The organism is Massilia sp. Mn16-1_5 (genome assembly GCF_004798585.1).
GTDB lineage: Bacteria > Pseudomonadota > Gammaproteobacteria > Burkholderiales > Burkholderiaceae_D > Telluria.
The window spans coordinates 1-111,614 of sequence record NZ_PPXQ01000018.1; the positions used below are offsets into that span (position 1 = coordinate 1).

At 64.9% G+C, this 111,614-nt stretch carries 100 protein-coding genes, 1 tRNA gene, 1 pseudogene and 1 riboswitch (1 of these 103 running past the window's edge); of the genes and pseudogenes, 38 read left to right on the plus strand and 64 right to left on the minus strand.

Features of this window, described 5'->3' with window-relative positions; translation table 11 throughout:
* Nucleotides 1–542 precede the first annotated feature (542 nt).
* The 5 genes from C2862_RS19830 to C2862_RS19850 all read right to left on the minus strand — a co-directional run bounded on the left by C2862_RS19830 (nucleotide 543) and on the right by C2862_RS19850 (nucleotide 5,649).
* The gene (locus tag C2862_RS19830; RefSeq protein WP_136221872.1) at nucleotides 543–803 is read right to left on the minus strand and encodes a hypothetical protein; all 261 of its coding nucleotides are present in this window, start codon (nucleotides 801–803) and stop codon (nucleotides 543–545) included.
* Between the two features lie 106 nt (nucleotides 804–909).
* Nucleotides 910–1,179, minus strand: coding sequence for a hypothetical protein (locus C2862_RS19835; RefSeq protein ID WP_136221873.1), 270 nt, complete (start codon nucleotides 1,177–1,179; stop codon nucleotides 910–912).
* Between the two features lie 746 nt (nucleotides 1,180–1,925).
* Nucleotides 1,926–3,590, minus strand: coding sequence for a DNA repair protein RecN (recN, locus tag C2862_RS19840; RefSeq protein ID WP_136221874.1), 1,665 nt, complete (start codon nucleotides 3,588–3,590; stop codon nucleotides 1,926–1,928).
* Nucleotides 3,591–3,624: 34 nt separating this feature from the next.
* Nucleotides 3,625–4,527, minus strand: coding sequence for an NAD kinase (locus C2862_RS19845; RefSeq protein ID WP_136221875.1), 903 nt, complete (start codon nucleotides 4,525–4,527; stop codon nucleotides 3,625–3,627).
* Nucleotides 4,528–4,656: 129 nt separating this feature from the next.
* Nucleotides 4,657–5,649 carry a DUF3667 domain-containing protein gene (locus C2862_RS19850; protein ID WP_136221876.1) on the minus strand — a complete coding sequence of 331 codons (993 nt, stop codon included), beginning with the start codon at nucleotides 5,647–5,649 and terminating at the stop codon, nucleotides 4,657–4,659.
* A 129-nt stretch (nucleotides 5,650–5,778) separates the two neighbouring features.
* On the opposite strand from C2862_RS19850, the gene C2862_RS19855 reads away from it, so the two are divergent.
* The 6 genes and pseudogenes from C2862_RS19855 (at nucleotide 5,779) to C2862_RS26020 (ending at nucleotide 9,604) form a co-directional block, all read left to right on the plus strand.
* Nucleotides 5,779–6,105: a hypothetical protein gene (locus C2862_RS19855; protein ID WP_136221877.1), complete on the plus strand. Its 327-nt coding sequence runs from the start codon at nucleotides 5,779–5,781 to the stop codon at nucleotides 6,103–6,105.
* On the plus strand, nucleotides 6,102–6,533 hold the full coding sequence (locus C2862_RS19860) for an OsmC family protein (protein WP_136221878.1): 432 nt from the start codon (nucleotides 6,102–6,104) through the stop codon (nucleotides 6,531–6,533). The genes C2862_RS19855 and C2862_RS19860 overlap by 4 nt, the downstream gene beginning before the upstream one ends.
* 161 nt (nucleotides 6,534–6,694) lie before the next feature.
* A complete protein-coding gene (gene gloA / locus C2862_RS19865; RefSeq protein ID WP_136221879.1) occupies nucleotides 6,695–7,108 on the plus strand; it encodes a lactoylglutathione lyase in 414 nt (137 codons plus the stop codon).
* Between the two features lie 65 nt (nucleotides 7,109–7,173).
* Nucleotides 7,174–7,324: riboswitch (FMN riboswitch) on the plus strand.
* 109 nt (nucleotides 7,325–7,433) lie between these two features.
* A complete protein-coding gene (gene ribB / locus C2862_RS19870; RefSeq protein ID WP_136221880.1) occupies nucleotides 7,434–8,078 on the plus strand; it encodes a 3,4-dihydroxy-2-butanone-4-phosphate synthase in 645 nt (214 codons plus the stop codon).
* A gap of 179 nt (nucleotides 8,079–8,257) precedes the next feature.
* A pseudogene (locus tag C2862_RS26015) lies at nucleotides 8,258–8,935 on the plus strand (hypothetical protein); the annotation flags it as partial.
* 348 nt (nucleotides 8,936–9,283) lie between these two features.
* Nucleotides 9,284–9,604 (plus strand): hypothetical protein, encoded by a 321-nt coding sequence (locus tag C2862_RS26020; RefSeq protein ID WP_373888269.1) that lies wholly within the window; start codon nucleotides 9,284–9,286, stop codon nucleotides 9,602–9,604.
* An 83-nt stretch (nucleotides 9,605–9,687) separates the two neighbouring features.
* On the opposite strand, the gene C2862_RS19880 is transcribed toward C2862_RS26020, so the two are convergent.
* From C2862_RS19880 to C2862_RS19900, 5 genes are all read right to left on the minus strand, one after another.
* Nucleotides 9,688–11,019, minus strand: a complete 1,332-nt coding sequence (locus C2862_RS19880; RefSeq protein ID WP_136221882.1) for a TolC family outer membrane protein — start codon at nucleotides 11,017–11,019, stop codon at nucleotides 9,688–9,690.
* Between the two features lie 39 nt (nucleotides 11,020–11,058).
* Nucleotides 11,059–11,382 carry a rhodanese-like domain-containing protein gene (locus tag C2862_RS19885; protein WP_136221883.1) on the minus strand — a complete coding sequence of 108 codons (324 nt, stop codon included), beginning with the start codon at nucleotides 11,380–11,382 and terminating at the stop codon, nucleotides 11,059–11,061.
* Nucleotides 11,383–11,392: 10 nt separating this feature from the next.
* Nucleotides 11,393–12,046, minus strand: coding sequence for a protein-L-isoaspartate O-methyltransferase (locus C2862_RS19890; protein ID WP_136221884.1), 654 nt, complete (start codon nucleotides 12,044–12,046; stop codon nucleotides 11,393–11,395).
* 275 nt (nucleotides 12,047–12,321) lie between these two features.
* Nucleotides 12,322–12,972 carry a TetR/AcrR family transcriptional regulator gene (locus C2862_RS19895; RefSeq protein ID WP_136221885.1) on the minus strand — a complete coding sequence of 217 codons (651 nt, stop codon included), beginning with the start codon at nucleotides 12,970–12,972 and terminating at the stop codon, nucleotides 12,322–12,324.
* 93 nt (nucleotides 12,973–13,065) lie between these two features.
* Nucleotides 13,066–13,959 (minus strand): SDR family oxidoreductase, encoded by an 894-nt coding sequence (locus C2862_RS19900; protein WP_136221886.1) that lies wholly within the window; start codon nucleotides 13,957–13,959, stop codon nucleotides 13,066–13,068.
* Between the two features lie 137 nt (nucleotides 13,960–14,096).
* Between C2862_RS19900 and C2862_RS19905 the strand changes: the two genes are divergently transcribed.
* On the plus strand, nucleotides 14,097–14,354 hold the full coding sequence (locus tag C2862_RS19905; protein WP_136221887.1) for a YkgJ family cysteine cluster protein: 258 nt from the start codon (nucleotides 14,097–14,099) through the stop codon (nucleotides 14,352–14,354).
* Here C2862_RS19905 and C2862_RS19910 read toward each other — a convergent pair whose 3' ends face one another.
* On the minus strand, nucleotides 14,355–14,561 hold the full coding sequence (locus tag C2862_RS19910) for a hypothetical protein (RefSeq protein WP_136221888.1): 207 nt from the start codon (nucleotides 14,559–14,561) through the stop codon (nucleotides 14,355–14,357).
* Nucleotides 14,562–14,622: 61 nt separating this feature from the next.
* Nucleotides 14,623–15,042, minus strand: coding sequence for a hypothetical protein (locus C2862_RS19915; protein WP_136221889.1), 420 nt, complete (start codon nucleotides 15,040–15,042; stop codon nucleotides 14,623–14,625).
* A gap of 246 nt (nucleotides 15,043–15,288) precedes the next feature.
* Here C2862_RS19915 and C2862_RS19920 point away from each other — a divergent pair, with 246 nt between their 5' ends.
* From C2862_RS19920 to C2862_RS19930, 3 genes are read left to right on the plus strand one after another with little or no spacing between them, the layout of a single operon-like run.
* Nucleotides 15,289–16,140 (plus strand): undecaprenyl-diphosphate phosphatase, encoded by an 852-nt coding sequence (locus C2862_RS19920; RefSeq protein ID WP_136221890.1) that lies wholly within the window; start codon nucleotides 15,289–15,291, stop codon nucleotides 16,138–16,140.
* Nucleotides 16,141–16,156: 16 nt separating this feature from the next.
* Complete coding sequence (gene recQ / locus C2862_RS19925; protein WP_136221891.1) at nucleotides 16,157–18,004, plus strand: DNA helicase RecQ; 1,848 nt, start codon at nucleotides 16,157–16,159, stop codon at nucleotides 18,002–18,004.
* Nucleotides 18,005–18,035: 31 nt separating this feature from the next.
* On the plus strand, nucleotides 18,036–19,313 hold the full coding sequence (locus C2862_RS19930; RefSeq protein ID WP_136221892.1) for a sugar MFS transporter: 1,278 nt from the start codon (nucleotides 18,036–18,038) through the stop codon (nucleotides 19,311–19,313).
* Nucleotides 19,314–19,361: 48 nt separating this feature from the next.
* Here the strand turns inward: C2862_RS19930 and trmB are convergent, their stop codons facing one another.
* On the minus strand, nucleotides 19,362–20,042 hold the full coding sequence (gene trmB, locus C2862_RS19935; protein ID WP_136221893.1) for a tRNA (guanosine(46)-N7)-methyltransferase TrmB: 681 nt from the start codon (nucleotides 20,040–20,042) through the stop codon (nucleotides 19,362–19,364).
* A gap of 178 nt (nucleotides 20,043–20,220) precedes the next feature.
* Between trmB and C2862_RS19940 the strand changes: the two genes are divergently transcribed.
* On the plus strand, nucleotides 20,221–21,339 hold the full coding sequence (locus tag C2862_RS19940; protein WP_136221894.1) for a succinylglutamate desuccinylase/aspartoacylase family protein: 1,119 nt from the start codon (nucleotides 20,221–20,223) through the stop codon (nucleotides 21,337–21,339).
* Nucleotides 21,340–21,342: 3 nt separating this feature from the next.
* Here the strand turns inward: C2862_RS19940 and C2862_RS19945 are convergent, their stop codons facing one another.
* The 3 genes from C2862_RS19945 to C2862_RS19955 all read right to left on the minus strand — a co-directional run bounded on the left by C2862_RS19945 (nucleotide 21,343) and on the right by C2862_RS19955 (nucleotide 23,253).
* The gene (locus tag C2862_RS19945) at nucleotides 21,343–22,011 is read right to left on the minus strand and encodes a DUF6064 family protein (RefSeq protein WP_136221895.1); all 669 of its coding nucleotides are present in this window, start codon (nucleotides 22,009–22,011) and stop codon (nucleotides 21,343–21,345) included.
* Nucleotides 22,008–22,934, minus strand: a complete 927-nt coding sequence (locus C2862_RS19950) for an aldo/keto reductase (protein ID WP_210736083.1) — start codon at nucleotides 22,932–22,934, stop codon at nucleotides 22,008–22,010. The genes C2862_RS19945 and C2862_RS19950 overlap by 4 nt, the downstream gene beginning before the upstream one ends.
* A 79-nt stretch (nucleotides 22,935–23,013) precedes the next feature.
* A complete protein-coding gene (locus tag C2862_RS19955; RefSeq protein WP_136221896.1) occupies nucleotides 23,014–23,253 on the minus strand; it encodes a holin in 240 nt (79 codons plus the stop codon).
* A gap of 129 nt (nucleotides 23,254–23,382) precedes the next feature.
* Between C2862_RS19955 and C2862_RS19960 the strand changes: the two genes are divergently transcribed.
* Together C2862_RS19960 and C2862_RS19965 are read left to right on the plus strand one after the other, a co-directional pair.
* A complete protein-coding gene (locus C2862_RS19960; protein WP_168710117.1) occupies nucleotides 23,383–24,090 on the plus strand; it encodes a LexA family transcriptional regulator in 708 nt (235 codons plus the stop codon).
* A complete protein-coding gene (locus C2862_RS19965) occupies nucleotides 24,090–24,380 on the plus strand; it encodes a hypothetical protein (protein ID WP_136221898.1) in 291 nt (96 codons plus the stop codon). The genes C2862_RS19960 and C2862_RS19965 overlap by 1 nt, the downstream gene beginning before the upstream one ends.
* Before the next feature lie 25 nt (nucleotides 24,381–24,405).
* On the opposite strand, the gene C2862_RS19970 is transcribed toward C2862_RS19965, so the two are convergent.
* The 3 genes from C2862_RS19970 to C2862_RS19980 all read right to left on the minus strand — a co-directional run bounded on the left by C2862_RS19970 (nucleotide 24,406) and on the right by C2862_RS19980 (nucleotide 26,031).
* Nucleotides 24,406–24,479, minus strand: a tRNA-Gly gene (locus C2862_RS19970).
* A 79-nt stretch (nucleotides 24,480–24,558) separates the two neighbouring features.
* Nucleotides 24,559–25,593 (minus strand): TraB/GumN family protein, encoded by a 1,035-nt coding sequence (locus C2862_RS19975; protein ID WP_136221899.1) that lies wholly within the window; start codon nucleotides 25,591–25,593, stop codon nucleotides 24,559–24,561.
* A 99-nt stretch (nucleotides 25,594–25,692) separates the two neighbouring features.
* Nucleotides 25,693–26,031, minus strand: coding sequence for a helix-turn-helix domain-containing protein (locus C2862_RS19980; protein ID WP_136221900.1), 339 nt, complete (start codon nucleotides 26,029–26,031; stop codon nucleotides 25,693–25,695).
* Nucleotides 26,032–26,093: 62 nt separating this feature from the next.
* On the opposite strand from C2862_RS19980, the gene C2862_RS19985 reads away from it, so the two are divergent.
* From C2862_RS19985 to C2862_RS19995, 3 genes are all read left to right on the plus strand, one after another.
* A complete protein-coding gene (locus C2862_RS19985) occupies nucleotides 26,094–26,456 on the plus strand; it encodes a VOC family protein (protein ID WP_136221901.1) in 363 nt (120 codons plus the stop codon).
* A 177-nt stretch (nucleotides 26,457–26,633) separates the two neighbouring features.
* Nucleotides 26,634–27,176: an LPP20 family lipoprotein gene (locus C2862_RS19990; protein ID WP_136221902.1), complete on the plus strand. Its 543-nt coding sequence runs from the start codon at nucleotides 26,634–26,636 to the stop codon at nucleotides 27,174–27,176.
* On the plus strand, nucleotides 27,166–28,350 hold the full coding sequence (locus C2862_RS19995) for a flagellar assembly protein T N-terminal domain-containing protein (RefSeq protein ID WP_168710118.1): 1,185 nt from the start codon (nucleotides 27,166–27,168) through the stop codon (nucleotides 28,348–28,350). Before C2862_RS19990 ends, C2862_RS19995 begins: the two co-directional genes overlap by 11 nt.
* 88 nt (nucleotides 28,351–28,438) lie before the next feature.
* Here the strand turns inward: C2862_RS19995 and C2862_RS20000 are convergent, their stop codons facing one another.
* From C2862_RS20000 to C2862_RS20080, 17 genes are all read right to left on the minus strand, one after another.
* Complete coding sequence (locus C2862_RS20000; protein ID WP_136221904.1) at nucleotides 28,439–29,944, minus strand: UdgX family uracil-DNA binding protein; 1,506 nt, start codon at nucleotides 29,942–29,944, stop codon at nucleotides 28,439–28,441.
* The gene (locus tag C2862_RS20005) at nucleotides 29,941–31,173 is read right to left on the minus strand and encodes a putative DNA modification/repair radical SAM protein (RefSeq protein ID WP_136221905.1); all 1,233 of its coding nucleotides are present in this window, start codon (nucleotides 31,171–31,173) and stop codon (nucleotides 29,941–29,943) included. Before C2862_RS20005 ends, C2862_RS20000 begins: the two co-directional genes overlap by 4 nt.
* Nucleotides 31,174–31,393: 220 nt before the next feature.
* Complete coding sequence (locus C2862_RS20010) at nucleotides 31,394–32,956, minus strand: tetratricopeptide repeat protein (protein WP_136221906.1); 1,563 nt, start codon at nucleotides 32,954–32,956, stop codon at nucleotides 31,394–31,396.
* Nucleotides 32,957–32,965: 9 nt separating this feature from the next.
* Nucleotides 32,966–35,215: a bifunctional diguanylate cyclase/phosphodiesterase gene (locus C2862_RS20015; RefSeq protein WP_136221907.1), complete on the minus strand. Its 2,250-nt coding sequence runs from the start codon at nucleotides 35,213–35,215 to the stop codon at nucleotides 32,966–32,968.
* A gap of 4 nt (nucleotides 35,216–35,219) precedes the next feature.
* Nucleotides 35,220–37,373, minus strand: coding sequence for an HDOD domain-containing protein (locus C2862_RS20020; RefSeq protein WP_136221908.1), 2,154 nt, complete (start codon nucleotides 37,371–37,373; stop codon nucleotides 35,220–35,222).
* Nucleotides 37,374–37,663: 290 nt separating this feature from the next.
* Nucleotides 37,664–38,950: a multidrug effflux MFS transporter gene (locus C2862_RS20025; RefSeq protein WP_136221909.1), complete on the minus strand. Its 1,287-nt coding sequence runs from the start codon at nucleotides 38,948–38,950 to the stop codon at nucleotides 37,664–37,666.
* A 2-nt stretch (nucleotides 38,951–38,952) separates the two neighbouring features.
* Nucleotides 38,953–40,158, minus strand: coding sequence for a class I SAM-dependent RNA methyltransferase (locus C2862_RS20030; protein ID WP_373888268.1), 1,206 nt, complete (start codon nucleotides 40,156–40,158; stop codon nucleotides 38,953–38,955).
* A gap of 242 nt (nucleotides 40,159–40,400) precedes the next feature.
* Complete coding sequence (locus C2862_RS20035) at nucleotides 40,401–40,814, minus strand: CopD family protein (protein ID WP_136221910.1); 414 nt, start codon at nucleotides 40,812–40,814, stop codon at nucleotides 40,401–40,403.
* A gap of 15 nt (nucleotides 40,815–40,829) precedes the next feature.
* Nucleotides 40,830–42,095 (minus strand): glutamate-5-semialdehyde dehydrogenase, encoded by a 1,266-nt coding sequence (locus C2862_RS20040; protein WP_136221911.1) that lies wholly within the window; start codon nucleotides 42,093–42,095, stop codon nucleotides 40,830–40,832.
* Nucleotides 42,096–42,228: 133 nt separating this feature from the next.
* Nucleotides 42,229–43,242, minus strand: a complete 1,014-nt coding sequence (gene holA, locus C2862_RS20045) for a DNA polymerase III subunit delta (RefSeq protein WP_136221912.1) — start codon at nucleotides 43,240–43,242, stop codon at nucleotides 42,229–42,231.
* Nucleotides 43,243–43,249: 7 nt separating this feature from the next.
* Nucleotides 43,250–43,765: an LPS assembly lipoprotein LptE gene (gene lptE, locus C2862_RS20050; RefSeq protein WP_136221913.1), complete on the minus strand. Its 516-nt coding sequence runs from the start codon at nucleotides 43,763–43,765 to the stop codon at nucleotides 43,250–43,252.
* A 3-nt stretch (nucleotides 43,766–43,768) separates the two neighbouring features.
* Nucleotides 43,769–46,414, minus strand: a complete 2,646-nt coding sequence (gene leuS, locus C2862_RS20055) for a leucine--tRNA ligase (protein ID WP_136221915.1) — start codon at nucleotides 46,412–46,414, stop codon at nucleotides 43,769–43,771.
* Between the two features lie 108 nt (nucleotides 46,415–46,522).
* Nucleotides 46,523–47,167, minus strand: coding sequence for a transglycosylase domain-containing protein (locus tag C2862_RS20060; RefSeq protein WP_168710119.1), 645 nt, complete (start codon nucleotides 47,165–47,167; stop codon nucleotides 46,523–46,525).
* Nucleotides 47,168–47,205: 38 nt separating this feature from the next.
* On the minus strand, nucleotides 47,206–47,823 hold the full coding sequence (locus C2862_RS20065) for a YdcF family protein (protein ID WP_229467522.1): 618 nt from the start codon (nucleotides 47,821–47,823) through the stop codon (nucleotides 47,206–47,208).
* 18 nt (nucleotides 47,824–47,841) lie between these two features.
* Nucleotides 47,842–48,168, minus strand: coding sequence for a barstar family protein (locus tag C2862_RS20070; RefSeq protein WP_136221919.1), 327 nt, complete (start codon nucleotides 48,166–48,168; stop codon nucleotides 47,842–47,844).
* A gap of 4 nt (nucleotides 48,169–48,172) precedes the next feature.
* Nucleotides 48,173–48,994, minus strand: a complete 822-nt coding sequence (gene dapB, locus C2862_RS20075; protein WP_136221921.1) for a 4-hydroxy-tetrahydrodipicolinate reductase — start codon at nucleotides 48,992–48,994, stop codon at nucleotides 48,173–48,175.
* Nucleotides 48,995–49,001: 7 nt separating this feature from the next.
* Nucleotides 49,002–49,637 (minus strand): outer membrane protein assembly factor BamE, encoded by a 636-nt coding sequence (locus tag C2862_RS20080; protein WP_136221923.1) that lies wholly within the window; start codon nucleotides 49,635–49,637, stop codon nucleotides 49,002–49,004.
* Between the two features lie 78 nt (nucleotides 49,638–49,715).
* Here C2862_RS20080 and fur point away from each other — a divergent pair, with 78 nt between their 5' ends.
* Nucleotides 49,716–50,150: a ferric iron uptake transcriptional regulator gene (gene fur, locus C2862_RS20085; protein ID WP_136221925.1), complete on the plus strand. Its 435-nt coding sequence runs from the start codon at nucleotides 49,716–49,718 to the stop codon at nucleotides 50,148–50,150.
* A gap of 77 nt (nucleotides 50,151–50,227) precedes the next feature.
* Here the strand turns inward: fur and hrcA are convergent, their stop codons facing one another.
* A complete protein-coding gene (hrcA, locus tag C2862_RS20090; protein ID WP_136221927.1) occupies nucleotides 50,228–51,259 on the minus strand; it encodes a heat-inducible transcriptional repressor HrcA in 1,032 nt (343 codons plus the stop codon).
* Nucleotides 51,260–51,333: 74 nt separating this feature from the next.
* Nucleotides 51,334–52,050, minus strand: a complete 717-nt coding sequence (locus tag C2862_RS20095) for an HAD family hydrolase (protein WP_136221929.1) — start codon at nucleotides 52,048–52,050, stop codon at nucleotides 51,334–51,336.
* A 217-nt stretch (nucleotides 52,051–52,267) separates the two neighbouring features.
* On the opposite strand from C2862_RS20095, the gene C2862_RS20100 reads away from it, so the two are divergent.
* Nucleotides 52,268–52,843 carry a hypothetical protein gene (locus tag C2862_RS20100; protein WP_136221931.1) on the plus strand — a complete coding sequence of 192 codons (576 nt, stop codon included), beginning with the start codon at nucleotides 52,268–52,270 and terminating at the stop codon, nucleotides 52,841–52,843.
* A gap of 20 nt (nucleotides 52,844–52,863) precedes the next feature.
* Nucleotides 52,864–53,499, plus strand: a complete 636-nt coding sequence (locus tag C2862_RS20105) for a hypothetical protein (RefSeq protein WP_136221934.1) — start codon at nucleotides 52,864–52,866, stop codon at nucleotides 53,497–53,499.
* A 178-nt stretch (nucleotides 53,500–53,677) separates the two neighbouring features.
* Here C2862_RS20105 and C2862_RS20110 read toward each other — a convergent pair whose 3' ends face one another.
* The 5 genes from C2862_RS20110 to C2862_RS20130 all read right to left on the minus strand — a co-directional run bounded on the left by C2862_RS20110 (nucleotide 53,678) and on the right by C2862_RS20130 (nucleotide 59,581).
* On the minus strand, nucleotides 53,678–53,869 hold the full coding sequence (locus tag C2862_RS20110) for a hypothetical protein (protein WP_136221935.1): 192 nt from the start codon (nucleotides 53,867–53,869) through the stop codon (nucleotides 53,678–53,680).
* Nucleotides 53,870–54,057: 188 nt separating this feature from the next.
* Entirely contained in the window at nucleotides 54,058–54,834 is a 777-nt protein-coding gene (rsmA, locus tag C2862_RS20115) for a 16S rRNA (adenine(1518)-N(6)/adenine(1519)-N(6))-dimethyltransferase RsmA (protein ID WP_136221937.1), read from the minus strand.
* Nucleotides 54,835–55,896, minus strand: a complete 1,062-nt coding sequence (gene pdxA / locus C2862_RS20120) for a 4-hydroxythreonine-4-phosphate dehydrogenase PdxA (protein ID WP_136221939.1) — start codon at nucleotides 55,894–55,896, stop codon at nucleotides 54,835–54,837.
* A gap of 5 nt (nucleotides 55,897–55,901) precedes the next feature.
* The gene (locus C2862_RS20125; protein ID WP_136221941.1) at nucleotides 55,902–57,290 is read right to left on the minus strand and encodes a peptidylprolyl isomerase; all 1,389 of its coding nucleotides are present in this window, start codon (nucleotides 57,288–57,290) and stop codon (nucleotides 55,902–55,904) included.
* Nucleotides 57,291–57,346: 56 nt separating this feature from the next.
* On the minus strand, nucleotides 57,347–59,581 hold the full coding sequence (locus C2862_RS20130) for an LPS-assembly protein LptD (RefSeq protein WP_136221943.1): 2,235 nt from the start codon (nucleotides 59,579–59,581) through the stop codon (nucleotides 57,347–57,349).
* Between the two features lie 95 nt (nucleotides 59,582–59,676).
* On the opposite strand from C2862_RS20130, the gene C2862_RS20135 reads away from it, so the two are divergent.
* The 4 genes from C2862_RS20135 to C2862_RS20150 are packed head-to-tail and all read left to right on the plus strand — an operon-like array spanning nucleotide 59,677 to nucleotide 63,975.
* Entirely contained in the window at nucleotides 59,677–60,735 is a 1,059-nt protein-coding gene (locus C2862_RS20135) for an aminoglycoside phosphotransferase family protein (RefSeq protein WP_136221945.1), read from the plus strand.
* Between the two features lie 20 nt (nucleotides 60,736–60,755).
* On the plus strand, nucleotides 60,756–61,475 hold the full coding sequence (murU, locus tag C2862_RS20140) for an N-acetylmuramate alpha-1-phosphate uridylyltransferase MurU (RefSeq protein ID WP_136221947.1): 720 nt from the start codon (nucleotides 60,756–60,758) through the stop codon (nucleotides 61,473–61,475).
* Nucleotides 61,472–62,803 carry an aminopeptidase P N-terminal domain-containing protein gene (locus C2862_RS20145; protein WP_136221949.1) on the plus strand — a complete coding sequence of 444 codons (1,332 nt, stop codon included), beginning with the start codon at nucleotides 61,472–61,474 and terminating at the stop codon, nucleotides 62,801–62,803. The genes murU and C2862_RS20145 overlap by 4 nt, the downstream gene beginning before the upstream one ends.
* Nucleotides 62,803–63,975 (plus strand): FAD-dependent monooxygenase, encoded by a 1,173-nt coding sequence (locus tag C2862_RS20150; protein WP_136221951.1) that lies wholly within the window; start codon nucleotides 62,803–62,805, stop codon nucleotides 63,973–63,975. The genes C2862_RS20145 and C2862_RS20150 overlap by 1 nt, the downstream gene beginning before the upstream one ends.
* 26 nt (nucleotides 63,976–64,001) lie before the next feature.
* Here C2862_RS20150 and C2862_RS20155 read toward each other — a convergent pair whose 3' ends face one another.
* The 3 genes from C2862_RS20155 to C2862_RS20165 are packed head-to-tail and all read right to left on the minus strand — an operon-like array spanning nucleotide 64,002 to nucleotide 66,950.
* Nucleotides 64,002–65,477, minus strand: a complete 1,476-nt coding sequence (locus C2862_RS20155; protein WP_136221952.1) for an NAD(P)(+) transhydrogenase (Re/Si-specific) subunit beta — start codon at nucleotides 65,475–65,477, stop codon at nucleotides 64,002–64,004.
* Nucleotides 65,474–65,815, minus strand: a complete 342-nt coding sequence (locus C2862_RS20160) for an NAD(P) transhydrogenase subunit alpha (RefSeq protein WP_136221954.1) — start codon at nucleotides 65,813–65,815, stop codon at nucleotides 65,474–65,476. The genes C2862_RS20155 and C2862_RS20160 overlap by 4 nt, the downstream gene beginning before the upstream one ends.
* 22 nt (nucleotides 65,816–65,837) lie before the next feature.
* Nucleotides 65,838–66,950: a Re/Si-specific NAD(P)(+) transhydrogenase subunit alpha gene (locus tag C2862_RS20165; protein WP_136221956.1), complete on the minus strand. Its 1,113-nt coding sequence runs from the start codon at nucleotides 66,948–66,950 to the stop codon at nucleotides 65,838–65,840.
* A gap of 248 nt (nucleotides 66,951–67,198) precedes the next feature.
* On the opposite strand from C2862_RS20165, the gene C2862_RS20170 reads away from it, so the two are divergent.
* The 3 genes from C2862_RS20170 (at nucleotide 67,199) to C2862_RS20180 (ending at nucleotide 70,677) form a co-directional block, all read left to right on the plus strand.
* Nucleotides 67,199–67,696, plus strand: coding sequence for an NUDIX hydrolase (locus C2862_RS20170; protein WP_136221958.1), 498 nt, complete (start codon nucleotides 67,199–67,201; stop codon nucleotides 67,694–67,696).
* Between the two features lies 1 nt (nucleotide 67,697).
* Nucleotides 67,698–68,810 (plus strand): tRNA 2-thiouridine(34) synthase MnmA, encoded by a 1,113-nt coding sequence (mnmA, locus tag C2862_RS20175; protein WP_136221960.1) that lies wholly within the window; start codon nucleotides 67,698–67,700, stop codon nucleotides 68,808–68,810.
* A gap of 199 nt (nucleotides 68,811–69,009) precedes the next feature.
* Nucleotides 69,010–70,677, plus strand: a complete 1,668-nt coding sequence (locus tag C2862_RS20180; RefSeq protein ID WP_136221962.1) for a methyl-accepting chemotaxis protein — start codon at nucleotides 69,010–69,012, stop codon at nucleotides 70,675–70,677.
* A gap of 21 nt (nucleotides 70,678–70,698) precedes the next feature.
* On the opposite strand, the gene C2862_RS20185 is transcribed toward C2862_RS20180, so the two are convergent.
* Nucleotides 70,699–72,504, minus strand: coding sequence for a bifunctional diguanylate cyclase/phosphodiesterase (locus C2862_RS20185; RefSeq protein WP_136221964.1), 1,806 nt, complete (start codon nucleotides 72,502–72,504; stop codon nucleotides 70,699–70,701).
* 233 nt (nucleotides 72,505–72,737) lie between these two features.
* On the opposite strand from C2862_RS20185, the gene C2862_RS20190 reads away from it, so the two are divergent.
* Complete coding sequence (locus C2862_RS20190) at nucleotides 72,738–73,463, plus strand: GAF domain-containing protein (RefSeq protein ID WP_229467523.1); 726 nt, start codon at nucleotides 72,738–72,740, stop codon at nucleotides 73,461–73,463.
* On the opposite strand, the gene C2862_RS20195 is transcribed toward C2862_RS20190, so the two are convergent.
* From C2862_RS20195 to C2862_RS20205, 3 genes are read right to left on the minus strand one after another with little or no spacing between them, the layout of a single operon-like run.
* The gene (locus tag C2862_RS20195) at nucleotides 73,450–73,851 is read right to left on the minus strand and encodes an ANTAR domain-containing response regulator (protein ID WP_136221966.1); all 402 of its coding nucleotides are present in this window, start codon (nucleotides 73,849–73,851) and stop codon (nucleotides 73,450–73,452) included. The two genes, C2862_RS20190 and C2862_RS20195, sit on opposite strands and share 14 nt — an antisense overlap.
* Nucleotides 73,852–73,860: 9 nt before the next feature.
* The gene (locus C2862_RS20200) at nucleotides 73,861–74,637 is read right to left on the minus strand and encodes a 5'-3' exonuclease H3TH domain-containing protein (protein ID WP_136221968.1); all 777 of its coding nucleotides are present in this window, start codon (nucleotides 74,635–74,637) and stop codon (nucleotides 73,861–73,863) included.
* 6 nt (nucleotides 74,638–74,643) lie between these two features.
* On the minus strand, nucleotides 74,644–75,315 hold the full coding sequence (locus C2862_RS20205; protein WP_136221970.1) for a glutathione S-transferase family protein: 672 nt from the start codon (nucleotides 75,313–75,315) through the stop codon (nucleotides 74,644–74,646).
* 176 nt (nucleotides 75,316–75,491) lie between these two features.
* Between C2862_RS20205 and C2862_RS25985 the strand changes: the two genes are divergently transcribed.
* On the plus strand, nucleotides 75,492–77,069 hold the full coding sequence (locus C2862_RS25985; RefSeq protein WP_168710120.1) for a methyl-accepting chemotaxis protein: 1,578 nt from the start codon (nucleotides 75,492–75,494) through the stop codon (nucleotides 77,067–77,069).
* A 48-nt stretch (nucleotides 77,070–77,117) separates the two neighbouring features.
* Nucleotides 77,118–77,924, plus strand: a complete 807-nt coding sequence (locus C2862_RS20215; RefSeq protein WP_136221972.1) for a DUF72 domain-containing protein — start codon at nucleotides 77,118–77,120, stop codon at nucleotides 77,922–77,924.
* 47 nt (nucleotides 77,925–77,971) lie between these two features.
* Here C2862_RS20215 and C2862_RS20220 read toward each other — a convergent pair whose 3' ends face one another.
* The 4 genes from C2862_RS20220 to C2862_RS20235 all read right to left on the minus strand — a co-directional run bounded on the left by C2862_RS20220 (nucleotide 77,972) and on the right by C2862_RS20235 (nucleotide 81,039).
* The gene (locus C2862_RS20220) at nucleotides 77,972–78,511 is read right to left on the minus strand and encodes a transposase (protein WP_136221974.1); all 540 of its coding nucleotides are present in this window, start codon (nucleotides 78,509–78,511) and stop codon (nucleotides 77,972–77,974) included.
* Between the two features lie 127 nt (nucleotides 78,512–78,638).
* Nucleotides 78,639–78,899 carry a DUF6587 family protein gene (locus tag C2862_RS20225; protein WP_136221976.1) on the minus strand — a complete coding sequence of 87 codons (261 nt, stop codon included), beginning with the start codon at nucleotides 78,897–78,899 and terminating at the stop codon, nucleotides 78,639–78,641.
* Nucleotide 78,900: 1 nt separating this feature from the next.
* Nucleotides 78,901–80,778 (minus strand): ferrous iron transporter B, encoded by a 1,878-nt coding sequence (locus tag C2862_RS20230; protein WP_136221978.1) that lies wholly within the window; start codon nucleotides 80,776–80,778, stop codon nucleotides 78,901–78,903.
* A gap of 3 nt (nucleotides 80,779–80,781) precedes the next feature.
* A complete protein-coding gene (locus C2862_RS20235) occupies nucleotides 80,782–81,039 on the minus strand; it encodes a FeoA family protein (RefSeq protein ID WP_136221979.1) in 258 nt (85 codons plus the stop codon).
* A gap of 212 nt (nucleotides 81,040–81,251) precedes the next feature.
* Here C2862_RS20235 and C2862_RS20240 point away from each other — a divergent pair, with 212 nt between their 5' ends.
* Together C2862_RS20240 and bfr are read left to right on the plus strand one after the other, a co-directional pair.
* Nucleotides 81,252–81,464: a bacterioferritin-associated ferredoxin gene (locus C2862_RS20240; RefSeq protein WP_056342863.1), complete on the plus strand. Its 213-nt coding sequence runs from the start codon at nucleotides 81,252–81,254 to the stop codon at nucleotides 81,462–81,464.
* Between the two features lie 94 nt (nucleotides 81,465–81,558).
* Nucleotides 81,559–82,029, plus strand: coding sequence for a bacterioferritin (bfr, locus tag C2862_RS20245; RefSeq protein ID WP_136221981.1), 471 nt, complete (start codon nucleotides 81,559–81,561; stop codon nucleotides 82,027–82,029).
* A 20-nt stretch (nucleotides 82,030–82,049) separates the two neighbouring features.
* Here bfr and C2862_RS20250 read toward each other — a convergent pair whose 3' ends face one another.
* From C2862_RS20250 to C2862_RS20265, 4 genes are all read right to left on the minus strand, one after another.
* A complete protein-coding gene (locus C2862_RS20250; RefSeq protein WP_168710121.1) occupies nucleotides 82,050–83,708 on the minus strand; it encodes a CehA/McbA family metallohydrolase in 1,659 nt (552 codons plus the stop codon).
* A gap of 106 nt (nucleotides 83,709–83,814) precedes the next feature.
* A complete protein-coding gene (locus tag C2862_RS20255) occupies nucleotides 83,815–84,672 on the minus strand; it encodes an outer envelope protein (protein ID WP_136221983.1) in 858 nt (285 codons plus the stop codon).
* Complete coding sequence (locus C2862_RS20260; protein WP_229467524.1) at nucleotides 84,669–93,290, minus strand: GH36-type glycosyl hydrolase domain-containing protein; 8,622 nt, start codon at nucleotides 93,288–93,290, stop codon at nucleotides 84,669–84,671. Before C2862_RS20260 ends, C2862_RS20255 begins: the two co-directional genes overlap by 4 nt.
* A 130-nt stretch (nucleotides 93,291–93,420) precedes the next feature.
* Nucleotides 93,421–94,989 (minus strand): aminotransferase class V-fold PLP-dependent enzyme, encoded by a 1,569-nt coding sequence (locus C2862_RS20265; RefSeq protein WP_136221985.1) that lies wholly within the window; start codon nucleotides 94,987–94,989, stop codon nucleotides 93,421–93,423.
* A gap of 151 nt (nucleotides 94,990–95,140) precedes the next feature.
* Here C2862_RS20265 and C2862_RS20270 point away from each other — a divergent pair, with 151 nt between their 5' ends.
* The 4 genes from C2862_RS20270 (at nucleotide 95,141) to C2862_RS20285 (ending at nucleotide 99,809) form a co-directional block, all read left to right on the plus strand.
* A complete protein-coding gene (locus C2862_RS20270) occupies nucleotides 95,141–95,626 on the plus strand; it encodes an Lrp/AsnC family transcriptional regulator (RefSeq protein ID WP_136221987.1) in 486 nt (161 codons plus the stop codon).
* Nucleotides 95,627–95,687: 61 nt separating this feature from the next.
* The gene (locus C2862_RS20275) at nucleotides 95,688–96,821 is read left to right on the plus strand and encodes a branched-chain amino acid ABC transporter substrate-binding protein (RefSeq protein WP_136221989.1); all 1,134 of its coding nucleotides are present in this window, start codon (nucleotides 95,688–95,690) and stop codon (nucleotides 96,819–96,821) included.
* 12 nt (nucleotides 96,822–96,833) lie between these two features.
* Complete coding sequence (locus tag C2862_RS20280; RefSeq protein WP_136221991.1) at nucleotides 96,834–98,642, plus strand: DUF885 family protein; 1,809 nt, start codon at nucleotides 96,834–96,836, stop codon at nucleotides 98,640–98,642.
* A 48-nt stretch (nucleotides 98,643–98,690) separates the two neighbouring features.
* Complete coding sequence (locus C2862_RS20285; RefSeq protein WP_136221993.1) at nucleotides 98,691–99,809, plus strand: topoisomerase II; 1,119 nt, start codon at nucleotides 98,691–98,693, stop codon at nucleotides 99,807–99,809.
* A gap of 73 nt (nucleotides 99,810–99,882) precedes the next feature.
* Here C2862_RS20285 and C2862_RS20290 read toward each other — a convergent pair whose 3' ends face one another.
* The 6 genes from C2862_RS20290 to C2862_RS20315 all read right to left on the minus strand — a co-directional run bounded on the left by C2862_RS20290 (nucleotide 99,883) and on the right by C2862_RS20315 (nucleotide 107,257).
* Complete coding sequence (locus C2862_RS20290; RefSeq protein WP_136221995.1) at nucleotides 99,883–100,671, minus strand: prohibitin family protein; 789 nt, start codon at nucleotides 100,669–100,671, stop codon at nucleotides 99,883–99,885.
* Between the two features lie 165 nt (nucleotides 100,672–100,836).
* On the minus strand, nucleotides 100,837–102,513 hold the full coding sequence (locus tag C2862_RS20295; protein ID WP_136221997.1) for a PQQ-dependent sugar dehydrogenase: 1,677 nt from the start codon (nucleotides 102,511–102,513) through the stop codon (nucleotides 100,837–100,839).
* Between the two features lie 9 nt (nucleotides 102,514–102,522).
* Nucleotides 102,523–104,211: a M14 family zinc carboxypeptidase gene (locus C2862_RS20300; protein WP_136221999.1), complete on the minus strand. Its 1,689-nt coding sequence runs from the start codon at nucleotides 104,209–104,211 to the stop codon at nucleotides 102,523–102,525.
* A 32-nt stretch (nucleotides 104,212–104,243) separates the two neighbouring features.
* A complete protein-coding gene (locus C2862_RS20305) occupies nucleotides 104,244–105,740 on the minus strand; it encodes an ATP-binding protein (protein ID WP_136222000.1) in 1,497 nt (498 codons plus the stop codon).
* Nucleotides 105,737–106,606, minus strand: coding sequence for a hypothetical protein (locus tag C2862_RS20310; RefSeq protein ID WP_210736085.1), 870 nt, complete (start codon nucleotides 106,604–106,606; stop codon nucleotides 105,737–105,739). Before C2862_RS20310 ends, C2862_RS20305 begins: the two co-directional genes overlap by 4 nt.
* Nucleotides 106,607–106,609: 3 nt before the next feature.
* The gene (locus tag C2862_RS20315; RefSeq protein ID WP_229467525.1) at nucleotides 106,610–107,257 is read right to left on the minus strand and encodes a response regulator transcription factor; all 648 of its coding nucleotides are present in this window, start codon (nucleotides 107,255–107,257) and stop codon (nucleotides 106,610–106,612) included.
* 265 nt (nucleotides 107,258–107,522) lie between these two features.
* Between C2862_RS20315 and C2862_RS20320 the strand changes: the two genes are divergently transcribed.
* From C2862_RS20320 to C2862_RS20330, 3 genes are all read left to right on the plus strand, one after another.
* Entirely contained in the window at nucleotides 107,523–108,188 is a 666-nt protein-coding gene (locus C2862_RS20320) for an energy transducer TonB (protein WP_136222004.1), read from the plus strand.
* A gap of 108 nt (nucleotides 108,189–108,296) precedes the next feature.
* Complete coding sequence (locus C2862_RS20325) at nucleotides 108,297–110,597, plus strand: M28 family peptidase (RefSeq protein WP_168710122.1); 2,301 nt, start codon at nucleotides 108,297–108,299, stop codon at nucleotides 110,595–110,597.
* A gap of 67 nt (nucleotides 110,598–110,664) precedes the next feature.
* Nucleotides 110,665–111,614, plus strand: partial view of a M28 family peptidase gene (locus C2862_RS20330; protein WP_136222008.1) — the 5' portion only. The gene runs 679 nt beyond the window's last position; the window shows 950 of its 1,629 coding nt (coding positions 1–950); the start codon lies at nucleotides 110,665–110,667; the stop codon falls past the right edge of the window.

A 111,614-nucleotide genomic window follows, 5' to 3' on the forward strand; every position in this document is an offset into this window, starting at 1 on the left:
GCTTGCGCCGCCAGACCGTCTTTTCTGAACGATCTACGCCGTGCAGCTGAAAGACATTCTTTGCCAAGTCGACCCCAACGCGGATAATCTTCATGACGGACTCCTTCTTCCTAAACCGGTAGTGTGGGAACTCCAGTTTGGCACTTGCGTGCCCTCAGGGGGAGGAGGAGTCCATCCCATTGCTTCGGGTCGTTTGCGGTCGGTGGTCATTGATCTGTAGAGTCAAGTGCTTACGCACGGGTAGCGGGATCGTTCTACACCCTCGAAAGGTGAGAGTTTTTGTGAGTGCTCCAGGAAAAGATTGGGCAGAACAGCGTGGGTTTAGCAGTTTTCCGCATATGATGCGGGACTTCCGCAGCAAAAACAGACACCATTTCCCACTTTGGACAAAGTAATGGCCGTGGGAATGCCTGGATTCTTCACACGCTCACAAAAGTTCTCACCTTTCGGTTGTCGATCGCATCAGGAACGGCTGGCTAGGCACGCGTGGGATGGTACACCGTCACAGCCAACGGCAGCCCACGACCCAGAGCAGACCTTCATCACGATAGGTCAGCTAGGGCTGCTGCAAGCTCCCCGTCGTACATCTCGCTGTCGTCGTCGTAGCGAGCCTCAATCCTGCACTTCGCTTCTGGCACGACAATCGAGAGACCTACTCGCTGTCGAATGAAGGTCGCAAGCACACCGTTTGCCACCTGGCCTATGGAAACTGCCCAATTTTCACGGCATCGCCGGATCAGATTCGAATCGAATTCCGGCTCTATCCAAGGTCCTTCGATATCGCCTACAGATCGTTGTTCCATTCATGTCATCCTGTCGCAGGTATGTCCGCTCCTGGCCGGTTGCGGTCGTTCGGTTGCGTCTGCTTCCGACCCGAAGCGGACATAGCGGACGTGCCTAAGCTTAACTCTAGCCGCCCTCTATTTTGATCGCGTTTAACTGCTCGATTTGGTGCGCTCTTAACTCCTCAGAGTAGAGTTCTGAGGATGAAGCAAAGGGCTTGTACACTCCGAGATCGTACATTTCGTAATACTTTGACATGGCTTCTGTCCAGGACGATGCTTCAAACGTGGCGACTAAGCGGGCATCGTTCTTTACAAATTGCTGCGGCCTTCCGTCAGACACGAAGACCGATACTCCGTCTTCATCTTCCCAGACTTCATGTAGCAAAGATGCCATTGTGCCCTCGATGGATAATTGATTAGCCGAGTGCAGAAAGGATAACTGCGGAACGACCGCTTTTGGCCGATTGCAGACAATCGGGGGAGAATAGCATGTTGCCAGGCCGAAAAATCTCTCGGAGTGTTACGAACGTCTGGAATCGTTCCGAAGCGGACGTCGCAAAATGCTCCGCTCAATTGCTTGGCATCTTTGTGACTGTGAGGTAGCCAGCCGCATGTCTTTCGATAGCATGGGCACCGGTATCATTGGCATACATCGTCCGGGTGGTCCGGCCTGCTCTGCCAGCAGGAGAGCCAGGAGGGTGAAGCACCCGGAAGAATGCATGCTTGGACTCGAATGAGCTTGGGAAGGCATCGATTTGCACAAGATTTTCGCTTGGTGGAGGTGCGATACGGGCCCTGCTATCGGCAGGTAGCTCGATGGTCGCCACGGTCCGCATGATATGGAACTCGCCATGCCCCTCAATGCAGATCGGTAAGAATTCGAGTTCAACGAATGATGCAAGTGCTCCCTTCAAGGCAGAAGATACGGCAAGTGCGTTGGGATTGAAGAGAACGCTAGTCGCCCCCTGCTCTGGGCGGTGCAACTTGAGTGATGGCGGCACCCATGCTTCTGTAAGCGGCGCAGCCAATGAAAGGCGGTCATCGTTCCACAAGTACGCATCATCATCAAACCAAGCCGCAGCAAACGAGCCATCGGCCTTTGGCCGATAGCGGACATTCCACCGCACGCATGTACCGGAGCTATGACGCCAGCAACTCCCGCGCATGCTTGCGCGTCGTCTCCGTAATCTCGATCCCGCCCAGCATCCTCGCCACCTCCTCCACGCGTGCCCGGTTGTTGAGGACCTCGATGCGCGACACGGTACGGCCTTCGCCCGTCGTTCCCTTGGCCACCTGGAAGTGCTGGTTCGCCTGGCTCGCCACCTGCGGCAAGTGGGTCACGCACAGCACTTGCCGCTCCTGGCCGAGGCGCTTCAGCAGGCGCCCCACCACTTCGGCGACGCCGCCGCCGATGCCGCTGTCGACCTCGTCGAAGATCAGGGTCGGCGTGGTGGTGGCGTTCGAGGTGATGACGGAGATCGCGAGCGAGATACGCGCCAGTTCGCCGCCCGAGGCGACTTTCGCGAGCGGACGCGGGGCGACGCCGGCGTGGCCCGCCACCAGGAACTCGACGACCTCGAGGCCGTGCGCGCCCGGTTCGCCCGGATTCAGCGCGACCTCGAAACGGCCGCCGCCCATGCTCAGTTCCTGCATGGCTTGCGTCACCTGCTCGCTCAGCGCGCGGGCGGCATGCATGCGGCGGTTCGAGAGGCGCTCGGCCACCTTGCGGTAGGCCGCTTCGGCCTTGGCTTCCTGGCGTTTGAGACCTTCCATGTCGCTGGCATCGGCCAGCTGGCGCAGCTTGGCGGCGAGGGTTGCGTGTTCTTCGTGCAGCTCTTCCGGCGTCACGTGGTACTTGCGCGAAGCGCTGTGCAGCGCGTCCATGCGCGCGTCGACTTCGCGCAGGCGGGCCGGGTCGAGTTCGACCTTGTCAATGTAGCTGTTCAATGCGTACACCGCTTCCTGCAGCTGGATGCGCGCCGGTTCCATGCAGTCGAGGACCGCCTGCAGTTCGGCGTCGACGTCGACCAGCTTACCGAGCTTGGTATTCAGCGAGGACAGCTGCGACAGGATCGGGTGGTCGGATTCGGAGATCGCGGCCAGCGCCTCTTGCGCGCCTTCGATCAGGCTGGCGGCATGCGACAGGCGGCTGTGCTCGTTGGTGATTTCAAGCCACTCGCCCGCTTTCGGCGCCAGTTTATCGAGCTCGCTCACCTGCCATTCCAGGCGCTCGCGCTCGATCAGCACGTTCTTCGCGTTGGTTTCGTATTCCTCGCGCTGGCGCGACAGCGCACGCCAGGCGCGCCAGGCGACGGCGACTTCCTGCGCTTCCGCAGCGGCGCTTGGGTCGCGCACGGCGATCTGGTTGTCGAGCAGGGCGCGCTGGGCGTCGGATTTCAACAGAGATTGGTGCGCGTGCTGGCCGTGGATGTCGACCAGCATCTCGCCCAGCTCGCGCAACTGGCCGGCGGTGGCGGCGATGCCGTTGATATAGGCTTTCGAGCGGCCGGCGTTGTCGATCACGCGGCGCAGCAGCGCTCCGCCCTCTTCCACGGCGAACTCGTTCTGTTCGAGCCAGCTGATGGCCGCATCCGTGAGTGCGAAGTCGGCGCTGATGTCGGCCTTGGCCGCGCCTTCGCGCACCATGCTCGCTTCGCCGCGCCCGCCCAGGGCCAGCTGCAGCGCATCGATCAGGATCGATTTGCCGGCGCCGGTCTCGCCGGTGAAAACCGAGAAGCCGCGGGCGAATTCGAGTTCGATGGCGTCGACGATGACGAAGTCGCGGATGGTCAGTGTGCGCAGCATGAAAAAAGGAGTCTCCCGGGGGTTTGGAATAGTTTTACTTCAGCTTGCCGTCGTTCGACGGGTATTCGTGCCAGTGCAGCTTTTCGCGCAGCGTGTGGTAGTAGCTCCAGCCTTCCGGATGGAGGAAGGTGATGGTGTTCGGCGAACGCGAGATGACGATTTCGTCGCCATGCTGCAGCGACGCGAAGGTTTGCATATCGAAGTTCACCGAAATGTCGCGGCCGCTGACGATTTCGACCACGATCTCGCTGGTGTCGGGAATGGCGATCGGGCGGTTCGACAGCGCGTGCGGCGCGATCGGCACCAGCACGATGCCCTGCAAACTCGGATGCAGCAACGGGCCGCCGGCCGACAGCGCATACGCCGTGGAGCCGGTCGGCGTCGAGACGATCAGGCCGTCCGAGCGCTGGTTGTACATGAAGTGGCCGTCGACGGTGACGCGCAATTCCGCCATGCCGGCGCCGCTGCCACGGGCGACGACGACGTCGTTCACCGCCACGCCGCAATAAATCATTTCGCCGGCGCGCATCACGCGCCCTTCGAGCAGGGTGCGCTTTTCGGCCCGCGCCTTGCCCTGCAGGATTTCCTCGAGGGCCGGCAGCATGCGCTCGACCGGAATGTCGGTAATGAAACCGAGGCGGCCGAGGTTGATGCCGATGAGGGAAATGTCGTACTTGGCGAGCTGGCGCGCGATGCCGAGCATGGTGCCGTCGCCGCCCATGACGATGACCAGCGGCACTTGCTCGCCGATCTCGGCGACAGTCATGGATTCGACTTCCGGCATGCCGAGGTGGGCGGCCGTGTCGGCTTCGAAGACGACGCGGTGCCCGGCCTGCTGCAGGAAGGCGACGATGCTCGCCACCGGCTCTTCGATGCCGGCTGTATTTTGCCGCACCACCAGCGCGATGATCGATTGCGATTCGGGTGTTACGGGCATAAGGTCTCTCGGCGAAGGGTGGGCGAACACGGGGGAGATTAACCGATAATCCCAGCCGCTGCCACCCGGCCGCGCATCAAATACTGTACAGATGCACAGTATAGATGCGAGGGCTGTGATACCGCAAGATCAGGCGATCACGGCCAATGCCGCGGCGGCGGCAATCGCCATAGCGATACAGAAAAGGTGCAAGGTCATCAGCACGATCCAGCGCAGCGCGGTGAGCAGGCGCGAGCCGCCATACACCTTGCGCATCGCAGTCGGCAGGTAGAACACCAGCCATACCCAGAGCCCGAACCCGACCAGGGGCACAACGTCCGGCACCAGCAGCCACAAGCTCAGCGCCAGGAAGGCAAAGGCATTCGTGTGCAGCGCGAACAGCAGGTGCTCGCCATAACGCCGGCCCGAGCCGAGATAAAGCAGCTTGAGCAGTGCCGCGAACACCGGCATCAGCGCGAAGATCGCATACGGGGTGTAGCTCGACAGGGCGCGCAGCAGCGCGTCCTTGCGCTCCTTCTCCGGCAATTGAAAGAAGTGCGCGACCTTTTTGCCCAGTGCCGGATGGATCGAGGCCGCGAATTTCTCGGCCTTGGCGTCATCGCCTTCGTCGAGTGTGATCACGTCTCCGTCCTGGTTCTTCGGGCGAGCGCGGCGCCGCTCTTCCCTTTCCTGCTGCCTTGCCTGCTCCCTCGCACGCGCTGCCGCTTCAACAGTGGCGTTCCGTGGCGTGCCTGCCGTCTGCTGCACCGATACCTCCGCCTTCCCTGCGGAAGGGGCATCCGCTGTGCCATCGCCCAAATGGACTCCGCCAAGCTTGAAGATCGCAAAGAAAATAATACTGAAGCTCAGGTACAGGCGCAGCGGCTCGACATAGCGCACGCGCTTGCCTTCGATGTAGTCGCGCGTCAATCGTCCTGGCCGGAACAGCAGCAGCGCCACCGACTTCCAGAGCTTGCCTTCCAGCGCCACGTAATGGGCGATGAATTCGTGCAGGAATTCGCGCGCGCTCGGCACGTGCAGGTGCGCCGGCTGGCTGCACCCTTGGCAGAACTTGCCGGCAATGACGGTGCCGCAGTTCGGGCAGGCGATGTCGGCATGGGACAACTGAAGGTCGTTTTTCACGGCGGCGTCCGGCAAGGATACGAAACCATCATGGTAACTAGATAATTGCAAAAAAGCATCATCCAATTGCGCGACTGGCCTGGAAGCGACACGTTAGGATTCATACAAGAGTCAGCAGAGGAGAACACCATGGTTATCGAAACCAAAGATCGCTTCGTCAACACCGATGCGAAGATCGAAAACGACGGCGTCAAGCGCCAGCCGCACGAGCGCGACGAATCGCCCGACGGCCAGGACCAGGAACCGCGCGGCATCATGAAACAGGCCGCCGAAGACCTGCAGCAAGGCCTGGTCGACACCGACCTGCGCAACACGCCCGGTATCAGCGAAGCCGTCGATCCGAAGGCCGGCGCCACCGGCCAGGCCAATCCACAACCCGACCGCCACGACTCGATGCGCGACCACGATGCAGCGCGCCTCGCGTCGGGCAACAATAACCAAGGAAAGAAACCATGACCATCAAACGTAATGGCAGCGCCGTATGGAGCGGCGGTTTGAAAGACGGCAAGGGCGCCGTATCGACCGGCAGCGGTGCGTTGAAAGAGCAGCCGTATGGCTTCAATACCCGCTTCGAAGATAGCCCTGGAACCAACCCGGAAGAACTCATCGGCGCGGCTCACGCCGGCTGCTTCACCATGGCCCTTTCCGGCCAGCTGGGCAAGGCCGGCATGACCGCGCAGGAACTTCGTACGACGGCCACCGTCTCGATGGAAAAGCAGGGAGAAGGTTTCAGCATTACCGCCGTCCACCTGGACCTGGTCGCGAAGATTCCCGGCGCCAGCCAGGAAGCCTTCGACCAGGCAGCCAACACCGCCAAGGAAAACTGCCCGGTGTCGAAGCTCCTGAATGCCGAGATCACCCTGACTTCGCGCCTGGAGAACTGAGTTTCAATAAATGTAGGGTGGACGGCTTTGCCGCTACGCGTGATGCGGGCATTTAGCCCGCATCACTCCACGCGTTCACGCACGTTCGCATGCAGCGGTCAGCAGGATTTCCCTCCACCGCATAAAATTCCAGCTTTCCGATTCATCAAGAAAGACAAACCATGCGCTTCCTGCACACCATGCTCCGCGTCGGCAACCTCGACCGTTCGATCGACTTCTACACCAAGGTGCTCGGCATGAAACTGCTGCGCACCAGCGACAATCCCGAATACAAGTACAAGCTCGCCTTCCTCGGCTACGGCAGCAATCCCGAGCACGCCGAGCTCGAGCTGACCTACAACTACGGCACCGAGAGCTACGACATGGGCACCGCCTATGGCCACATCGCCATCTCGGCCGAAGACATCTACGCCACCTGCGAGGCCGTGCGCGCCGCCGGCGGCAACATCACGCGCGAGCCGGGCCCGGTCAAGGGCGGCACCACCGTGATCGCGTTCGTCACCGATCCGGACGGCTACAAGATCGAGTTCATCCAGCGCCGTGATGACCAGCCTGCAGGCGGCCTGAACAACTAAGTCCTGCCCGGCAGCATCCCCACGATGCTGCTACAATCGGCGAGCCTGATTTCCAGGCAACACAAATACGTCTTCGGGGCGGGGTGGAATTCCCCACCGGCGGTAGGACCGGCAACGGTCGAGCCCGCGAGCGCCTGTTCTCTCCCGAGAACAGGGTCAGCAGATCTGGTCAGATGCCAGAGCCGACGGTCATAGTCCGGATGAAAGAAGATGTGCGTTATTGCGCTTGGAGCACAAGCCTGCCTGTGGCCGGCTGCCGTGTTCCGTGCGTGCCTTCGCTTGCCCTGATGCGTTTTTCGCCAACTGACCGCGAGGAGCGTTTCACATGTTAGTCAACACTTACACTCTCTACAGTCCTGACCTGGACGGCCGCATCGAAGCAGCACTGGCCGCAACCCGGGCGGGCATCCCCGTCATCCTGCTTGACGACTTCGACCGCGAGAACGAAGCCGACCTGATCGTCGCCGCCGAAAAACTGAGCGTCGAGACGATGGCCCTGATGATCCGCGAATGCAGCGGCATCGTCTGCCTGTGCCTGTCGGCCGACAAGGTGCGCACGCTGGAACTGCCGCCGATGGCGCCCGAGAACGGCAGCCGTTACGGCACGCCCTTCACGGTCTCGATCGAGGCGCGCGACGGCGTCACGACCGGCGTCTCGGCCCAGGACCGGGTCACCACCATCCGCGCCGCCATCGCGCCTGACGCGAAGCCGGAATACCTGGTGCGTCCGGGCCACGTGTTCCCGCTGCGCGCCACGCCCGGCGGCGTGCTGGCACGCGCCGGCCATACCGAGGGCTCGGTCGACCTCTCCATCATGGCGGGCCTGCAGCCGGCCGCCGTGCTGTGCGAACTGATGAATCCGGACGGCACCATGATGCGCGGCGAAGCCATCGAACGCTTCGCCGAGGAGCGCGGCTTCCCGATCCTGACGATTGCCGAGCTGATCGCGTGGCGCAAGCGGCAGGCATAAGCGCGGCAGGACAAACGGCGCTCCGGCGCCGTTTTGCTTTTTAAAAAGCTTTCTTTGAGTCGTCATTGCACACCGTCAACGATCCGTTTGACCGGCGCCAAGCAAACTCTTCGATACGACAATGCGGCCGCGCCCTCCGTCCTAGACTGGGTCAACCAACTCATCAATGGAGGCGCGCCATGTTCGGTTCCCGTTCAGGAAAACCATCCACCCTGCCCCGCCTGGCCGCATCGGCGGCTGCTTTTGCACTGGCCACGCTGCTGGCCGGCTGCGGTGGCGGCGATGGCGGCTACCAGCCGCCCCCCGCGCCCTCATCGCCGGCTGCACCGACGCCGCCGGTCGAGCCGGCACCACCGCCTGCCCCGACGCCGCCAGTCGTTCCGGCACCGCCAGCCGACCCGGCACCGCCCGCCGATCCGCCGCCCCTTGGCGATCTCGGCCCGCTCTACGATTTCACCGAACTCAACCTGCCCGGTACGCGTTTCGGCGTCATCAACCGCCTGGGTATTGCAAATGGCGGACTGGTCGCCGGCAGCATCTGGGGCGCGACCGACTACCCGCGCGCCTTTTTTTATAACGGCAGGACCCTGATCGATCTCGGCACCTTCGGCGGCCTGGGCGCCCGGGCGTCCTCGGTGAACCGCTGCGGCCAGGTGACCGGCTTTGCCCTGACCGAGGCCAACGCGGCCCACGCCTTCCTCTACGATGGCCGCCTGCACGACCTGGGCTCGCTGGGCGGTACCGAATCGGAGGGCACCGTCATCAGCACCTGCGGCAAGGTCGCCGGCTTCTCCGGCACGCGCGTCGGCGGGCAGCATGCTTTCTATTACGACGGCATGGCCATGCGCGATCTCGGCACCTTCGGGGGCAACAACTCGGGGGCGACCGACATGAATTCGGTCGGCCAGGTGGTCGGCTATGCCGACATCCCCGGCGGGGGCGTGGCGCATGCGTTCCTGTACGACGCCCGCACCGGGGCCCCGATCCAGGACATCGGGCCGGCCGGCCGCCTGTCGCACCCCGCCGATATCAATGAGGCCGGCCAGGTGGCAATGGACACGCGCCTGCCCGGCAGCCAGGAAATACGCGCTTACCGCTACGATGCCGCCACCGGCACCCTGCTGGATCTCGGCCTGCTGCCCGGCGCCCAAGGGGCGGAACCGAGTGCAATCAACGACAGCGGCCACGTCGTCGGCCACCTTTTCATGTATCCGGATGACCGCCAGATCGCCTTCCTGCACGACGGCACAAGCATGCGCAGCCTGGGCACGCTGAACGGCGGCTCGTCTTCCGACGCGCGCGCGATCAACGCCGGCGGCCTGGTGGTCGGTGCGGCCATCGCCGGGCCGTCCGGTCCCCTGCACGCGGTCGCATGGGGACCCGGCTATGGTCTGGTCGACCTGAATACGCGGGTAACAAACCTGCCGTCCGGGGTAGAGCTGCGGGAAGCGGTGGCAGTGGCCGACGATGGCGCGATTGCCGTGCATACGAATGTCGGCCTGGGGCTGCTGCGTCCACGGAAATAAATCGCGAAAAGAAAACGGCGCCGTGCAAGGGCGCCGTCGTTTATTTGCATCCTGATCTCAGGATGCAAATTTTATGTGCACGCTTACTTTTGCAGCAGGTTGTTCACCGGCACCAGATCGGCTTCGCGCAGCGAGCCGGACGCGGCCTTCAGGCGCAGGCCGTTCAGGATCGTGTTGTAGCGGGCACGGGCGAGATCGGTACGGGTCGAGTACAGCTGGCGCTGGGCGTTCAACACGTCGATGTTGATACGCACGCCGACCTGGTAACCCAGCTTGTTGGATTCGAGCGCCGACTGGCTCGACACCTCGGCTGCCTGCAGCGCCTTGACTTGCGCCAGGCCGCTGTTCACGCCGAGGAAGGCCTGGCGCGCCTGCAGGGCCGCGTTGCGGCGCGTCGCTTCGAGGTCGTTTCTCGCCTTGTCTTCCAGCGCGATGGTTTCGCGCACGCGGCTGCTCACGCCGAAGCCGCTGAAGATTGGCACCGTCCACTGCACGCCGATGGCGTTGTTGCGGGTGTCGCCCGAACCGGCGCTGCGGCCGGCAACGTCGGTGCGCGAGGAGCTGGCGACCAGGTCCAGGGTCGGCAGGTGGCCGGCGCGGCTCTTCGAGATTTCGCGCTTGGCCGATTCGACCGACAGCTGGGCGGCGGTGACGCCGTAGTTCTGGCTTTCGGCCGAGGACACCCATTGGTCGACCGTGGCCGGCTGCGGCGGCGCCAGCGTGATGCCGGTTTGCAGCGGCGCCAGCGTGCCCGGTTCGGCGCCGATGATCGCCTGCAGCGCGCTGCGCTTGTTGTCCAGGTCGTTCACGGCGGCGAATTCCTGCGCCACCACCAGGTCATACGCGGCTTGCGCCTCGTGGGTATCGGTGATGGTCTGGGTGCCGACTTCGAAGTTGCGCTTGGCCGATGCGAGCTGCTCGGTCACGGCGGTCTTTTGCGCGCGGGTCGATTCCAGGGTGTCCTGGGCCGACAGCACGTCGAAATAGGCTTGCGCCACACGGGTGATCAGGTCTTGCTGGGCCTGCGCGAACTGGGCTTCGGCAATCGCCTGCGCCAGCTTGCTTTGCTCGTAAGTCTGCCAGCGGTCCCAGCGGAACAGCGGCTGGCTCAGCGCCAGGGTGTACTGGTTGCTGCGCAGGTTGGAGCCGCCGGCGACGAAGCCGTCTTGCGACACGCTGAACTGCGAGACGTCGCTGTTGTTCTTGGTGTAGGCGCCCGACAGGCCGACCGTCGGCAGCAACCCCGCCCGCCCCTGGGGTACGCGTTCCCGGCCGGCCGCGAGCGAAGCGCGGGCGCTGGCGAAGGTGGCGTCGTTGGCCAGGGCCTGCTGGTACACCTGGATCAGGTCGATCGCGTGCGCATTGAGCGACACGAAAGCGCTGGCCAGCAGCACGGCGATGAGGGGTTTCTGCATTATGGTCTCCGTCGGAGTCATCAAGGTTTGGAAAACAGATCAATACTTCGGCATCGCCGGATCGACCTGCACGGCCCAGGCGTGTATTCCGCCCGTCAAATTCGTTACGTTCTCGAACCCGTTACGTTCGAGGAAAGCCGCCACCTGCATGCTGCGCGCACCGTGGTGGCAGATGCAGACGATGTCCTGATCGTCCGGCAGTTCGCCGGCGCGGATCGGGACCAGGTGCATCGGGATCTGGGTCGAGCCTGCGATGTGGCAGGTCTCGAATTCCCAGTTCTCGCGCACGTCGAGCAGGAGCGGACGCGGCTTCGATTCATCCGCCAGGCGCTGCGCCAGCTCCGGCGCGGTCATGTGTTGCATGTCAATCGCCTCAGAAGGTGAAGCGCGACGGAGTCGGCGCACCCGACAGCTGCTTGACGTTGGTCTCGAACACGGTCACGGTGTCGTAGGCCGCTTCCGAGACGCGCGTCACCAGCACGCACTGCATGGCCGGCGCACGGCCGACGATGGCGGCGATGCGACCGCCGACTTTCAGCTGCTTCAGGAAGGTTTCCGGCAGGTTCTCGAGGGCGCCCGAGATGACGATCACGTCGTACGGCGCATCCTTTTCCCAGCCGTTGGCGCCATTGCCTTCGACCACGCTGATGTTGCCGATGCCGGCTTTCTGGATGTTCTGTTCGGCCAGCGCCTTGATTTCCGGCGAGATCTCGACCGTCGTCACGTGGCGCGCCTGGTGCGCCATCAGGGCTGCCATGTAGCCCGAGCCCGCGCCGACTTCCAGCACGTTCTCGTGTTTTTTGAGGTTCAGTTCCTGCAGGATGCGCGCTTCGATCTTCGGATTGAACATCGCTTCGCCGCCCGGCAGAGGAATCTCGACGTCGGCGAACGCCAGGTTCTGGTAGCCCTGCGGCACGAACTGTTCGCGCTTGACCACGTGCAGCAGGTCGAGCACGTCCTGGTCCAGCACGTTCCATGGACGGATCTGCTGTTCGATCATGTTAAAGCGGGCTTGTTCGATATTCATCTTGGTACTCGGCGGAAAGGAAATAATCCCGTATTTTATCGTTGAACTGCCGGAGAGCGGGTGAAATACGCTTCAGGGCAAGGCGCATCGTCGAAGACAGTACTTTAGTACGGCGAGACGGTGCAACGCAGCCATGGAGCGTATTTCACTCGCTCTCTGGACGCACATCTTATCGGGATGCTATCCAGATAAGGCGAAATTGCGACAGTCTGCAGTTTGGAGGGGGTGAACGCCGGGAATCCGGCGCCATAGCGATGAGCAATGAGCGATGCGCGTCAGGGCGCCTGGGTGCTCGCGGGCAGCAAGCCGTGCAGGGCCATGTCAAGGAAGGTGTTCAGGAAAGCCTGGGGTTCGAGGTCGCCGCGCTCGCAGGGACCGACCGAATGCTTCCAGGTGACGAGCATCAGCATCGGCGCGATCAGCACCTGGGTCATCTGGGTGATATTGATGTCGCGGAACTCGCCGCGCTTGACGCCCCGCTCGAGCATGCTGGAGAACATGCGGGTGCCGCGGCTGATGACTTCTTCCTGATAAAACTTGGCCAGTTCCGGGAAATTCCCCGCCTCCGCCATGACCAGCTTGCCGATGCCGGACACTTTATTGGCGCCGATCCGTTCCCACCAGTCCATCAGCACCTTGCGCAGCAGGTCGGCGCTATGGCCATCGAAACCGGCGATCGAGGACTCGGCCTCGGCCACGACCGGCACGATACTGGTGCGCACCACGGCCTTGAACAATTCTTCCTTGTTCTCGAAATACAGGTACAAGGTGCCCTTCGAGACGCCGGCGCGGCGCGCGACATCCTCCAGGCGAGTGGACGCAAAGCCGCGCTCGACGAACAGGTCGATGGCGGCGGCCAGCAGCTCTTGTGGACGAGCATCCTTGCGGCGCTCCCAGCGCGGCTTGGTGTCAATGGGGCATTCCATGCTTCTGTCCGACAACTTGGTATTAAGTCATCGAATATAGACCCGGGCTCGGGGGTAGTCAAGCAGGGTTCGTCTCTTGCCGCCGTAGGGTATTTACATCGTCTTGCCGCTGCCGTAGATGCGGCCCTCGCCGCCCGCCTGGTACAAGCTGCCGGCCGGGTTGCGCGGCGCCGAGTCCGTCTGCTGGCGCGGCACCTGGAACACCGACAGCACGTCGACCACCCCGGGCACCAGTTTTTCCATGGCCACATCCAGGCTGGCCATGGTGCCGACCTTCAGGTTGCGCGTCGGCGTGGTCGCCGCCTGCAGGATCGCGTCGGCCACTTGGTGCGGATCGAGCTGGGGAGAAGGCAGCTTCGGTTCGCGGTCCAGGTAATTGCGTGCGTGCTGGGGCAGCGGCGTGTCGACCGCCGTCGGCTGGATCAGGCTGATCGAGACGGGCGCCCCCTCGACGTGTGCGACCTCGATGCGCAGCGCATCCGTGAACCCTTTGACGGCATGTTTACTGGCCGAATACATGCCCTGCAGCGGAATCGCCACCTCCGATGCCTCGCTGCCGACATTCACCAGCGCGCCGCCCGTCATGCGCAGATGCGGCAGCGCCGCCAGCGAACCATTGACCATGCCCCAGAAATTAATGTCGAACAGGCGCCGGCTGTCCTCCTCGCGGACCTCGTCCAGCCGCCCGTAGATCGTGCTGCCGGCGCAATTGACCCAGGTATCGATGCGGCCGAAATGCGCGATCGCGCGCCGCGCCACTTCCTCGACTTGCCCCCGGTCGGCGACATCGGCCACCACGTGGATCGCCTCATGACCGCCCGTCGCCAGCCCATCGGCAATCGCCTCCAGCACCTCGCCGCTCCTCGCCACCAGCACCAGTTTCGCCCCGCGCGCGGCGGCATCCTGGGCCGTGGCCAGGCCGATGCCGCTGGAGGCGCCGGTGATGACGATGACTTGCTGGTTGAGGGGTTTGAGCGAGCTGGCCATGTCAAAAAACTCCGGAAGTCGAGGTGCGCCAACCATAGCAGGATCGCTTCGGCCGCAGCGCTCGCTTTCGCTTCGCGTCGCTGGTGATGGCCTGCGGGGAACGGTATACTGCGCGGTCCCCTCTCTCAATTCGTCCCATGAACTGCCGCGACCACTGCGGTGCCTGCTGCACCGCCCCTTCGATCACCAGCCCGCTTCCTGGCATGCCCAACGGCAAGCCGGCCGGTGTGCGCTGCGTGCAGCTGGACGAGCACAACCGCTGCCGCGTGTTCGGGAAACCCGAGCGGCCAGCATTTTGCGGCGGCTTGCAGCCGTCAAGGGAAATGTGCGGGGAGAATCGCGAGCAGGCGATTCGCTGGCTCGATGAGCTGGAACGGGCGACGGCGCCGGGTTAATCATCCGGGTTCGTCATCGTCCTGCGTCACCAGCCCCGGCACCCGCTTGCGCTTCTTCTTTTTCACGGTGGCCGAGATTTCCTGGCCCGGCTTGATCTTCGGCGGCGGCGCGACCGGCAAGGGAAAGCCGAGGAACACCATGATGAACAGGATTGGCAGCAGCAGATAGAAAAGTGGCCGGCGCCAGTTGAGCTTTTGTTTCAGCATTGCCAATAGATGAGTATTGACAATGCCGCTTCAAGGGCCGGCGCTTACGTATGCATCAAATTCAGGCGGCAGCCCGGTGCGCCATGCCGCGCCTGGTCTGCTGCACCTGGGCAAACAAGGCCCCCAGCGTCATGCGCTCGTCCCAGATCTCGTCCAGCGCCACGCCGTAGCGCTTGCGCAATTCCTTCGCCAGGCGCTCGACTTCGCTCGCATCGGGAATCCATTTGGCCGGATGCAAAGCGCGATACACGCCGATCAACTGATCGTCGGGACGGAATTTCTGGGTTTCGGCAGAGCGGAAAGAAAAGGCGTCGGCAAACAGGGAGAGGAATTCGCCGATCTGGCGCTTGGTGGCCGAGGGAAAGGCGCGGCGCCACAGGCGGGCCTGGGAGGTGCGTGCACGGAAGGGATTGGGAATCTGTCCGATGGCAAGGGCGGACCATGCAACCGCCAGCAAGACCAGGATTGCAACAATACTCATCGTCGTACGGCAGAGTGAATCATGAAATCAGTCTAGCACGTGATTCGGCGCCGTGGACACACTGCGCCGCACTATCGTGTTCACGGCGCGTACGCAACAGAAACATACTAATTGGGCAAGTTTAAGGGCAGAAAATAGCGGACTCTCCGCCTCCGGGCTCAGCGGCACTGCCCCCGCTCGTGGTAAGCTTCAGCCCCGCGCAGCTTCTCCACCCGCTACTCCCCCGCTACTTACGTTAAAGAATTCATGGATATTCTTCTCGCCATCAAGGCGATCATCATGGGCCTGGTCGAGGGCTTCACGGAATTCCTGCCGATCTCCTCTACCGGCCACCTGATCCTGGCGGGCAGCCTGCTCGAGTTCACGGGCGAAAAAGTCAAAGTGTTCGAAATCGCGATCCAGGCCGGCGCCATGCTGGCCGTGATCTGGGAGTACCGCGAACGCATCGCGCGCGTGCTGAGCGGCATGTTCAGCGAACGCCGCCAGCAGAAGTTCGTGATCAACCTGGTCGTCGCCTTCCTCCCGGCCGCGCTGCTCGGCCTGGTCTTCGCGCACGCGATCAAGACGCATCTGTTCAAGCCGGTGCCAGTCGCGCTCGCCTTTATCATCGGCGGCCTGATCATCCTGTGGGTCGAGCGCCGTCCGAAGGGGAAGGAAAAGCAGCAGGGCATGCCCCACACTTGCCGCGTCGAGACCGTCGACGAGATGACGGTACTCGATGCGTTTAAAGTCGGCTGCGCCCAGGCCTTTGCGCTGATCCCCGGCACCAGCCGTTCCGGCGCAACCATTATTGGCGGCATGCTGTTCGGCCTGTCGCGCAAGGCCGCCACCGAATTTTCCTTTTTCCTCGCCATTCCGACCCTGCTGTCCGCGACCGTCTATTCCGTCTACAAGGAACGTGCGCTGCTGTCGATGGCCGATCTGCCGATGTTCGCTGTCGGAGGACTTGCCGCCTTCGTGTCGGCCTTCCTGTGCGTGCGCTGGCTCCTGCGCTACATCAGTTCGCACGACTTCACGATCTTCGCCTGGTACCGTATTGTGTTCGGCGTGATCGTCCTCGTCACCGCTCATTACGGACTGGTGAACTGGGCGGAATGAGCCCGAAAGCAACCCGATGAACATCGAACCGATCGTCCACGACACTGAGCAGGACATTGAGGCGCGCGCGCTGCACGTGCTGCAGACCGTGTTCGGCTATCCCGCCTTCCGCGGGCAGCAGGCCGACATCGTCCATCACGTGGCCAAGGGCGGCGATGCCCTGGTCCTGATGCCGACAGGCGGCGGCAAGTCGCTGTGCTACCAGATTCCCGCGCTGCTGCGTGAGGGCGTGGGCGTCGTCATCTCTCCGCTGATCGCGCTGATGCAGGACCAGGTCGATGCACTGGAAGAGGTCGGCGTGCGCGCCGCCTTCCTGAACTCGACCCAGACCTTCGAGGAAACCCTGCGTATCGAGCGCCTGGTGCGCACCGGGGAAATCGACCTCGTCTATGTGGCGCCCGAGCGCCTGATGACCCAGCGCTGCCTCGACCTGTTCCTCGATTCGCGCATCTCGCTGTTCGCGATCGACGAAGCCCACTGCGTCTCGCAATGGGGCCACGATTTCCGGCCCGAATACATTCGCCTGTCGATCCTGCACGAGCAGTTTCCGAATGTGCCGCGCATCGCCCTCACGGCCACCGCCGACCAGCAGACCCGCGACGAGATCGCACACCGCCTGCAGCTCGATGACGCGCGCCAGTTCGTTTCTTCCTTCGACCGCCCGAACATCCGTTATTCGATCGTCGAGAAGACGACTGGACGCAAGCAGCTGCTCGATTTCATTACCACCGAGCATCCGGGCGACTCCGGCATCGTGTACTGCCTGTCGCGTAAAAAAGTGGAAGAGACAGCCGACTTCCTCAACGAGAACGGCATCCGCGCCATGGCTTATCACGCCGGCATGGAGCATGCGAAACGCGCCGACAACCAGGCCCGCTTCCTGCGCGAAGAAAACATCGTGATGGTGGCGACCATCGCCTTCGGCATGGGCATCGATAAGCCGGACGTGCGTTTCGTCTGCCACCTGGACCTGCCGAAAAGTATCGAGGGCTATTACCAGGAGACGGGCCGCGCCGGCCGCGACGGCATGCCGGCCAGCGCCTGGATGGCCTATGGTTTACAAGACGTGGTCTTGCAGCGCCGCATGATCGACGAGTCCGAAGCCGACGAAACGTTCAAACGCGTCTTGTCGATGAAGCTCGACGCCATGCTGGGGCTGTGCGAAACGCTGTCCTGCCGGCGCATGCGCCTGCTCGACTATTTCGGCGAGCGCTCCGGTCCCTGCGGCAACTGCGATACCTGCCTGATTCCGCCGGTGTCCTTCGATGCGACGGTACCGGTGCAGAAACTGCTGTCGGCGATCTACCGCGTCGACCAGCGCTTCGCTGCCGGCCACGTGATCGACGTGCTGCGTGGCGTGCAGACCGACCGCATCAGCCAGTGGCACCACGATTCCCTGTCCGTGTTCGGCATCGGCAATGACCGCAGCGAGCAGGAATGGCGCGCCATCGTCCGCCAAACCATTGCCCTCGGGCTGGTGACGGTCGACCACGATGCCTACAGTTCATTAAAACTGACCGACGCCGCGCGCCCCGTATTAAAGGGTGGGCAGAAGGTGCAGCTGCGCCAGTACCAGAAGCCGGTCAAGCCGAAGCGTAGCTTCGCTTCCTCGAAAGGCTACGAGGAAATGGAGCTGTCGAAATCCGAACAAGCCCTGTTCGAGCGCCTGCGTTCCTGGCGCATGGGCGCCGCGCGTACGCACGGCGTGCCGGCTTATGTCGTGTTCCAGGATGCGACGCTGCGCGAGATCGCCAAGGTCAAACCGACGTCGCTCGAGCAATTGCGCGGCGTGTCGGGCGTCGGCGAAAAGAAACTGGTTTCCTACGGCGACGAGATCGTCGATATCATCAACGAAATGCTGTAGCACTGCGCCGCGGCACGATTCACTTATCCCTATGCACATCGATTCACCCGCGGCCGCTTCATCGACCTCCAGCGTGCCGGCAAATGCCGGCAGCCTGCAGACCTTTGTCTTCGCGCTGTTCTTCATCTTCGGCGGCATCACGAGCCTGAACGACGTCATCATCCCAAAGCTGAAGGATTTATTTACGCTCAGCTATGCGCAGGCGATGCTGGTGCAGTCGGCATTCTTTGCTGCCTACTTCATCGTCTCGATCCCGGCCGCCGCCATCGTGCGCCGCATCGGCTACATGCGCACCGCCGTCGTCGGCCTGCTGACCATGACGGCCGGCTGCCTGCTCTTCATTCCCGCCTCCTCGTCCGGCGTGTTCGCCACCTTCCTGGTCGCGCTGTTCGTGCTGGCGTCCGGCATCACGATCGTGCAGGTGGTGGCCAATCCCCTGATTTCGCTGCTGGGCGCACCGCAAACGGCGCACAGCCGCCTGACCTTTGCCCAGGCCTTCAATTCGCTGGGCACGACCGTGTTTCCGTATGTCGGCGCGATCCTGATCCTGGGTTCGCTCGCCACCATCGATCCACGTACCCTGTCCGGCGTGGCACTGGACGCCTACCGCGCCGCGGAAACGCGCGTGGTCGTGCACACCTATATCGGCCTGGCGATTGCGCTGAGCATCGTTGCCGCGCTGGTCTGGCACAACCGCAAGAAGCTGGTGGAAACGAAGGCGCCGAAGGTCAGCATGCTGCGCGCCTTCGAACTGCTGCGCCAGCCACGTTTTGCCTTCGGTGCCGCCTGCATCTTCCTGTACGTGGGCGCCGAGGTGGCGGTCGGTTCGCTGATCGTCAACTACCTGATGGAAGCGAACGTGCTCGGCCTGGATGCGGAAGCCGCGGGCAAGCACGTGCCCCTGTACTGGGGCGGCGCGATGGTCGGCCGCTTTATTGGCGCGGCCCTGTTGCGCATGTTTTCGCCCGGTAAGGTGCTGGCCTGCGCGGCCGGCATGACGATCACGCTGTTGATCGTGTCGGCGAATACGACAGGGATGGTCTCGGGCTGGGCGCTGCTGGCGGTGGGGCTGTTCAATTCGATCATGTTCCCGACCATTTTCTCGCTGGCCTGCGAAGGGCTCGGGGAACGTGCGGCGGAAGGATCGGGGCTGATCTGCATGGCGATCGTGGGCGGGGCGATCGTGCCGCTGATCACGGGACATGCGGCCGATAGCGTCGGCCTGAAAATGGCGCTGATCGTGCCGGCGCTGTGCTACGCCATCATCCTGTGCTTCGGGATTTTTGCGCGCCGGCCACGGGCGGTATAAGCGTAGGGGTGGGCCAGGCCAATGGCCTGGCCCACCCCTACCTGCTGCTTACTTCTTCGTGAAGACGAGGTCCCACACACCGTGGCCCAACTTCAGGCCGCGGTTCTCGAACTTGGTCAGCGGCCGGTACGCCGGCTGCGGCGCATACCCTTCCGCCGTATTCGCCAGCTGCGGCTCGGCGCTCAGTACTTCCAGCATCTGCACGGCGTAATCTTCCCAGTCGGTCGCGAGGTGGATGTAGCCGCCCGGCTTTAGCTTCTGGCACAGCAGTTTCACAAACGCCGGCTGGATCAGGCGGCGCTTGTTGTGGCGTGCCTTGTGCCAGGGGTCCGGGAAATAAATGTGAAAACCGTCCAGCGAGCCGTCGGCGATCATGTGGTTCAGCACCTCGAAGGCATCGTGCTGGATCAGGCGCAAGTTCGTGATGCCCTGCTCGCCGATCTGCTTGAGCAGGCTGCCTACGCCCGGCGTGTGCACTTCGACGCCAATAAAATTCTTCTCTGGCATCTGGCGCGCGATGTGCGCCGTGGTGTCGCCCATGCCGAAGCCGATCTCGAAGATGGTCGGTGCCTGGCGTCCGAACGCGGCCGCGTAGTCGAGCGTTTCTTTCTTGTACTCGACCAGGAACTGCGGTCCGAATTCCTCGAAGGCGCGCGCCTGTCCCGTCGACAGCCGGCCGGCGCGGGTGACGAAACTGCGGATGCGGTGTTCGGTAGGGTCGTAAAGCATCGTACGGGCCGGGCCGTTGTTGGGCGTGTCTTCGGACATGGGAATGTGGGTATGAGGAGAGAACGGCGGACATTATAGCCTACGGTCCTGCCTGAACAGCCTGTCCCAGCCGCGTGTGGTCATTCAGGCAATCTGCGCCATAATCGGGTTTTAGACACGCATTCGCCAAGGCTTGACCATGCATTCGACCAAACACCCGATCGCGATCGAAGACAACGTCGCCACCTTCCAGCTGACTTCCTTCCACTACGGCACGCCCGGCACCGGCAAGAAGGTGTACATCCAGGCCTCCCTGCATGCCGACGAGGTACCGGCGATGCTGGTCGCCCATTTCTTGCGCCAGGAACTGGACCGGCTCGACGCCGAGGGCCGAATAAAAGGCGAGATCATCCTGGTGCCGGCAGCCAACCCGATCGGCCTGTCGCAGACCATCCACGGCACGCCCTTCGGCCGCTACGACCTCTCGACCGGGGTGAATTTCAACCGCGCCTATAAACACGTTGCCGACGACCTCAAGCAGTCGCTCATTGGCAAGCTGGGCAAGGATGCCGACGCCAACGTCGCCCTGATCCGTGAACACGCCCGCGCATCGCTCGAGCAATGGGCGCCCGCGACCAGCGGCGGCCTGTTGAAAAAGATTTTGTTGTCGATGGCGATCGACGCCGACATCATGCTCGACCTGCATTGCGATAACGAGGCGGTGCTGCACATGTACGCCGGCGAACCGCTGGCCGAAGCGGTGCAGCCGCTGGCGACCCTGATGGGCGCGCATGCCGTGCTGCTGGCGCGCGAGTCCGGCGGCGAGCCTTTCGATGAAGCCTGCAGCCGCCTGTGGTGGGACCTGGCAGAACACTTTGGCCCCGAGGTCGCAATCCCGCCGGCCGGCATCGCCATCACGGTGGAGCTGCGTGGAGAGAACGACGTGCGCTACGACCTGGCCGAAGCCGACGCCCAGGCCCTGCTGCAATACCTGGCCCGCAACGGCGTGCTCGACATTCCAGTCACCCCGCTGCCCGAGCCGCTGTGCGCACCGACGCCGCTGGAAGCCGTCGAGCCGCTGTCCGCGCCGCACTCCGGCGTGCTGGTCTTCCTGAAACAGCTGGGCGACAAGGTCGAGGCCGAGGAAGCGGTGGCGGAAATCGTCAACCCGGTGACGGGCAAGGTCACGCCAATCCGTCCCAAGCACGCCGGCGTCCTGTTTGCCAGCACGGCGCACCGCCACCTGCTGCGTGGCATGCATGTTTGCAAGATCGCGGGGACGACGGGTTTCCGCGCGGGGAATCTGCTGGGGTCCTAAGCCTCAGCCGCGGCTACGCACCGCCGTCAGCAATCGTGCTCCCATTGCCAGCAGCGCCAGGATCGGCAACATCCAGGCCTGGCCCGCATGCAATTCCACCAGCGTGGCTGTGCTGATCGCGCACCACAGCAGCGGCACGATCCACAGCATCACGCCAGAGCGCCACAGCAGCAGGGCGGCACAGCTCAGGGCGACGGTGGGATCAGGCGCCAGGCCGAACAGTTCGGCACCAGTCCAGGGACGTCCGCTCAACGGGGCCAGCAAGGGATAGCCAAGCAGTGCGATGACAGCAATGATCAACCCCAGCCTGCCGAGCGACCCGACGGGCTGCGCCAGCCGCGGCTCCCTCTTCCGGCTCGCCAGCCAGAACAGCAGCACGGCGTGCAGCGCGAAGCCGAGCGCAAAGTAAGGTGCCCCCGTGTTGATCGTCGCATAGCGCTGGGCAAAATAATTCCAGGCAACGTGCAGCCAGGCCAGCGCTAGCAGCGCCGCCGCGATTCTCCCTGCCCGCGCGCCGCCCTGCACCAGGCAGATCAGCAGCGCGATGCCGATGCTGACGGCAAGCAGTTGAAACGGCCACAGCGCCAGGTTCTGCAATTCGAACAGGCGAAAATAGGTCGCCTTCGAGAACATCAGCAGGTCCGATAAACGGTAGGTCCACCATTCGCTCATGTCAGCCGCGCCACGTCTGCAGCGATGCGCCGGCGCAGGGCCGCGTCGGGCATCGGTCCGCGCGCGGCCAGCATGTTGTCGCGCGCGTGAAGCGGGTTGGACGTGGCGGGAATGACGCAACTGACACCCGGCTCGGCGACGATGAATTTCAGCAGCGCCTGCGCCCAGCTCGTGCAGCCGATCTCGGCGGCCCAGCCAGGCAAGGGTTTATTGGCCAGCGCTTGCGTCAAGTCTCCCTGGCGGAAGGGCCGGTTGACGATGACCCCGATCTTGCGTTCGCGCGCCAGCGGCAGGATGCGCGCTTCGATTTCCCGGTCGAGCACGTTGTAGCTGACTTGCACGAAGTCGAGCGGCTGGGTTTCCATGATTTTAATGAGCTCGCCATGCCGCCTGCCTTCGGAGGTGGTGATGCCGACGTAGCGCAGGCGTTTCTCCGCTTTCATTTGCTGCAGGGTGCGCAGGTGCTCTTCCCAGGCGAGCAGGTTATGCACTTGCAGCAGGTCGAAGCGCGGCACGCCCCACAGGCGGCGCGAGCTGTCGATCTGGGCCGGGCCGCGGGCGCCGGAACCGATCCAGACCTTGTCGGCCGAGAACAGCGCCTGCGGATGCTTGAGTTGCCCGAGGGCGTGGCCGATGACGGCCTGGGCCGAGCCGTACATCGGAGAAGAATCGATCAGGCGCCCGCCATTGGCCAGGAAGGCTTGCACGACTTGCGTGCACCTGGCACGTGCAGCCGGGTCGTCGCCGACGTTGAAGGTAATCCAGCTGCCGAGGCCGACGACGGGCAAGGCTTCGCCCGAAGAGGGAATCGGGCGTGTGAGCAGCGGACCGGGTGCCGCCGCCAGTAGCGGCCCGCACACGGCGGAGCCGGCGCCCGCAAGCATGGCGTGCAACAGTATCCTGCGTTCGGTAGAGTGCTTCATACCTGCTCCCGCAAACTGACTGACCGGCTGAGACGCCATGTCACCACAGTTTGGATGAGGATTCAATCGTGCCGACGCCTTATCCGTTGGTCTCCTTTCCCTTCAGCGCCGCCAGCCGTGCTTCGGTTTCCCGCATCGCCAGCTCGGCCTGGCGCTGTTCGCGCGCATCTTTTCGCAGCATATAGAACACGTTGAGGATGCAGGTCGTTAGGCCGGTCAGGATGCCGAAGGCCACCCCCACCCGCTCGAGCGTCATCGCGGAACCGATCGCCGTGATCGCACCCAGAATGCTCGAGATTTCAAAGATATGCCGTTTCATGCCTGCCTCCTCCTTCAACGTGTCATTGAGATAACTCAACCAGTATAGTAATACTATACTTTTTGGTTAAGAATTTCTATACTTGCGTGAAGCGAGTTGCTATACAATTTCACGATGGAAGCAAAAACGATGATTGCCAACTGGATCAAGGAGGCCCGGCGCGATGCCGGCCTGTCGGGCGAGGCCCTGGGGACGAAGCTCGCCTTCGAGCTGGGGACGGCACGCGGCCATACCAAGGCGAATATTTCCCACTGGGAGAACGAAAAGCACAGTCCCAGCCTGCAGCAGTTGCTGGCGATTGCCAAGATCACCGGCAAAAGCCTGCCGCATGCCATCATCGCCGGCCTGCAGGGCACGGATCCGGCCGCCCTCTTCCCGGGTGCCATGCGCGTGGTCGTCTCCGACACCAATGACGACACGTTCATACAGGTGCCGATGGTCAAACTGCGCCTGTCGGCCGGGGTCACCGGTTTCCAGACCGAACCGGAATACCACGATGGCGGCACGGTCGGCATGCGGCGCGACTGGATCGAGCGCAAGCGCCTGAATCCTTCGAAACTGATCGCCATCCTGGTCAAGGGTGAGAGCATGGAGCCGACCCTGTACGAGGACGACATCGTCGTCATCAACACGGCCGACCGCAAGCCGGCGGACGGCGAAGTGTTTGCCGTCAATTTCAATGGCGAGCCCGTGGTGAAACGCATGCAGAAGGATGGCGGGCGCTGGTGGCTGGCCTCGGACAACCCGGACCAGCGCACTTATTACCGCCGCGCCTGCGAAGGCGACCTCTGCCTGGTCATCGGCCGCGTCGTACGCAAGGAAAGCGACCGCATCTGATGCTGATCCAGGTAACGGAATTCGCACCGCACGGCTCGCCCATCGTCGTGGCGATCGTCGACTCGGCTTATACGGTGAAGGGCGCGGCGGAGCCGGTGCTGAAAAAAGTGGCGGAGCATTTTCCCGCGCTGCCCATCATGCTGGTCTCGATCGAGGCGAATGGTTTCCGGGCCTACGCGCCCTTCCAGACCGGAGAGTTGCTGGCTTTGTTGCAGCTGGAACGGCTGCGCTTTCGGGAAATCGATATCTCGCTGCCGGCGCCGGACGACGACGAACCGCTACCGTTTTGAATGAGGGAATGAGGAAGAAGCAGACTGGAGCGGGTGAAGGGAATCGAACCCTCGTCATAAGCTTGGGAAGCTTCAGCTCTACCATTGAGCTACACCCGCGACTCGTCGCATTCTACGCGAGTTGGCGCGGCAGTGACAAGCTTGCATCAATTCCCTGCAAGGCCCCTGCCGCCGCCCCTTACTTCGGCGGTTCGACCGTATAGCCCTTGGACTGCAGCGTGGCGATCACGCCCTTGGGATCGAGGATTTCCTTGATGTGCACGACGGCGAAGGTGCTGGTGTTGGTGGCCAGCGCTTTCTCGGCGGCCGCGACCCAGGACGCCAGGGCGCGCTCGTTCAGCGTCTGCAGTTCGGGCTGGTTCTTCGCCAGCGAACTGCTCAGCACGGCTTGGCGGCAGGCGGCGCGCTCGCCGTAATCGAGCTTGCGGATGTCCTCGTATTCGCCGACCGCCCAGGCGTTGGCGCGGGCACGCATCGCGACCAGATCGCCATCGAGACGGTCGATCGTTTTCGCCAGGCAGGGCACGTCGTCCATGGGCGACTTCTTGAAGTCGCGTACGGCCTGTCCCGGGTCCTTGATCTTGACCTGGACCGTGGCGTCGACGATTTTGACGTTATGCTTGTCGACCAGCTTTTCGATGGTTTTGGTGATCTCGTTGCTGTTGGTGAGGCCGGCCTGCCTGAGGGCGCGGCTCGACAGTTCCGCCGCGACAAACGAGGGACGTTCGCGCTCGATGCCGTTGTCGTCGCCGAAATACACCTGCTTCAATGGCTTCCAGCGCGCATACACGTCCGGCGGCAGCAAATCTTTGAGTTCCGCGCCGTCCGGGTTCTTCTTGACGCCCATCAGGAAAGGCAAGGCCGTCACGGCGCCCCAGCCGACGCTGATGCCCGATCCCGGCGGCTTCAGGTATTCCTGGGATTCGGCGATCTTCTTTTCGACATCGCGCGAACGCCATTCCATCTTGATCGGTACCGGGGAATAGGTGCCGAACACCCACATTACGTGATCGCCCTTCGAGACCTTCCACAAGCCCGGCCCCGGACGGCTGCCGGAGACGAGGATGGTCTGCGGCACCGGCTCGCCGTCTTCGGTCGTCGGCGCGGCCGCGGCCGGCTGCGGCTGCGGCACGGGCTCGCCTGCGGTTTGCGCCAGGGCCGGCCAGCTCAGGAAACACAGGGACAGCGCGGATACGGCTTGTTTCAGGGTCATGCTTGCATCCTTCAGTGGGTTAGCTGACGGAGATTGTGTGGCGATCGGACGATATAAGCAAGAAACAAGATGTTACAAGAGCCATACATATATTGAATATCACGAATTCTCACGCGCGCGCTTGCGCTCTGCCCACGGCCGCAGCACCAGGTAGCTCGGCACCGCCGTACGCGAGACGCTCGTTGCGCTGATCAATTGCCGACGCAGCAGCAAGGCAATGGCGCGCTGGGCCGTGATGCGCGACAGCCCGGTCTCGAGGCCGATCATTGCATAGCTGAGCTGCACGGCGCGTCCACCATTCGCTTCGATGCGATGCCACAGGTAGACATACACCAGAAAGGCCGAGGGCGCATGTTCGTGGCCGACGAGGTCGGGCATCAGCACGTCGAGCACGTAGGGATCGAAGGTCGTCACTGGCATCATGAAGAGTATAGTCATGATGATTATAGCTGGCGCTTCTCCCGTGCGAGAATGCCGGCAAACAAAACCAGGGAGCCACCATGATCACCCACATTAAATTTGTCAGCATTCCGACCCGCGACCAGGACGCGGCCCTCGCCTTCTACACCGAGAAGCTGGGCTTTCGCGTGATCACCGATCAGCCCTTCGGCGCCCAGCGCTGGATCGAGCTGCGCGTCGGCGCCTCGGAGACGCGCTTCGTGCTGTTCACGCCGCCGGGCCAGGAAGACCGCATCGGCAGCCAGTTCAACGGTTCGCTGGCCTGCGACGACGTCGAAGCGACCTGGCGCCAGCTCTCGAGCCGTGGGGTCGAGTTCGTCTCGGAACCGCAAAAGCAGCCCTGGGGCACCTACGCCATCATGAAGGACCCAGACGGCAACCAGTTCGTGCTGTCCTCGTCATGAGCGACCTGAGCGGCTTGCCGAAGCGGCATCGAAGCTTGACAAGCCGCCAATCCGCTTTTGATTTTGCGGATTTTTAGGATAAATATTTCCTTGCATCCATCAAGATCCGGCGGCGGCGGCCGTTACCGGGAGAGTTGGCGCGCCTGTCGCGCATGCCCTACCACCTTCGGATCCGTCATGAAATTCGCTGCCGTTTTCGCCTTTGCCGCCGCCACGCTGCTGTCCGCCTGCGGCACCGTGCGCATGCCCACCCTGACCAAGCAGGCGCCTGCGCACCCGGTCATCGTCACCCTGAACGCCACCGGCTATGGCGCCGTCAACACGGCGGCCTGCAATGGCGAGTGCGACCGCGTCTCGCCGGCACAGCGCAAGCTGCTGGCCATGCGCGCCTCGCGCCTGGACGCCTACCGCGCCATGGCCGAGCAGGTGTACGGCCTGCGCGTCGAGGGCGGCAGCACGGTTGGCTCGCTCGCGCTCAAGGACGACAGTTTCAAGGTGTATATTGACGCCTTCATCCGTGGCGCGCGCGTGACCAACAGCGTCCAGCGCGAAGACGGCACCTATGAGACGACCGTGGAGATGGATTTCGATACGAATGCGGCCCAATCCCAGGCATCCGCCCCCCAGGCTGCTCCGGCAGTGGCCAAGAACGTCCGCACCATGGTGGGCAATGCCGGTCCCGGCGCTGCCTACGGCGCGTCGTTCTACCATGCGCAGTAAGCTGCGGCTCATCGGCGGCGCCCTCCTGGCGCTGCTGCTTCATTTCTCCTTCCCTGCATTCGCCGCGCCGCTCGAGGCCGAAGGCGTCGCCGCGATCGCCAACGGCAATCTCGCACAAGCACGCCAGGCCGCGATCCGCGACGCCCTCGAACAACTCGGCCTGCGCAGCGGCGCCCGCGTCGACGTGGCCGCCGGCGCCTCCACCCGCGGCAAGACGGTTGAGAGCAGCCGCGTCCAGCCGACCGCCGACTTCGAGCGCTACAGCGTGCTGCGCGAATGGCAAACCGGCCAGCTGCTGCACGTGCGCATCGCCGTCAAGGAAGAAGACGCGCGCCCGCGCGGCAGCGTGAACCTCGCCTACAAAAAGAAGATCGTCGTCACGCCTTTCCACGTGCGCCGCTCGCCCCAGCTCGACGACGTCGACGACATCGCCACCCGCCTGCCGCAGGAACTGCTGCGCCGCATGACGGCTTCCAATAAATTCCTCGGCAAGGAAAGCCCGTACGTGATCTCGCCGGGCGCCAGCGGCCCGAGCGCGGACACGGCGGCCGTGCGCCGCATCGCGACCATGTTCGAGAGCCAGTTCGTCATCTCCGGCGAGATCGTCGACGCCAGCAATTTCGACAAGCCGGCCCTGTATGGCCTGGTCAACAGGAACGCGCGCCGCATCGAGATCGATTTTTATGTGCACGATGGCCTGAGCGGCGCCCTGCTGGCGCGCCGCACGGCCGTGGTGGAGCAGGTCGGCGAACGCCGCGTCGGCCGCGACAAGCCCTTCGGCAGCGCCAGCTTCGCCGCCACACCCTTCGGCGGCGCAATCCTGCGCGCGCTGGACGAGGGCATCGCCGGCATCGCGGCCGATATCGCCGCACTCCCCTTCATGGCCAAGGTGGTGCAGGTGCAGGGCGAACGCATCGTGATCGACGCCGGCAGCACCTCCTCGGTGGCGCCGGGCGACCAGCTCGTGATCTATCGCGCCGACCCACGCCAGCAGGTCTACGGCGCCGATCCGCTGGTGCCGCTGGGGACGGTGGAATCGCCGGTCGGCGCGCTGACGATCGTGCAGGTGCAGCCCGGATTTGCGATCGGGACCGTGACGCCGCCGGCATCCGCGCGCCAGGTCAGCGCCGGCGACATGGTGCGCTTCGATGTCGCAGTCATGCCGGGTAAATGATCCATCCTGCGGCCTTGGCGTAACGTAGGGGTGGGCGAGGCCAATGGCCTCGCCCCCCCCTACGTTACACGACCGCCGCAGGTCCATCTTATGCCGGCGGTTCCTCTGGCGGCCTGTTCAACAACGACTGCGCCAGCTTCAAACCATCCACCATCACCTTGAACGCCGCCTGCTTGGTCGCTTCGTCCGGCACGCGCAGGATGTACGAAGGGTGGTAGACGGTCACCACCCAGCGGTCCCCGAGCCGGATCGCCTTGCCCAGCGATTCGCCCAGCTTCGCGCTGCCGCTGCCGAGCACCGATTTCAAGGCCGTCGCGCCCAGCGCCACGATTACCTTCGGTTTCACGGCGGCCAGCTCCTTGTCCAGCCAATAGTGGCAAGCCTCCACCTCGCGCTGCGCCGGCGTCTTGTGCAGGCGGCGCTTGCCGCGCGGCTCCCACTTGAAATGTTTCACCGCATTGGTCAGATAAATCTCGCGCCGCTCCAGGCCGGCAGCGTTGAACACCCGATCGAGCAACTGGCCGGCCGGCCCAATGAACGCTTTACCGGCCAGGTCTTCCTGGTCGCCCGGCTGCTCGCCGACCAGCATGATCTGCGCCTTCTTCGGCCCTTCTCCGCCCACGGCTTGCGTAGCGAACTGCCACAGCTCGCAGCGCCGGCATTCGTCGAGTTTCGAGGGCTGCTGGCGCTCGGGCTGGGCATCGGCCGGGGCGATCGGGATAGTAGCGCCGCTCTTGCGGCCCACGGCCTGGGCCTGGCCGGTGCTGCGCGCGCCGAGCTCGGCGTTGCTGACCATCTGCGGCACGATCGCGCCTTCCGGCAGATTCTTCCAGAAGCGCGAGGGGATATGGCTTTGCATCAGCTGGGCGTTGACACGCGCGGGATTGAAAATGCTGCGGTAATAGGTGAGCCAGAGCGCCTCGCCAGCGTCGTCGAGGTCGGCCGCGCTCTTCATCAGGGGACCAGTGTGGTGCAGGGTCGCACCGTCCCACATGACGCTGGCGTCGGGCGTACCGATCATCCAGGTCACGTTGCCCATGCGGTCCTTGAAATGCTCGGCGACCTGGGGCAGCACGTCGTGGCGCGGCTCGAACCAGGCGGCGAATTGCGGCGGGCCGGCTTCCAGGGGCCGCTCGCGGAATCGGATATAGGCATGCATGTCGTGCTCCTCGCGGCGCACCGCTTTCACCATCGCATGCAGGCGCGCGCCATCGGCGTCGGCCGGCGACTGCACGTCGTGCTCGCCATGTTGCCAGCGCCAGATGACGCGGTACAGGAAGGCCCAGCGGTCCGGCATGCGGCAGCAGGCGGCCGACTGCAGCATGTCCATCAGCGCGCGCGGAATCGATGGTCTTTTCGGCAGTGCGGGTTGTAAGGGAGTTAACCCGGCAGGAGCATTATCGGCAGAAGGCGCCGGGTCCGGCGCACCCGAGAACAGGTCGGCAGCATGCGTGCCCACCTCGTTCCACGTCACGCGTTCCGGCGCCACCTCGTGCATGAGCAGGTCGCGCGCGGCGCTGCGCCATTCCTGAAAGCTGGAGACCACCAGCGGCCGGCCGGCGGCGACCTTCGCAGAAGCCGCCGCCGCGCTCATGCCGCCTTCAGTTCAGGCCACAGGTTCATCTGCTCCTGTGGCGCACCGAGGTGGCGCCGCAGCAGCTCGGAACTGGCCAAGCCCTGTGCCGGCTTGTAGTCAGCGGTGACGACGAAGGGCGCGATCTTCTTCATGCTGCAGCGCAGGCGAGACAGATCTTCCCAACGTACCCGGCGCAGGCGGCGCAGCTCGACGATGCGCTTGGCGTTGCGCAGGCCGATGCCGGGCACGCGTGCGATCATCTCGGCATCCGCCCGGTTCAGGTCCATCGGAAAATGCTCGCGGTTGGCCAGCGCCCAGGCCAGCTTCGGATCGACGTCGAGCGCCAGGTTGCCGGACTTCGGCATCAACTCGCCCGCCGTGAAGCCATAGCCGCGCAGCAGGAAGTCGGCCTGGTACAGGCGGTGCTCGCGCAGCAGCGGCGGCGGTGCGAGGGGCACGCTGTCCGGGCTGTGCGGGATCGGGCTGAAGGCCGAGTAATACACGCGTTTCAGCTTGTAGCTGCCGTACAGGGTCTCGGCCGTGTTGAGGATGGTCTGGTCGTCGCTGGCGTCGGCGCCGACGATCATTTGCGTACTTTGCCCGGCCGGCGCGAAACTTGGCGCCTTCGGCTCCTCGGCCTTTTCATCCAGCTTGCGCCGAATGGAACCCATCGCCAGCTTGATGGTATGGACGTTCTTTTCGGGCGCGAGGCGGGACACGCTGTCGTGGGTCGGCAACTCGATGTTGACGGACAGGCGGTCGGCATAGCGGCCCGCTTCGGCGATCAGGGCGGGATCGGCGTCGGGGATGGTCTTGAGGTGGATGTAGCCACGAAAATTGTGCTCTTCGCGCAGGGTGCGCGCGACGGCCACCAGCTGCTCCATCGTGTAGTCGCTCGACTGGATGATGCCGGAACTCAGGAACAGGCCGTCGATGTAGTTGCGCAGGTAGAAATCGTGGGTCAATTTCACGACTTCGGCCACCGAGAAGCGCGCACGCGGGACATTCGAGGTACGGCGGTTGACGCAGTACTGGCAGTCGTAGATGCAGAAATTGGTGAGCAGGATTTTTAACAGCGAGACGCAGCGGCCGTCAGGCGTGTAGCTGTGGCAGATGCCCATGCCGGTGGTGGCGCCGATGCCGCCATCATGACCGTCGGAAGCACGCTTCGGCGCCCCGCTGCTGGCGCAGGAAGCATCGTATTTGGCGGCGTCCGCCAGGATTTCGAGCTTGTCGGAGAGTTTCATCGGAGTGGAGAAACTGTATGGTTGTACAGTATAAACCAGTCCGTGTATGGACGGCGCGCGGATAGGGTCGGAGCCGGGACAAAGGCGGGACGAGTATTGTAGGGTGCGCATTCATGCGCACGCGGTACAACGCTTGAGCGATCGAAACGCATCGCATGCCGGCGGACCCAGTAACGATCGGGTATGCCAGAGCACGACCGCGTGCGCATGAATGCGCACCCTACGCCGTTACTTGCACCAGCTCTAACTCCGCAGCACTCATGCGCGACGTAATCCGCTTCAGATAGGCCTCCGCACCTGGCACCCCCGCCTCCGCCGCCCGCGTCAGCCAGTCATGCGCCTCGAACAGGTCGCGTTGCGCCCCCTGCCCCGCCGCATACATCACGCCCAGGTTGAACTGTGCCCGCGCATGCCCCTGGCGCGCCGCGCACAGGTACCAGAAGTGGGCCGCCTCGTAATCGCGTTCGACGCCATGGGCGCTGTCGTAGCGCAGCGCCAGCGCGAACTGGGCCAGCGCGTGGCCCTGGTCGGCGGCCTTGCGATACCAGAACGCCGCCTCGCGCGGATCAGTCATCTCATCGCGTTCGAGCAGCACGCCCACCATGTGCTGGGCCGGCGCATATTCCTGGTCGGCCGCGCGCCGGTACCAGTACAGGGCGCGCGCGGCATCGGGCGCCACGCCGTTGCCGGCCTCGTAGCGCAGGCCGAGATCGAACTGGGCACGCAAATGCCCCTGTTCGGCGGCCTGCGTGTACCAGTGCACGGCCTGCTCCTGGTCCTGCTCGATGCCGCTGCCGGCGTCATACAGCTGGCCCAGGTGATATTGCGCGGCCGGCAGGCCTTGCGTCGCCGCCTGCCGGTACCAGTGCGCTGCCTGCGCCGGATCGCGCTCCACGCCTTGCCCGTGCTCGTAGCGCAGCCCGAGATTGTCCTGGGCCGCGGCGTGCCCCTGTTCGGCCGCGCGCCGGTACCAGGCCAGGGCCGCGGCTTCGTCGCGTGGCACGCCGTGGCCGCTGTCGAAGATCAGGGCCAGGTTGAATTGCGAGCTGGCGTGGCCCTGCTCGGCGGCGCGCTGGTACCAGTGGATGGCTTGCCGGCTGTCCTGCTCGACGTCCTGGCCCTTGTCGAAGCGCAGCGCGAGGTTGAACTGGGCCGGCGCGTGGCCCTGGGTGGCGGCGCGGCGCAGCCAGTCGAGTGCCAGTCGCGGATCGCGCGCGAGGCCCTGGCCGCTGTCGTAGCGCAGCGCCAGCGCGAACTGCGCGCGCGCATAGCCCTGCTCCGCCGCGCGCCGGTACCAGCCCAGCGCCGCGTCGATGTCCTGCGCCACGCCCTTGCCGCCCTCATACATCATGCCCAGGTTGTGCTGGGCGCCGGCGTCACCCTGCTCGGCCGCCTGGCTGAACCAGTGCAGGGCCTGGGCCACGTCGACGGGCGTGCCCTGTCCCTTCGCATACAGCCAGCCGAGGTTGTACTGGGCCGGCGCATAGCCCTGGCTCGCCGCGCAGCGGTACCAGTAGAGCGCGTGCGCGTCGTCCTGCGGCACACCTTGCCCCTTCTGGTACATCACGCCGAGGTTGTACTGGGCCTGCTCGAGGCCCGCGTCGGCCGCCTTGCGATACCACTCCACAGCGAGCACATCGTTCTTCGCCACGCCCTGCCCGTTCACGTACATGAAGCCGAGGCTGTGCTGGGCACTCGGAACACCGCGCTCGGCCAGCGCTTTCACGCGCAGGAATTCCGCCGTGTGGCGTTCACCCGCTTCAGGCACGGTCGCGGTCTCCATGGAAGACGGTCAGGCGCGCAGCGCGCGCGGTGCGGGGAATACGGCGCCATGGCCGCTCGCCGGCAGCGTGGCCTGCCCCTGGGTGCGCAGTACGCCGATGAAGCTGGACAGCGAAATCGGGCGATAGAACAAATAGCCCTGCATCGTTTCGCAGCCGTTGGCGCGCAGGTAGTTGGCCTGCGTCTCGGTCTCGACGCCTTCGGCCACCAGGTGCAGGTTCAGGCCGCGCGCGATCGAGATGATCGCCAAAATCACCGGATAGTGACCGTCCACATCGTGAATCTCCTTCACGAAGGACTGGTCGATCTTCATCGTGTGGATCGGGAAGCGGTGCAGGTAAGACAGCGACGAGTAACCGGTGCCGAAGTCGTCGATCGCGACCGACACGCCCAGCTGGCACAGCTTATTCAGCTGCTCGATCGCATACTGCGGATTGCGAATGCAGATGTTCTCGGTGATCTCGACCTCGATCTGGCCCGGAGATATACCGTAGCGCACCAGTGCGCCGCGCATCTTCTCGAAGAAGTCGCCGCGGTCCAGGTATTGCGGAGACAGGTTCAGCGACAGCCGCACCGCTTGGCCGCTCGCCAGGTTCCACTGCAGCATATCGCGGCACAGGGCGCCGATCATCCAGTCCGAAATCGGCAGCATCAGACCATTCTCTTCCGCGAACGGCAGGAACTCGCCAGCCGACAGCAGGCCGCGGGTCGGATGGTTCCAGCGCATCAGCGCCTCGGCGCCGACGATGCGCCCGCTGGTCGAATCGATCTGCGGCTGGTAGTACATCTCCAGCTCGTTGTGCTCGAGCGCGCGGCGCAGCGCCTGCTCCAGCGCGATCTTCTGGTGCGACACGTCCAGCATCGAGTCGTGGTAAAAACTGTGGCCGTTCTTGCCGAGCGCCTTGACCTGGTACATCGCGATGTCGGCATGTCTCAGCAGTTCGTCGATCGATTCGCCGTCGCCCGGATAGATGGCGATGCCGATCGAGGCCGAGATGTGCACTTCGTGGCCGTCCAGGTCGAACGGACGGTGCAGGCTCTCCAGGAATTTGTCGGCGATGATGCGCGCGTCGTCGCGGTCGCGCAGTTCCGGCAGCACGATGGTGAATTCGTCGCCGCCCTGGCGCGCCAGCGTGTCGCCCTTGCGCAGGCAATCTTTTAATCGCACCGCCACCTGCTGCAGCAGCTCGTCGCCCTTCACGTGGCCGAGGGTGTCGTTCACGAGCTTGAAGCGGTCGAGATCGATGAACATCACGGCCAGTTCGGTCAGCTTGCGCTTGGCCTGGATGACGGCCAGGCCGAGGCGGTCCTTGAACAGGATCCGGTTCGGCAGATCGGTGAGGATGTCGTGGTAGGCCTGGTAGGAGATCACCTCCTCCGCGCGCTTGCGGTCCGTGATGTCGCGTGCGACCCCATAGGTGCCGAAGAACTCGAGCTTCTGTACTTCGCTGTCGGGCACGTGCATGCCGATCGAATTCAGCGAGATCGTCATCAGGGTGTTGTTGAAGGTGCGGTCGCCGCTGCTGCTCTTGGCGCCGCGGCACTTCAGGCGCAGCTCGACGTTGCGCGAGGCGCGTTCGTCGACCCTTCTTTCGTTGAAGACGTAGCGCGCGCGCTCCAGGTCTTCGTCGTGCACCAGGATCGAGTAGTGCTTGCCGATCAGTTCATCGCGCGAAAATCCCAGTAACTGATACGCGCGGTCGTTCACGAACGTAAAGCGGCCTTCATGGTTCAGGGTATAGATGATGTCCGGCGAGCTGTCGACCAGATAGCGGTACATCTTCTCGGAGTTTTCCAGCTGCTGCGCGATGCGCGTATTGGCGGATGCCAGGCGGCGCTGTTCGAGCGCGTTGCCCACCGTCTTGAGCAGCTCTTCGCGGCTGTAGGGCTTGCGCAGGTAGTCGTAGGCGCCGCGTTTCAGCGCGCCGATGGCGGCGTCGATGCCGACCTCGCCGCTCATCACGATCACGTCCGAGCCGACCGCGCGCTCGTTCATGAAGTCCATGATCTCGTGGCCGCCGATGTCGGGCAGGCGCAGGTCGAGCAGGACCAGGTCGAAGCGGCTGCGCGACAGATGGGCGATGGCCTCGCTGCCCGAGCTGGCCGTGGTCAGATCGAAGCCGCGGTCGCGCAGCAGTTCGTAGAGCGAGGCGAGCAGGCGCGGCTCGTCGTCGACCAGCAACAGGCGCGGCAGGTACGCAATGTCTCCGTGCACGCTGGACGGGGCCGGTTCCTCAGCAGGGCGATACTCGTTCATCATGACCTTATACAGAACCCAAGGCGCGCGCCGGCAAGGCCGGTGCGGCGCTGGCGCCGGACCATGCCGGCAGCAGAATTTCAAATGCGGTGCCGCCCCTGCCGCTGCGGCAGGCGATCTGGCCGTTCAGTTTATTCACCAGGCCGTGCACGATCGACAGGCCGAGACCGCGGTGCGCGCCATCCTTGGTGCTGCGCACGGGCGAAAACAGGTTCGCCATCACCTCCGGCGCCAGGCCCGGACCGTTATCCAGCACGGCCAGTTCGACGTACAGCTTGCGCTCGCGGTGCACGTGGCCGCGGTTGACGATCTCGATGCGTCCGCCGCCGCTGCCGCCCAGGGCCTCGACCGCATTCTTCACGAGGTTGACCAGGATCTGCTTGAGCAGGTCGGCTTCGCCCTCGACCAGGCGCGCGTCCTCGCCCAGCGAGGTGGCGATCTGCACGCTCGGCGGCACGAACTGGCCGGCGCGGAACAGGCGCACCACGTCCTCGGCGACCTTCGCCACGTCGATCGGACGCGGGCCGCCGACCTCGGGCTTGATGTCGGCCAGGCTGCCGATCAGCTGGCCGACGCGGTCGATCTCTTCGTTCAGCACCGACATCTCGCTGGCGACCGGCTCCTGACGCGCGAGTTTGCTGTCGAGGACACTCAGGTAGTTCTTGATGATCGAGAGCGGATTGTTCACCTCGTGCACCACGCGGCGCGAGGCTTCGCGGTATTCGTCGGCCACGCTGGCGAGCTGGCGGCGCGCGTTGCCGCGTTCCGAGAGCGCCGTTTCCAGTGCGGTGGCGGCCTGGGCGCCGAAGGACTGCATGAAGCGCTCGCGCTTCTGGCAACCGGGCACCTGCCAGGCCTTGATCCCGCCCACCATCACGCCGAGACACCGGTTGCCGGCCACCAGCGGCAGGCAGACCAGGCTGTCGGTGCCGAGCATGCGCAGCAGCTGTTCCTCGGCCAGGCCGAGCGGCTGGCCGTCGCGTCCGATGTAGGCGGTGCGGCGCGCCAACGCGGCGCCGGCGATCTGACCACCCTTGTTCAGCGGGATCGCAAATTCGGCAATGCGCTGGGTGCCGCCGCCGGGCGCGCCGATCAGCATTTGCCCGGTCGGGTTCTCGAGCAGGATCACCGTGTTGTCGAAGTCGAACAGGATGCGCGCCGAACGCGTCATCGATTCGAGCAGGTCGGACTCGCCCTGCTGGCGTGCGAAGGTCTGCCCCACTTCCGACACCAGCACCAGGTTGCGCACCTCTTCCTGCAGGCGCTGCTGGACCGGATCGAGCACCGGCGCCACGTAGGCGGGAGGCGTGGGGATGTCGTCGGCGCCGGCCAGGTCGATGCCGAGGTGGATCGCGGCCTTGTCGACCTGGCGCGCGGCGCCCGTCAGCATGGCATCGAGTTCACCCTCGTCCAGGCCGCACAGGGCGGCGCCATCATGCAGCGCCGCGCGGTCTTCCGGGTGGTGCGACATCAGGTGCGCCAGGCGCACGATGCGGATCAGCGGATGGGCCGACTCGAGGCGCTCGCTCGACTCGTGGTGGTACAGGACGGCGTCGGCCAGGAAGGAATCGAGCTGCCAGCGCTCGATCAGCCAGGCACCGGCTTCGGCGTGGGTGATCTGCAGCGTGCGCTGCTCGACGGCGCACAGGTCCTCGTCGTCGCGCGCGGTGAAGTTATAGGCGTATTCCTTGGGCGCCGTGGCCAGCAGGGCCAGGCGGCCGACGTTGTGCAGCAGGCCGGCGAGATACGCTTCCTCGAGATGCGGGTAGTCGATGCGGCGCGCGACCTCGCGTGCGATCACGGCCGCGGCGAGCGAGCGCTTCCAGAAGGCGCGCAGGTCGGTGCTGCCGGAATGCGGGAAGCTGTTAAAGGTCTGGAAGACGGAGTCGCTGATGACCAGCGTCTTGATCATGTCGGTGCCGAGCGCCACCAGCGATTGCTCGAGGTTCACCCCGCGCCCAGGGCGGTGGTAGGCCGAGCTGCTCGCCACGGCCAGCAGCTTGCCCGTCATCCCCGCATCGTTCTGGATCAGGGCGGCCAGCTCCGGCATGCCCAGGTCGTCGGCCTGCAGATGCTCGATCAATTTCACGAGTATCTGCGGCATTGCCGGCAGCCGGGCAATCAGCAGGCGATTGCGGATATCCTGGTCTGGTTGGTGCATTGTCTCAAGCGAGGACGCCACTGAACGAGGTTTCGGGGTGGCACTCCAGGGAACAGAGCTACCACAACATGACATTCATGCAATCTCTGGATCAAGGGGATAAAACGTGTTTTGATTCAGAAATAAAAAGCCGTCTTAGCATATATACATTTCTGATCGGGAACAATACTTTCTGTAAAAAGTCTGTACTTTGCCTCATGAATGATGCATACGTGGGACGTTTTATTGCTTGGTAGTCAATAAAGTATTGTCGACTTGCCGAGGGGCAAGCCGACACGCGCGCGAATGGATCAGGACGGCTTGCCCTTGCGTGCCTGGATGCGCCGGTATTGGCGCGACGTCGCCCAGAAGGCCAGCGCCAGCAAGGCAAAGCCCGCCTGTCCCAGCGCCAGCGCCAGCACCGAATGCGACAGCGCCGGTGCGATCACGCCGGCCACGACCGCCCCCAGCAGGGTCGAGACGAAGGACTGGCACGAGGCGACCGTACCGCGGATGTGCGGGAACAGGTCGAGTGCCAGCAAGGTGGCGCCCGGCGCGATGATCGAACTGCCGAAGGTGAAGAAGAACATCGGCAGCACGGTCCAGGGCAGCGCCGGCGGATACTGCAGGTGGTAGGTGACGTTGAAGGCCACCGCGCCGAGCATGAAGGCGAAACCCAGCAGGATCTGCTTTTCAAACGTTTTTTTGCCGGCCATGCGGTTGGCCGCCATCGAGCCGAGGAAGATGCCGCTCACGGTGGGCACGAACAGCCAGGCGAACTGGGACGGACCGAGCCCCAGGTGCTGCGGCAGCAGGACGGGAGACGCGGTAATGTAGAGGAACAGGCCGGCGAAGTTCAGGGCCGTGACGCCCGCCTTCATGTGAAACAGGAAGGAGCTGAAGATGGCGCTGTAGCTTTGCGCCAGGAAGCGCGGATTGAAGGGCTGGCGCTGCGCGGGAGGCACCGTCTCCGGCAGGTGCTTCCAGCACACCCAGCCCAGCAGCACCGTGTAGGCGCACAGGGCCAGGAAGATCGCGCGCCAGTCGAACCAGGTGACGATCCAGCCGCCCAGCACCGGTGCGACGGCCGGTGCGATCGAGAAGATCATCGTCACCATCGACAGCAATCGCGCCGCCGGCGCATCCGAATACAGGTCGCGGATGATGGCGCGCCCGACCACGACGCCCGCCCCCGCCGACACCCCCTGCATGATGCGGAACACCCACAGGTAATGAACGGTGGACGCCGCCGCGCAGCCGAAGGTGCCGATCGCGAACACGACCAGGGCCACCAGGATCACGTTCCTCCGCCCGAAGGCGTCCGACAGTGCGCCATGCCACAGCACCATGCCGGCAAAGGCCAGCATGTAGGCCGTCAGCGTCTGCTGCACCTCGATCGACGAGGCATGCAGGTTGGCCTGGATCTGCGGGAAGGCCGGCAAATAGGCGTCGATCGAGAACGGTCCGAGCATCGACAGGCCGGCCAGCAGGGTCGCCAGGCCGCCTGCGGAGAGCATGACGATCTTGTGCGGTGCCGGGAGCGGCACCGGGACGACGGGGTCTTTCGGCAGCTGGTCGGGGTCGGACGGGGGCAGCATGTTTATTCCTGCTTCGGCTTGGCTTCTTCACGGCGGTTGTAACCCGCCACCATATCGAAGCGGAAAAGGCGGCATTCCAGGGCGCCGTTGAAGAACGGGGTCTTGCGCGCCTCTTTCAAACGCAGCAGCTTCGGCAGCGAGAGGTCGGCCGTGAACAGGAACACGGTCCAGCCGGCGAAGCGCTGTTTCAGGGTGGTGCCGAGCGCCGAATAAAAGCTCACCGCCATCTCGTCCTGCGGCATGGTCGAGTCGCCGCGCACGCCGATCCGCTCGCCGTAAGGCGGGTTGGTCAGCAGGATGCCCGGGCCTTCGACGGGCGGGCTCACGTGCTGGGCTTCGATCTGTTTCAGGGGCACGTCGAACAGGATGCCGGCGATCTTCAGGTTATGCCGGGTCATCGCGACCATGTCGCCCGAAATGTCGGAACCGAAGATGGTCGGTTCGCTCGGCAGCGGATTGGCCTTGATCGCGGCCTTCATCTCCTGCCAGGCTTCGCGCTCGAAGTCGGCGAATTTCTCGAAAGCAAAGCGGCGGCGCGCGCCGGGCGGAATGCCCTGCACCATCTGCGCCGCCTCGATCAGGATCGTGCCCGAACCACACATCGGATCGAACAGCGGCACGCCCGGCTTCCAGCCCGATACGCGCAGCATGCCGGCGGCCAGGTTCTCGCGCAGCGGCGCGTCGCCCGTCTCTTCGCGCCAGCCGCGCTTGAACAGCGCTTCGCCCGAGGTGTCGAGGTAGATGATGAAGTTGCGCTGGTCGAGGAAGCCGACGATGCGCATGTCCGGCTCGCGCGTGTCGACCGACGGACGCTTGTTGAACTGGTCGCGGAAGCGGTCGCAGATCGCGTCCTTGATCTTGAGGGTCGTGAATTCGAGGCTCTTCAGCGGGGATTTGACGGCCGTGACGTCGACACGGATCGTATGGTGCACGCCGAACCAGTCTTCCCAGGGCTGCTCGAGCACGAGGTCGTAGATGTCGTTCTCGTTCATGTAGCTGCGCTGGCCCATGCGCATCAGCACGCGCGACGCGATGCGCGAGTGCAGGTTGATGCGGTAGGAGTCGACCAGGGTGCCCGAGCAGTGCACGCCGCCCGGAACCTGGTTGTGGACTTTCAGCGTCGGGCTGTATTGCTGGGCGATCTCAAGGAGTTCTTCGGCCAGCGCCGCTTCCATGCCGCGCGGGCAGGGGCAAAAATAGGAGGTCATGGGGGTACCCTTTGTCCGTTGATAAAAAAGTAAAAGCCGGAAGCGCCTGCGCTGCCGGCCGAAAAAAATGTTGTGTTCTCGCGGATTAGCCGGTGGATGTTCATGCCGTGTACCGCGTGGGCGGAGCCCGTTAAACCCGTCATTGACGCCATTGGCCTCAATGACCCCTACGTAGGGTGGAGTCCTGACTCCACGCGTTCAACGCACGGATGCGTCTCGCGGATGACCCGTAGGCCGAAAATTTAGAAAGGTTTTACGACCACGAGAATTACGATCAGCATCAGCAGCACGACCGGCACCTCGTTGAACCAGCGGAACCAGGTATGGCTGCGCTTGTTCACGCCGGCCTCGAACTTCTTCAGGATCGAACCGCAGGCATGATGGTAGCCGATCGCCAGTACCACCAGCGCCAGTTTCGCGTGCAGCCAGCCGCCCTGGATGCCGAAGCCCAGCCATAACCAGAGGCCCAGCAGCAGCGCCGGAATCATCAGCATGGTCGTGAAGCGGTACAGGCGGCGCGCCATGCCCAGCAGGCGCGTGGTGGCGTTGGCGTCGCTTTCCTGCGCCAGGTTGACGAAGATGCGCGGCAGGTAGAACAGGCCGGCGAACCAGGAGGCGATGAAGACGATGTGGAAGGCTTTGATCCAGAGGTACATGCAGGTCCTTATAGATTAGCTGCGAACTTCGCCGTGACCGAACACGACATACTTTAAAGAGGTCAGCCCTTCCAGCCCGACCGGGCCGCGCGCATGCAGCTTGTCGTTCGAGATGCCGATTTCGGCACCCAGACCGTATTCGAAGCCGTCGGCGAAGCGGGTCGAGGCGTTCACCATCACCGAGGCCGAGTCGACTTCGCGCAGGAAGCGCAGCGCGGCGCTGTAGTCTTCGGTCACGATGGCTTCCGTGTGCTTCGACGAATAGCGGTCGATGTGGTCCATCGCTTCGTCGATGTCACCGACAATCTTCACGGCCAGGATCGGGGCCAGGTATTCGGTGCTCCAGTCCTCTTCCGTGACGGGCACCAGGTGCGGATAGCCGGCCAGGATCGCGCGCGCTTCCTCGTCGGCGCGCAGCTCGACTTCCTTCGTCTTGTAGAGCTCCGCCAGCTGGGGCAGCACGGCCGGGGCGATCGCGCGCGACACCAGCAGCGTTTCCATCGTGTTACACGTGCCGTAGCGGTGGCACTTGGCGTTGAAGGCGATCGGCAGCGCTTTCGCAAGATCCGCCTTGTCGTCGATATAGACGTGGCAGATGCCGTCCAGGTGCTTGATCATCGGGACCGTCGCCTCCTCGATCAGGCGTGCTATTAAACCCTTGCCGCCGCGCGGGACGATGACGTCGACGTATTGCGGCATCGTGATCAGGGTGCCGACGGCGGCGCGGTCGGTCGTGTCGACCACCTGCACCGCGTCCAGCGGCAGGCCGGCTTTGGCCAGGCCTTCGGTAACGAGCTTGGCCAGCGCGCGATTGCAGTGGATGGCTTCCGAGCCGCCGCGCAGGATCGCCGCGTTGCCGCTCTTGATGCAGAGACCGGCCGCATCGACGGTCACGTTCGGACGGGCTTCGTAGATGATGCCGATCACGCCCAGCGGCACGCGCATCTGGCCGATCTGGATGCCGCTCGGGCGCGACTTCATGTTCGAGATTTCGCCGATCGGGTCAGGCAGGCTTGCGATCTGGCGCAGGCCTTCGACCATGGTCGTGATCGCGGCGGGAGACAGGGCCAGGCGGTCGAGCAGGGCCGGCGCCAGGCCGGCGGCGCGCGCCGCGTCGAGGTCGAGCCCGTTGGCGGCCGAGAGCTGCGCCGCCTCGCGTTCGATGGCCTCGGCAATGTAGAGCAGCGCACGGTTGCGTGTCGCCCCATCGGCGCGCGCCATCGCGCGCGACGCCGCGCGGGCCTTGCGGCCCAGCGTGTGCATGTAGTCGGTGATGTCCATCGTGTCGGTTCCAGTGAGCGTTAATTTGGCGGGGCGTGCAAACGCAAGGTGAACGCGTGGGCGGGGGACCCGCCCACCTTACGGGTCAGTGCATGTGGATCGGTTCGTATCCCGTTACCGGTCGACGAACGATTTACCGCGCCACCTTCAACGCCAGCTGCAGCATCGCATCCCACGCATCCCCCGCGAAGGCCTTGGCTCGTAAACCCTTGACCATCTTGTCCACCTGCGCCGCCTCCTGCAGCGCCGCTTCCAGCGTACTCAGGGAGATGCGGCGCAGCGCCGGATCCATCATCCGTTCGCGCGGGCCCCAGATGCGGTATTCCTTCAGCAGCGCGCCGAGCGGCCGCCCCTGCGCCATCCCGGCTTTCAATTTTAACAGCGTGCGGATTTCTTCGGAGACGGCCCACAAGACCAGCGGCAGCGCCTCGCCCTCCCCCTTCAGCCCCTCGAGCATGCGCGCCAGGCGTGACGGGTCGCCCATCAGCATCGCTTCCGACAGTTTGAACACGTCATAACGCGCCACGTTCAGCACCGCGTCCTGCACCTGCTCGAAACTGAGCTTGCCCGGTTCGTGCAGCAGGCCCAGCTTCTGGATTTCCTGGTGCGCGGCCAGCAGGTTGCCCTCGACGCGATCGGCGATGAAGTCGAGCGCGGCGCGGTCGGCGCTCTGCCCTTGCGCGCCCAGGCGCATACCGATCCAGCCCGGCAGCTGCGCGCGTTCCACGTTCGGGATCTCGATGTACACGGCGGCCTGCTGCAGCGTCGCCACCCACGAAGCCTTGGCCGTCTGCCAGTCGAGCTTCGGCAGCGTGATCAGGGTGAGGTTGTCGGGGCTGAGGTCCTTCGCATACGCCTGCAGGGCGGCACTGCCGTCCTTGCCGGGCTTGCCGCTCGGGATGCGCAACTCGATCAGCTTCTTGTCGCCGAACAGCGATAAAGCCTGGTTCGCCGCCAGCAGCTCGCCCCACTTGAAACTGCGCTCGACGGTGAGCACGTCGCGTTCGGTATGGCCGGCCGCACGCGCGGCGCGGCGGATTTTATCGGCCGCTTCCAACGCCAGCAGGTGCTCGTCGCTGGTGATCACATACAGCGGCGCCAGCCCCTTCGCCAGATGGGGCTCGAGCGCTTCAGGCCTCAACTGCATGACGGTCTCACTGTGGCTTCAGGGCCGCCAGGCGGCGCATGATCTGCTGCACCAGGTCGGACTGCATGTCGCGGTACAGCAGCGCTTCTTCGCCTTCCTTGGCCAGCAGGGCCTCTTCGCTGAAGGTGAGGTTGCGGCGCAGCGCGATCTCGGTCGGTCCCAGCAGCAGGTTGCCGCTCGCGTCGCGCACCTGGAACACCAGCGTGTAGGTCAGCAGGTATTCGCGCACGCGGCCCAGGTTGTTCAGCGACAGGACCGCCTTGTTGCGCGTTTCGGAAATGACTTCGAAGCGCGCCTGGGCGTCCGCCTGGGTCGGCGAGATCACGACGCGGTCGCCTGCCCGCAGGTTGCGCTTGAGCTCATTACCCAGCGGCGAAGTATCCGGGAAGGCCAGATAGATGCTCTTGAACGGCATGTTGTAAGCGCCGTCCGAGCCGCGCAGGTGGAAACCGCAGGCCGTCAGCGACGTGACCAGCAGCAGCGCCGCAGCCGCGCGCGCAAAAGTAGGGAAATGAGCGCGCATGAATTACACCACGATGTTGACGAGTTTGCCGGGCACGACGATGACCTTCTTCGGCGTGCCTTCGATGAACTTCTGGACCGCCTCGGAAGCCAGCGCCGCCGCCTCGATCGCGGCCTTGTCCGCGTCCTTCGGCACCTTCACCGAACCACGCAGCTTGCCGTTCACCTGGATCATCATCTCGATCTCGGACTGCTCCAGCGCGGCGGCGTCGACTTCCGGCCACTGCACGTCGAGGATGTCGCCGTGCACCTTGGCGTAGCCGAGTTCCTGCCACAGCGCGTGGGTGATGTGCGGCGCGACCGGGTTCAGCAGGCGCAGGAAGATCGAGAAGCCTTCGGCGATCACCGCGTCGGACGCGGCGCCCTCGGCCAGCTTCGCCGACTCCAGCGTGTTCAGCATCTTCATGCAAGCCGAGACCACCGTGTTGTACTGGATGCGCTTGAGGTCATAGTCGGCCTGCTGCAGCACCTTGTGCACTTCGCGGCGCAGGGTCTTCTGGGCGTCGTCCAGCGTGGCGCCGCCGATGCCGCCCGCCAGGCCGGCGGCGATGCGTTCGCGCTGCGCGTAGCCATAGGCCCAGACGCGGCGCAGGAAGCGGCTCGCGCCTTCGACGCCGCTGTTCGACCATTCCAGGGTCTGCTCCGGCGGCGAAGCGAACATCGTGAACAGGCGCGCGGTGTCGGCGCCGTACTGTTCGATCTGCGCCTGCGGGTCGATGCCGTTGTTCTTCGACTTCGACATCTTCTCGGTGCCGCCAATGATGACCGGCTGGCCGTCGGCCTTCAGGACCGCGTTCTGCGGACGGCCCTTGTCATCAAAAGTGAGTTCGACGTCGGCCGGGTTGAACCAGGTCTTTTTACCGGCCGCGTCTTCGCGGTAATAGGTCTCGTTCAGGACCATGCCCTGGGTCAGCAGGTTGACGAACGGCTCGTCGAACTTCACCAGGCCGAAGTCGCGCATGACCTTGGTCCAGAAGCGCGCGTACAGCAGGTGCATGACGGCGTGCTCGATGCCGCCGATGTACTGGTCCATCGGCATCCAGTAATCGTTGCGCGCGTCGACCATGGCGTCGTTCGAGCCCGGCGAGGTATAGCGCATGTAGTACCAGGACGAGTCGATGAAGGTATCCATCGTGTCGGTCTCGCGGCGCGCAGGCTTGCCGCACTTCGGGCAGTCGCACTTCAGGAAGGCTTCGTCCTTGTTCAGCGGGTTGCCGGTGCCGTCCGGGACCAGGTGCTCGGGCAGCACGACCGGCAGGTCCTGCTCGGGAACCGGCACCGCGCCGCACTCGCCGCAGTGGATCATCGGGATCGGCGTGCCCCAGTAGCGCTGGCGCGAGATGCCCCAGTCGCGCAGGCGGAACGTCACCTTCTTGTCGCCCAGGCCCTGGGCTGCCAGGTCGCCAGAGACGGCGTTCACGGCGGCGGTGTAATCGAGGCCATCGTACTTGCCCGAGTTGATGGTGCGGCCGTTCTCCTTGTCGCCATACCACTCCTGCCAGCCGTCCAGCGAATACTCCTGGCCTTCGACGGCGACGACCTGCTTGATGGGTAAATCGTATTTCTTGGCGAATTCGAAGTCGCGCTCGTCGTGGCCCGGCACGCCCATCACGGCGCCGTCGCCGTAGGTGATCAGGACGTAATTGCCGACCCAGACCGGGATCTGCTCGCCGGTGACCGGGTGCGTGACGGTGAGGCCGGTCGGCATGCCCTTCTTCTCCATCGTCGCCATGTCGGCTTCGATGACGGAACCGAGCTTGCACTCGGCGATAAAGGCGGCCAGTTCAGGATTGTTCTTCGCGGCGTGCTGGGCCAGCGCGTGTTCCGGCGCCACGGCGCAGAAGGTCACGCCCATGATAGTGTCGGCGCGGGTGGTGAAGACGTAGAGTTTGCCGTCGTTGATCAGTTCACCGGCGTCGTCCATGACGACGTGCGGGAAGGCGAAGCGCACGCCGACCGATTTACCAATCCAGTTGGTCTGCATGGTGCGCACGCGCTCCGGCCAGCCCGGCAGCTTGTTGTCGACAAAATCCAGCAGCTCGTCGGCGTAGTCGGTGATGCGCACGTAGTACATCGGGATTTCGCGCTTCTCGATCGGCGCGCCCGAACGCCAGCCTTTACCATCGACGACCTGCTCGTTGGCGAGCACGGTCTGGTCGACCGGATCCCAGTTCACGGTGCCGGTCTTCTGGTAGATGATGCCCTTCTCCAGCATCTTGAGGAACATCCACTGGTTCCACTTGTAGTATTCCGGCTTGCAGGCGGTCATCTCGCGCGACCAGTCGATGGCCAGGCCCATCGATTCCATCTGCCCGCGCATGTGGGCGATGTTCGAATAGGTCCACTCGGCCGGCGGCACGTTGTTCGCCATCGCCGCGTTCTCGGCCGGCATGCCGAAGGCATCCCAGCCCATCGGCATCAGCACGTTGTAGCCGTTCATCCGCAGATAGCGGTACATCACGTCATTGATCGTATAGTTGCGCACGTGACCCATGTGCAGCTTGCCGGATGGGTAAGGCAGCATCGAACAGGCGTAATACTTGCCTTTCGGGAAACGTGGATCGTTCTCGACGGCCTTATAGGCATCGATCGACTTCCAGTACGCCTGCGCGGCCTGTTCAACTTCGGCGGGACTATATTTATCTTGCATGATGTTCTGCGGACGGAATGTGGGAAGGATGGAAAGCGGAGCTTTAGCAGAACATTATACTGTTTCATCTTGCACTGCGGCGAAGCGGAGGCGAGCCGCGTTTGTGCCTCAGTCTTTACAACCTGCGTAGTCGGTATCGAGCCACCCATCCGGCCGGCAACGCCCGGCTAGCACCGCCCGCACCCGCGCCAGGCGCAGTTGGTAGGCATCGCGGTTGCGCACCGGATGCAGTTCGTTCGGCGCCTTGATCATGGCGACCAGCCGGGCCATCCCGTCTGCATTGACAGCGGCCAGCGGCTTGCCCATGTAAGCCTGCGCGGCCGCTTCGAGTCCGCGCAACTGGCGTCCTTCATGCCGCCCCATGTACACGCCGCCGGCATACAGGTCCAGCTGGCGCTGTTTCGACACGCTGGCGTCGAGCACCACCGCCATCACGTCGCGGCCCAGGTCGACCTTCCTGCAGCAGTCGAACACGGCGCGGTACACGCGCTGCAGCACGCCCCTCGGACCCTCGAGCGGCGCGCCGTACAGGAACAGGTCGCGGGCGACGGCGGACGAGATCGTGGCGACGCCCTGGCCATCGGCCAGGCTCAAGCCGCGATGGGAAAAGAAGCTCGGGTCTTCGATGCGCAGCAGGATGGCGAGCTGGCCTTGCGACAGCCGTGGCGCCGTGGTGGCGGCCGGCTGCCGCGCGAGCAGCACGTCCACAGAGGCGGCCGCCCACCAGGCCACGATGGCAAGATAGACCAGCAACAGCGCGGCGAGCGCCAACAGTCCCTTGCCGAGCCGCTTCATGCGCCGGCACCCAGCACCGGATACGGCGCCTGCCCTTCCAGCTCGCGCAGGAAGTCCTGTTGCAAGTACTGCGGAATCTTGTGGAATTCGGCCAGCACGCGCCGGCGGAACTCAGCGTGCTCGTGCCAGCGCTCGGCCGGCAGGCCGAAATAATTGATGGCGCAGGCAGAGACGGTGATGCTCGGCCAGTGGCGCGCCAGCGTCATCAGGTAGCGCCGCATGGCGCAGACTTTGCCGATCACGAGGATGCTGTCGATGCTGGCGAGGTCCATCTCTTGCGCCACCTTGCGGCGGCCGAGAATGACGTTGTCGCCGGTATTCAAGGCCTCGCATTCAAGGATCAGGATGGATGCGGGGATGCCCAATTCGACCAGGCGCTCGGCGATGACGAGCGCTTCGGGTGTGTCCTGCCCAGCCGTCGCGCCGCCCGAGACCAGCAGGCGCTCGAACATGCCGCCCTGCCAAAGGGCGAAGGTCTCGCGGCAGAATTCCTCGACCCCGTGACGGGTGCCGAACAGGAAGCCGAGCTTCGCCGCTTGCTGCGGCAGCTCCGGCATCACATAGCGGGAAATGGAAAGCAGGTCCGCCGCGCTCAGGTCCTCGATGGAAGGCACGCCGGCGAACCCGCTGACTTAACGGAGTACCAGTTCGAGGGCCGGCTTTTCGCCGTAGTCCTCGTAGCGCTCGTTGATGCCGCCGACGCAGAACACGATCTCGTCGACCAGGTCCGGCAGGCGGGCGCGCAGGGCAGCGCTGTCGGTGATGACGATTTCCAGCACCTCGTCCGGCTGCAGGCGGAACTTGGTCATGTTCTCCTCGTCGCGCAGGTAGCTCAGGCAATCGACCCAGGTGTCGATGGTGTCGCCGGTGGCCGTGTGGAAGCCGAACGCGCGCCGGCTTTCGGCAAAGAAGCTCGCTTCGTTGACGATCACGGCGCCGTTCAGTTCCGCTACTGCCATGGCCTTATCCTTTCACGCCGGTATTCAATGCGAGGACGTCCTGCATGTCGTACAGGCCGTTCGCCTTGTCGGCGATGAAACGCGCGCCGCGCAGGGCGCCGTGGGCGTAGGTCACGCGACTGCTCGATTTATGGGTGATCTCGATGCGCTCGCCGGTGCCGGCGAACAGCACCGTGTGGTCGCCGACGATGTCGCCGCCGCGCACGGTGGCAAAACCGATCGTCGACGGATCGCGCTCGCCTGTCACGCCTTCGCGGCCATAGACGGCGCACTCCTTCAGGTCGCGGCCGAGGGCGTCGGCGATGACCTCGCCCATTTTCAGGGCCGTGCCCGAGGGCGCGTCGACCTTGTGGCGGTGGTGCGCCTCGATGATCTCGATGTCGTAGCCTTCGGCGAAACTTTTCGCGGCCATTTCCAGCAATTTGAGGGTCACGTTCACGCCCACGCTCATGTTGGGAGCAAAGACGACGGCGACTTTTTCCGCGGCGGCGGCGATCGCCGCCTTGCCGGCGTCATCGAAACCGGTCGTGCCGATCACGATCTTGACGTTGTTGGCGGCGCAGTACGCCAGGTGCTGCAGCGTGCCTTCGGGGCGGGTGAAATCGATCAGGCAGTCGGCGTTCGCCAGCGCACGCGCCAGGTCCGATTCGATGCTCACGCCGGTCAGCTGGCCCGAGAAGGCGCCAGCGTCGTGGCCGATGAAGGGAGAACCTGCGACGTCGAGGGCGCCGGCGAGCACGGCATCGGGAGCGGCGGCGATCGCCTCGATCAGCATGCGGCCCATGCGCCCACTGGCGCCGGCGACCGCGATTTTCAGTTGCGTCATGACAGTCTTACGGAGTAGTCGTGGAGGTGGCGGGGCTGGCCGGCGTGCTTGGCTCGACCGGGCGGCTGGCGGCCGCCTTTTCGGCCTTCTTGGCTTCCTTGACGACGTTCTTTGCCGGGCCGGCGATGCGGGCGATGTACTCGCGCTCGGTCGGCAGGTTGCCGCCGTCGAAGCGCTCGACCACGTCATCCTTGAAATACACGGTGACGCGGCTGGTGGTCAGCTCGCCGTTGCCGCGCGCGAGGTAGAACGGGTAGTCCCAGCGGTCGGCATGGAACATGTCCATCAGCATCGGCGTGCCGAGCAGGAAGCGCACCTGCTCGCGGGACTGGCCCACTTTCAGCTGGTTCAGCATTTCTTGCGAGACGAAGTTGCCCTGCTGGATGTCCGGGCGGTAGGGCGAGAAGATCCACAGGAATTTCTGCAGCCTCGTACCTTCGGTCGTCTGGGCGCCGGCATTGGCCAGCGAGGCCGATTTGCTGGCGTCGGACGCCAATGCGGCCGGGGACGTGTCCACCGATGCGGCAGGCTTGGTCTGGTTGCGCCAGGATGCGCAGCCGGACAGGACCAGCGTGCAGGCGAGGCCCGCGGCAAGCAGGGCCCGGGCCTTGGAGCGATGAACAAGGGCATCAAAGACGCGCATAAGTAACCTCAAAACGTTTAGCGGGAGCTTCCAAAACGCTATATCATAAAGCACTCCGCCCATCTACGAGTAACAAACATGAGTAACAAACCGACCGACCTGAAGGCGAGCGGCCTGAAGGCGACCTTGCCGCGCCTGAAAATCCTGGAAATTTTCCAGAACAGCGAAGTGCGGCACCTGACGGCGGAAGACGTCTATAAAATCCTGCTGGCCGAAAATATGGACGTCGGCCTGGCGACCGTCTACCGCGTATTGACCCAGTTCGAGCAAGCCGGGCTGCTCAACCGCAACCACTTCGAAACCGGCAAGGCGATCTACGAGCTGAACGCCGGCTCGCACCACGACCACCTGGTCTGCCTCGATTGCGGCCATGTCGAGGAATTCTTCGACGAAGAGATCGAATCGCGCCAGAACAAGATCGCCCTGGAACGCGGTTTCAAGATTGCCGAGCACGCGCTCGCGATTTACGGCAATTGCACCAAGACGGCCTGTCCGCACCGCGGCAACAACTAAGTAAAGTATGCTCCAACGAGAAACGGCGCCGTGGCGCCGTTTTTTTGTGGGCGTAGGGTGGGCGCCCCGTGCCCACCTTAAGAATTGCTCAGCGCATTCGACAACAATTTCGCCGTGATGTCGACGATCGGAATCACCCGCTCATACGCCATCCGGGTCGGGCCGATCACGCCCAGGGTGCCGACGATCTTGCCGTTTACCTCGTAGGGCGCGGTGACGACGCTCATTTCGTCCATCGGCACCAGCTTCGATTCGCCGCCGATAAAAATCTGCACCCCTCCCGCCTTGCTCGACATGTCGAGCAGCTGCATCAGGCCGGTTTTTTGCTCGAACATCTCGAACAGCTGGCGCAGCGAGCTCATATTCGAAGACAGGTCGGACACCGACAGCAGGTTGCGTTCGCCTGAAATGACCATCTCTTCGCTGCCTTCGGCCATCGCCTCGCTGCCCGCTTCCACGGCGGTCTGCATCAGGCCGCCGATGTCTTCGCGCAGCTGGCGCAACTCGCCGGTGAGGCGCCGGCGCACTTCGTCGAAGCTGAGGCCGGCGAAATTCTGGTTCAGGTAATTGGCCGACTGCACCAGCTGGGCCGGCGTGTAGTCGACCTCGGTCAGCAGCAGGCGGTTCTGGACGTCGCCGCGCGGATCGACGATCACGAGCAGGATGCGTTTTTCGGACAGGCGCAGGAATTCGATCTGCTGGAACACGGATTCGCGGCGCGGGCTCTGGACGACGCCGGCAAATTGCGTCAGCGAGGACAGCATCTGCGCCGCGTTGGCGATGACCTTGTGCGGTTGCTGGCTGGCGAGGCGCATGCGCTCGGGATCGACGCCATGCTGGCCGTGCTGGCCTTCCAGGTGCTGCACCGTCAGCAGCGTATCGACGAACAGGCGGTAGCCGCGCGGCGTCGGCACCCGGCCGGCCGAGGTATGGGGGCTGGCGACATAGCCCATTTCCTCGAGGTCGGCCATGATGTTGCGGATCGTGGCGGGCGACACGTCGAGGCCGGAAATCTTCGAGAGCGCACGCGACCCGACCGGCTGGCCGTCGGCAATATAACGCTCGACGAGGGCTTTCAGCAGGGTTTGGGCTCGGGGTTCAAGTTGCATGGAATAGAAGCGCGCGGAATGGTTGCACGGCTATTATGCACCGCGGAAGCCGTGCTGTGCGCTCGAGCGTGCTCTCAAGCGTGTTCGCGTTTCAGCCAGTCGATCAATTGATCCATGTTGGCGACGATCGCATCCGGCTGCACGCCCTCTTCCAGGTGGCGCCGGCTGGCGGTGCGGTTCATCCAGACCCCGCGCAACCCGGCGCGCTGGGCGCCCTGCACGTCGAGCAGCAGATCGTCGCCGACGTGGACAGCCTCGTGCGGGGCCACGCCGAGGGCGTCGCAGGCGGCGCGGAAAATTGCCGCGTCCGGCTTGGCGCGGCCGAAACCCGGCGCCGACACCGAAGCATGGAAATGGTGAGACAGACCGATCGTCTGCAGGTCGGCATTGCCGTTGGTAACCGAACCGATCAGAACGCGCCCTTTCAGGCGCAGCAGGCCGGGCAAGACGTCGTCATAGGGGATCACGGCGTTGCGGGCGGCGAAGAATTCGGTCATCGCCAGTTCGACCTTGTCGGCGTCTTCGCCGGCCTGTTCGAAGGCGGCAATCAGGCCGGCGCGGCGCAGCGCACCGAGGTCGAGCTGGAATTCGGGCCGGCGCGCCAGCAATTCCAGGCGCGCCTGGCGCAGGCTGTCGATGGTGAAGCGCTCGGCCACGCGCGGCGCGTTGTTGGCCAGCCACTGGAACAACGTCTGCTCGGCCTGGAGAATGACAGGGGCGATCGGCCACAGCGTGTCGTCGAGGTCGAACAGGATGGCTTTGGGCCAGGGGCGGCGGTTGGAGGGCTTCATCGGTGGCTGTCGTATAGGAGAAATCAGCATAACGAGGCCAGCGGTGAAAAGCAAATGCATGCAAACCGGTACGAACGCGTGCTCGTCGTTACACCGTGATACAAACCCTAGTGAGCCCCGGGCTTGTCAAATGCTCTAAAATGATGGGCAAACTTTCCAGCATGCGGCCAGGTGCCTCGGGTTGCGCGCCTTGCCCCTCCCCTTTTTTGGAGAAATTATGATTCGTTCCCCCCTGCGTGCCGGCATTGCGCTGGCGTGCGCGCTGAGCCTGTCCGCCTGCGGCGGCGGTGACGGCGACGTCTATGTCGGCGGCTCGATCACCGGCTACACCAAGGCCGGCCTGGTCCTGACGAACAACGACGGCCCGCGCTACGAGGTCCCGCTCGGCACGTCCTTCATCTTCCCCGAGCTGGTCGAGACAGATGCGACCTACAACGTGAAAGTGGTGGCCTCGCCCGACAACACCACCGGTTGCCAAGTGGTCGAAGGTACCGGTACCGGCAAGGCGGTCTTCAGTATCTCGTCCGTGCAAATTGCCTGCACCCTGAAGACTTTCCCGCTGACGGTGCGCGTCAACGGCACCCACGCCGCCGGCCTGGCAATCGTGAACGGCTCCGACCGCCAGGACGTGGCCCCGGACGCTACCGTGGTTCAGATGAAGCAGATTCCCGAAGGCGCCGTGTACGGCGTGGCCGTGCTGGCCGCCCCTGGCCAGACCTGCACCGTGGCGAATGGATCGGGCACCATGGACAACGTCGGCAAGACCGTCGACCTCAACTGCACGACGCCTTAATCATTCCTGTGGAGAGTATTTTGAAGAAATCGATCCTGGCGCTGTGCGCGCTGACCCTGGCAGCCGGCCTGAGCGCCTGCGGCGGCGGCAAGTCGACCTATACGATTGGCGGCACGGTCGCCGGTCTGCAGTATCCGGGCCTGGTGCTGCAAAACAACCTGGCCAACGACCTGAACGTCACGCCGCTGGGCCCGGACGGGAACGGTAACATCCAGAACGTCGCCTACAGCTTCCCGAACGAGGTCGATTATGGCGAGCCGTACAGCGTGACTGTCAAGACCAATCCCCAGCACCAGACTTGCGTGAATTCGAGCGGCACCGCGGACACGGCGGGACGCCTGTCGTCGATCAACGCCGTGATCGTCTGCGCCCTGGTGAACAATACGATCGGCGGCACGATCACGGGTCTCGCGGCGGACGGCCTGGTGCTCACCAACGGCAGTTCCGGCGGCACCGTGACCGTGACCAAGGATGCGACCAGCGGTGCGTACCCGAGCACCTTCACCTTCCCTGTCGGCGTGACCTATGGACAGACCTATGGCGTCACGGTGCTGAGCAATCCGGCCAACCAGACCTGCCGCGTTTCCAACGGCGCCGGCACGATGGGCGACAACAAGGTCGAGTCGATCGCGGTTACCTGCGTTACCAACTCCTGAGCACGATATGGAGACATTCACCACAACGATGTCGATCATTCCAAAAGAAAATTAGACGTATATGTTGTGGTGCAGCATAATTGCACCTGTCTCCTCCAACTCTCCTCAGAAAAGAATTGGATTTAGCTCGCCCGCAACGGCGGGCTTTTTTTTTGCCCGCGTTGTCGGGAGACCCGGTTCAGCCGAACTTGGTGGCCGGCGCGACGCGCTTGGCGGTGACTTTGACGACGGCCATCTTGCCGCTGTCGCTCGAGACCAGGGAATCGGCCCGCACTTGCGCCTTGTAGCTCTCGGCGCTGGCGTAGGTGGTGCCGACGACGGCCAGGGCGGCGACCAGGAACAGCGTTTCCATGTGTTTGAGGACGTTCATTTCAGGCTCCCTTCGTTGGTTGGTGGGCCCGTTTGCGTCTGCGTTCGGGCTTTCGATGGGAGTAGATTAGCAAGCGCCTTTACGCAGCTCCATCGGTGTGCGACGAAGTGCGTAAAGCGCGCGATGAAACGTCCAAAAGGGGGGTGTGAAGCGTTGTGCGACGCATCACGGATGAGGTGGAATGGTATTTACACCGGCTTCAGGATATTCGCCAGCGCCACGTACTGCTCCAGGCTGACGTTTTCGGGCCGCACGCCCGGATCGATGCCCGCTTCCAGCAACTGCGCTTCGGTGAACATGCCGGCCACGCAGTTGCGAATCACCTTGCGGCGCTGGGAAAAGGCCTTCTGCACCACCGCTTCCAGGGTGGCGCCGTCGACGGCGAGTTTCCGGCGGGTCGGCACCATGCGCACGATGGCCGAATCGACTTGCGGCGGCGGATCGAAGGCGGTCGGCGGCACGATGAACAGCAGCGACATGTCGTAGCGCCATTGCAGCATCACCGACAGGCGGCCATAGGCCTTGGTGCCGGGTTCGGCCACCATGCGCTCGACCACTTCCTTTTGCAGCATGAAATGCTGGTCCTCGACCAGGTCGGCGAACTCGGCCAGGTGGAACAGCAGCGGGCTCGAGATGTTGTACGGCAGGTTGCCGACGATGCGCAGCTTCTGCCCTTCCGGCACCGGCAAGGCGCCGAAGTCGAATTTCAGGGCGTCGGCGGAGTGCACCGTCAGCTTTTCGCGCGGGTAGGCCTTTTCCAGGCGCGTTACCAGATCGCGATCCAGTTCGACCACGTGCATGTGATCGAGTTCCTTCAGCAGCAGCGCCGTCATCGCCGCCAGGCCCGGGCCGATCTCGACCATCGCCTCGCCGCGGCGCGGATCGATCGCCTCGATGATGTTGCCCAGGACGTGATTATCGGTCAGGAAGTTCTGGCCGAAGCGCTTGCGTGCTACGTGTTTCATTTACTCTTTCGTTGATTGTGTGGCGCGGCTGGCCGTCACCATGAGCATCGCGGCCCGGATTGCCTCTTCCATGCTGCCGCAGTCGGCCAGGCCCAGGCCCTGCGCCGCCAGGTCGAGCGCGGTGCCGTGGTCGACCGAGGTACGGATCAGGGGCAGGCCGAGGGTGACGTTGATGCCGCGCCCGAAGGTGGCGTGCTTCAGCACCGGCAGGCCCTGGTCGTGGTACATGGCAAGCACGGCGTCGGCTTCGCCGAGGTATTTCGGCTGGAACAGGGTATCGGCGGGATACGGCCCGCGCGCATCGATGCCGCGTGCCTGCGCTTGCGCCAGGGCCGGTTCGATGACCTCGATTTCCTCGCGTCCCAGGTAACCGTTTTCGCCCGCATGCGGATTCAGACCGGTGACCAGGATGCGCGGCGAAGCGATGCCGAATTTGTCGCGCAGGTCGGCGTGCAGGATGTCGAGCACCCGCGCCAGGCCCTCCTGCGTGATCGCCGCCGGCACGTCTTTCAAGGGCAGGTGCGTGGTGGCCAGCGCCACGCGCAGATAGGGCTGATCGCCCGCCGGCTGGCCGGCCAGCATCATTACCACTTGCGGCGTGTTCGTCTTCTCGGCCAGGTATTCGGTGTGGCCGGAGAAGGCGACGCCGGCCTGGTTGATGGTGCTTTTCTGCAGCGGCGCGGTGACGATGGCGTCGAACCAGCCGGCTTGTATACCCTCGACCGCGAGATCGAGCGTGGCCAGCACGGCGCGGCCGTTTTCCTTGTCCAGCGTGCCCGGCACCACGTGGGCGGCGAGCGGCACGTCGACGACGGCGATGCGATCCTTGCCGAAATGCGGCAGGCCGCCGTTCCTCAGGGCTTGCACCGAGAGCGCCGACAGGCGGATCGCGGGGTCGATCAGGCTGGCGGTCAGCGCCAGGAAGGCGGCGTCGCCCACCAGAACGCAATTGGCCTGCTCGCGCAGGGCCCAGGCGGCCCGGATCGAGATCTCGGGCCCGATGCCGGCCGGCTCGCCGACGGTAAGCGCCAAAGTAGAACGCTCAGTCTGCAGCGCGGCCATGCTGTTTACGCCTCTTCGCGGTACTCGACGTAGGCGCGGTCGCGCACTTCGCGCGCCCAGTCCTCGACGGCTTCGCCGAGTTTACGCTCGCGGATCACGTTGCGTGCGCGCAGGCGTTCGCGTTCCTTGCTCTGGTCTTCGCTCTTGCGCTCGAGGACCTCGATCAGGTGAAAGCCGAACGGCGTCTCGACCACGTCCGACACCTCGCCCGGTTTCAGGGCATTCATCGCGGTCTCGAATTCCGGCACCACGTCGCCCGGCTGCAGCCAGCCGAGATCTCCGCCCTTGGCGGCGGTGCCGTCCTGGCCGTTCTGGCGCGCCAGGTCCTCGAAAGTGGCGCTCTTGGCGACGATCTTGGCGCGCAGATCGGCCAGCTTGGCCTTCACCTGCTCCGCCGGCATGGCCGGCGTCGCCTTGATCAGGATATGGCGGGCGCGGGTCTGCTGGACCACGGCCTGCTCCGGCTCCTGCGCCAGGCTGCGCTTGTCGACCAGCTTGACGATGTGGAAACCGGTATTGCTCTTGATGACAGGCGTGACCTGGCCCGGGCTGAGTTTGCGCAGCTGGTCGCTGATCAGGGGCGGCAGGCGGTCCGGATCGCGCCAGCCGATGGCGCCGCCCTTGAGGGCGTCGGGCGCGTCGGAATAGGTGGCGGCGATCTTGGCGAAGTCGGCGCCGGTACGCAGCTGGCGCAGGACTTCGTCGGCGCGGGCGCGGCGTGCGGCGATCTGTTCGGGCGTGGCGTTGGCCGGGATGCCGACCAGGATCTGGGCGATGTCCATCTCGACCTTCTCGGCCGCGGCGGCCTTCTCGGCGGCCAGATAGGTGTCGATTTCGGCATCCGAAACCTGGATCTTGCTGTCGACTTCGTGCTCGCGCAGACGCTGCAGCATGATCTCGTTGCGGATCTCTTCGCGGAACTGGGCGAAGGCCAGGCCTTCCTTTTCCATCTGGTTGCGCATGTCCTGCAGCGACATCTTCTGCCCTTCGGCGATGCGGGCGATGGCGGCGTCGAGCGTGCGGTCGTCGACGCGCACGCCCATTTCCTTGGCCAGCTGGATCTGGGCGCGCTCGACGATCATCGCCTCGATCACCTGGCGCTCGATGTCGGCCAGCGGCGGCAGCTGGGCGTTCTGGGCGCGCAGGCGCTGGGTGATCTGGCCGACGCGGTCGCGTACTTCGTTGCGCGTGATGACTTCGTCGTTGACGACGACGCGAATCTGATCGATGACGTTGGCGTTGCTCGACGCCGGCGGCAGGAAACCGCTGCCGGGTGCGGCAGCTTGCGCAGGCGCGGGTGCCGGTTTCGCCGCCTGGGCGGAAGCGGCATTGGCAGTGAGCGCGCACAGCAGCGCCGCGGCCAGCTTAAGGTGATGCAAACGGGTAGTACGCATAGTCTGGGAAGCACTCATTCAGGTCAAAACATCCAGGGTTCTGGTCGATGCGCCGGTCAGGGGCGGCCGGCGTTGCCGTTCAGCCGCGTGTAGCCGGGAATACTTTTATAAAACGAATCCAGCGGGTTGCCCAGCCCCAGGCCCGACAGGCCATTGAGCTCGAGCTGGAAGAACGTCGACGTCGAGGTCGTCTGCGCGGCCGTCACGAAACGTTGTCCACCCATGCGGAAGATCCAGCAATCGGCCTTGTACTCGAGACCGACCAGGCTTTCGAGCACCTTATGGTCGCGCAGCGAATAGCTGAGGCGGCCGACGCCGTACCAGCGCTTCGACAGCGGCCACTGGGCCGACACGTCGGCATTGCGGAAGCTGTCGCGCACGTAGCGATACTCGGCATTGAGGACCTTCATCAGCCCCGGTGCCCAGCGCACGCCATGGTTCTGGGCATACACGCTCTTGCCCGTGACATCATATTGTACGCTGCTGTCGAAGTTCCAGTGCTCGGTGATGCGGCCCGAGGCTGCCAGCAGCAGGTCGGAGCGGCTGATCTTGTTGCCGGTACCGGTCGCGGAAGGCACGCGGCCCACGCGCGGCTCGTCGAAATAGAAGCGCTGGGCGATGGCCATGCGCAGGCGCTCGGCGCCGTCCGGCTCGATATAGCGCGACACCAGGGCCGCGGTCACCTGGTTGGCGTCGGACACGCGGTCGCCGCCGATGTAGCGGTTCTCGGTGAACAGCTGGGCGTAGCTGAAGCCCGTTTCCGCCGTATCGAAGATCGGGAACTCGTCCTGGTTGCGGTAAGGCGTGCGCACGTAGAACAGGCGCGGCTCCAGGGTCTGGGTGGCAGCCTTGCCGAACAGCGTGGTGTCGCGCTCGAACACCATGCCGCTGTCGACCGAGAAGATCGGCAGCGTGCGCGACAGGCTGGTCGCGCCGCGCGCATTGCTGTCCATGTCGTACTTGGTCGCATGCAGCATCACCTTGGGCGTGATGTAGTAGCCCGGCTGCACCCACGGATAGCTCACCTGCGACACCGCCAGCAGGCGGTTGCCGCTGTCGAAGCTCGGGTGCGAGAAGCGCGTCGCCTCGGCATCGATCGCCCAGTCGAAACCCTTCACGTCATAGCGGCCGGTATGGAACATGACCTGCGGCAGGCGATCGTAGGGACGCGGGATCGCCAGCGCCGGATTGGCCACCGCCGCCGGTTCCTGCAGCACCTGGATGGTCTGCGCACGCGCCGTCAGGCTCCAGTACTGCGTGCCGTAGCTGGTGTACGCCTCGCGGATCAGCTGGCGCTCGGCGCTGGTGGCGACCGTCGGCGAAAAGTCGCTGGTGTATTCGTCGTCGGAGACACCGTGCAGGTTCCAACCGGCGCTCCAGCCCGGTTTGATCACCTGGTTGTGCACCGAGTCGACGCGCCAGCGGTCGGTCTTGGTGATGCGGTCGTTGCGCAGGAACTCGGCGTGGGTCTCGCCGTTGTAAGCGCCGCCCGACGTTTCGCCGAGGTAGCGTCCGGTCGCGCCCAGCTGCAGGCCGCGGTTGAACATCAGGCGCGGATACACGGTCAGGTCGCGGTTCGGCGCGATGTTGAAGTAGTACGGCACCATGAGCTCGGTCTTGCCCTTGGAGCCGGCGCCGATGGTGGCCGGCAGCCAGCCCGAACGGCGCGCGCCCGAGAGCGAGAACGAGAACGCGGGCGTGCCCAGGATCGGCACGTCCTTGAAATAGATGATGGTCTTGCCCGCGGTGCCGACGTCGCGTCCGGAATCGAGGCGCAGCCGGCTCGCCTTGATGTACCAGTCGGGATCGGGCCCCTGGCAGGTGCTGTAGGTGCCGTCCACCACCAGCGCCTGGTCTTCGCCGAGGAAGTCGATGCGGTCGGCCTGGCCTTGCGCATTATTCAGCTGCAGCTGGTATTTCGGATGCAGCACCCAGCCGCGCTGGGTCGACATGTTCAGCTGCAGGGCGTCGCCCTGGTAGCGGTCGCCGAAGCGCCACATGTTGACGTTGCCTTCGGCCGTGACTTCGTCCTCGACCAGCCGGTAGCAGGCGGTGTCGGCGGTCAGTTTGGACTGGCCGCGCGTGATTTCGACGTTGCGATTGAGATTGATCTCACGGTCCGGACGGCCGCCGATCTCTTCGGCGCGCACAGTGACGGGAAGATCTTGTTCGTCAGCTTGGGGGGCAGCCGGCGCGACTTGCGCGTGCAAAGGCCCCGAGGCCACGGTGACGAGGGCGGACAAGGCAACTGCCCGCCGCCGCGGGAATGGGTGGGCCGTAAACCAGCTCATGGAATCTGTGGCAGCACCATAAAGGGCGATTTTTTGGATTGAATCCCTTATTATATGGGAATTGTCTTCCTCAACCGGTTTCCGCTGGACGTTCCATGTCTTCTTTGTATCAAAACTCCCCCACTTCCGCCGAGCAGGACGCGCGCCTCGCGCTCCTCACCGAATGGCTGAGCTCGCTTGACCTGGTGGAAGTCGGTTCGCGCCGTCCGGCCTCGTCGGATGCCAGTTTTCGCCGCTATTTCCGCCTCGATGTGGCGCCGGCGCTACGGAGCAAACTCGGCGACACCCTGATCGCGATGGACGCGCCGCCCGAGCGCGAGAACGTCCCCGCCTTCATCCACGTGCAGGGCCTGCTGGCCGACGCCGGCGTCACGGTGCCGGCCATCGTCGCGCGCGACGTCGAGCGCGGCTTCCTGCTGCTGTCCGACCTCGGCACCACGACCTACCTGGCCCGCCTCGATTCGGACAACGCCGCCTTCATGTATTCGGACGCGGTCGATGCCCTAATCAAGTTCCAATTGAACAGCCAGCCGGGCGTGCTGCCCGAATTCGACCGCGCCTTCGTGCTGCGCGAGATGAACCTGTTCCCGGAGTGGTACCTGAATCGCCATCTCGGCGTGACGCTGGACGACAAGCAGCAGGCCCAGCTCGATAAAGTCTTCGAGACCATCACCGCCAATGTGCTGTCCCAGCAACAGGTCTTCATGCACCGCGATTTCCATTCGCGCAACCTGATGTTCCTCGACCAGGGCAACCCGGGCGTGCTCGACTTCCAGGACGCCGTCTACGGTCCGGTCACCTACGACCTCGGTTCGCTGCTGCGCGACGCCTACATCCAGTGGGACGAAGAGATCGTGCTGGACTGGGTGGTGCGCTATTGGCAAAGCGCCAAGCAGGTCGGCCTGCCGGTCAATCCGGACATCGACGCGTTCTACCGCGACTTCGAATTCATGGCCCTGCAGCGCCACCTTAAAATCCTCGGCATCTTCTGCCGCCTGAACTACCGCGACGGCAAGGCCATCTACATGGGCGACCTGCCGACCGTGCTGGATTACGTGCGCAAGACCGCCCACCGCTATACCGAACTGAAGCCGCTGATCCGCCTGCTCGATTCGTTCGAGGACAAGGCGCCGCAGGTCGGCTACACCTTCTGAGCATCATTTTCGAGAAGCCCATGAAAGCCATGATTTTCGCCGCCGGCCGCGGCGAGCGCATGCGTCCGCTGACGGACACCTGCCCGAAACCCTTGTTGAAAGTGCGCGGCCGTCCGCTCATCACCTGGCATGTGCTGAACCTGGTGCGTGCCGGGATCACCGACATCGTCATCAACCATTCGCACCTCGGCCACATGATCGAGGAAGAACTCGGCGACGGCAGCAAGTATGGCGCGCGCATCGTGTATTCGCACGAGCCGACGCCGCTGGAAACGGCGGGCGGCATTGCCAACGCCCTGCACCTGCTGGGCGACGAACCTTTTCTCGCCGTCTCGGGCGACATCTACGCGCCCTACTTCGATTTCTCGCAGGCGCTCGACGCCCTGCCTGACAACGACGCGGTCGGCCAGCCGATCCCGATTGAAAAGCGCGACATCGCCTGGCTGTACCTGACGCCGAACCCCTGGCACAACCTGGAAGGCGACTTCGGCCTGGACATGTACACCCTGTCTAACGACGGCGACCCGAAATGGAACTTCGCCGGCATCGGCGTCTACCGTCCGGAGATGTTCGACGGCATCCGCGCCGGCGAATTTTTAAAATTCGGTCCGCTGATGCGCAAGTTCATCGACCAGAAACGGGTCGGCGGCGAGATCTACAACGGTCCCTGGGTGAACGTCGGCACCGCCCGCCAGCTCGAAGAACTCAACGCGCCGCTGGCCAAGCGGGCCGGCGCGTGACGCCCTTCGCCGCCCGCCGCGCACGCCTTGCCGCCGGCATGGAGCCGGGCGCGGTGGCGGTGCTGGCGACGGCGCCGGAAGTGGCGAGGAACAGCGACAGCGACTATCCCTACCGCCACGACAGCTATTTTTATTATCTGACCGGGTTTATGGAGCCGGAAGCCGTATTGGTGCTCGTGGCGGGCCGCGGCGATACGCCGGCGCGCTCGATCCTGTTCTGCCGCGAAAAGCATGCCGAGCGCGAGATCTGGGACGGTTTCCGTTACGGCCCGGCCGCCGCGAAAGACAGCTTCGGCTTCGACGAGGCCTACCCGATCGGCGAACTCGATGCGCAGATGGCGCGCCTGCTGGCCGACGTGCCTGCCTTGTACTATGCGCAGGCGTCGAATGCGGCGCTTGATGCGCAGGTCGCCGGCTGGCTGAAAGCCGTGCGCGCCCAGTCGCGCAGCGGCGTCAATGCCCCGACGCGTACCCAGCACCTGCTGGCCCTGCTCGACGAGATGCGTGTATTAAAAGACGAGAGCGAGCAGGCGCTGATGCTGCGTTCGGCCACGATCGCAGGCGCCGCCCACGTGCGCGCAATGCGCGCGGCGCGGCCCGGCATGTTCGAATACGAACTGGAAGCGGAGCTGCTCTACGAATTTCGCAGGAGCGGCGCCCAGTTCCCGGCCTATACGCCGATCGTGGCCAGCGGCGCCAACGCCTGCGTGCTGCACTACAGCGCCAACAATGCGCAGACGCTTGATGGCGACCTGGTCCTGATCGACGCCGGCTGCGAGTTCGACAGCTACGCCTCCGACATCACGCGCACCTTCCCCGTCAACGGCCGCTTCAGCGAGCCGCAACAGCTGTTGTACGAACTGGTGCTGCGGGCGCAGGAAGCGGCGCTCGCGGCCGTGGTGCCGGGCCGTCCCTATGGCGGCGTGCACGAGGCGGCCTTGAACGTGCTGGCCGAAGGCATGCTGGACCTCGGCCTGCTCGACCGCGCACGATACGGCAGCGTCGAGAACGTACTGGCCGAGCGCGCCTATACTACCTTCTACATGCACGGCACCGGCCACTGGCTGGGATTGGACGTGCACGACACCGGCAGCTACCGCGACCTGTCACTTGAGGGAAAACCGTCGCGCCTGCTGGTGCCGGGCATGGCGCTCACCGTGGAGCCGGGCATCTATGTGCGCCCGGGCCCGGACGTGCCGGAACGCTTCTGGAACATCGGCATCCGGATCGAGGACGACGTGATCGTCGGCGATGCGGGTGCACGCGTGTTGTCGGGCAGCGCGCCGAAGACCGTGCGCGACATCGAAACCTTGATGGCGGAGCGATGATGGAACAGCAGCAAGACAATCTGGATGTAGCGATCTGCGGCGCCGGCCCGGTGGGACTTGCCCTGGCCGCCCTGCTGGTGCGGCGCGGGATCGAGGGCAGCCGCATCGCCCTGATCGATGCCCGTGCGCTGGGCCAGGCGATCTCCGATCCGCGCTCGATCGCGCTGGCCTGGGGCAGCCGCCAGCTGCTGGAAGAAGTCGGCGCCTGGCCCTTCCCATCGACCCCGATCCACACCATCCACGTCTCGCGCCGCGGCCAGCTCGGGCGCAGCCTGCTCGACCGCAGCGAACACCGGCTCGACGCCCTTGGCTACGTCACGCGCTACGGCGACGTGGTCGACGCCCTGGCGCGCGCGGTCGAACGCACCGGCGTGCAGGTGATCCGCCCGGCGCGCGTGGAGGCGCTGGACGAAACGTCCGAGCACGTGGCCCTGACGCTCGATGACGGCCGCACGCTCACGGCGCAGGTGGCCGTTGGCGCCGAAGGCGGCGTCTTCGGCCAGCAGGAAGACAAGGCCAAGACCCGGGATTATGGCCAGAGCGCCGTGATCGCCCGCGTCTCGACCAGTTCTCCGATTGCGCACCGCGCCTTCGAGCGGTTTACCGACGAAGGACCGCTGGCGCTACTGCCGCAGGAAGGCGCCGACGGGCTGCAGTACGCGCTGGTCTGGTGTGTGCGGCCTGAACGCGCCGAGGCGCTGCAGGCGATGGAAGAAGAACGGTTTTTGCAGGAGCTGGGCGAGGCCTTTGGCGGACGGCTCGGACGTTTCATCAAGGTCTCGCCGCGCTTTTCTTATCCGCTCGGCCTGAACGCCGAGCCGCACGCCACCACGCGCACGGTCGCCATCGGCAACGCGGCGCAGACCCTGCACCCGGTGGCGGGACAGGGCCTCAACCTCGGCCTGCGCGACGCCGCCGTGCTGGCACGCCTGCTGGCGCGCTGCCCGGGGCCGGAAGGTATTGGCCGCTTCCTCGATGAGCGGGCGCAGGATCGGCAGTTGACCATCACGCTGACGGACGCGATGGCGCGCGCCTTTGTCGGCAGCGGGCCGTTGCAGTCGGTGCTCGGATTGGGATTGGCGGCGCTCGATGCCGTCAAGCCGGCGCGCACGCTGCTGGGGGAGTTGATGATGTACGGCCGGCGTGGCGGCTCGGCGCTGTTGCCTCGGTAGGGTGGGCACTCTGTGCCCACCCTACGTTATTCCACTGCCTTTACCATTGATTCAATCACCTTCTTCGCGTCCCCGAACACCATCATCGTGTTCGGCTGGTAGAACAAATCGTTATCCAGCCCCGCATACCCCGAGGCCATCGAGCGTTTGTTCACGATGATGCTCTTCGCCTTGTAGGCCTCGAGAATCGGCATGCCGGCGATCGGCGATTTCGGGTCCTTGGCGGCCGGGTTGACGACGTCGTTCGCGCCCAGCACCAGCACGACATCCGTCTGGCCGAATTCGCCGTTGATGTCTTCCATCTCCGCCACCTGGTCGTAGGGCACCTCGGCTTCGGCCAGCAGCACGTTCATGTGACCCGGCATGCGCCCCGCCACCGGGTGGATCGCGTAGCGCACGTTGACGCCGTGCTCGGTGAGCTTGTCCACCAGTTCCTTCACCGAGTGCTGGGCACGCGCCACGGCCAGGCCGTAGCCGGGAACGATGATCACGGATTCGGCGTTCTGCAGGATGAAGGCGGCATCTTCGGCCGAGCCGGATTTCACCGGACGCTGTTCCTTCGCACCGCCCTCGTCTGCCGCCGCTTCGCCGCCGAAACCGCCCAGGATCACGTTGAAGAAGGACCGGTTCATCGCCTTGCACATGATGTACGAGAGGATCGCGCCCGAGGAACCCACCAGCGAGCCGGCGATGATCAGCATCGAGTTATTCAGCGAGAAGCCGATACCGGCCGCCGCCCAGCCCGAGTAGGAGTTCAGCATCGACACCACCACCGGCATGTCGGCGCCGCCGATCGGGATGATGATCAGCACGCCCAGCACGAACGACAGCGCGGCCATGATGGCGAAGGGTGTCCAGGCCGGCTCCACCGCATCCGAGAAGCAGAAGATGAGGCCCAGTGCGATGATGGCGATCGCGATGATGAGGTTCAGGATGTGCTGGCCACCGAAGCGCACCGGCGCGCCCTGGAACAGGCGGAATTTGTACTTGCCCGACAGCTTGCCGAAGGCGATCACGGAACCGGAAAAGGTCACCGCGCCGACAAAGGTACCGATGAACAGTTCGAGCCGGTTCCCGAACGGCAGCGGCTGGCCGCGCGTGGCGATATTAAAAGCCCAGGGCTCGGCCACGGCGGCGATCGCGATGCAGACGGCGGCAAGGCCGATCAGCGAGTGCATCGCCGCGACCAGTTCCGGCATCTTGGTCATCTCGACCTTTTTCGCGGCATAGGCGCCGATCGCGCCACCCACAACCACGCCCAGCAGCACCAAGGTAAAGCCCATGCCGCCGCTGCGGCCTGCGTCGGCGGCTGCTGCAAACTCGGCTTGCAGTTTATAAATCAGGGCAATCGTGGTCGCCACCGCGATCGCCATGCCGGCCATGCCGAAGGTATTGCCCATGCGCGCGGACGAAGGCGAGGACAGCCCTTTTAAAGCCTGGATGAAGCAGACCGAGGCCACGAGGTAGAGCAGCGTGACCACATTCATGCTGATGTAGTTCATGCGGCCTCCTTCTGCGGCGCCTTGGCGGTGGCCGCATCGGCGGACCGTTTCGGTTCCTTCTTCTTGAACATCTCCAGCATGCGCTGGGTGACGAGAAAGCCGCCGAACACGTTGACGGCGGCCAGCGCGACGGCGACCGTGCCCATGGTCTGGCCCAGTACCCCTTCGGTGAGGCCGGCGGCCAGCATGGCGCCGACGATGATGATGGCGGAAATGGCGTTGGTGACCGCCATCAGCGGCGTGTGCAGGGCCGGCGTGACGGTCCAGACGACGTGGTAGCCGACGTAGATCGCCAGCACGAAGATGATCAGGTTGATGATGGTGTGGCTGATGTCCATGACGTTCTCCTTATCTCGTCGCCTATTTGCGCAGCGTTTCGCCCTGGTGGCAGAGCAGGGTCGCGCGCACGATTTCGTCCTCGAGGTCGATATGAAACTTGTCTTCCTTGTCGACGACCAGTTTCAAAAAGTCGAGCACGTTACGCGCGTACAGGGCCGAGGCGTCGGCCGCGACCAGGGCGGCCAGGTTCGGTTCGCCGATGATGTGCACGCCATGCTTGACCACCGTCTTGCCCAGCTCCGTCAGCGGGCAGTTGCCGCCCTGCTCGATCGCCATGTCGACGATCACGGAACCCGGTTTCATTGCCTGCACCGTCTCTTCGCGGATCAGGATCGGCGCGGCGCGCCCCGGGATCAGGGCGGTGGTGATGATGATGTCGGCCAGCTTGGCGCGTTCGTGGACCAGTTCACCTTGTCTGCGGATCCAGTCGGCCGGCATCGGACGCGCGTAGCCGCCCACGCCTTGCGCGATTTCCCTTTCTTCGTCGGTCAGGAAAGGCACGTCGATGAACTTGGCGCCCAGCGACTCGACCTGTTCTTTCACCGGCGGACGCACGTCCGACGCTTCGATCACGGCGCCCAGGCGTTTTGCGGTCGCGATCGCCTGCAGGCCAGCCACGCCGACACCCATGATCAGCACACGCGCCGCTTTGACCGTGCCGGCGGCCGTCATCAGCATCGGCATGAAGCGTTGATAGGTGTTGGCGGCGAGCATCACGGCCTTGTAGCCGGCGATGTTCGCCTGGGACGAGAGCACGTCCATCGACTGCGCCCGCGTGATGCGCGGCGCCGCTTCCAGCGCAAAGGCGGTCAGGCGCGCGCCGGCCATGGCGGCGATGTTGTCGTTATCAAAAGGATTGAGCATGCCGACCACGACCGTGCCGGGCCGCATGCGGGCGCGCTCGGATTCGTTGGGGGCGCGCACTTTCAGGACCATGTCGCACTGCAAAGCCTCGTCCGCGCCGGCCAGCGTGGCGCCGGCGGCGGCATAGGCCTCGTCCGTCACCGCCGCTTGCAGGCCGGCGCCGGACTGCACCACGACCTCGTGCTTGGCCGCTAATTTTTTCACTGTTTCCGGAGTTGCCGCTACGCGGGTCTCGCCCGGCCGTGTTTCGGCCGGAATGCCGATTCTCATGCATCCCTCCTTCATGTTGGTGTTCTGTTCACAATCTAACACGTAAACATGGCCCTTTTGTCATTACATGGTGGAGACCCGGCCGGACGCATGCCGGGTGGGTGAAATGCGATACAGATGAGGCACAATGGCCACGTTTTTTGTATCAAATCGCTGCACTTGCGGCTTTTTTGTTGCACTGCACAGGTACTTGCAAGCAACGGTTTGACGGGCGCTGTAGAATATCGGCTCATTTGTCGAGGACGCGCATGACCCATACCTTCAGACCGTCAGTCACCGTTGCCGCCATCATCGAACGGGATGGCCGTTTCCTCCTGATCGAGGAAGAGACGAGCGAAGGCATCAAGCTGAACCAGCCGGCCGGCCATCTCGACCCGGGCGAGTCGCTCGAGCAGGCGGTCGTGCGCGAAGCGATGGAAGAGACGGCACACGAATTCATGCCGACCGGCCTGGTCGGCATGTACATGTCGCGTTACTACTCGAAGTCGCGCAATGCCGACATCACCTATTTGCGCTTCACCTTCTGCGGCACCGCCGGCAAGCAGTACGACCAGCCGCTCGACGACGGCATCCTGCGCACGATCTGGATGACGCGCGACGAGATCGCCGCATCGAGCGAGCGCCACCGCAGCCCCATCGTGCTGCAATGCGTGGACGATTACCTGGCCGGCCGGCGTACCGACCTGGCCCTGCTGTACACCCACCCGTCGGTGTTCGAAGAAACACTGGCTACTGACCGAAACTGATATGAGCAAAAAGAAAGTCGTGATCGGGATGTCGGGCGGCGTCGACTCCTCGGTCGCGGCCTGGATGCTGAAAGAACAAGGCTACGACGTGGTCGGCCTGTTCATGAAGAACTGGGAAGACGACGACGATTCCGAATACTGTTCGACGCGCCAGGACTGGATCGACGCGGCCAGCGTGGCCGACGTGGTCGGCGTCGACATCGAGGCCGTGAACTTTGCGGCCGAGTACAAGGACCGGGTGTTCGCCGAATTCCTGCGCGAATACCAGGCCGGCCGCACGCCGAACCCGGACGTCCTCTGCAACGCCGAGATCAAATTCAAAGCCTTTCTCGACCACGCGATGAAGCTCGGCGCCGACCTGATCGCCACCGGCCACTATGCGCGCGTGCGCGAAAATGCAGCCGGCAAGTTCGAGCTGCTGAAGGCGTTCGACCATACCAAGGACCAGAGCTACTTCCTGCACCGCCTGAACCAGGCGCAGCTGTCGAAGTCGCTGTTCCCGCTGGGCGAGATCCCGAAAACGGAAGTGCGCAAGATCGCCGAGAAACTGAAGCTGCCGAACGCGGCGAAGAAGGATTCGACCGGCATCTGTTTTATCGGCGAGCGTCCGTTCCGCGACTTCCTGAACCGCTATCTGTCCCACAAACCGGGCCCGATGAAGCTCGACAACGGCCAAACGGTGGGCGAGCACATCGGCCTGTCCTTCTATACCCTGGGTCAGCGCAAGGGCATCGGCATCGGCGGTCTGAAATCGCACAAGAACGCGGACGGCACCAGCGAGCCATGGTTCGTCGCGCGCAAGGACATCGCGACCAACACCCTGTACATCGTGCAGGGCCACGATCATCCGTGGTTGCTGTCCGCGCGCCTGGAAGCGGGCCAGGCCAGCTGGGTCGCGGGCGAGCCGCCGGCTACCGGCCTGCTCTCGGCCAAGACGCGCTACCGTCAGGCTGACGTGGCCTGCACGGTCGCGGCCGACGGGCTGGAGCGTTTTGCACTTGACTTCACCGACCCGCAATGGGCCGTCACGCCAGGCCAGTCGGCCGTGCTGTACGACGGCGACATTTGCCTCGGCGGCGGCATTATCGACGGCGCCAGCGCGGTCGTTCGCTAGCAAAAAGTAATGGCTGCAGTCCAAAAAGACCGGTTCGACCGGTCTTTTTTTTGCACAAAAACCACGAAATCGGAAAAATCAGTAATTTTTTTATCGTCGGTATTGAGTTTGCTCAAGTAGAGCCGTTACTCTAGTTGCCGTACAGCAAAACTAGAACCGGTGCGCCGCATCGCCCTTTACTTGAAAAGTACCGTCGACCATGAACCTTTCCAATCTGCGCGTCCGTACCCGGCTCTTTGCCGGCTTCGGCATCCTGTGTGTTTTCCTTCTCGTCATCGTCGTCTTCGGCACAACCATGCTTGGCCGCATCAATGACGGCACCGAAACCATCGTCAGCAACTACATGCCGAAGATCGAGGCTTCGCATGCCGTGCTTACCGAGGTCAACGTCATCTCGGTCGCCCTGCGCAACATGATGCTCAACAGCGATGAGGCCGACCGCAAGGCGCAAACGGCCGACATCGAGAAGGCCCGGGCCAAGATCGCCGACACCTTTACCTGGATGCAGGGCGTGATCGTCAGCGAACAGGGCAAGGCATTGCTCAAGCAGAGTCTCGACTTCAACACTAAGGCCGTGGCCGGGCAGGACGAGCTGCTGCGTCGGATCCAGGCCGGCGACATCGCGAGCGCCTCCAGCTATCTCGTCGGCGAGTACCGCCCGATGCTGGGCGAGTACCGCAAGGTGCTGAACGCCCAGATCGACATGCAGAAGAGCCTGGCCGACAAGGCCAATACGGATGCACAGCAGACCTACGACAACAGCCAACGCACCATGTTCGGCCTCGCCGCCCTGATCCTGGCGCTGGCCGCCTTCATCGCCTGGCGCACGACCACCTCGATCACGGCGCCGGTCGCGCGTGCCCTGCGCATCGCCGAGACCGTCGCCGCCGGTGATCTCACCAGCCGTATCGAAGTCACCACGCGCGACGAGCTGGGCCAGCTGCTGGCGGCGCTGAAAAAGATGAACGACAGCCTGTTCGACACCGTCTCCACGGTACGCAGCGGCACCGAGCTGATTGCTTCGGCCTCGTCGCAAGTGGCAGCGGGCAGCCTCGACCTGTCGGCCCGTACCGAGCAGCAGGCCAGCGCGCTCGAGGAAACCGCGTCCTCGATGGAAGAACTGACCTCGACCGTGAAGCAGAACGCGGAGAATGCACGCCAGGCCAGCACGCTGGCCACGAGCGCGTCGACCGTCGCCGCGCGCGGCGGTGACGTCGTGCAGCAGGTGATCGGCACGATGGACGCGATCAACGACGCCTCGACGCGCATCGCCGACATCATCGGCGTCATCGACGGCATCGCCTTCCAGACCAATATCCTGGCGCTGAATGCAGCCGTCGAGGCGGCACGCGCCGGCGAACAGGGACGCGGCTTCGCGGTCGTCGCCAGCGAGGTGCGCAACCTGGCGCAGCGCTCGGCCGCCGCGGCCAAGGACATCAAGGGCTTGATCGCCGACTCCAACGAGAAGGTCGGCGACGGCAGCCGCCTGGTCGGCGAAGCGGGCCAGACGATGGAAGAGATCGTCGCCAGCATCCGCCGCGTCACCGACATCATGAACGAGATCAGCGCCGCCAGCCGCGAGCAAAGCGCGGGCATCGAGCAGATCAACCAGGCCGTCACCCAGATGGACCAGGTGACCCAGCAGAACGCCGCCCTGGTCGAGGAAACCTCGGCCGCGGCGGACGCGATGCGCAGCCAGGCGGCAGCGCTGGCCAAGACGGTGGCGGTGTTCCGTACCGGGGCCGATGCACAGCCGGCGGCAGTGGCTGCGGCGCCGCGCCTGGCGCGCGTGAAACCGGTGCAGAAGGCGGCACCGCGCAAGACGCAGCTGGCCACCGCCGGTATCGACGGCTGGGAAGAGTTTTAAGGTGTTGAGCTATTCCAGCTGTCAGGCCAGCGCCGCCTGGCGCGCAGTACGCGGCCTTGCCACAGTCCACTTCGCGCAGATCCATTCTTCGAACTGCTCCGGCGCCAGCGGCTTCGCATACAGATAGCCCTGCACCTGGTCGCAGCCGGCACCGGCCAGGGCATGCGCTACCTGCGCCGTCTCCACGCCCTCGGCGACCACAAGCTGGCCGAGCTCGTGCGCGAGCTTGATCATGGTCGCGACCAGCGCGCGCTTGCGCTCGTCGACGTCGAGCTCGCGGATGAAACTCTGGTCGATCTTGACGACCTTCGCCGGCATGCTCTGCAGGTAGGCGAGGCTGCTGTAGCCGGTGCCGAAATCGTCGATCGCCAGCTGCACGCCGCCCGCGGCCAGGGCGTCGAGGGTGGAGGCGGCCAGCGTGCGCTTGCTCATCAGCGCGCTCTCGGTGATCTCGATCGCCAGCGCGCCGGGCGGCAAGTCCCAGGCCTGCAAACGCGCCAGCACGTGCCCGCAGAAGTCGGGTTCGAGCAGGTTCACGGCCGAGACGTTGATCGCGACCTGCAGCGCCAGCCCGGCGCGGCGCCATTCGGCCAGCTGGCGCAGCGCGCGCTCGAGCACCCAGCGCGTGGCGGCGCGCGCCAGCGAGGTCTGTTCGATCACCGGGATGAATTCGCCCGGCGAGATCTCGCCCAGCTCCGGGTGGCGCCAGCGCAGCAGCGCTTCGGCGCCGATGCAGCGGCCCGTGCCCAGTTCGATCTTGGGCTGGAACACGAGGCGCAGCTGGCTGTCGTCGGCCAGCGCTGCGCCGAAGTCGTTGGCGACGCGAAAGCGCCGCAGGAACACGGCGTTCTGCTCGGCCGAGAAGACGCGTACGCGGTGCGAGCCTTCGATGGCGTCGTGCGCTGCGCTGTACATGTCGCGCAGCAGGTCGAGCGCGTCGGCGCGGCCGGTCGCGAACGGGACCACGCCGACGGTGGCGGTGGTGACGAAGCGGGCGGTGGTGGTTTCGAGGCGCAGCGCGATCCAGCTGGATAACCACTCGCAAAAACGCGCCAGGTCCGCGCCCGGCTCGGCCAGGAAGGCAAACTGGCTCGGTCCGACGTGGTACAGCTTGCGCGCCGGTCCCAGGGCCGCGCGCAGCATGCGCGCCGCCTCGCGGATGATGTCGTCGACGAAGCCGGCGCCCATCGCGCACACGGCGCTGCTGATCTGCCCGGGCGTGGCCAGGTTCACCAGCGCGGCCAGGCGCGCCTCGCCCTCCGGTCGCTCGAGCGCGAGGTCGTGCAGGTCGTCGACGAACTGCGTGCGGTTCGGGATGCCGCTGACAGGATCGACGCGGCCGATCGCATGCTGCAGCTCGATCTGGGCCATGACCATCGCGGCGAGATCGGCCAGGCCCGTGCGTTCGGTCTCGCTGATCGTGCGTGGCTCGGTACCGAGCACGCACAGCGCGCCCAGGCCGTAGCCGTCACGCGTCACCAGCGGCGCGCCGGCATAGAAACGTACGCCGGACGCGGCCAGGTGGCTGTCGCGGTAGCAGGCATCGAGCAGGAGGTCGGGTACCACCAGCATGCGCGCGGTATTCGCCACTTCGCCGCACGGGGCCTTCTCGCGCGGGATCGCGCAATGGTCGACGCCGACGCGCGACTTGAACCATTGGCGGTCGACGTCGGTCAGCGACACCGCGGCGATCGGCAGCTTGAACAGCTGGGCCGCCATCCGCGTGATGCGGTCGAACGCCTCGTTGGGCGGCGTGTCGAGCAGGTCGAGCTTGCGCAGGGCGTCGAGACGGGCGGCTTCCAACTGGGCCGGCGATGGGTGACTCATGGGCTTCCTTGTGCGCCGGTTGGGGACCGAACTGTAAATGACGAAATTGATGAATCACTACATTCTGATCGTCAAATTTCTACGAGTCAACATAAATATTCTGAATTGATGCGTAAATACGGCGCTTTGTAGCTGAAACGGGAATGAACAGGAAATGCTCATCATCAATTTCGGCATTTTGCGCCTTCTTGAAGTAGAATGCTCAGCAGTTATTGCATAGTGGAATTAATACCATGGTTTTAATGCGCCCCGATGACGGGGACGATCCAATCCTGACCACGCGCGAAGCGGCGCGCATGCTGGGCATTGCCGTCAGCACGGCCCAGCAATGGATCGAAAACGGCGTGATCCCGGCCTGGAAGACGCCGGGCGGCCATCGGCGCGTGCGCCTGAGCGACGTCAGCGCCCTGCTGCGCGAACGGGCCGGCCTGGCGCCCCTGCCCGGCAGCCCCGACCCCAGGGATTTTGTGCCGGACGCCGCCAGCGTGCTGCCGCAACACGAGTACGAGCGCCTGAACGCCCTGCGTGCGACGGGCCTGCTCGACAGCGAAGCGGAAGCCGTGTTCGACCGCCTGACCTGGCTCGCCACGCAGGTGACCGAGTGCCCGGTGGCGCTGCTGTCGCTGGTAACGGCGCGCCGCCAGTGGTTCAAGTCGCGTGTCGGCATCCAGTTGCCGCAGACGCCGCGCGAGGATGCCTTCTGCAGCCACACGATCGCCGGCAGCGGTCCACTGGTCGTACCCGACACCCTCCAGGATGCGCGCTTTCGCGACAACCCGCTGGTAGTCGGTGCTCCTCACATCCGTTTTTATGCGGGCTTCCCGCTGGCCGACGGCAGCGGCTTCCGGCTCGGCGCCCTGTGCGTGATGGATTACGAGCCGCGCCGCCTGCGCGAACGCGAGCTGCGCGCACTGAAGGAACTGGCCGCGATCGCGGCCGAGGAAATCAGGCGCCGCTAGTGCCGCCGCCGGCTTGCTGCTTGCGCACCACCGCAATCACCGTGTTGCGGATGGTTTTCAGCACGGCGTCGGCGCGGAAGGGTTTGACGATGAAGCCATGCACGCCGCGCGCCAGCGCGCCTTCGATGGCCGGTGCATCGAGCGTGCCCGAGACCATGAAGATCAGCGTCTTCGGCAGGTTGGCGCGCAGCTGCTCGACGACATTGCTGCCGTCCTCGACCTGTTCGCGCGCGATGCACATGATCTGCGGGCGGAACTTCGCCGCCTGCACCAGTGCGTTGTGTCCTGTGTGGGCCTGCGCCACGACCTCGTAGCCGCCGTCCGTCAGCACGGTGTTCAACAGGCCGCGCGAGATCGCGTTCGAGTCGACAATGACTGCTTTCAGCATCTATCTCTTTCAGTGTGAATCGTAGGCCAGCATGTTCCAGGTGACGCCGAGGCGCACGTCGGTCTTCAGCTCCACCAGCTGGCGCGACAGGTACAGGATGTCGCGCTCGGCGCGCAGGCGTTCGCCCAGCGGCGTTTTCAGGATGCCGGCGCCGGCCATCACGGCATCCAGGCTGCCGTAGGCATTCAGCAGGCGCGCCGCCGTCTTCATGCCGATCTTCGACACGCCCGGCACGCCGTCGGTGGCGTCGCCCATCAGCGCCAACAGATCGTGCAGCAGCTCGGGCGCCACGCCGAATTTATTCCGCACCCAGGCGTCATCATGCCACTCGTTCTTGAAATGGTCCCACACCAGGGCGCCGTGCGCGATCAGCACGTGCAGGTCCTTGTCGGTGGTGGCGACGATGGCCTCGCCGCGGTTCTCCTTCAGCCAGCGCATCACGCAGGTGGCGACGACGTCGTCGGCCTCGACCTCGGGCAGCATCGCCACCGGCACCCCGGCCGTTTGCAGGCGCGCCTGGAATTCCGGCAGCGCTTCCCGCAGCACCGCCGGCATCGGGGCGCGGTGCTCGCGGTAGCGCGGATACAGCGCGTGTCTCCAGTTCTGGCCGCCGTAGTCGAAGGCGGCCAGCACGTGCGTGGGCGCGTGCGTTTCGAGCAGGTTGCGAAACGAGGAGAAGGCGTGGCGCAGGGCGATATTCGCCTTCAGGTCGGAGTCGGGCTCCGGGCTGGCTTCGTAGACCCGGCGCACGATGTTCAGTCCGTCGATCGCGAGCAGCTTTGCCATGCGGACTTACCTTGCGTAGTCGTACTTGCCGCCGCGCTCCAGGGCGCGCGCATAGGCCGGGCGCGCATGGATGCGTTGCAGGAAGCTCGTCAGGCGCGGGTACTGGGCGCCGAGTCCGGCGCGCGACGCCGCCGCCTCCAGCGGAAAACTCATCTGGATGTCGGCCGCGCTGAATTCGTTCCCGGCGAACCAGTCGCGCGTGGCCAGTTCCGATTCCAGGTAGGCCAGCTGGTTGTTGATGTTCGGGTTGACCAGCGTGTCTTTCACCTTGCGCGCGATGCTGCGCGCGATCGGTTTCGCAAAGAAGGGCATGGGGCCGTTCTCGATGCGGTCGAACACGAGCTTCATCAGGAGCGGCGACATCGCCGAGCCTTCCGCGAAGTGCAGGAAGAAGCTGTATTTCAGCTGTTCCGGTGTGCCGGCGGCGGGAGTGAGGCGCCCGTCGCCATAGCGCTCGACCAGGTATTCGACGATCGCGCCCGACTCGGCCACGACCAGGTCGCCATCCGTGATCACCGGCGATTTGCCGAGCGGGTGCACGGCCTTCAGTTCGGGCGGCGCCAGCATCGTCTTCGGGTCGCGCTGGTACTTCTTGATCTCGTAGGGCAGGCCCAGCTCTTCGAGCAGCCACAGGATGCGCTGCGAGCGCGAATTGTTCAGGTGATGGACGGTGATCATCGGCGCGGCATGGAAGGCGGAAGGACCGTTAGCTTAGCACTGTTGCGTGCTTACAAGAAGACATCCTCTAGTTCGTCGAAAAATGTTTTTTCTGAGCAATAGTTGTTCTACAATCGCCAACTTTGTTGAACATCCGTCAAATCCGACATTTAGCCAGCGCCCTGCCCTTACCTTCCATGAAAACGCTTTTTCGTCTGAACATTGCCCAGAAACTGGGCCTGCTGACCATCAGTACCGGCCTTGGCATGGCCATCGTCGCCGCCTGCTTCCTGATTTCCGAACGTACCCTGATCCTCGAAGAACGGGGGAGCGGCGTGCGCCAGGCGGTCGAGGTGGCAGCCGGCATCGTCGAGCGCCATCGCCAGCAAGCGGATGCGGGCACGGTGCCGCAGGCAGCGGCGCAGGCGGCAGCCCTGGCCGAACTGAAGGCGCTGCGTTACAGCGGCGAAGAGTATTTCTGGGTCAACGACATGGCCCCGCGCATGCTGATGCATCCGACGAAACCCGAGCTGGACGGCAAGGACGTCGGCGCGATCGCCGATCCGAACGGGCTGCGCCTGTTCTCGGTCGCCGTCGAGGTGGTGCGCAAGGATGGCGCCGGTTTCATCTCCTACATGTGGCCCAAGCCGGGACAGGACGCGCCGGTGCCGAAGGTGTCGTACGTAAAAGGCGTGGCGGGCTGGAACTGGGTAATCGGTTCGGGCGTGTACATGGACACGGTCGGCGCCATCTTCTGGCCGCGCGTGCTGTGGTTCTCGGGCGCGACGGTGGTCCTGTCGAGCGTGCTGATGCTGTTCGGCCTGTCGCTCTCGCGCAGCATTGCGCAACCGCTGGCGCGCGCCGTGACGGTGGCGCGCACCGTGGCCGCGGGCGACCTGACGGCGCAGATCGACGTGCGCGGGAATGACGAGACGGCGCACCTGCTGCACGCCTTGCGCGACATGAATGCGAGCCTCGGCAAGATCGTCGGCGAAGTCGACGTCGGCATCCATGCGATCGCCAGCGCCTCGAACCAGATCGCCGCCGGCAACCACGACCTCTCGAACCGCACCGAGCAGCAGGCCAGCTCGCTCGAGGAGACCGCCTCCACGATGGAAGAGCTGACCGGCGCCGTGCGCCAGAACGCCCAGCACGCGCGCCATGCGACGCGCCTGGCGGCATCGGCGGCCGACGTGGCCGTGCGCGGCGGCGAAGTCGTGCAGCAGGTGGTGCAGACGATGGAGTCGATCAACGACTCCTCGCGCAAGATCGTCGACATCATCGGCGTCATCGACGGCATCGCCTTCCAGACCAACATCCTGGCCCTGAACGCGGCGGTCGAGGCGGCGCGTGCGGGCGAACAGGGACGCGGCTTCGCGGTCGTCGCCGGAGAAGTGCGCACGCTGGCGCAGCGCTCGGCGGCGGCGGCGAAAGAGATCAAGGCGCTGATCGACGACTCCGTGACCCGCGTCGACGCCGGCAGCGCGCTGGTGCGCAATGCGGGGACGACGATGGACGACATCGTCAGCAGCGTGCGCCAGGTGAACGGCATCATCGGCGAGATTTCGGCCGCCAGCGAAGAGCAGGAAACCGGCATCGCCCAGGTCAATGGCGCGATCGCCGCGATGGACGGCGTCACCCAGAAGAATGCGGCACTGGTCGAGGAAGCGGCGGCGGCAGCGGAATCGATGCGCCAGCAGGCCGAACGCCTGGCCGAGGTGGTGGGCGTGTTCAAGGTCGCGGGCTCGAACGAGAGGCGGCTGCTGGCGGCCTGAGTTCGGCAACGCACCGAGCCTGCCCTGCCCGCCAGCTAAGATGGGCCGATGGGCAAGATCCACATCGGCATCTCCGGCTGGCGCTACGTTCCCTGGCGCGGCAAGTTCTATCCTCCCGGGCTGGCGCAAGCGCGCGAGCTCGACTACGCCGCGCGCCAGCTGCCGACGATCGAGATCAACGGCTCCTTTTATTCGCTGCAGCGCCCCGCAAGCTACGCCGCCTGGTACGCGGCCACGCCGCCCGGTTTCCTGTTCGCGGTGAAGGGCAACCGCTTCATCACGCACATGCTCAAGCTGAACGACATCGACGGCCCGCTGGCCAACGTGCTGGCCTCGGGCGTGTTCGAGCTGCGTGAAAAGCTCGGGCCCTTCCTGTGGCAGTTCCCGCCCATGCTGCGTTTTGATCCCGACCGCTTCGAACATTTTTTTAGCCTACTGCCGCAGGACACGGAAGCCGCGCTGGCCCTGGCGCGCCAATATCAACCGCGCATGGAAGGGAAAGTGTCCTTGGCGCTGGATGCGAAGCGCCCGATGCGCCACGCGGTCGAAGTCCGCCACGAGAGTTTTCGCGACGAGCGTTTTCTCTCTCTGCTGCGCAAGTACAAGGTGGCATTGGTGGTGGCCGACACCGCCGGCAAATTCCCCTACATGGACGACGTGACCGCCGACTTCGTCTACATCCGCCTGCACGGCGACAAGGAGTTATATGCTAGCGGCTACGACGACGCGGCGATCGAACGCTGGGCCGAACGCATTCGTGGTTGGAGCAAGAAGGGGGATGTGTACTGCTACTTCGATAACGATATCAAGGTGCATGCGCCGTACGACGCCCAGCGCTTGATTGCTGCACTGTAGGGTGCGCATTCATGCGCACGCGGTCGTCCCCATGCACACCACACCGCCTATTCGATCAACATGCCCCTGATCTCCGCCGTCCCACCCCAATCCTCCGCATACACCCCACTGCGCACATATCGATGAAACGTCGAATACGGCCACTCCACCACCCGCTGCACAAATCCATGCTTCACCGGATTGAAATGGATGTAATCCATATGCCGCTCGAAATCATCCTCATCCCGGATCTGATGCTCCCAAAATCGTCTCTGCCAAATGGTCGACTCGCGCCTTTTCTGACGCGATGAGGTCGAGAGCGCCGGATCATGCAAGGCCGGTGCGCCACGGCTCGACACATGACGTTTGATGATCGACCACCGGGTCGAATAATCGGTGTCGTGATCGGGCATTGTCCAGATGCAGTGCATGTGGTCGGGCAGGAGGATCCATCCGTCGACAACGAAGGAGCGGGTTTCACGAACGAAGCGGATTGCGTGCGCGAGGCTCGACCGGATTGCGGGGTTACAGAAAATGGGACGTCGGCGGTGCGCGACGACCGTGAAGAAGTACGTGGAGCCAGTGAGGAGGCGGCGGTAGCGTGACATGGTGCGGCATCGTAATGCGGCGGCATGTCAGTGCGGATGTGTTGGATCAATCGGGATGCGCGCGGAGCGGGGCGTAATTGCCGTGCCATCTGCGTACGGTCAGACGGCGTGGGCATGAATGCCCACCCTACTTCTTGTGAATCCTGATAACCCGGCGAGTGCTGTCTGTAGGCGGCGTCAGTTCCTCCGGCGTCTCGCAGGTATTACACGTCTTGCACCCACCCCCGCAGCTGTCCGCCGTATCCAGCCAGCGCACCAATGTGGAGTCCTGGCCACCGCGCGAGAGGCGGTTGACGATGCGGATGCGCCAGGCGGCGGGCAGGTACTTGGCGCCGACGTAGACGGCGGCGACAAGCACCACGAGCGCGACCACCAGCTCCTGCCACATGTCAGCCGCCCCCAAAAGCCAGGGCGACGCGGTAGGTGATGAAGGAGGCGACGTAGGCCAGCGCGAACATGTAACCGGCCATCATCCAGGCGTACTTGGCGCTGCCCGTTTCGCGGCGCACGACCGACAGGGTCGACAGGCATTGCGGCGCGTAGACATACCAGGCCAGCAGCGACAGGGCGGTCGCCATCGACCAGGAACCGGCGATCAGCGGCCCGAGGGTGTTCGCGACCTCGTCGCCGGAACCGGCCAGCGCGTACACGGTGCCGAGCGCGCCGACCGCCACTTCGCGCGCGGCCATGCCGGGCACGAGGGCGATGCAGATCTGCCAGCCGAAGCCGATCGGCTCGAAGATCACCGACAGGGCGCGCCCCAGCATGCCGGCCACGCTGTAGTAGATCGGCGGTTGCGTCGCGCCTTCCGGTGCACCCGGGAAGCTGGACAGGAACCAGACCAGCACCATCAGGGTCAGGATGATGGTACCGACGCGCATCAGGAAGATCTTGGCGCGTTCCCACAGGCCCAGGGCCAGCGTCGGCAGGTGCGGCCAGTGATAGGCCGGCAGTTCCAGCATCAACGGATGCTGGCCGCTGCCGCTGCGGCGCTTCATGTACCAGGCCACCAGCATCGCGCTGACGATGCCGAGCGCGTACAGCACGAACAGCACCAGGCCCTGCAGGTTGAACATGCCGACTTCGCGGTCGGGGATGAAGGCGGCGATGATCAGGGCGTACACCGGCAGCCTGGCCGAGCAGGTCATCAGCGGCGCGATCATGATCGTCACCAGGCGGTCGCGCGGATTCTGGATCGTGCGCGCGGCCATCACGCCGGGAATCGCGCAGGCGAAGGAGGACAGCAGCGGAATGAAGGCGCGTCCCGACAGGCCGACACCGCCCATCATGCGGTCGAGGAGAAAAGCCGCGCGCGGCAGGTAGCCGACATCCTCGAGGATCAGGATGAAGAAGAACAGGATCAGGATCTGCGGCAGGAACACGAGCACGCCGCCGACGCCGGCGATGATGCCGTCCACGATCAGGCTGCGCAGCGGGCCTTCGCTCATCGCGCCGCCGATCCACTGGCCGATGCCCTCGACCGTACCGGTGATGAAATCCATCGGCGCTTCGGCCCAGCTGAAGACGGCCTGGAAGATGATGAACATCAGCGCGGCCAGCAGAATCGGCCCAAGCGCCGGATGCAGGATCACATGGTCGATCTTTTCCGACAGGTTGCCCTTGTCGTGCGCGTAGCTGGTCGTCGCATCCAGGATGCGGCGCACTTCGCGCTGGGTTTGTTCGACCGGCACGGCGTCGATGCTTGCCAGGGGTTTCGGTGCGGTGGGTTCGAGCGGCATGCGGTCGAGCACGTCCAGCAGCGCCTGTTCGCCGCCGGCCTGGATCGCGACGGTCTCGACCACCGGCATGTTCAATTCCTGGGACAGCCGGACGGTATCGATCTCGATGCCGCGTTTCTTTGCCACGTCGACCATGTTCAGGGCCAGCACCATAGGCAGGCCGAGGCGCTGGATTTCCAGCACCAGGCGCAAATTCAGGCGCAGGTTTGTGGCGTTGACGACACAAACGATGGCATCCGGCGCCGATTCGCCGGCGCGCAGGCCGGCCACGACGTCGCGCGTGATCGCTTCATCCGGGGTTTGCGCGGACAGGCTGTAGGCGCCCGGCAGGTCGAGCACGCGCAAGGCGCGGCCGGAAGGCGACGTAAAACTGCCCTCCTTGCGTTCGATGGTGACGCCGGCATAGTTCGCCACCTTCTGGCGCGCGCCGGTGAGGCGGTTGAACAGCGCGGTCTTGCCGCAGTTGGGATTGCCGAGTAAAGCGATCAGGGGCGAGCGCGTCGCCACCTGTTGTTCCATGACGCCCATCGATTATTCCGGCTGGATCGAGACGAGTGCGGCCTCGAATTTACGCAGGGCGAAAGTCGATTCGCCGACCTTGACGGCGACCGGGCCGCCCGGCAGGCCGCGCTTGAGCATGCGGATGCGTTCGCCCGGCACGAAGCCCAGTTCCATCAAACGGCGCGCCACGTCCTGGCCTCCCAGTGCGTGTGGCGCGAGGTGGATCACGGTCGCACTCTGCCCGGCCTTGAGGGCGTCGAGTGTGGTCAAAGTGGGGACGAGAGTCATGGCGGCGTTCCGGTGTATGGCGCTGATCTGTAGCGCTGATGAGACAGATACTAGCATCATAAACCTAAATGCGAATTATTTCTATTTGCAGCTTTGATCACACGACAAAACCGCTTGCGTTCCTCAAAAACTTTCCGCAGAATAGAACACGAATGAGAACGATTCTCATTATTCGAGTGACAACTCGGCCGACAACTTCAGGGACCGCTGCAATGATCGTCTGTGTCTGCAACAACATCTCCGACCGTGAAATCCGCCAGGCGGTCGACCTCGGCATCACCTCCATCGCCGCCCTGCGCGCCGAACTGGGCCTCGGCACCGACTGCGGCAAGTGCATCAGCTACGCCCGCGAAGTGCTGCACGAAGCACTCGACAGCAAGACCGTAGTCACCGAACTGAGCTTCCGCGCCTCCCAGCCGGCCTGATCCGGCCTTCCGCTTTGCGCGGCAGGTTTCTGCCGCGTGCCCCTTCGCGCTTTGCTATGATTGTGGCAACGCACAACCAACAACAAGGCACATCATGAAGGGCGATCCCAACGTCATCCGGCTGCTCAACGCGCAGCTGACCAACGAGCTCACCGCCGTCAACCAGTACTTCCTGCACGCGCGGATGTACCGCCACTGGGGCTTCTTCAAGCTCGGCAAGAAGGAATACGACGAATCGATCGGCGAAATGAAGCACGCCGACAAGCTGATCGACCGCATCCTGATGCTCGACGGCCTGCCCAACCTGCAGGCCCTGCACAAGCTCCTGATCGGCGAGAACACCGAAGAGATGCTGGCCGCCGATTTAAAACTCGAGCGCGCCGCCCAGATCACGGTCAAGGAAGGCATCGCCGCCGCCGAAGCGGCCGCCGACTACGTCTCGCGCGACCTGCTCTTGATGATCCTCGAAGACACCGAAGAGCACATCGAGTGGCTCGAGACCCAGCTCGACCTGATCGTCAAAGTCGGGATCCAGAACTACCTGCAGAGCCAGATGGTCGAGTAAGGTTCACCGGACGGCGGCGTTCATTTTCCGCCGCCGTCCTGCTCCACCCACACCGGGGCCGACCACAGGATGTTGCCGTCGGCCTGAATCACCTTCGCATAATAGAAATGCGCCCCCGGCGTGGGCGTGAAGCTTGCCGTCGCTGTGCCGGCCAGCTGCGTCACGGTCCCGTTCCGTCCCGGCACCCCTTCCATGATCGCCACCGAGGCCACCTGCTTGCCCGCCGTGCTGGCAAAGTGCGCCACCAGGTTCAAGGGGCCGCTGTTTTTAAAACGCTCGCCCATCATGCGGCCGTTCGCGGTCAGGACCAGTTGCGAACCCTTGTCCATGGTCGCGAACACGCGCCGGGCCTTCAGCGCTTCGACAAAGCTGTCGCGGTTCAGGGGCATGCCGCCCGGGATCAGTACGCCGGTGCGGTTCGTATAGGCCGTGCCCCAGTTGGCGCAGTGGTTGTCCTGGTTGGTGCTGAAGGCAACGTGGTAACCCGCTTCCAACACCTTGTTGCAGGCCAGCTCGAAGTTGCTGCGCCGGGTTTCCCCTTCCTTGTCGTTGACGGAAAAGGCGGTGCTGTTGACCACTTCGCACAAGGCCATGGCCGCGTCGCCGTCGGGCGTATAGCCGAAGGCAGTGCCGTTCACCATGAACTGCCCGGTCTGCGACGGATGATTGAACTGGCCGACCCAGCCACGCTCGCGCATCAGCGTGTACAAGGCGGCGTAATCGCTGCGCGGCGTGACGACATCGGCCAGCAACTCGCCTTTCCCATTCTTTTCCCAACCCAGCAGCTGGTCGCTATTAAAAATGTTGACGTGGCCGCCCTTGTTGATGACGCCCCACTCCATGCCGTAGACGGCGAGGAAGTCCGGGTGCGCGGCGTTGAAGCTACTAGCCGTGTCCAGGCCCTTGCGGTACAGCGCTTTCGCGGCAGCCGGGTCGGCATTGAGTTCGGTGCCATCGGAACCGTCGTACATGTGGTTGTGTTCGGAGGCGACGAGAATGTCGAGGCCGTGATTCCTGGCGTAGGAAAAGGCGGCGTCGGGCCCATATTTGGCCGTCAGCGGATCCTGGGCACCCTTGCAATCGGTGAGCTCGGCGCCACCGTCGCTGTGGTTGGTCTGGCTGTGCAGGTTGCCCAGATAAACGGTATAGGGCAGCGCGCCGGTCGCGGGCGCGGCACCCGGCTGACGCAGGGCGCCAGTCGGCAGCGGTGCGAAGGGCGGCAGCACCGGCGATTGCGGCGGTCCGACCTCGATCTGCCAGTGTTGTTCGTGCACGTCGTTCGAGGGGGCGCCGGCCTGCGCATCGCGGCTGGCGGCGCGCAGGCGCACCTGGTAGAGGCCGGCGGCCAGCTTGCCGGTATCCTGGCCGGACCAGGCAACCGGTACCGACACCGGTCCGCTAGTCAGCGCCGTACTGCCCTGCCAGCGGCGCACGACGCGCTGCTTCGGATCGATCAGTTCCAGCTGCCAGTCGACGAGCTGCGCCTGGCGCGCATTCGGATAATCGAAGGAGAGCGTGAAGGTACGCGCCTCCCCTTTCGCAGGGTCCGGCGCGCGGTAAGGCGCATGCAGGGTGGCTTCGAATTCGCTGTGTTCGTCGATGGCCGCAAAGGCGCCGGGAGCGCAGCAGCACAGCAGAATCAAAGCGAGCTTGGAGGGGGTATGGAGAAAGGTTTTCATGATGCAATTGTTGCAACTGCATCATGAAGAGCCCTTGCGCCAGATGGCGCATTAGTTGCTAATAATTATATCTTTTTTGATAAAAAGACAGCCTGCTGCGTCCGGCTCAGAAATGGTATTCGGCGCGCACCATCGGCGTGCTGGCGCGCTGGCCGCGCCCGCCCGTGGTTGCGCGCGTGTTGCCGAACTTGTTGTTCCAGAACTGGTACTCGAGGCCGACGCGGAAGCGGTTCTTCGGCTGGCCGAAGTGCGAACCCAGGTCGTACATCAGCGCCATGTCGATGTTGGTCTCGGCGCCGGTGCCGTTGCCCACTTCGTCCTCGCCCTTGGCGGCGATGAACATGCCGTAACCCTCGAAGGAGAGGCGCTCGGCCACCGGAATGCCCCAGGTCACCGACAACGCGGGATGGGTGTTGTAGGTGTAGCGGCCGTTCACGTTCGAGATCGGAGGAAACGCGCCGCTCGGCGCATTCGATTCGCGCAGCACCAGCAGGCTCGTGTTCAGGAAGCCCGGTACGTCCCACATCAGGGTCGGGCCGGCCACCAGCATGCGCTTGCGCGAGTTGTAGCCGACGTCGTTCTTCGTGTTCCAGTCGAAGCCGAAGGTGAGGCCGACACCCTTCACCGGACCGTAGCGCATCTCGGTGCCGCGCAGGGCGCCGATGTCGAGCGTGTGGCGGTAGACGACATACGCTTCCTGCGCGCCTTCGCTTTGCGTCAGCGAGGCCGGGTCGGTCTCGTCCGACTGCAGCAGGTCGACGTTGAAGAAGTTGCTGCCGTATTTGTAGCCGCTGGCGTGGGTCAGCGCGAAGATGTGCTTCTTGATGTGCTCGGGATTAAAGGGCTCGGCGAAGCGGGTGCCGTAGCGCCAGCTGATCGAGGTATCGCTCCAGTCGGCGGCGCCGGCGGCGGCGCAGGAGAGCAGCAAGGTGGCGCAGGCGGCCAGTTGGATTTTCTTGGTCATGTAATCGTTTTCGACTGAGGTTGTTCGCGTATCGCCAGGGCGGGTTCGTGCCGGCGCACGACGTGCAGCTCGACGCGGTGGGCTTGGCCATCGTCCAGCAGCTGCAGCGTGTCGCCGCCGACCTCGACGCCATCGATCCGCAGCGCGGGGCTGTCGGCCACGCGCACATCGATGTCGTAGCGGGTGGCGCGGTAGCGGTACTGCAGGCGAAAGCCCGGCCAGCCGCGCGGCAGCTGCGGCGCCAGCACCAGCCGTTCGCCGATGCGTTCGATGCCGAGCAGCGATTCGACGACCAGCCGGTACATCCATCCGGCAGAGCCAGTGTACCAGCTCCAGCCTCCGCGCCCAATATGCGGCGCGGCCGCCATCACGTCGCCCGCGACCACATAGGGTTCGAGCCGGTAGCGTGCGCAGTCTTCCCGCGTGGCCGCCAGGCGCACCGGATTGAGCATGTCGAACAGCTCCCAGGCACGGTCCACATTGCCCATGCGCGCAAAGGCCATCGCGCACCACAGCGCCGCGTGGGTGGCCTGGCCACCGTTGTCGCGCAGCCCCGGCGCATAGGCGCGCAGGCTGCCCGGATGCAGGCTGCCGGCCTCGAAGGGCGGATCGAGCAGGCGCACCAGGCGCGACTCCGGCCACACCAGGTGGGTGTCGACGGCCGCCATGGCGCTCGCCGCGCGCTCCGGCCCGGCGGCGCCCGAGAGCACGCTCCAGCTCTGCGACACCAGGTCGATGCGGCATTCGCCACTCTCCTTCGAGCCGAGCGGGGTGCCGTCGTCGAACCAGGCGCGCCGGTACCACTCGCCGTCCCAGGCGTGATGCTCGAGCTGGGTGCCGAGGGCGGTGGCGGCGGCGCGGCAAGTGATGGCGAAGCCGTAGTCGGCGCGGCGCTCCGCCAGCTCGGCGAAGCGGCTCAACACCTCGATCATGAAGAAGCCGAGCCAGACGCTTTCACCCCGCCCTTTCGACCCGACGCGGTCCAGGCCATCGTTCCAGTCGCCGCCGCCGATCAGGGGCAGGCCGTGTTCGCCGAAGCGCAGGCTGTGGCGGATCGCGCGCACGCAATGCTCGTACAGGTCGCCGCGTTGTTCGGATGTGCGCGGTACGTCGAAATAGGACTCTTCTCCGAATTCCAGCGCCCGTCCCTCCAGGTAGGGCACGGACTCGCCCAGCACGGCAAGGTCTCCGGTGGCGCGGATGTAGCGGCAGGTGGCCAGCGGCAGCCACAACAAATCGTCCGAGCAGCGCGTTCGCACGCCGCCATTGGCCGGCGGATGCCACCAGTGCTGGACGTCGCCTTCGACGAACTGGTGCGCGGCGCACAGCAGCAGGTGCTCGCGCAGCAGTTGCGGCCGCGTGTGCACCAGCGCCATCGCATCCTGCAGCTGGTCGCGGAAACCATAGGCGCCGCCCGACTGATAATAGGCGCTGCGCGCCCACATGCGGCAGGCCAGGGTCTGGTACACGAGCCAGCCGTTGGCGAGAACGTCGAGCGCCGGGTCGGGCGTGTCGATGCGCACGGCGCCGAGGGTCTCGTCCCAGTACGCGTGCACCTCGCTGAGTGCCGCCTGCGCCTGCGCCCCGCCCGCGTGGCTTCGAGCGATGTCGCCGTCGCCGGCACCCAGCATGAACACCAGCTCCTTCTGCTCGCCCGGCGCCAGCTCGAACACGAGCTGCAGCGCCGCGCAGGGATCGATGGCCGCGCCCTTGCTGCCGGACAGACCAACACGCTGCAGGGCCTGCGGCCGGCCGAGGTGGCCGCCGCGCCCGATGAATTCCATGCGGTCGCAGGTAAAGGCGGTGTCCGGCGCATCGAGGTGGAAGAAGGCGCTGTGCTCTCCGCTCCAGGCATTGCGGGCGACCAGGGCGCCGCTGAGCGGATCGCGTTCGGTGACGACATGCATGCTCGAGGTAGCGCGCAACTCCCCCAGCACCCACTCGACGTAGCCGGTGGCCGACAGGCGCCGCGGCAGCGGACTGTCGTTGCGCACCCGCAGGACGCTGTACTTGATCGGCGCATCGATCGCGACGAACTGCGTCAGCTCGGAATGGATGCCGTGCGCCGCGTGCTCGAAGACGCTGTAGCCGAAGCCGTGGCGCGCCAGGTAGCCGCCGCCCGAGGGCGCCGGCAGCGCCGTCGGCGACCAGACCACGCCGCTGGCCTCGTCGCGCAGATAAAACACTTCGCCGCCGCGGTCGCTGACCGGATCGTTTTCCCAGGGCGTCAGGCGCAGCGCGTGGGCATTGCCGCTCCAGGTATAGGCCTGGCCGCTTTCGGAGACGACCGAGCCGAATGCGGGACTGGCCAGCACATTGGTCCAGGGCGCCGGCGTCGGGCGGCCAGGTGTAATGCGGATCAGGTATTCGCGGCCGTCCGGGCTGAAGCCGCCGAAGCCGTTGTCGAGCAGGAGGTCGACCGGCATGGCGATGGATGCGTTCCCGGTATGCGGCGCAGGTTCACGCACCTGCAGCTGCATGCCGGCCGGCGCGGGCGGCGCCGCGCGCTGCAGCTGCTCGGCCAGGCCGGCGCGTTCGTCCAGCAGCACCACGCGCGCCACCGCCTGCAGCAGGACCTGGTCTTCTTCCGGCACCTGCTCGAACACCTGCAGGTAGATGCCGCCGCTGCGGTCGAGCAGCTCGGCCGCGATCATCTCCCGCAGTTGCGCGTGCAGCGAACGCGCCGTTTTGACCGGGCTGTCGCTGCACCAGATCACCAGGTCGAATATCAAGCCTTTATGGCGGCACCAGGCGTGGGCCGCCAGCAGCTGGCGCGCCAGCGCAAGCCGCGACGCGTCCTGGACCTTGAGCAGCACGATCGGCAAGTCGCCCGAAATGGCATAGGGCCACAGGCCGGCCTGGCCGCGGGCATGACGCGCAATCAGCGCAGCGTCGGCGCGCAGGGCACGCTGCGGATACAGCACGGCGCCGGCCAGACGCGCATACAGCTGGGCGTCGGCCTCGCCCACGTGCAGGGACTGCAGCAGCGCCTGTCCCTGGGCCCAGGCCAGCTCGAACGCGTGGTCGACACAGCCGCGCTGCGCATACTTGGCGGCCAGGTGCAGGGCCTCCTCGCGGCTCGGGGCCACGCCCAGCACCATGTCCACCAGCGCCTCCTCCTCCGGGCCGAGCACGAGCACGCGGCGGATCACCAGCGCCGGGTCCAGCACCGAACCGGCGGCGCCATCCAGCGGCGGCGCGCCCGGCACCAGGGCGGCAGGGAGGGTATTGCGCCGGCCGCGGCCCAGAAAATCGGCGCGGCTGGTTTCAAACGAAGCGGTGCCGTCGGTGGCGCCATGCACCGTCATCGCGTTCACCAGCATGAGGGTGTCCGCGTTCTCCCCGCTCGCGCGGCGCGTGCAGAGGATGGCATTGCGCTCGGCGACGATCTCGCTTTGCACGAACAGCTTGCTGAAGGCGGGGTGGGTATCGTCCTGGCCAGGTACCGCCAGTACCGGTTCCGTGTAGCTGGTCAGCTCGATGCGGCGCGGCCGCCCGGACAGGTTCTTGATGCGCATGCGCCGCAGCTCGGCATCGTCCTCGCGCGCCACCACGATCTCGGTTTCCAGCACGATGCCGTGGTCGCGCCGCCGCAGCTGCACCTTCTCTTCGGCGAACACGGTCTCGTAGTGCTCGGGCTCGGCCAGCGTCGGCTGCCAGGCGCCGGACCACAGCTCCCCGCTATCGAGATCGCGCAGGTAGCAGAACAGGCCCCAGTCGTCGCAGGTAGGATCGCTGCGCCAGCGTGTGAGCGCCAGCTCGCCCAAGCGGCTGTAGCCGCCGCCGTCGCTGTTCACCATCACGTGGTAACGCCCATTCGACAGCAATTGCAGCTGCGGCGGCGTGCTGCCCGTGCGCGTGACCGAGCGCGCCGGCAACGGCGCTTCCGGCGCACTGCCCTGCACATCGAGCTCGAAGTCGGCGGTCTCGATCGCGCCGGTTCTCGGCACCGGCTCCTGCAACAGCAACAGCGCCGCGCGCAGCTGCGGGTTTGCTTCGAAACGCGCCTGCATCGGCCGTCCGTGCAGCAGCGCGGACAGCGCCAGCAAGCCGGCCGCCTGGTGGTCGGCAGCGTAAGCGCGCACGATCGCTTGGCGCTGGCCGCGCGGCAGGCGCGCGCCGGTGTAGTCGATCGCCTCGTACAGCCCGTAGCGGCCGATGCAACCCAGGGCGGCGATGCGCTCGAGATTGGCGCAGGCCGCCTGCGGCGTCACCATCAGCGCCAGCAGCGAGGCATACGGCGCCACCACCAGTTCCTCGTTCATGCCGCGCGCCGCACTGGCGCCCGGCATCCCGAAGGCGCGGCGCGCATAGCGCAGGGCGCTATCGAAACGGTTGCAGACGGAGTCGGACATGCCCCAGGGGATGCCGTGGCGCGCCGCGTAATCGATCTGGGCCCGCACCGCCGCGCGGCAGGTACGGTCGATCAGGGTGTCGCGGAAGGCCGGCATCACCAGCTGCGGCATCAGGTAGTCGCCCAGCGCCCCATGCGGCGAGAGCAGCAACTGTTCGCTGCCAATCATGCACAGCTGGCGGCCCAGCGCATGCCAATGCGACGGCGGCAGCCGGCCCTGGGCCACGCCGACGAAACTGGCGAGGCGCGCTTCCGAGGCCAGCAGCGTGCAGGCGCCTTCCTCCAGGCTGCCGGCGCCGGGGTCGAAGCCGGGCGCCAGCAGGCCTGACTCTGGCTGCAGCAGCAAGCCGAAGTCCATATCGGCGAACGCGCGCGCAACCTCGGCCAGGGTACCGATCTCGCGCAGGCGTGCCCGCGCCGTGGCGGCGCCTTCTTCCACCATCTGCGCGAGCGCGCGCTCGGCATCGTCCTCGCTGGCGACGCGCATGGCGAAATAAGCCAGTTCGCGCAGCGTCGGAATGCGCGTCAGGCTGGCGTCCAGCACGTATTCCTGCGCCGCGCGAATCCAGGGGGCCAGCGCCAGCAGGTCGTCGCGGGCGGCGCGGCAGTCGGCGTCCAGGCGTACCGCCCAGTCGCGCAACGCGTCGTCGGCCTCCTCCGGCAGCGTGGCCAGCAGCATCGAGGCCGCGCGCACGGCGGCGGCCAGGCAGTCGGCAAGGCCTGGCAGGGTGTCGCCATTACGGCAGCGTTCGGGGACCAATGCATCGCGGCAGGTCTCCAGTGCCTTTCTCACGACGATCGGCGCTCCCTGCGCGTGTTCTTCGAGTACGTGCAGGGTGGCGCGCATGCCCTCCAATGCGCGTACGCCGGCGATCGGCGCATCGAGCAGGCCCTCGAGACCGGTCGCCAGGGTCAGCAGGTGGCCGGCCAGGTTGCCGCTCTCGGTCGTCGATACGCGGGCCGGCTGCAGCGGCGCCAGGGTACGCGTGTCGTAGGCGCTGCAGAAATGGCCGTGGTGGCGCTCGAGCAGGGCCATGCTCTCGAAGGCGGCGCGTACCCGCGTCAGCACGGTCGATTGCGGCACGAAGCCGAAATCCCAGGCCGTCAGGTCGGCCAGCAGCGACAGGCCGATATGGGTCGGCGTGGTCGTGTGCGCGCTTGCCGGCTCCGGGCGCTCCTGGATGCCGCCTGGCGCCAGCCAGTGCGTATCCGCCGTCACGGCGTCTTCGAAGAAAGCCCAGCTGCGGCGCGCCAACTTCTCCAGGAACTGCGTCTGTTCCGGCGCCAGGCCGGCCGGCGGGCGCTCATACGGCAGGCTGACCCACCAGGCCACCAGCGGCGACAGGAACCACAGCAAGAACAGCGGCGCCGCCGCGAACAGGGCGAAGGGGTGGAGGAAGGTCAGCACCACGGCCACGACCACCGCGAACAGGGGCGCGAACCACATGCTGCGCCAAGCCGATTCGACATCGGTGCTGGAGCGCACCAGGCTCGATGCCTTCCATTGCAGCAGGTGCCGGCGCGAGACCAGCATGCGCCAGCCGGTGCGCGCGATCGCGTGGACGCTGAACCAGGCTTCATGCGGCAGGAAAGCGGTGCTCGTCACGGCGTGACCGAGGCTGCATGCCGCGCCACGCGCCCAGGCCGGCAGGTGCTGGCGCCACAACAGGTCCTGCGGCTTGTCGGCCAGCGCCAGGACGATCTCGAAAAAGGCGGGCAGGAAGAACACGGACAGTGCGGCGGCGCTCCAGAAGGCCGGTCCCGGCAGCAGCGACCAGCACAGCACCAGCAAAGCGGCGAGGCTGGGGGCCACCAGGCTACGGCGCAGGTTGTCGAACAGCTTCCAGCGCGAGAGCGGATTCAGGGGATTGGCTTCGCGCTGTCCGCCCGGACCCGGCACGCGCGCGCGCAGCCAGCCCGTCAACTGCCAGTCGCCGCGGATCCAGCGGTGGCGGCGCGCGATGTCGTCGCTGTAGCGCGCCGGCCAGGCCTCGACCAACTGGGTGTCGTTCAGCACCGCGCTGCGCAGGTAGCAGCCTTCCAGCAGGTCATGCGAGAGCACGGCATTGTCGGGCAGGCGTGCGCCGAGCACGCGCAGCCAGGTGTCGACCTCGTAGATGCCCTTGCCGATGAAGGAGCCTTCACCGAACAGGTCCTGGTAGACATTCGAGGCGCTGCGGGTATAAGGGTCGAAGCCCGGCGTGCTGCTGAACAGGCGCTCGTAGCGCGAGGCATGTTCGCGCGGTGTCGAAGCCGTCACCCGCGGCTGCAGCAGGGCGTGGCCGGCGATCACGCGGCGCCCGCCGGCGTCGAGCAGCGGCCGGTTCAGCGGATGCATCATGGCCGCCACCATGCGGCATGCGCTGTCCGGCGGCAGGAAGGTGTCGGCGTCGAGCGTGATGACGTAGCGGATGGCGTGCAGGTCGTCGGTGCGGCCTTCGACCAGCGTAAAACGCTCGCGCGCGCCGCCGCGCAGGAAGGCGTTCAGGTCGGCCAGTTTTCCCCGCTTGCGTTCGCAACCGATCCAGGCGTGCTCACTCGTGCTCCACCTGCGCGGACGATGCAGCAGCAGGAATGGGCCGCCCTGCAGGGCACCGCCCTCGCCTTCGGCCCCGTAGCGCGCGTTCAGGGCTGCGATGCCGGCGCGCGCCTCTTCCAGCAGCTCTTCATCGCCGAACACGGTTTCGTCGGGCGCGTCGGTGAAATCGCTCAGCAGGCAAAAGCGCAGTTGCGGGTCGCGGTTGGTCAGATATCGCCGTTCCAGGCCTGAGCACAGCGCGCGCACGTTGTCGCTCGTGTGCAGGAGCGCCGGCACCGCCACCAGCGTGCGTGCCTCGAACGGAATCCCACCACTGAAATCCATGCGCGGCAGCGGGCGCGGACGCACCAGGCGCGCGGCCATCAGGTTCGTCAGCGTCAGCGCCAGCTGGCTGGCGCCGATGGCAGCCAGCACGCCGAGCGTGACCAGCAGCGCCATGCCGGCCCCGCCCTGCCAGGCGTGCACCAGCAGCGCCGCCGTAAACAGCAGCGTAAAAGCGCCAGCCGCGCCGAGATAGCTCGACAAGGGACGCCCACGCGCCATGCGCCGCAGCGCAGCCAGGGCGCCGGCCGCCGGCCTCAGTTGCGCACGCAGCAGCGGCAGGCCGGCGCCGAGCAGGTAGTAGCCGACATGGCGCTTCCGCGCATCCGTGCTTGGCGCCGCCGCAGCGCCGGCCAGCGCCAGGGCCGCGGCGGCGACCTCCGTCTCGCCCTGGCCGGACTCGCGCGCCAGGCGCTCGATGACCTGGCGGCAGGCGTCGCGCGTGGCGAAATCCGTGCGCGCATGCAGGCCGGCCGGATCGCGCCGCAGTAGCTGTTCGACCGCGCTGGCGCGCTCGACGAATGCATGCCAGTCGATGCGGTCGATGCGCTCCAGGCTGGCCAGGCTGTTGTCGAGCGACTGCGCATCCAGCGCGCTGTCTTCCCGGTCGCGCGCCGCCAGGGCCGCGATCGCGGTGCCGTCGTCGGCCAGGCGCGCATCGACCCATTGCAGCACCTGGGCCAGCACGCCTCCCTGTCCTTCCAGACGGTGCGCCAGTTCGGCCACAAAAGCCGGGCTCAATGGCTGGACGGCGCGTGCCATGTCGGCCACCTGCAGCAGCAGGTCGCCGGGCCGGCGTTCGGCGGTCTCGAACAGGCGAGCGCTCCATTCCCCGGCCAGGCTGCGCTGGCGGACGGCGGCATCCAGGCGCACGGCGAGGCGCCGCAGGTTCTCGATCAGCGCCAGGCGCAGCACGATCGGCAGCGCCCACAATTCCCCCAGGCTCAGCTGCGCGCCGTGCTGGTAGCTCGCGATGAAGCGCGCCAGGGTGTCTTCGTCGAGCTTGGCATCGTCGTGCGTGACCAGTTCCAATGCCAGCGCATACACGCGCGGCTGGCCGGCGGCCTCGCCCGGCGGAGCAAGGCGCGGCAGCGCGCGGCTGTAGGCCGGCGGCAGGTGGCGCCGTACGCGCAGGATCTGCTGGCCGAGGGCGCGCCAGGCGTCGAGCAGGCGTTCGGCTGCGGGCGGCACGCGGCCGGCGCGCGCGGCCTGGGTCAGTACGGCGCAGGTGGAGGTAATCGCGTCGGCATTCTGCGCCAGGCGCGCCAGCAGGCGTTCCTCACCGTCGCCAGGCGCGAGCGCATGGCGCGCGGCGAGCGCGCGTGCGTACTCCGCCATCCGCGCGGCATCGAAGCGCCGTGCGCGCAGCGGCGCGCCGGCCTGGGTGTGCAGTTCTTCGTTCAACAGGAGCCTCGATGATGAGCGTGCATGGCGGCCGTTGCAGGCCATGCCATGCTAAAACCTCATCGGACGAGGGACTGTGCGCTGACGAACGCTGAGACTGCACCAGTCGTGCGCTCAGCCGGTCATTTGATCAATTGAGGAGGGCCAGGCCACCCGCCAGGTGGCGCACATTGCCGTGGCCGAGTTCCTGCGCCAGCTGCGCCGCCTGCGCGCTGCGGTTGCCGCTGCGGCAGAAGAACACCAGCGGACGCGTTTCACGGCCCAGCCAGGCGGCATGTTCGGGCAGGCGCGACAGTGGCAGGCTATAGGCGGCGCGCCCGTGCAGCAAGGGGGTACCGAGCGCGTGTTCGCAGGCTTCGCGCACGTCGACCAGCAGCGCGTCCGGATGGCGCTCGAGGAAGCGCGCCAGTCCCTTGCCGTCGATCCCGCAGGGCATCGGGATGCTCGACCCGGCCGACGCTGCCGGCACGGACGTGATGGCCGGAGCACCCGATCCGGTCACCGGACAGGGTGCCGGCGGCGGCGCCTGCAGCGCCTGGCCGCAGCGCAGGATGCGCGCGCAAGCCGCGTCGATGAAGGCGTCGTCGGCCAGCGGGCCGAAGGACATGCGCACCGCGTTTGCGCAACGCTCTTCCGGCACGCCCATCGCCAGCAACACGTAGCTGGGCGCCGCCTTCGCCGCCGAGCAGGCCGATCCCGCGCTGACGCGCACGCCGGCCGCGTCGAACAGGTCGAGCAGGGTCTTGCCCGAGTAGCCGGGCACGGTGAAATTCAGGGTGGTCGGCAGCGCGTGTTCGAAGGGCGCATTGAAGACGATGCCGGGAAAGGCCGCGCGCAAGGCGGCGGCCAGGCGATCGCGCGCCGCGTCCATCTGCGCATGCGTGCGGAAAGTGGTGCCCTCCTCCAGCGCGCGCAGCACGGCGCCGAGGGCGGCGATGCCGGCCATGTTCTCGGTGCCCGAGCGCTGCCCGGCTTCCTGGCCGCCGCCGCACATCAGGGGCGTGTAGGGCGCGCCGGCGCGCACGTAGAGCATGCCGATGCCCTTGGGCGCATACAGTTTATGGCCGGAGAACGGCGCGTAGTCGATGCGGGACCGGCTAAGGCTGAGGGGCAGCTTGCCGAGCGCCTGCACGCAATCGACCATCCACAAGGCGGTACTTCCCGTTTCCTCGAGCACGGCCGCGATGCCGGCGAGGTCGGACACGACGCCGGTCTCGTTGTTCGCCGCCATGGTGCACACAACAGCGGCGCGCGGCGCCAGCGCACGCAGTTCGTCGAGGCGATGGCGGCCGTCGGCGTCGACCGGCAGCGCCTGCAGGGTCAGCCCGGTGCCGAGCAGCGCGTTCCAGTGCGCCAGGCTTTCCGGCACCGCCTTGTGTTCGGTGGCGCCATACAGCAGCAGGTCGCCGCAGGGCTCGCCGGCTTCTCGCCGCGCACGCACCGCGCACAGGGCCGAAAGAACGGCGGTCTGGATGCCCTCGGTGGCGCCGCTGGTGAACAGCAGGCGGCCCTCCGGTGCCCCCAGCACGTGCCGCGCCCGGTCGCGCGCATCGTCGAGCAGCGCACGGGCGCGCAGGCCGGCCGCGTGGCTGCTGCTGGGATTGCCGAAACAGGCGAGCAGCGCGGCTTGCGCGGCTCCGATGGCCGCCGGCAGCACCGGCGAGGTCGCGTTCGCGTCGAGGTAGATTTCAGTGTTCATAAAGGCCATATCGCAAAAACTGTAAACACGTTCCAAGATCGTGTTATTGTTAAGCAATATGTTACAAACGTGTGACGGAAAGCACGTTCCAATTGCGCTACTGAAAACAGATTTTTTAGCATATTTGTTCTATTAGTGATAGAAAACTAAAATGAATTCACTAGACAAGTTTGATTGTGCAATTCTTGCTGCGCTCCAGGCCGACGCGACCCTGTCGATCTCGGGCCTGAGCGACAAGGTCGGCCTGTCCAGCACTCCCTGCTGGAAGCGCGTCAAGCGCCTCGAGGAAGAGGGCTATATCGAAAGCCGCGTCACCGTCGTCAATCGCCAGAAGGTCGGCTTGCCGGTCACCGTGTTCGTCAGCCTGCGCACCACGGAGCATGACGAAAAGTGGCTGGAGCGCTTCGCGGCCGCCGTCGTCGCCCTGCCCGAAGTGCTCGAATTTCACCGCATGAGCGGCGACGTCGACTACCTGTTGAAAGTCGTCACGACCGACATCGCCGGCTACGACCGCTTCTACAAGAAGCTGATCAAGACGGCGCAGCTGAGCGGGGTCTCCTCCGCCTTCTCGATGGAGCAGATCAAGTGCACCTCGGCCCTGCCGCTGGAACTGATCGCGCACGGACTGCCTGCCTGAGCTTCCGGGCGGACTGTCGTTGTATGATGACGGCCGTTCGCAGATAAACGGAGACAGGCTGATGCCATCGAAAATGAACATGGCGCCGCTGGCGCTGGCCGCGCTGTTGTGCGCGTCGAGTGTCGCGTACGCACAGGAACAAAGCGTCAAGATTGGCGTGACCGGCCCGCTCTCGGGCGCCAACGCCTTTGCCGGCAAGGACAACGAAAACGGCGTGCGCCTCGCCATCGAGGAACTCAACGCCCAGAGAATCAAGGTCGCGAATAAAACGCTGCGCTTCGAGCTGCAGTCGGAAGACGATGCCGGCGACCCCAAGCAGGGCGTGACGGTGGCGCAGAAGCTGGTCGACGGCGGCGTCAAGTTCGTCCTCGGCCCCTACAACTCGGGCGTCGCGATTCCCGCCTCGCGCGTCTACAACGACGCCGGCGCGCTGATGTCGACAGTCGGCACCAACCCGAAGATCACGCAGGGCGGCTACAAGGGCGTGTTCCGCATCGTCGCCAGCGATTCGCAGGTCGGCGGCGCCATGGCGAACTATGCCGCGCGTGAACTGAAACTGAAGAACGTCGGCGTCATCGACGACCGCACCGCCTTCGGCACCGGCATCGCCACCGAATTCAAGAAGCAGGCGCAAAGCGCCGGCATGAAGGTCGCGGGCCACGAATTCACCAACGACAAGGCCAGCGACTTCGCGGCGATTCTCACCGCGCTGCGCGCGAAAAAGGTCGACGCCATCTTCTTCGGCGGCTATGCGCCGCAGGCCGCGCCGATGGTGCGCCAGATGAAGGCGCTCGGCCTGAACGTGCCGCTGCTCGGTGGCGACACCCTGTGCAGCCCCGAGATGGCGAAACTGGGCGGCGCGGCCGTCGGCGAGAACGTGCGCTGCGCCCAGGCCGGCGCGATCATCGCCAAGCAGCCGGCCGGTCCCGCTTTCCTGAGCAAATACAAGGAGCGCTTCAAGCGCGAACCGGACGTCTACGCGCCCTCCTTCTACGACCAGACCATGTTCATCGCCGCCGCCATGAAAGCGGCGAACAGCCTCGATCCGGCGAAGGTCGCGCAGCAGCTGCGCACGCTGAATCACCAGGGCGTGGTCGGCACCTACGGCTACGACGACAAGGGCAACCTCAAGAAGACCGCCGTCACCGTCTACACGTTTAAAAATGGCGCGCTGGCGCCGCTCGCAAGCTATTAAGGTATTCGCACCATGACCCTTCCATTCAAGCTCGGCGCACTCGCTGCCGCCGCCCTGATCGCCTGCGCACCGGCGCTCGGCGCCGGCCAGGCTGCAGCGCCCGTCAAACAGGCCGCCGCCAGCCCGCAAGCCGGCAAGCAGCTCAATGCCCTCGCCGACGAGTACTACGATGCGCTGGCGCGTTTCGATCCCGTCTCCGCCAGCGAGAGCGGAGACAACCGCTTCATCGACCAGATCGGCATGACGATCTCGCCGACCGAACGCAGCAAGCAGTTTGCGCGCTATAAGGCGTTCCAGAAGCGCCTGCATGCGATCAAGCGCGCGCAGCTGAACAGCCGCGACCAGACCAGCTACGACATCCTCGACTACGAGCTGGGCATGGCGCTGCGCTTCGAGCCCTTCCCCGAGCACCTGCTGCCGCTGAACCAGATGGACAGCATGCCTGTCACGCTCGCGAACTACAGCAGCGGCCAGGGCGCCCAGCCGCTCGCCACCGTGCAGGATTATCGGGCCTACGCCAGCCGCCTGGCGCAGCTGGGACCGTGGGTCGACCAGGCGATCGCCAACATGCGAGAGGGGATCAAGCGCGGCATCGTGCACCCTCGTTCGGTCATGATCTCGGCGCTGCCGCAATTCAAACAGCTGGTTGCCGGTGCGCCCGAGGAAAGCATTTATTACACGCCTGTAAAAAACTTCCCTGCCGGTTTTTCCGATGCCGACAAGCGCGCGCTCACCAAACTGTATGGCGAGACGATCGGCATGAAGCTGAACCCTGCCCTATCGCGCCTGGCCGGCTTCATCGAGAAGGATTACATTCCTGCTGCGCGCACGACGAGCGGCTGGAACGCGCTGCCGAACGGCGCCGCCTGGTACAAGGTGCGCGTGGCGAGCCAGACCACGACCGATTTGACGCCGGAAGCGATCCACGAGATCGGCCTGAAGGAAGTCGCGCGCATCCAGGGAGAGTATGGCCGCATCGGCCCGAAGATGGGGTATACGGGCCCGGCCGCCGGCCTGCCGGCCTGGGTCTCGCAGCAGGCCAAGTTCAAGCCCTTTAAGACCGAGCAGGAAGTCATCGAGGTCTACCGCAAGCTGGACGCCCAGCTGCGCACCAAGCTGCCTTCGATGTTCAACCTGCGCCCGAAGTCGCCGCTGGACCTGCGCCTCGAGCCTGAACTGAGCCGCGCCACCGCCTCCGACCACTACACGCCGCCGGCGGTGGATGGCACCCGTCCGGGCGTGTTCTGGTCGGTCGTGAACGATCCGACCCAATACGGCAGCACCGGCATGGTCACGCTGTTCCTGCACGAGGGCCAGCCGGGCCACCACTTCCACATCGCGCTGGTCCAGGAACTCGGTTTGCCGAACTTCCGCAAGTTCGGCGGCAACAACGCGTTTACGGAAGGCTGGGCACTGTACGCCGAGACCCTGGGCAAGGACATGGGCCTGTTCGACAAACCGGAAGATTATTTCGGCCACCTGAACGACGAGATGCTGCGCGCCGCGCGCCTGGTGGTCGACACCGGCCTGCACACCAAAGGCTGGACGCGTGAGCAGGCCATCAAGTATTTCAGCGATACGCTGGGCTACAGCGAAGCGGACTCGCGCGCGCAGATCGAGCGCTACATGGTGTGGCCAGGCCAGGCGCTGGGCTACAAGATCGGTTCGCTGAAGATCCTGGAACTGCGCCAGCGTGCACAAACCGCGCTCGGATCGAAGTTCGATCTGCGTGCCTTCCACGACATCGTGCTGGGCGAAGGAACGCTGCCGCTGGCGCTGCTGGAGAAGAAGGTGGATCGGTGGATTGCGGCGAGCAAGTGAGCTTGAGCATAAATTTTCCCAGATAAAGATATAGTTATTTTACCAATAATGACTCTTTCAGAAAAAATTCAAGCCAAGGAAGCAGAATTAACCGCACGTTTAGAAGCACTACGTGTTACCGCTCTCAAACGCTTTAGCGCCATTAACGGTCCCTCGTCGGTGCATCAAATGCACGCGCATATCGGAAGAAACAACAATATTTTTGTTGATAGCGTGCGAATGCAGTTCCAATCACCGAGTGACTTCATCGCCCTTTGGATCGCTGGCCTCACCCGCACTCTTGAGGAAAAGCGGGCGTCAATTCTTCGCAGACGAGAATACGGAGATTATAAAAAGCGAACCGAACAAATTATTCCGGAGATGTTACAAGATCCGATTTTGCAGGAATATATTTACATATTCTTAGAGAGAAATTTTTATCGCAATTTTGAAGCACGAGTACGTGCTAAACCTGGCGACGAACTATGGCAAGTTTGGTTTGGGGAAGGCAACTTGGTTTGGGGCCTTCTCATAGCCCCTGCGCGCCGCTTTGGTGAATGGACCAATGACAAGAGCCAGATGCGTCGAGAGTTATATACGTACTGGACCATCGGTCATGTCTTAGCGACAGGCTTAATTGCCCCAGATTGCGAAGACCCGGTTCAGTTTGAGGATGTAAACGCATTTCTTACGTTTTACAAGACCGTTCTTGCTCGCGTATCACGATCCCCGTATGAACGGGAAATATCTGCACTTTATATCAACTATGTCCGGACTAGCTCTGACCCGTATCGTATCCCACTTCTAATTCCTGAATTAAGATTTGCGGGGAAAGAAACAAAGCACATACACAGACTCGATTTTTCAGTCCTTAACGCTCATACCATGGAGATGACAGGGTTTGAATTCAGCCCAGCTTCTACTCATATGGCAATCGATGGCATTAAAAGCAAAACGCAAAAAACGCTAAATGAAGAACTCTCAAAAAAATGGGCAAAGGAGACCGCCAAGCGTAATGATTATTTCAACGAATACGGGATCACAACGATAACATTTGCTGATCCTGAACTTACACACATCAACAAATGCTGGGAGCGAATGAGGAAAATACTGGAGGCGAAAACTGAGGTATCACTCACTCTTGAGGATGCAGAGAATGCACTGAAGGCCGTGTTTGCAACTATTTGAGACTCACAATTTTTTCCGCCTATCCTTTCCGACAGCTTGGGCGTGACCGATCATCCGGCCGCACCCGACATGCTCACTTCACATTGATAAACGGGATCGCCCCACCCGCCACGTTCGGCAGCTTGCCATCCCACTTCTCGATCGCCAGGCGCTGATTCTCCATCTCGCGCAGGCGGATCAGTTCCGGTGTCACCTGCTGGCGCTGGATCGCCAGCGATTCGGCTTCGGCCTTGGCCTGGGCGACGCGCTGGCGGGCTTCGACCTCGATGCGCAGCAGGTCGCGCTCGGCCTTCAGCTTCAATTGTTCGGCCGTGGTCTTGGCTTCGATCGCTTCGTTGAAGGATTTTGAAAAGTTAAAATTCACGATAGAGAACTCGTCGACCACAATCGCGTGGCGCGCCAGGCGTTCGCGCAGCTGGGTGACGATCTGGTCGCGCACGTCGGTGCGCTTGGCGATCAGTTCCTCGGCCGTGAAGCGCGCGGTCACGGCCTTCACCGCTTCCTGCACCGAGGGGATGATCATGCGTTCGCCCGGCTGGTTGCCGAGGTCGCGGAAGATGGAGACGGCGCCTTCCGGCTTGACATGGTAGTTCAGCGCCACGCGCGTGTGCACGATCTGCAGGTCGCGCGAGGCGGCATCGCCCTCGCCCTCTCCTTTCTGGATCGAGACGTTGACCAGGTTGATCTTCTGCGCCAGCGGGATGCGGAAGTGGATGCCCTCGCTCAGCACCTCGTCGCTCGGGCTGCCGAAGGTGGTCTTCACGCCGCGGTGGCCTGCGGGGACGGTGCCGAAGGGTGCCAGTGCGAACAGCAGCACCAGCACGATGAGGGCGGTGATGATTTTGATGGGCAGTCTCCTCATGTTCTCCCTTTCCAATAAGTGTTATTGAACGATCAAAGTATATCGTTGCTGAACAGTTAGAAAGGGAGAATTAAAAGGAAGACTTGATCTAGAAATCGAAGCGTCGGTGCTGGTGACTACTACGCGTGGGCAGCAAAGCTGCCCACCTTACGGGACAACGTGCCGTTATTTTTCTGGCGTGATCCGCCACACGACGCCACCGCCGTCGTCGACCACCAGCAGCGCGCCGTCCGCAGCCACTTCTACGGCGGCCGGACGACCCCACACATCGCGGTCGCTCAGCACGGTGCCGGTCATGAAGTCCTGGTACTGCCCGGTCGGCACGCCGTTCTTCATCGGGACGCGTACCACCTTGTACCCGGTACGCATGCCGCGGTTCCAGGAGCCGTGCAGCGCGAGGAAGATGTCGCCCTCGTACTCTTTCGGGAAGGCGAACTTCGCGCCCTTCGGCGCCTGGTACACGACCATGCCCAGCGGCGCCGAGTGCGACTGGATCAGGGTGTCGGGCACGATCACCTTGTTTTTCAGGTCGGGCCGGATGCCCTGCAAACGCGGGTCTTCGTTGGCGCCGATGTAGTACCACGGCCAGCCATAGAAACCCTCCTTCTTCACGCGCGTGACGTAGTCGGGCGGCAGGTTGTCGCCCAGCTCGTCGCGCTCGTTCACGCTGCAGAACAGTTCATTCGTCTTCGGATGCACCAGCATGCCGACGCAGTTGCGCAGGCCGTTCGCATACGGGCGCCGATTCTTGCCGTCCGCATCGAAGGCCAGCACGGCGGCGCGTTCAAGCTCTTCGCCCCAGGCGGCGCCGACGCCATACTTCGCTTCCCACTGCGCGAGCGGCTGCGGCGGCTTGTCGCCGATCTTGGAGGCGTAGTTGGTGGCCGAGCCGACCGACAGGAACAGGGTCTTGCCGTCGTTCGAGAACGCGATCGTGCGCGTGACGTGGCCGCCGCTGGTGTCGCTGATCTTCTCGACGACGACTTCCGGCTCGCCCTTGGCCTTCAGGTCGCCGACGCTGTACGCGAAGCGCACCACCGAGTTCACGTTGGCGACGTACAGGTATTTTGGATTGGGACCGGCCGGCCACAAGGCCATGCCATAGGGACGAGACAGGCCGGTGGCGAACACGCTGCTGGTGTCGGCCTTGGCGCCGTCCTTCGAACGCAGGACCGTGATCTGCCCCTTGGCCGCCTCGGACAGGAAGATGTCGCCGTTCGGAGCCCGCAGCGGCAGGCGCGGCTTGCCGAGCTTGTCGGCATAGATGCCGACTTTAAAACCTTTCGGGACGGCCGGCATGGCGCCGTCGGGGCGCGGCGCCAGCTTCGGGCCGTTGCCGGCGCTGTCGCTGGCGTAGGGCGCGACCAGGTCGGTGGCCTTGATGTGGTGGACGTCGCCAGGCTTGTCGGCATTCCAGGCGGCGCTATCGTTCACCGCTGCCTTCGCGGTCGCGGCCGGCGTGGCCGCCTTGCCGCTTTGCGTGGCCAGGTAGTCGATCACGGCGGCGCGCTGCTTCGCATCGGCGACGCCGATCGGCATCGCGGTGCCGGGGACGTCCTTGTTCGGGTCGCGCAGGAAGACGTCGAGTTCCTCTTTCGTCCAGGTCTTGCCAGCGGCGCCCGCCTTCGTCAGGGCGTCTGTGTAGTTGAAGTTGGGGACGGCGGCGGCTTTGCGGCCCAGGACATTGAACAGGCCGGGGCCGGCGCGCGAGCTCATCGCCGCATCGACCGTATGGCAGCTGGCGCAGTTTTGTTCGAAGTAGGTTTGGCCGGCCGTCGGGGCGGCATGCGCCGTCGCAGTCAAGGTGACGGCGGCGGCAAGCGCGGTGAGATGATTTTTCATGGCGTGACCTTACTCGACCATGAACACCGGATAGCGGCGCCATTCCGGTTCGCGGTAGGTGTCGCAGTGAGCGAAGATGAAGTCGAGGACCGCTTCCTGGTTCGCCAGCAGCGCCGGATTGGCGGCTTTCCACTCCGCGAACTTGGCAGCCAGCGCCGGTTCATCACGCAGCAGGCGTTCGGCTTCGTCCTCGAACACGTAGTCCGAATACGCTTCCTTCTTTTCCAGCACGCTGTTGAAGAAGCCCCAGCGGAAGAAGCTGTCGTGGGCCTGCGGTTCCAGGGTTTCGACGACGTAGCGCGCCTTGTCCTGGTCGAGCGAGACGATCACGTCGCCGGCGCGCACCAGCACCTGGCCGCGGCGCTTTTCCAGCTGCACGTCGTCGTGGAACATGTGGCCCTCGTAGGCGTTCGGACGCGAGGAGACCGAAGCGACGTGGTAGTACGCCACGTCCTGCATGCGGTCCTCGAGCACGCGCTCCAGCTGCACGCCATTCAGTTCGAGCCGCTCGATGGCTTCGCGCCAGGCCTGCGGCACGATGTAGGCCTTCGGCGCCTGCACCGTGACGTCGGCTTTAAAGCGATTGTAGTAGGTGATGTCGCGTTCCCACGGCTTGCTGCGGTCGTAGTAGAGGCGCGAGTAATCGCCCAGCACGCTCGGCTTGTAGCAGGCTTCGTAGCCCTTGAAGCGGAAAGTACTCGTGTTCTGTTCGTCCATCACCCAGTGCACCGGCCACTCGGCACGGGTGCGGCCAGCGGCCTTGGCGGCGCGGCGCAGGGACTGGATCTGGTCCGCGTGCTGCACCGTGAAATCGAGCGCCGTCTCGACCAGGGCGCGCATCGATTCGTAGCGGTTTTTAAACGGCTTCAGCATGTGCGTCTCGGGCATGAAGCCGATCGTGTGGTGCAGGGCCGCGTAGCCGGTCGAGAAGCGCGCCGTTTCCAGGAACTCGGCGATGCCGTGGTCCGGGCTGTCCTTGACCGGATTCACGTAGGGGCAGGTCGGCCAGCCGCGCGCTTCCATCTCGGCGTACATCGCCGGCAGCATGGTGCCAGTGAGGAAGCCGCCCAGCTCAGTCCCCAGCTTGTCGGCCTGGGTGTGGATCAGGGTCATCGTATAGGTGTAGTCGGCGCCGTTGGAGGTATGGGTATCGACCATCACGTCCGGATCCCAGGTCGCGAACAGTTTATTGAAAGTCTGCGCCGTCAGGGTGTCGCACTTGACGAAGTCGCGGTTCAGGTCGAGGTGGCGGCTGTTGCCGCGGAAACCGAACTGCTCGGGGCCGTCCTGGTTTACGCGCGAGGTGTTGGCGCGGTTGATGCTGCCGTCGACGTTGTAGAGCGGGACGAACAGGAACACGGTCCTGCCCAGCTTTGCCACACGCTCGGGCTGGAGGCAGAAGTCGCGCACCAGCGCCATGCAGGCGTCGACGCCCTCCGGTTCGCCCGGGTGGATGCCGTTGTTGTTGAAGAAGACCGGACGCCCGGCCGCCTTGATCGCCTGAACATCGAAGACGCCGTCGCCGCTCACCACGCCCGCGTGGATCGGCAGGCCGGCATCCGAAGTGCCGACGACGCCGAATTGCAGCACGTTCGGGTATTGACGGGCGAGGTCTTCGTACCAGGCGATGCACTCGGTGTGGGTGGTGGTCTGGTTCTGGTTGCCCAGTTCGTAGGGCGTCTTCAATGCGTTCGACATGGTGTATTAACGGGGGGAGTTGAGGCCAGGCGCTACGATACCGCAGATGCGTCCGAGAGTGGCAATGCAATCGCCAGCGTGGTGCCGCGTTCGGGTGCGGAGCGCACTTCCATCGTGCCGTGCAGCGCGTACACGCGTTCGCGCATGCCGATGATGCCGATGCCCTCGGAACTGCTGGCCGGATCGAAGCCCTGGCCGTTGTCCTCGACCTCGATGCGCAAGGTGTCGTTCGCCGCGTCCAGCACCAGCGTCACGTCGGCCGCCGTGGCGCTAGCGTGCTTCATGATGTTCGACAGCGCTTCCTGCACGATGCGATAAGCGGAAATGGCCAGCTCGTTGCCGAGCTTCGAGAAATCGCCTTCCGAGTGGAAGGAGAAGCGGCAGCCGGCGCTGTCGTAGTGGCGCAGCATCTCCTCGACCGCGCCGTGCAGGCCGAGCATGTCGAGCACTTCCGGGCGCAGGCGCCGTACCAGGCGGCGGCCGTTGGCGTACAGGTCGAGCGCGAGCTTCGTGATCGCGCCCGCCTTGGCGCGGATCTCTTCGGTCTCGGGCGCGGGCGGCGCCTTGGAGGCCAGGGTGCCGATGCTCTGCGCTTCCAGGCGCACCGCGATCAGTGAGGCGTTCAATTCGTCGTGGATCTCGACTGCGATACTCTTGCGTTCGTCCTCGATGATGCTGTTCACCTTCTGGATCAGTTTTCTCTTGTCGGCATCGGCGCGCAGCGCCTCGTTGCGCGATTCGACCAGGTCGCGCGTGCGCTCGGCGACCTTGTTCTCCAGGTCCTGGGTCGAGCGGTCGAGCGCCACCGACATCTCGCCGATCGAGGCTTGCAGCTCCCCTACTTCGCCGCCCGTCGTCACCGGCAGGTCGACCCGGTATTGGCCGCCACGGATCGCGCGCAGCGCCTGGATCGCTTCCTTCAGCGGCAGCGTTAGCGAGCGTGCCAGCACCCAGGCCAGCACGCCGCTAGCGGCCAGGGCCAGCGCCGCCATCGCCAGCTCGATCCTGAAACGCCTGGCCTGCTTGGCCAGCATGTTCGAGGGCGACATACGCACCTGCACCGCGCCGACGATCTCGGTGGTCAGCGTCGGCGGCCGTGCATCGCTCGACGCCGAGACGTGCGGGGTGCCGTTGTCCGTGAACAGGTTGATCCAGACCACCTGCTTGCGGATCGGCGCTTCGTAGTAGTGCGGCTCGGCGTCCTGGGCGGTCTCCGAGGTGACGCGCAGCGCGCGCTTGCCGCTGGCGTCGACCACGTCGATGCGGAAGATGTTCTTGTCGGACTGCACCAGGCCGTTGATCGTCAGGCGCAGGTCGGTGAGATTGCCCGAGATGACGTTGTATTCGCTGGTCTCGGCCAAGGCACGGGCGAGGATGCGTCCGCGCTCGCTCAGCTCTTCGGCTACCTGGGCGCGGTGCGCGTACCAGGAGTACCAGACGAAGGCCGTGAACAGGAACACCACCGGCAGCATGGTAATGAAGGCCATGCGCAGGCCGATGCTCCAGCTGCGCCAGAAGCGCAGTCTCATGGCCGCGCGCGCGCAAAACGGCGCGCTTCAGGGCTGACGGCGATGTCGAGCGAACGCGCCACGCCTTCGTTGATCGTGGTGCGGAAGTAGCGCGGGAACTGCGGCGGCTGCAATTCTCCGCTGGCGACGAAGCCGGCCGCCATTTCCGCCACCTGGGCGTTGATGTCCTCGATCTCGGAATAGATCGTGGCGAGCGCACCGACTTTCACCATGTCGGCGGAGAAGCCGATCACCGCCTGCTTGCGGCGATAGGTCGAAAGCAGGATGTTGCGGATGTTTTCCGGGTTGTAGATGGCGCTGTCGGGCAGTGCCAGCAGCACCTCGTGGCGGCCGATGCGGGACAAGACATCGCCCAGGTTGTCGTCATGCCCGGCCTGCAGCACGTCGGCCTGCCCGGCGAGCAGCGGCTGCAGGTAGCCGGTGTCGGGACCGAGGATGGCCGCGGCGCGTACCGGCCGCCGGTACAGCAGCGCGGCCAGGCGCAGCTGGTCGCCGGGCGCCGGTTCGGCGTACACCGCCGTCATCATGCGCGCTCGCGCCGGCGGCAGGCGGTCGACGATGGCATGCCAGACCTGGCTCGAGGTGAAGGCGGAGATCACCACGCAATCGCAGCGGCGTGCGACCGCTTCGCGCAGGGCGTCGGGGCCGATCGCGATATACACCATGCGCCGGCGCTGGGCCAGCTCGGTGCGAAAGCCGGCAAAGGTCGGCACCAGGCGCTTATACAGGTCTTCGGCGATGCGTACCGTCAGGCTGCTGTCGCCGCCGGGGAAGATCTGGAAGCGGTAGCCGGGCGCTTGCACCGGCGCCGCGGTCACAGCACCGGCAGCCAGCATCAGCCCCGCGACAAGAGAGCGCAGGCGCATGCGTCAGGGCTGGATCAGGCCATATTTGACGGCCAGCTTCGTGATGTGGGCCTGGCGCTCGACGCCCAGCTTTTCCTTGATCGACTGGCTGGTATTGCTGATGGTCTTGGTGGACAGGTTCAGCTTCTCGGCGATCTCGCCATTGGTCAGTCCTTCGGCCATCAATTTGAAAATCTCGAGGCCGCGTTCGTCGAGCTGCGATTGCGGCGAGACGTCGCCGCGCACGGCGATGCTGGCCAATCGCTCGGCGATCTGGGGCGGGAAGTACAACTTGCCCGCATGCGCCTGGCGCACGGCCGCGGCCAGGTCGGCCGGGTCGCAATCCTTGGTGACGAAGGCGTGCGCGCCGATGCGGTAGGTCTCCTTGATCAGGCTATCCTGGTCGAACTGGCTGAGGAAGACGACCTTGGCATGCGGGTCGGCGCGCAGGATGTTCTGCGCCGCGTCCAGGCCGGTCAGCTCGGTGCCGAAGCGGATGTCGAGCACGACCACGTCCGGCTGGTGCTCGGCATATAGCGCCACCGCCTCGCTCGGGGTGCGCGCCTGCGCGACGACATCCATGCCCTCGGCCGCGAGCGACATCGCAAACCCCGTCATCACGATCGGGTGGTCATCGGCCAGCATCACGCGAATTGCTTTCGAATTGCTCACGCTTCTCTCCATACGTTACATCCGCTTACCAATCTCCGGCAGTTAAGTGTGCCATGTGACGGAAGACTAGTCGGTATGAGTTGATTATTTCATACAAGCTTTGCTGAGGCGAGCAAACTGATCAGGCATACACGATTGCCAACAAAACTCTTTACTCGTTGCTAGCTAATGGCATATATTACTTCCGCAGATTAGAAGGATGCAGCACTTCCCGTAAGCAAAGCCCTGCCAGCCGTACGCCAGGGCGTATAACAAGGAGATCGCCATGCATTTCTCGCACATGCACCCTGACACCGGCAGCAAGGCCGGCAAGTTCGCCCTCGTCGCCGGCCTGCACGCCCTGATTGCCGTCGGCGTCGTCAACATGATGAACAATAAAGTCATCTCGCTGCCCTCGCTGCCTGAGGATCTGACCGTGTTCATGACGCCGGAACCGGTAAAGCCGCCGCCGGCGCCACCCGAGCCGCCGAAGCCGATGCCGCAGGTCGCGCCGCCGGAAGTCGTGGTGCCGAAAGTCGAGGTCGATATCCCGCTGCCGCCGGTCGAGAACCCGGTGCAGACGACCACCGAGGTCGCGCCTCCGCAAGCTGCGCAGCCGGCGCAGGCCGAGGCGCCGCCCCAGCCGGCCACGCCATCGACCAACGCGGGAACGATGCGCACGGCCGTGCTGGCCGATGCCGGCAGCTGCGCCACGCCGACCTATCCGGCAGCGGCGGCCCGCAACGGCGACAGCGGCACCACGACGCTGGCCCTGCTGGTCGGTACCGACGGACGCGTGAGCAGTGCGAAGGTGCAGGGCTCGAGCGGCTCGCGCGATCTCGACCGCGCCGCCGTCAGCGCCCTCAGTCTGTGCCGCTTCAAGCCGGCGATGAACAACGGCGTACCCGAAGCCGGCTGGGCGCAGATCGCCTACGTCTGGACGCTCGAATAGCCTCCTGATCATCCTCTTTGCCCGCCATTCCTCAGCCTGGCGGGTTTTTTTGTGCCTGGGTGTTGGCGGGCTCGCGCTCGCCCTTTGAATACGACAAGGATGCAGCAGATGGTTTCCGATTCTCCTTCCACGCCGGCCGGTATCGCCGCGGCCCTGCTCCTTGCCGCGTCCCTGTGCTGGCTGGCACTGTGGCCGGCGCAGCCGTCCTTGCCTGCGGTGGCGCCGATCAATGCGCCTGCGGCGCAGTTCGCGGCGGCGCGCGCGGTGGCGGACCTGGAGGCGCTGGCGCGCGCGCCGCGACCGATCGCGAGTGCGGCGAACGGCCAGGCGCGGACCTACCTGCTGGCACGCCTGCGCGCGCTCGGCGTCGAACCCCAGGTGCAACGCGCCCTCGTGCAAAAGAACTACGTCGACTACAACGCGAACTACGAGGCGACCATGGGCGTCGTGCACAACGTACTGGTGCGCGTGCCGGGCACGGCGCCGGACCGCCTGCGCCGCCCCGCCCTGCTGCTGGCGGCGCAGCTCGACAGCGATCCCGCCAGCCTGGGCGCGAGCGGCGCGGCGCCGCTGGCCGCCCTGCTCGAGACCCTGCGCGCGCTGCGTGCCGGCGCGCCGCTCGAGAACGACGTGCTGGTGCTGTTCGCGGACGGGGAAGGTGTCGGCAGCCTCGGCATGCAGGCCTTCGCCGAGCAGCATCCCTGGGCGCGCGAGGTCGGGCTGGCGCTGCGCTTCGACGGCGCCGGCAGCGGCGGGCCGCTCACGCTCTACAATACGTATAAGGCCAACCGCGCCGCGATCGACGGCTGGCTGCGCGCGGCGCCCGACGTCGCCGGCTCCTCGCTGATGCAGGAAGTCCACCAATTGGCGCCGCATGCCCTGCGCATCGGCGCGCTCGACCGCCTGCAGGTGCCGGTGCTGCAGTTCGCGCACACGGGCCGTCCGTTCCGGCACGATCCCGCCCTCGATACGCCGCAACGTTTCGAGCGCGCCACCCTGCAGCAGATGGGCGACACCATGCTGCGCCTGACGCGCGCATTCGGCAACGCACGCATCGATCCGATCCCGTCGACCGGGCAGGTCTACTTTGCCCTGCCCTTCGTGGGCACCGTGCACTACGACGCGGACCTGGTCTGGCCGCTGGCGCGCCTGGCCTGCCTGCTGCTGGCGGTCGCCGCCTGCGTCGCGATGCAGCGCGTGCGCCTGCGTTATCCGGCCCTGCTCCAGGCCTTCTTCATCCTTCCTGCGATCGTCGTCGCGCTCGGCATGGGCGCCTGGCAGCTGTGGCTGCGGGTGCCGGCGCTGCACCGCGTCTGGCATCCGGCCGCGCCCCAGCACGCCCTGCCCTATCTCGCGGCGGTCTGCGCGCTGTGCACCGCCGTCTTCGTCGTCGCCCTGCGCCAGCTGGTGCGCCGTACCGGCACGGCGGCCCCCATGCTTGCCGGCCTGGCCTGCCTGGTCGTGGTCCTGCTGCTGGCGAGCTGGCTGGCGCCGGGCGCCAGCCACCTGCTGGCCTGGCCGCTGCTGGCGGCGCTGCTGTCCTTCATCGCGCTGCATGCGCAGCCCGTCGCTGCCCGGCCGGCAGCGCGGCTGGCGCTGATGCTGGCCGGGGTGCTGCCGGCTTTCGTGCTGGCGCTGCCGGCACTGCGCGACAGTTTTATGGTGCTCTCGCCGCAGCGCATGAACGTACCGATCGCGCTGCTGGCGCTGCTGCTGGGCGTGTCGGCAGCGCTCCTGATGCAGGCGCGGCGCTATCTCGCGCGCACGCTGCTGCTGGCAGGCTTGGGCGGGCTGGCGCTGACCGGCAGCGCCGGCGCAGGTGTAGGTAAAGGCGATGAACCGGCACCACTGCGCGCGAACGGCCTCGTGTATTACAAGGACATGCCGACCTGGGACGCCTACTGGCTGCATCCGGCCGGCGCGCTCGATCCGTGGGAACGGCAACTGTTCGCGAACCTGAAGCAGCCGTACGTGTTCCTGAACGTCTTCGGCTGGGACAGCCCGCCCATGTGGTACGCCTGGGCGCCGCGCGATGGCCTGCGCTTCCCGTTGGTGCGCATCCTGCGCAACGGCCAGGCGCCCGAGCGGCACGCCGACTTCACGCTGGTATCGGAGAACCGCGCGCCGCAGGTTCGCCTCAAGGTGCTCGGTGCGAGGGTAAAGCGCGCGACGATGAACGGCCGCGTGCTGCTGGACAGCGAAGCGAAGACACTGGCCATCGTCCTGTACGGAATGGAAGACGACTTGCTGCACTTCCGGATCGACGTGGTGGGCGATCCGATCTACGCGGTGCGGATCGAAGAGGTGCTGCCCGGACTGCCCGAACGCCTGCTGCCGGCGCGTCCGGCGGCGGCGCTGGTACCGGCGAGTGGCCAGTCGATCGCGGCCGATACGCTGTGGTTCTACTAGTGCGCTTGCACTACAATGTGGCGGCACCGCAGGGTGCTGACCCCATCAATCACCGCAGCAGGATTCCATGCACAAGATCGCCGTATTGACCGCCCTCGCCAGCAGCCTGGCGCTCGGCCTTTCCGTTCACGCCGCCCCCAACAAGGCACAAGCCGCCACCGTGCAGGAAGCGCCGCTGCGCGGCCACCTGTCCTTCCTCGCCTCCGACGCCCTCGAGGGCCGCGGTACCGGCCAGCGCGGCGGAGAATTGACGGTCGCTTACCTGGAGTCGCAAGCGATGGCCGCCGGCCTGAAACCGGCCAACGGCAGCAGCTACCGCCAGGAAGTGAAAATCGCCGGCGTGCGTCCGCTGCCGCAGCAAAGCAATGTCGGCATTCTCGCCGGCGGCCAGGCGCTGCCGATGGCCTTCGGCGCCGACTGGGTGTGGGCGCCGGGCGATGCGAAGCCCGAGCACAGCATGGATGCGGAACTGGTTTTTGTGGGCTACGGCATCACCGCGCCGGAAGAAGGCTGGGACGACTACAAGGGCCTGGACGCGAAGGGCAAGATCCTCGTCATGATGGTCAACGACCCGGCCCCGACCGCCGCCGAGCCGAAGCGTTTCAATGGCGCCGGCCTCACCTACTATGGCCGCTGGACCTATAAGCTGCAGGAAGCGGCACGCCAGGGCGCGGCCGGCGTCCTGCTGATCCACACCGACGCCTCGGCCTCGTACGGCTGGAGCGTGGTCCAGAACAGCTGGGCCGCCGCCGAGCGTTTTCAACTCGCCGACGCCGATCTCGGCACCGGCATGCAGGGCTGGATGACCGACGCCGCCGCTCGTAAACTGTTCGCGGCCGCCGGCCAGGACCTGGATAAACTGCGCGCCGCCGCCGAAGACAAGGCCTTCAAGCCCGTCGCATTGAATGCGCGCGTAAAAGGCGAGACCCGCGCGGCGGTGCGCACGCTGAGCGAATTCAACGTGGCCGGCGTGGTGCCGGGCACCGATCCGAAGCTGAAGGACGAAGTCGTCATCTA

What these genes read in the sequence shown, in the direction of transcription:
- C2862_RS20215 (WP_136221972.1), top strand. Translation starts at nt 77,118, where the DNA reads ATGGGCAAGATCCACATCGGCATCTCCGGCTGGCGCTACGTTCCCTGG.
- C2862_RS20000 (WP_136221904.1), bottom strand. Translation starts at nt 29,944, where the DNA reads ATGAGCGCGGCGGCGGCTTCTGCGAAGGTCGCCGCCGGCCGGCCGCTG.
- dapB (WP_136221921.1), bottom strand. Translation starts at nt 48,994, where the DNA reads ATGACGCAACTGAAAATCGCGGTCGCCGGCGCCAGTGGGCGCATGGGC.
- bfr (WP_136221981.1), top strand. Translation starts at nt 81,559, where the DNA reads ATGAAGGGCGATCCCAACGTCATCCGGCTGCTCAACGCGCAGCTGACC.
- C2862_RS20165 (WP_136221956.1), bottom strand. Translation starts at nt 66,950, where the DNA reads ATGAGAATCGGCATTCCGGCCGAAACACGGCCGGGCGAGACCCGCGTA.
- C2862_RS20135 (WP_136221945.1), top strand. Translation starts at nt 59,677, where the DNA reads ATGTCTTCTTTGTATCAAAACTCCCCCACTTCCGCCGAGCAGGACGCG.
- C2862_RS25985 (WP_168710120.1), top strand. Translation starts at nt 75,492, where the DNA reads ATGAAAACGCTTTTTCGTCTGAACATTGCCCAGAAACTGGGCCTGCTG.
- C2862_RS20100 (WP_136221931.1), top strand. Translation starts at nt 52,268, where the DNA reads ATGATTCGTTCCCCCCTGCGTGCCGGCATTGCGCTGGCGTGCGCGCTG.
- C2862_RS19940 (WP_136221894.1), top strand. Translation starts at nt 20,221, where the DNA reads ATGCATTCGACCAAACACCCGATCGCGATCGAAGACAACGTCGCCACC.
- C2862_RS20195 (WP_136221966.1), bottom strand. Translation starts at nt 73,851, where the DNA reads ATGCTGAAAGCAGTCATTGTCGACTCGAACGCGATCTCGCGCGGCCTG.
- pdxA (WP_136221939.1), bottom strand. Translation starts at nt 55,896, where the DNA reads ATGGCCGCGCTGCAGACTGAGCGTTCTACTTTGGCGCTTACCGTCGGC.
- fur (WP_136221925.1), top strand. Translation starts at nt 49,716, where the DNA reads ATGAGTAACAAACCGACCGACCTGAAGGCGAGCGGCCTGAAGGCGACC.
- C2862_RS19955 (WP_136221896.1), bottom strand. Translation starts at nt 23,253, where the DNA reads ATGAAACGGCATATCTTTGAAATCTCGAGCATTCTGGGTGCGATCACG.
- C2862_RS20180 (WP_136221962.1), top strand. Translation starts at nt 69,010, where the DNA reads ATGAACCTTTCCAATCTGCGCGTCCGTACCCGGCTCTTTGCCGGCTTC.
- C2862_RS20185 (WP_136221964.1), bottom strand. Translation starts at nt 72,504, where the DNA reads ATGAGTCACCCATCGCCGGCCCAGTTGGAAGCCGCCCGTCTCGACGCC.
- C2862_RS20015 (WP_136221907.1), bottom strand. Translation starts at nt 35,215, where the DNA reads ATGATGAACGAGTATCGCCCTGCTGAGGAACCGGCCCCGTCCAGCGTG.
- C2862_RS20190 (WP_229467523.1), top strand. Translation starts at nt 72,738, where the DNA reads ATGGTTTTAATGCGCCCCGATGACGGGGACGATCCAATCCTGACCACG.
- C2862_RS19975 (WP_136221899.1), bottom strand. Translation starts at nt 25,593, where the DNA reads ATGACCCTGAAACAAGCCGTATCCGCGCTGTCCCTGTGTTTCCTGAGC.
- hrcA (WP_136221927.1), bottom strand. Translation starts at nt 51,259, where the DNA reads ATGCAACTTGAACCCCGAGCCCAAACCCTGCTGAAAGCCCTCGTCGAG.
- mnmA (WP_136221960.1), top strand. Translation starts at nt 67,698, where the DNA reads ATGAGCAAAAAGAAAGTCGTGATCGGGATGTCGGGCGGCGTCGACTCC.
- C2862_RS19830 (WP_136221872.1), bottom strand. Translation starts at nt 803, where the DNA reads ATGGAACAACGATCTGTAGGCGATATCGAAGGACCTTGGATAGAGCCG.
- C2862_RS19965 (WP_136221898.1), top strand. Translation starts at nt 24,090, where the DNA reads ATGCTGATCCAGGTAACGGAATTCGCACCGCACGGCTCGCCCATCGTC.
- C2862_RS20110 (WP_136221935.1), bottom strand. Translation starts at nt 53,869, where the DNA reads ATGAACGTCCTCAAACACATGGAAACGCTGTTCCTGGTCGCCGCCCTG.
- C2862_RS20275 (WP_136221989.1), top strand. Translation starts at nt 95,688, where the DNA reads ATGCCATCGAAAATGAACATGGCGCCGCTGGCGCTGGCCGCGCTGTTG.
- trmB (WP_136221893.1), bottom strand. Translation starts at nt 20,042, where the DNA reads ATGCTTTACGACCCTACCGAACACCGCATCCGCAGTTTCGTCACCCGC.
- recN (WP_136221874.1), bottom strand. Translation starts at nt 3,590, where the DNA reads ATGCTGCGCACACTGACCATCCGCGACTTCGTCATCGTCGACGCCATC.
- C2862_RS20025 (WP_136221909.1), bottom strand. Translation starts at nt 38,950, where the DNA reads ATGCTGCCCCCGTCCGACCCCGACCAGCTGCCGAAAGACCCCGTCGTC.
- C2862_RS20170 (WP_136221958.1), top strand. Translation starts at nt 67,199, where the DNA reads ATGACCCATACCTTCAGACCGTCAGTCACCGTTGCCGCCATCATCGAA.
- C2862_RS20325 (WP_168710122.1), top strand. Translation starts at nt 108,297, where the DNA reads ATGGTTTCCGATTCTCCTTCCACGCCGGCCGGTATCGCCGCGGCCCTG.
- C2862_RS20035 (WP_136221910.1), bottom strand. Translation starts at nt 40,814, where the DNA reads ATGTACCTCTGGATCAAAGCCTTCCACATCGTCTTCATCGCCTCCTGG.
- C2862_RS20200 (WP_136221968.1), bottom strand. Translation starts at nt 74,637, where the DNA reads ATGGCAAAGCTGCTCGCGATCGACGGACTGAACATCGTGCGCCGGGTC.
- C2862_RS19915 (WP_136221889.1), bottom strand. Translation starts at nt 15,042, where the DNA reads ATGAGTATTGTTGCAATCCTGGTCTTGCTGGCGGTTGCATGGTCCGCC.
- C2862_RS19950 (WP_210736083.1), bottom strand. Translation starts at nt 22,934, where the DNA reads ATGAAGCACTCTACCGAACGCAGGATACTGTTGCACGCCATGCTTGCG.
- C2862_RS20080 (WP_136221923.1), bottom strand. Translation starts at nt 49,637, where the DNA reads ATGCGCGTCTTTGATGCCCTTGTTCATCGCTCCAAGGCCCGGGCCCTG.
- C2862_RS19910 (WP_136221888.1), bottom strand. Translation starts at nt 14,561, where the DNA reads ATGCTGAAACAAAAGCTCAACTGGCGCCGGCCACTTTTCTATCTGCTG.
- C2862_RS20040 (WP_136221911.1), bottom strand. Translation starts at nt 42,095, where the DNA reads ATGGACATCACCGACTACATGCACACGCTGGGCCGCAAGGCCCGCGCG.
- C2862_RS20265 (WP_136221985.1), bottom strand. Translation starts at nt 94,989, where the DNA reads ATGAACACTGAAATCTACCTCGACGCGAACGCGACCTCGCCGGTGCTG.
- C2862_RS19860 (WP_136221878.1), top strand. Translation starts at nt 6,102, where the DNA reads ATGACCATCAAACGTAATGGCAGCGCCGTATGGAGCGGCGGTTTGAAA.
- C2862_RS20295 (WP_136221997.1), bottom strand. Translation starts at nt 102,513, where the DNA reads ATGAAAAATCATCTCACCGCGCTTGCCGCCGCCGTCACCTTGACTGCG.
- holA (WP_136221912.1), bottom strand. Translation starts at nt 43,242, where the DNA reads ATGCAGTTGAGGCCTGAAGCGCTCGAGCCCCATCTGGCGAAGGGGCTG.
- murU (WP_136221947.1), top strand. Translation starts at nt 60,756, where the DNA reads ATGAAAGCCATGATTTTCGCCGCCGGCCGCGGCGAGCGCATGCGTCCG.
- C2862_RS19890 (WP_136221884.1), bottom strand. Translation starts at nt 12,046, where the DNA reads ATGAATATCGAACAAGCCCGCTTTAACATGATCGAACAGCAGATCCGT.
- C2862_RS19930 (WP_136221892.1), top strand. Translation starts at nt 18,036, where the DNA reads ATGCACATCGATTCACCCGCGGCCGCTTCATCGACCTCCAGCGTGCCG.
- C2862_RS20280 (WP_136221991.1), top strand. Translation starts at nt 96,834, where the DNA reads ATGACCCTTCCATTCAAGCTCGGCGCACTCGCTGCCGCCGCCCTGATC.
- C2862_RS19995 (WP_168710118.1), top strand. Translation starts at nt 27,166, where the DNA reads ATGCGCAGTAAGCTGCGGCTCATCGGCGGCGCCCTCCTGGCGCTGCTG.
- C2862_RS20300 (WP_136221999.1), bottom strand. Translation starts at nt 104,211, where the DNA reads ATGTCGAACGCATTGAAGACGCCCTACGAACTGGGCAACCAGAACCAG.
- C2862_RS20240 (WP_056342863.1), top strand. Translation starts at nt 81,252, where the DNA reads ATGATCGTCTGTGTCTGCAACAACATCTCCGACCGTGAAATCCGCCAG.
- leuS (WP_136221915.1), bottom strand. Translation starts at nt 46,414, where the DNA reads ATGCAAGATAAATATAGTCCCGCCGAAGTTGAACAGGCCGCGCAGGCG.
- C2862_RS20235 (WP_136221979.1), bottom strand. Translation starts at nt 81,039, where the DNA reads ATGACTCTCGTCCCCACTTTGACCACACTCGACGCCCTCAAGGCCGGG.
- C2862_RS19835 (WP_136221873.1), bottom strand. Translation starts at nt 1,179, where the DNA reads ATGGCATCTTTGCTACATGAAGTCTGGGAAGATGAAGACGGAGTATCG.
- C2862_RS20070 (WP_136221919.1), bottom strand. Translation starts at nt 48,168, where the DNA reads ATGGCAGTAGCGGAACTGAACGGCGCCGTGATCGTCAACGAAGCGAGC.
- lptE (WP_136221913.1), bottom strand. Translation starts at nt 43,765, where the DNA reads ATGCGCGCTCATTTCCCTACTTTTGCGCGCGCGGCTGCGGCGCTGCTG.
- C2862_RS19960 (WP_168710117.1), top strand. Translation starts at nt 23,383, where the DNA reads ATGATTGCCAACTGGATCAAGGAGGCCCGGCGCGATGCCGGCCTGTCG.
- C2862_RS20270 (WP_136221987.1), top strand. Translation starts at nt 95,141, where the DNA reads ATGAATTCACTAGACAAGTTTGATTGTGCAATTCTTGCTGCGCTCCAG.
- C2862_RS19845 (WP_136221875.1), bottom strand. Translation starts at nt 4,527, where the DNA reads ATGCCCGTAACACCCGAATCGCAATCGATCATCGCGCTGGTGGTGCGG.
- C2862_RS20150 (WP_136221951.1), top strand. Translation starts at nt 62,803, where the DNA reads ATGGAACAGCAGCAAGACAATCTGGATGTAGCGATCTGCGGCGCCGGC.
- C2862_RS19880 (WP_136221882.1), bottom strand. Translation starts at nt 11,019, where the DNA reads ATGCAGAAACCCCTCATCGCCGTGCTGCTGGCCAGCGCTTTCGTGTCG.
- C2862_RS20095 (WP_136221929.1), bottom strand. Translation starts at nt 52,050, where the DNA reads ATGAAGCCCTCCAACCGCCGCCCCTGGCCCAAAGCCATCCTGTTCGAC.
- C2862_RS19855 (WP_136221877.1), top strand. Translation starts at nt 5,779, where the DNA reads ATGGTTATCGAAACCAAAGATCGCTTCGTCAACACCGATGCGAAGATC.
- C2862_RS20220 (WP_136221974.1), bottom strand. Translation starts at nt 78,511, where the DNA reads ATGTCACGCTACCGCCGCCTCCTCACTGGCTCCACGTACTTCTTCACG.
- C2862_RS20205 (WP_136221970.1), bottom strand. Translation starts at nt 75,315, where the DNA reads ATGATCACCGTCCATCACCTGAACAATTCGCGCTCGCAGCGCATCCTG.
- C2862_RS20310 (WP_210736085.1), bottom strand. Translation starts at nt 106,606, where the DNA reads ATGCGCCTGCGCTCTCTTGTCGCGGGGCTGATGCTGGCTGCCGGTGCT.
- C2862_RS20250 (WP_168710121.1), bottom strand. Translation starts at nt 83,708, where the DNA reads ATGAAAACCTTTCTCCATACCCCCTCCAAGCTCGCTTTGATTCTGCTG.
- C2862_RS20320 (WP_136222004.1), top strand. Translation starts at nt 107,523, where the DNA reads ATGCATTTCTCGCACATGCACCCTGACACCGGCAGCAAGGCCGGCAAG.
- C2862_RS20155 (WP_136221952.1), bottom strand. Translation starts at nt 65,477, where the DNA reads ATGAACTACATCAGCATGAATGTGGTCACGCTGCTCTACCTCGTGGCC.
- C2862_RS20130 (WP_136221943.1), bottom strand. Translation starts at nt 59,581, where the DNA reads ATGAGCTGGTTTACGGCCCACCCATTCCCGCGGCGGCGGGCAGTTGCC.
- C2862_RS19945 (WP_136221895.1), bottom strand. Translation starts at nt 22,011, where the DNA reads ATGAGCGAATGGTGGACCTACCGTTTATCGGACCTGCTGATGTTCTCG.
- C2862_RS20030 (WP_373888268.1), bottom strand. Translation starts at nt 40,158, where the DNA reads ATGACCTCCTATTTTTGCCCCTGCCCGCGCGGCATGGAAGCGGCGCTG.
- ribB (WP_136221880.1), top strand. Translation starts at nt 7,434, where the DNA reads ATGTTAGTCAACACTTACACTCTCTACAGTCCTGACCTGGACGGCCGC.
- recQ (WP_136221891.1), top strand. Translation starts at nt 16,157, where the DNA reads ATGAACATCGAACCGATCGTCCACGACACTGAGCAGGACATTGAGGCG.
- C2862_RS19990 (WP_136221902.1), top strand. Translation starts at nt 26,634, where the DNA reads ATGAAATTCGCTGCCGTTTTCGCCTTTGCCGCCGCCACGCTGCTGTCC.
- C2862_RS19985 (WP_136221901.1), top strand. Translation starts at nt 26,094, where the DNA reads ATGATCACCCACATTAAATTTGTCAGCATTCCGACCCGCGACCAGGAC.
- C2862_RS20305 (WP_136222000.1), bottom strand. Translation starts at nt 105,740, where the DNA reads ATGAGACTGCGCTTCTGGCGCAGCTGGAGCATCGGCCTGCGCATGGCC.
- C2862_RS19905 (WP_136221887.1), top strand. Translation starts at nt 14,097, where the DNA reads ATGAACTGCCGCGACCACTGCGGTGCCTGCTGCACCGCCCCTTCGATC.
- C2862_RS19900 (WP_136221886.1), bottom strand. Translation starts at nt 13,959, where the DNA reads ATGGCCAGCTCGCTCAAACCCCTCAACCAGCAAGTCATCGTCATCACC.
- C2862_RS20010 (WP_136221906.1), bottom strand. Translation starts at nt 32,956, where the DNA reads ATGGAGACCGCGACCGTGCCTGAAGCGGGTGAACGCCACACGGCGGAA.
- C2862_RS19895 (WP_136221885.1), bottom strand. Translation starts at nt 12,972, where the DNA reads ATGGAATGCCCCATTGACACCAAGCCGCGCTGGGAGCGCCGCAAGGAT.
- gloA (WP_136221879.1), top strand. Translation starts at nt 6,695, where the DNA reads ATGCGCTTCCTGCACACCATGCTCCGCGTCGGCAACCTCGACCGTTCG.
- C2862_RS19980 (WP_136221900.1), bottom strand. Translation starts at nt 26,031, where the DNA reads ATGACTATACTCTTCATGATGCCAGTGACGACCTTCGATCCCTACGTG.
- C2862_RS19920 (WP_136221890.1), top strand. Translation starts at nt 15,289, where the DNA reads ATGGATATTCTTCTCGCCATCAAGGCGATCATCATGGGCCTGGTCGAG.
- C2862_RS26020 (WP_373888269.1), top strand. Translation starts at nt 9,284, where the DNA reads ATGTATCCGGATGACCGCCAGATCGCCTTCCTGCACGACGGCACAAGC.
- C2862_RS20005 (WP_136221905.1), bottom strand. Translation starts at nt 31,173, where the DNA reads ATGAAACTCTCCGACAAGCTCGAAATCCTGGCGGACGCCGCCAAATAC.
- C2862_RS19885 (WP_136221883.1), bottom strand. Translation starts at nt 11,382, where the DNA reads ATGCAACACATGACCGCGCCGGAGCTGGCGCAGCGCCTGGCGGATGAA.
- rsmA (WP_136221937.1), bottom strand. Translation starts at nt 54,834, where the DNA reads ATGAAACACGTAGCACGCAAGCGCTTCGGCCAGAACTTCCTGACCGAT.
- C2862_RS20290 (WP_136221995.1), bottom strand. Translation starts at nt 100,671, where the DNA reads ATGAGGAGACTGCCCATCAAAATCATCACCGCCCTCATCGTGCTGGTG.
- C2862_RS20285 (WP_136221993.1), top strand. Translation starts at nt 98,691, where the DNA reads ATGACTCTTTCAGAAAAAATTCAAGCCAAGGAAGCAGAATTAACCGCA.
- C2862_RS20125 (WP_136221941.1), bottom strand. Translation starts at nt 57,290, where the DNA reads ATGCGTACTACCCGTTTGCATCACCTTAAGCTGGCCGCGGCGCTGCTG.
- C2862_RS20160 (WP_136221954.1), bottom strand. Translation starts at nt 65,815, where the DNA reads ATGGACATCAGCCACACCATCATCAACCTGATCATCTTCGTGCTGGCG.
- C2862_RS20230 (WP_136221978.1), bottom strand. Translation starts at nt 80,778, where the DNA reads ATGGGCGTCATGGAACAACAGGTGGCGACGCGCTCGCCCCTGATCGCT.
- C2862_RS20225 (WP_136221976.1), bottom strand. Translation starts at nt 78,899, where the DNA reads ATGTGGCAGGAGCTGGTGGTCGCGCTCGTGGTGCTTGTCGCCGCCGTC.
- C2862_RS20020 (WP_136221908.1), bottom strand. Translation starts at nt 37,373, where the DNA reads ATGCACCAACCAGACCAGGATATCCGCAATCGCCTGCTGATTGCCCGG.
- C2862_RS20255 (WP_136221983.1), bottom strand. Translation starts at nt 84,672, where the DNA reads ATGACCAAGAAAATCCAACTGGCCGCCTGCGCCACCTTGCTGCTCTCC.